Source organism: Acinetobacter kanungonis (assembly GCF_009939195.1).
Classification (GTDB): domain Bacteria; phylum Pseudomonadota; class Gammaproteobacteria; order Pseudomonadales; family Moraxellaceae; genus Acinetobacter; species Acinetobacter kanungonis.
Map to the genome: position 1 here is coordinate 288,358 of NZ_JAACKC010000002.1, position 113,255 is coordinate 401,612.

Annotated in this window: 121 protein-coding genes, 4 tRNA genes and 2 pseudogenes (2 of these 127 only partly in view); 80 read left to right on the plus strand and 47 right to left on the minus strand. The window is 43.5% G+C overall.

Annotation, left to right across the window (positions count from 1 at the left end):
• The 6 genes from GWK51_RS05510 to rplS all read left to right on the plus strand — a co-directional run.
• Positions 1-386: the 3' portion of a type IV pilin protein gene (locus GWK51_RS05510; RefSeq protein WP_161932987.1), read on the plus strand. 91 nt of this gene lie to the left of the window's left edge; 386 of the gene's 477 nt are visible here — the last part of the coding sequence; its start codon lies beyond the left edge, outside the window; it ends in the stop codon at positions 384-386.
• Positions 386-814 (plus strand): type IV pilin protein, encoded by a 429-nt coding sequence (locus tag GWK51_RS05515; protein WP_161932988.1) that lies wholly within the window; start codon positions 386-388, stop codon positions 812-814. Before GWK51_RS05510 ends, GWK51_RS05515 begins: the two co-directional genes overlap by 1 nt.
• 146 nt (positions 815-960) lie before the next feature.
• Positions 961-1,218, plus strand: coding sequence for a 30S ribosomal protein S16 (gene rpsP / locus GWK51_RS05520; protein WP_100241902.1), 258 nt, complete (start codon positions 961-963; stop codon positions 1,216-1,218).
• A 28-nt stretch (positions 1,219-1,246) separates the two neighbouring features.
• Positions 1,247-1,795, plus strand: coding sequence for a ribosome maturation factor RimM (rimM, locus tag GWK51_RS05525; protein WP_142767672.1), 549 nt, complete (start codon positions 1,247-1,249; stop codon positions 1,793-1,795).
• Between the two features lie 27 nt (positions 1,796-1,822).
• Positions 1,823-2,566, plus strand: a complete 744-nt coding sequence (gene trmD / locus GWK51_RS05530) for a tRNA (guanosine(37)-N1)-methyltransferase TrmD (protein WP_161932989.1) — start codon at positions 1,823-1,825, stop codon at positions 2,564-2,566.
• Between the two features lie 178 nt (positions 2,567-2,744).
• Positions 2,745-3,119 carry a 50S ribosomal protein L19 gene (gene rplS / locus GWK51_RS05535; protein ID WP_100241899.1) on the plus strand — a complete coding sequence of 125 codons (375 nt, stop codon included), beginning with the start codon at positions 2,745-2,747 and terminating at the stop codon, positions 3,117-3,119.
• A 59-nt stretch (positions 3,120-3,178) separates the two neighbouring features.
• Here rplS and GWK51_RS05540 read toward each other — a convergent pair whose 3' ends face one another.
• From GWK51_RS05540 to GWK51_RS05550, 3 genes are all read right to left on the minus strand, one after another.
• Positions 3,179-4,150, minus strand: a complete 972-nt coding sequence (locus GWK51_RS05540; protein WP_161932990.1) for an esterase/lipase family protein — start codon at positions 4,148-4,150, stop codon at positions 3,179-3,181.
• A 166-nt stretch (positions 4,151-4,316) separates the two neighbouring features.
• A complete protein-coding gene (locus GWK51_RS05545) occupies positions 4,317-5,300 on the minus strand; it encodes a lipase family alpha/beta hydrolase (RefSeq protein WP_161932991.1) in 984 nt (327 codons plus the stop codon).
• A 35-nt stretch (positions 5,301-5,335) separates the two neighbouring features.
• Positions 5,336-6,373 carry a lipase secretion chaperone gene (locus GWK51_RS05550; RefSeq protein WP_161932992.1) on the minus strand — a complete coding sequence of 346 codons (1,038 nt, stop codon included), beginning with the start codon at positions 6,371-6,373 and terminating at the stop codon, positions 5,336-5,338.
• Between the two features lie 151 nt (positions 6,374-6,524).
• Here GWK51_RS05550 and truB point away from each other — a divergent pair, with 151 nt between their 5' ends.
• Together truB and GWK51_RS05560 are read left to right on the plus strand one after the other, a co-directional pair.
• Positions 6,525-7,430 carry a tRNA pseudouridine(55) synthase TruB gene (truB, locus tag GWK51_RS05555; protein WP_161932993.1) on the plus strand — a complete coding sequence of 302 codons (906 nt, stop codon included), beginning with the start codon at positions 6,525-6,527 and terminating at the stop codon, positions 7,428-7,430.
• Positions 7,431-7,443: 13 nt separating this feature from the next.
• Positions 7,444-8,214 carry a sulfite exporter TauE/SafE family protein gene (locus tag GWK51_RS05560; RefSeq protein WP_142769976.1) on the plus strand — a complete coding sequence of 257 codons (771 nt, stop codon included), beginning with the start codon at positions 7,444-7,446 and terminating at the stop codon, positions 8,212-8,214.
• Positions 8,215-8,289: 75 nt separating this feature from the next.
• Here GWK51_RS05560 and GWK51_RS16595 read toward each other — a convergent pair whose 3' ends face one another.
• The 5 genes from GWK51_RS16595 to serA all read right to left on the minus strand — a co-directional run bounded on the left by GWK51_RS16595 (position 8,290) and on the right by serA (position 12,947).
• A complete protein-coding gene (locus GWK51_RS16595; protein WP_235941080.1) occupies positions 8,290-8,886 on the minus strand; it encodes a hypothetical protein in 597 nt (198 codons plus the stop codon).
• Positions 8,887-9,060: 174 nt separating this feature from the next.
• Positions 9,061-9,375, minus strand: coding sequence for a glycosyltransferase (locus GWK51_RS16600; protein ID WP_235941082.1), 315 nt, complete (start codon positions 9,373-9,375; stop codon positions 9,061-9,063).
• 187 nt (positions 9,376-9,562) lie between these two features.
• On the minus strand, positions 9,563-10,438 hold the full coding sequence (locus GWK51_RS05570; RefSeq protein ID WP_100241956.1) for an EamA family transporter: 876 nt from the start codon (positions 10,436-10,438) through the stop codon (positions 9,563-9,565).
• An 80-nt stretch (positions 10,439-10,518) separates the two neighbouring features.
• Positions 10,519-11,424, minus strand: coding sequence for an EamA family transporter (locus GWK51_RS05575; RefSeq protein WP_161932994.1), 906 nt, complete (start codon positions 11,422-11,424; stop codon positions 10,519-10,521).
• Positions 11,425-11,714: 290 nt separating this feature from the next.
• A complete protein-coding gene (gene serA / locus GWK51_RS05580; RefSeq protein ID WP_161932995.1) occupies positions 11,715-12,947 on the minus strand; it encodes a phosphoglycerate dehydrogenase in 1,233 nt (410 codons plus the stop codon).
• 355 nt (positions 12,948-13,302) lie between these two features.
• Here serA and GWK51_RS05585 point away from each other — a divergent pair, with 355 nt between their 5' ends.
• The 4 genes from GWK51_RS05585 (at position 13,303) to craA (ending at position 18,238) form a co-directional block, all read left to right on the plus strand.
• Complete coding sequence (locus GWK51_RS05585; protein WP_161932996.1) at positions 13,303-14,712, plus strand: FAD-binding oxidoreductase; 1,410 nt, start codon at positions 13,303-13,305, stop codon at positions 14,710-14,712.
• Between the two features lie 179 nt (positions 14,713-14,891).
• Positions 14,892-15,263 (plus strand): hypothetical protein, encoded by a 372-nt coding sequence (locus tag GWK51_RS05590; RefSeq protein ID WP_161932997.1) that lies wholly within the window; start codon positions 14,892-14,894, stop codon positions 15,261-15,263.
• An 86-nt stretch (positions 15,264-15,349) separates the two neighbouring features.
• Positions 15,350-16,711: an AbiH family protein gene (locus tag GWK51_RS05595; protein ID WP_161932998.1), complete on the plus strand. Its 1,362-nt coding sequence runs from the start codon at positions 15,350-15,352 to the stop codon at positions 16,709-16,711.
• A 297-nt stretch (positions 16,712-17,008) separates the two neighbouring features.
• Positions 17,009-18,238: a chloramphenicol efflux MFS transporter CraA gene (gene craA, locus GWK51_RS05600; RefSeq protein WP_161932999.1), complete on the plus strand. Its 1,230-nt coding sequence runs from the start codon at positions 17,009-17,011 to the stop codon at positions 18,236-18,238.
• Positions 18,239-18,314: 76 nt separating this feature from the next.
• Here the strand turns inward: craA and GWK51_RS05605 are convergent, their stop codons facing one another.
• The 5 genes from GWK51_RS05605 to GWK51_RS05625 all read right to left on the minus strand — a co-directional run bounded on the left by GWK51_RS05605 (position 18,315) and on the right by GWK51_RS05625 (position 23,736).
• Positions 18,315-18,599 carry a DUF3817 domain-containing protein gene (locus GWK51_RS05605; protein ID WP_100241886.1) on the minus strand — a complete coding sequence of 95 codons (285 nt, stop codon included), beginning with the start codon at positions 18,597-18,599 and terminating at the stop codon, positions 18,315-18,317.
• Between the two features lie 162 nt (positions 18,600-18,761).
• The gene (gene yccS / locus GWK51_RS05610; protein WP_161933000.1) at positions 18,762-20,900 is read right to left on the minus strand and encodes a YccS family putative transporter; all 2,139 of its coding nucleotides are present in this window, start codon (positions 20,898-20,900) and stop codon (positions 18,762-18,764) included.
• A 250-nt stretch (positions 20,901-21,150) separates the two neighbouring features.
• Positions 21,151-21,699 carry a superoxide dismutase family protein gene (sodC, locus tag GWK51_RS05615; protein ID WP_161933001.1) on the minus strand — a complete coding sequence of 183 codons (549 nt, stop codon included), beginning with the start codon at positions 21,697-21,699 and terminating at the stop codon, positions 21,151-21,153.
• Between the two features lie 144 nt (positions 21,700-21,843).
• Complete coding sequence (locus GWK51_RS05620; RefSeq protein ID WP_161933002.1) at positions 21,844-22,974, minus strand: AI-2E family transporter; 1,131 nt, start codon at positions 22,972-22,974, stop codon at positions 21,844-21,846.
• A 117-nt stretch (positions 22,975-23,091) separates the two neighbouring features.
• Entirely contained in the window at positions 23,092-23,736 is a 645-nt protein-coding gene (locus GWK51_RS05625; RefSeq protein ID WP_100241882.1) for a ParA family protein, read from the minus strand.
• A gap of 111 nt (positions 23,737-23,847) precedes the next feature.
• Here GWK51_RS05625 and GWK51_RS05630 point away from each other — a divergent pair, with 111 nt between their 5' ends.
• Positions 23,848-24,318, plus strand: coding sequence for a Holliday junction resolvase-like protein (locus GWK51_RS05630; protein ID WP_142767687.1), 471 nt, complete (start codon positions 23,848-23,850; stop codon positions 24,316-24,318).
• A 44-nt stretch (positions 24,319-24,362) separates the two neighbouring features.
• Here GWK51_RS05630 and GWK51_RS05635 read toward each other — a convergent pair whose 3' ends face one another.
• Positions 24,363-24,986, minus strand: a complete 624-nt coding sequence (locus GWK51_RS05635) for a class I SAM-dependent methyltransferase (RefSeq protein WP_161933003.1) — start codon at positions 24,984-24,986, stop codon at positions 24,363-24,365.
• Positions 24,987-25,176: 190 nt separating this feature from the next.
• Between GWK51_RS05635 and GWK51_RS05640 the strand changes: the two genes are divergently transcribed.
• The gene (locus GWK51_RS05640; RefSeq protein ID WP_235941093.1) at positions 25,177-25,698 is read left to right on the plus strand and encodes a hypothetical protein; all 522 of its coding nucleotides are present in this window, start codon (positions 25,177-25,179) and stop codon (positions 25,696-25,698) included.
• 80 nt (positions 25,699-25,778) lie between these two features.
• Here the strand turns inward: GWK51_RS05640 and GWK51_RS05645 are convergent, their stop codons facing one another.
• Positions 25,779-26,111 carry a HopJ type III effector protein gene (locus GWK51_RS05645; protein WP_161933004.1) on the minus strand — a complete coding sequence of 111 codons (333 nt, stop codon included), beginning with the start codon at positions 26,109-26,111 and terminating at the stop codon, positions 25,779-25,781.
• A 162-nt stretch (positions 26,112-26,273) separates the two neighbouring features.
• Between GWK51_RS05645 and crcB the strand changes: the two genes are divergently transcribed.
• The gene (crcB, locus tag GWK51_RS05650; RefSeq protein ID WP_161933005.1) at positions 26,274-26,657 is read left to right on the plus strand and encodes a fluoride efflux transporter CrcB; all 384 of its coding nucleotides are present in this window, start codon (positions 26,274-26,276) and stop codon (positions 26,655-26,657) included.
• A gap of 90 nt (positions 26,658-26,747) precedes the next feature.
• On the opposite strand, the gene GWK51_RS05655 is transcribed toward crcB, so the two are convergent.
• The 4 genes from GWK51_RS05655 to GWK51_RS05670 all read right to left on the minus strand — a co-directional run bounded on the left by GWK51_RS05655 (position 26,748) and on the right by GWK51_RS05670 (position 30,551).
• The gene (locus GWK51_RS05655) at positions 26,748-27,002 is read right to left on the minus strand and encodes a type B 50S ribosomal protein L31 (RefSeq protein ID WP_100241878.1); all 255 of its coding nucleotides are present in this window, start codon (positions 27,000-27,002) and stop codon (positions 26,748-26,750) included.
• Between the two features lie 99 nt (positions 27,003-27,101).
• A complete protein-coding gene (locus tag GWK51_RS05660) occupies positions 27,102-28,403 on the minus strand; it encodes an ABC1 kinase family protein (protein ID WP_161933006.1) in 1,302 nt (433 codons plus the stop codon).
• Between the two features lie 295 nt (positions 28,404-28,698).
• Positions 28,699-29,997: an MATE family efflux transporter gene (locus GWK51_RS05665; RefSeq protein ID WP_161933075.1), complete on the minus strand. Its 1,299-nt coding sequence runs from the start codon at positions 29,995-29,997 to the stop codon at positions 28,699-28,701.
• Between the two features lie 92 nt (positions 29,998-30,089).
• Entirely contained in the window at positions 30,090-30,551 is a 462-nt protein-coding gene (locus GWK51_RS05670) for a DMT family transporter (RefSeq protein WP_161933007.1), read from the minus strand.
• Positions 30,552-30,675: 124 nt separating this feature from the next.
• On the opposite strand from GWK51_RS05670, the gene hemW reads away from it, so the two are divergent.
• From hemW to GWK51_RS05700, 6 genes and pseudogenes are all read left to right on the plus strand, one after another.
• Positions 30,676-31,830, plus strand: coding sequence for a radical SAM family heme chaperone HemW (hemW, locus tag GWK51_RS05675; protein ID WP_161933008.1), 1,155 nt, complete (start codon positions 30,676-30,678; stop codon positions 31,828-31,830).
• A gap of 354 nt (positions 31,831-32,184) precedes the next feature.
• Positions 32,185-33,054, plus strand: a pseudogene (locus GWK51_RS05680) (IS982 family transposase).
• A 339-nt stretch (positions 33,055-33,393) separates the two neighbouring features.
• Positions 33,394-33,774: a hypothetical protein gene (locus GWK51_RS05685; protein WP_161933009.1), complete on the plus strand. Its 381-nt coding sequence runs from the start codon at positions 33,394-33,396 to the stop codon at positions 33,772-33,774.
• Positions 33,768-34,991 carry a CsgG/HfaB family protein gene (locus tag GWK51_RS05690; protein WP_161933010.1) on the plus strand — a complete coding sequence of 408 codons (1,224 nt, stop codon included), beginning with the start codon at positions 33,768-33,770 and terminating at the stop codon, positions 34,989-34,991. Before GWK51_RS05685 ends, GWK51_RS05690 begins: the two co-directional genes overlap by 7 nt.
• An 80-nt stretch (positions 34,992-35,071) precedes the next feature.
• On the plus strand, positions 35,072-35,908 hold the full coding sequence (locus tag GWK51_RS05695; protein WP_161933011.1) for a hypothetical protein: 837 nt from the start codon (positions 35,072-35,074) through the stop codon (positions 35,906-35,908).
• Between the two features lie 254 nt (positions 35,909-36,162).
• Positions 36,163-36,480: a rod shape-determining protein gene (locus GWK51_RS05700; protein ID WP_235941083.1), complete on the plus strand. Its 318-nt coding sequence runs from the start codon at positions 36,163-36,165 to the stop codon at positions 36,478-36,480.
• A gap of 161 nt (positions 36,481-36,641) precedes the next feature.
• Here GWK51_RS05700 and GWK51_RS05705 read toward each other — a convergent pair whose 3' ends face one another.
• The gene (locus GWK51_RS05705; protein ID WP_161933012.1) at positions 36,642-38,465 is read right to left on the minus strand and encodes an acyl-CoA dehydrogenase C-terminal domain-containing protein; all 1,824 of its coding nucleotides are present in this window, start codon (positions 38,463-38,465) and stop codon (positions 36,642-36,644) included.
• Positions 38,466-38,705: 240 nt separating this feature from the next.
• Between GWK51_RS05705 and GWK51_RS05710 the strand changes: the two genes are divergently transcribed.
• Complete coding sequence (locus GWK51_RS05710) at positions 38,706-41,126, plus strand: hypothetical protein (RefSeq protein WP_161933013.1); 2,421 nt, start codon at positions 38,706-38,708, stop codon at positions 41,124-41,126.
• A gap of 78 nt (positions 41,127-41,204) precedes the next feature.
• Here GWK51_RS05710 and aroE read toward each other — a convergent pair whose 3' ends face one another.
• The 3 genes from aroE to hemF all read right to left on the minus strand — a co-directional run bounded on the left by aroE (position 41,205) and on the right by hemF (position 43,524).
• Positions 41,205-41,993 (minus strand): shikimate dehydrogenase, encoded by a 789-nt coding sequence (gene aroE, locus GWK51_RS05715; protein WP_161933014.1) that lies wholly within the window; start codon positions 41,991-41,993, stop codon positions 41,205-41,207.
• A 96-nt stretch (positions 41,994-42,089) separates the two neighbouring features.
• Positions 42,090-42,296 (minus strand): hypothetical protein, encoded by a 207-nt coding sequence (locus GWK51_RS05720; protein ID WP_142767701.1) that lies wholly within the window; start codon positions 42,294-42,296, stop codon positions 42,090-42,092.
• Positions 42,297-42,582: 286 nt separating this feature from the next.
• Positions 42,583-43,524 (minus strand): oxygen-dependent coproporphyrinogen oxidase, encoded by a 942-nt coding sequence (gene hemF / locus GWK51_RS05725; RefSeq protein ID WP_161933015.1) that lies wholly within the window; start codon positions 43,522-43,524, stop codon positions 42,583-42,585.
• Between the two features lie 232 nt (positions 43,525-43,756).
• Here hemF and hemN point away from each other — a divergent pair, with 232 nt between their 5' ends.
• Positions 43,757-45,127 carry an oxygen-independent coproporphyrinogen III oxidase gene (gene hemN / locus GWK51_RS05730; protein WP_161933016.1) on the plus strand — a complete coding sequence of 457 codons (1,371 nt, stop codon included), beginning with the start codon at positions 43,757-43,759 and terminating at the stop codon, positions 45,125-45,127.
• A 29-nt stretch (positions 45,128-45,156) separates the two neighbouring features.
• On the opposite strand, the gene ribA is transcribed toward hemN, so the two are convergent.
• Positions 45,157-45,759: a GTP cyclohydrolase II gene (gene ribA, locus GWK51_RS05735; RefSeq protein ID WP_100241867.1), complete on the minus strand. Its 603-nt coding sequence runs from the start codon at positions 45,757-45,759 to the stop codon at positions 45,157-45,159.
• A gap of 300 nt (positions 45,760-46,059) precedes the next feature.
• Here ribA and dxs point away from each other — a divergent pair, with 300 nt between their 5' ends.
• The 8 genes from dxs (at position 46,060) to GWK51_RS05775 (ending at position 54,812) form a co-directional block, all read left to right on the plus strand.
• Positions 46,060-47,967, plus strand: a complete 1,908-nt coding sequence (dxs, locus tag GWK51_RS05740) for a 1-deoxy-D-xylulose-5-phosphate synthase (RefSeq protein ID WP_161933017.1) — start codon at positions 46,060-46,062, stop codon at positions 47,965-47,967.
• 116 nt (positions 47,968-48,083) lie between these two features.
• Positions 48,084-48,914 carry an inositol monophosphatase family protein gene (locus tag GWK51_RS05745; RefSeq protein ID WP_100241865.1) on the plus strand — a complete coding sequence of 277 codons (831 nt, stop codon included), beginning with the start codon at positions 48,084-48,086 and terminating at the stop codon, positions 48,912-48,914.
• Between the two features lie 437 nt (positions 48,915-49,351).
• Positions 49,352-51,196: a DEAD/DEAH box helicase gene (locus GWK51_RS05750; protein WP_142767705.1), complete on the plus strand. Its 1,845-nt coding sequence runs from the start codon at positions 49,352-49,354 to the stop codon at positions 51,194-51,196.
• A 402-nt stretch (positions 51,197-51,598) separates the two neighbouring features.
• The gene (locus GWK51_RS05755; protein ID WP_161933018.1) at positions 51,599-52,417 is read left to right on the plus strand and encodes an ABC transporter ATP-binding protein; all 819 of its coding nucleotides are present in this window, start codon (positions 51,599-51,601) and stop codon (positions 52,415-52,417) included.
• Entirely contained in the window at positions 52,414-53,193 is a 780-nt protein-coding gene (gene mlaE / locus GWK51_RS05760) for a lipid asymmetry maintenance ABC transporter permease subunit MlaE (protein ID WP_100241862.1), read from the plus strand. Before GWK51_RS05755 ends, mlaE begins: the two co-directional genes overlap by 4 nt.
• Positions 53,193-53,861 carry an outer membrane lipid asymmetry maintenance protein MlaD gene (mlaD, locus tag GWK51_RS05765; protein WP_142767708.1) on the plus strand — a complete coding sequence of 223 codons (669 nt, stop codon included), beginning with the start codon at positions 53,193-53,195 and terminating at the stop codon, positions 53,859-53,861. Before mlaE ends, mlaD begins: the two co-directional genes overlap by 1 nt.
• Positions 53,862-53,879: 18 nt before the next feature.
• Complete coding sequence (locus tag GWK51_RS05770) at positions 53,880-54,515, plus strand: MlaC/ttg2D family ABC transporter substrate-binding protein (RefSeq protein WP_100241860.1); 636 nt, start codon at positions 53,880-53,882, stop codon at positions 54,513-54,515.
• A gap of 9 nt (positions 54,516-54,524) precedes the next feature.
• On the plus strand, positions 54,525-54,812 hold the full coding sequence (locus tag GWK51_RS05775; protein ID WP_216071709.1) for an STAS domain-containing protein: 288 nt from the start codon (positions 54,525-54,527) through the stop codon (positions 54,810-54,812).
• Between the two features lie 106 nt (positions 54,813-54,918).
• Here GWK51_RS05775 and GWK51_RS05780 read toward each other — a convergent pair whose 3' ends face one another.
• Positions 54,919-55,932, minus strand: a complete 1,014-nt coding sequence (locus GWK51_RS05780; protein ID WP_100241859.1) for a magnesium and cobalt transport protein CorA — start codon at positions 55,930-55,932, stop codon at positions 54,919-54,921.
• 154 nt (positions 55,933-56,086) lie between these two features.
• On the opposite strand from GWK51_RS05780, the gene GWK51_RS05785 reads away from it, so the two are divergent.
• Positions 56,087-56,686, plus strand: a complete 600-nt coding sequence (locus GWK51_RS05785; protein ID WP_161933019.1) for an LOG family protein — start codon at positions 56,087-56,089, stop codon at positions 56,684-56,686.
• The gene (locus GWK51_RS05790; protein WP_161933020.1) at positions 56,686-57,087 is read left to right on the plus strand and encodes an NUDIX hydrolase; all 402 of its coding nucleotides are present in this window, start codon (positions 56,686-56,688) and stop codon (positions 57,085-57,087) included. The genes GWK51_RS05785 and GWK51_RS05790 overlap by 1 nt, the downstream gene beginning before the upstream one ends.
• Before the next feature lie 34 nt (positions 57,088-57,121).
• On the opposite strand, the gene GWK51_RS05795 is transcribed toward GWK51_RS05790, so the two are convergent.
• Positions 57,122-57,760 (minus strand): ComF family protein, encoded by a 639-nt coding sequence (locus GWK51_RS05795; protein ID WP_161933021.1) that lies wholly within the window; start codon positions 57,758-57,760, stop codon positions 57,122-57,124.
• Positions 57,747-59,792 carry an ATP-dependent DNA helicase RecG gene (recG, locus tag GWK51_RS05800; protein WP_161933022.1) on the minus strand — a complete coding sequence of 682 codons (2,046 nt, stop codon included), beginning with the start codon at positions 59,790-59,792 and terminating at the stop codon, positions 57,747-57,749. The genes GWK51_RS05795 and recG overlap by 14 nt, the downstream gene beginning before the upstream one ends.
• 33 nt (positions 59,793-59,825) lie before the next feature.
• On the opposite strand from recG, the gene GWK51_RS05805 reads away from it, so the two are divergent.
• The 3 genes from GWK51_RS05805 to GWK51_RS16515 all read left to right on the plus strand — a co-directional run bounded on the left by GWK51_RS05805 (position 59,826) and on the right by GWK51_RS16515 (position 61,695).
• Positions 59,826-60,635: an NAD(P)H-binding protein gene (locus GWK51_RS05805; RefSeq protein WP_161933023.1), complete on the plus strand. Its 810-nt coding sequence runs from the start codon at positions 59,826-59,828 to the stop codon at positions 60,633-60,635.
• Between the two features lie 252 nt (positions 60,636-60,887).
• Positions 60,888-61,277 carry a hypothetical protein gene (locus GWK51_RS05810; RefSeq protein WP_161933024.1) on the plus strand — a complete coding sequence of 130 codons (390 nt, stop codon included), beginning with the start codon at positions 60,888-60,890 and terminating at the stop codon, positions 61,275-61,277.
• Between the two features lie 10 nt (positions 61,278-61,287).
• Positions 61,288-61,695: a hypothetical protein gene (locus GWK51_RS16515; RefSeq protein ID WP_216071710.1), complete on the plus strand. Its 408-nt coding sequence runs from the start codon at positions 61,288-61,290 to the stop codon at positions 61,693-61,695.
• A gap of 103 nt (positions 61,696-61,798) precedes the next feature.
• On the opposite strand, the gene plsB is transcribed toward GWK51_RS16515, so the two are convergent.
• Positions 61,799-64,381 carry a glycerol-3-phosphate 1-O-acyltransferase PlsB gene (plsB, locus tag GWK51_RS05820; protein ID WP_161933025.1) on the minus strand — a complete coding sequence of 861 codons (2,583 nt, stop codon included), beginning with the start codon at positions 64,379-64,381 and terminating at the stop codon, positions 61,799-61,801.
• Positions 64,382-64,671: 290 nt separating this feature from the next.
• On the opposite strand from plsB, the gene GWK51_RS05825 reads away from it, so the two are divergent.
• Positions 64,672-65,544, plus strand: a complete 873-nt coding sequence (locus GWK51_RS05825; RefSeq protein WP_100241852.1) for an acyl-CoA thioesterase — start codon at positions 64,672-64,674, stop codon at positions 65,542-65,544.
• 226 nt (positions 65,545-65,770) lie between these two features.
• Positions 65,771-67,015 (plus strand): dicarboxylate/amino acid:cation symporter, encoded by a 1,245-nt coding sequence (locus GWK51_RS05830; protein ID WP_100241851.1) that lies wholly within the window; start codon positions 65,771-65,773, stop codon positions 67,013-67,015.
• Here the strand turns inward: GWK51_RS05830 and GWK51_RS05835 are convergent.
• The 7 genes from GWK51_RS05835 to GWK51_RS05865 form a co-directional block, all read right to left on the minus strand.
• Positions 67,012-67,431: a VOC family protein gene (locus GWK51_RS05835; RefSeq protein ID WP_161933026.1), complete on the minus strand. Its 420-nt coding sequence runs from the start codon at positions 67,429-67,431 to the stop codon at positions 67,012-67,014. The two genes, GWK51_RS05830 and GWK51_RS05835, sit on opposite strands and share 4 nt — an antisense overlap.
• A 93-nt stretch (positions 67,432-67,524) precedes the next feature.
• Positions 67,525-68,469, minus strand: a complete 945-nt coding sequence (locus GWK51_RS05840) for a metal-dependent hydrolase (RefSeq protein WP_142767718.1) — start codon at positions 68,467-68,469, stop codon at positions 67,525-67,527.
• Between the two features lie 121 nt (positions 68,470-68,590).
• Positions 68,591-69,454, minus strand: a complete 864-nt coding sequence (yihA, locus tag GWK51_RS05845; protein WP_161933027.1) for a ribosome biogenesis GTP-binding protein YihA/YsxC — start codon at positions 69,452-69,454, stop codon at positions 68,591-68,593.
• Positions 69,455-69,541: 87 nt separating this feature from the next.
• Complete coding sequence (locus tag GWK51_RS05850) at positions 69,542-69,988, minus strand: RrF2 family transcriptional regulator (protein WP_161933028.1); 447 nt, start codon at positions 69,986-69,988, stop codon at positions 69,542-69,544.
• Positions 69,989-70,073: 85 nt separating this feature from the next.
• The gene (gene hmpA, locus GWK51_RS05855; RefSeq protein WP_100241846.1) at positions 70,074-71,282 is read right to left on the minus strand and encodes an NO-inducible flavohemoprotein; all 1,209 of its coding nucleotides are present in this window, start codon (positions 71,280-71,282) and stop codon (positions 70,074-70,076) included.
• 271 nt (positions 71,283-71,553) lie between these two features.
• On the minus strand, positions 71,554-73,104 hold the full coding sequence (locus tag GWK51_RS05860) for a helicase HerA-like domain-containing protein (protein ID WP_161933029.1): 1,551 nt from the start codon (positions 73,102-73,104) through the stop codon (positions 71,554-71,556).
• 18 nt (positions 73,105-73,122) lie between these two features.
• Positions 73,123-74,322, minus strand: a complete 1,200-nt coding sequence (locus tag GWK51_RS05865; RefSeq protein WP_161933030.1) for a PLP-dependent transferase — start codon at positions 74,320-74,322, stop codon at positions 73,123-73,125.
• Between the two features lie 148 nt (positions 74,323-74,470).
• Here GWK51_RS05865 and GWK51_RS05870 point away from each other — a divergent pair, with 148 nt between their 5' ends.
• The 30 genes and pseudogenes from GWK51_RS05870 to GWK51_RS06015 all read left to right on the plus strand — a co-directional run bounded on the left by GWK51_RS05870 (position 74,471) and on the right by GWK51_RS06015 (position 90,712).
• Complete coding sequence (locus GWK51_RS05870; protein ID WP_100241843.1) at positions 74,471-75,205, plus strand: type 1 glutamine amidotransferase; 735 nt, start codon at positions 74,471-74,473, stop codon at positions 75,203-75,205.
• A gap of 270 nt (positions 75,206-75,475) precedes the next feature.
• Complete coding sequence (gene rpsJ / locus GWK51_RS05875; RefSeq protein WP_000070912.1) at positions 75,476-75,787, plus strand: 30S ribosomal protein S10; 312 nt, start codon at positions 75,476-75,478, stop codon at positions 75,785-75,787.
• Positions 75,788-75,847: 60 nt separating this feature from the next.
• Positions 75,848-76,486: a 50S ribosomal protein L3 gene (gene rplC / locus GWK51_RS05880; protein ID WP_100241842.1), complete on the plus strand. Its 639-nt coding sequence runs from the start codon at positions 75,848-75,850 to the stop codon at positions 76,484-76,486.
• A gap of 11 nt (positions 76,487-76,497) precedes the next feature.
• Positions 76,498-77,100, plus strand: coding sequence for a 50S ribosomal protein L4 (gene rplD / locus GWK51_RS05885; protein WP_100241841.1), 603 nt, complete (start codon positions 76,498-76,500; stop codon positions 77,098-77,100).
• The gene (gene rplW, locus GWK51_RS05890; RefSeq protein WP_100241840.1) at positions 77,097-77,417 is read left to right on the plus strand and encodes a 50S ribosomal protein L23; all 321 of its coding nucleotides are present in this window, start codon (positions 77,097-77,099) and stop codon (positions 77,415-77,417) included. The genes rplD and rplW overlap by 4 nt, the downstream gene beginning before the upstream one ends.
• A gap of 11 nt (positions 77,418-77,428) precedes the next feature.
• Entirely contained in the window at positions 77,429-78,253 is an 825-nt protein-coding gene (gene rplB, locus GWK51_RS05895) for a 50S ribosomal protein L2 (protein ID WP_016168599.1), read from the plus strand.
• 13 nt (positions 78,254-78,266) lie between these two features.
• A complete protein-coding gene (gene rpsS, locus GWK51_RS05900; RefSeq protein WP_004641066.1) occupies positions 78,267-78,542 on the plus strand; it encodes a 30S ribosomal protein S19 in 276 nt (91 codons plus the stop codon).
• Positions 78,543-78,553: 11 nt separating this feature from the next.
• Complete coding sequence (gene rplV, locus GWK51_RS05905; RefSeq protein WP_001982638.1) at positions 78,554-78,883, plus strand: 50S ribosomal protein L22; 330 nt, start codon at positions 78,554-78,556, stop codon at positions 78,881-78,883.
• A gap of 1 nt (position 78,884) precedes the next feature.
• Positions 78,885-79,650, plus strand: a pseudogene (rpsC, locus tag GWK51_RS05910) (30S ribosomal protein S3).
• Positions 79,644-80,057 carry a 50S ribosomal protein L16 gene (gene rplP, locus GWK51_RS05915; RefSeq protein ID WP_100241837.1) on the plus strand — a complete coding sequence of 138 codons (414 nt, stop codon included), beginning with the start codon at positions 79,644-79,646 and terminating at the stop codon, positions 80,055-80,057. Before rpsC ends, rplP begins: the two are co-directional and overlap by 7 nt.
• Complete coding sequence (gene rpmC, locus GWK51_RS05920; protein WP_004650482.1) at positions 80,057-80,254, plus strand: 50S ribosomal protein L29; 198 nt, start codon at positions 80,057-80,059, stop codon at positions 80,252-80,254. The genes rplP and rpmC overlap by 1 nt, the downstream gene beginning before the upstream one ends.
• Positions 80,251-80,508 carry a 30S ribosomal protein S17 gene (gene rpsQ / locus GWK51_RS05925; protein WP_016168596.1) on the plus strand — a complete coding sequence of 86 codons (258 nt, stop codon included), beginning with the start codon at positions 80,251-80,253 and terminating at the stop codon, positions 80,506-80,508. Before rpmC ends, rpsQ begins: the two co-directional genes overlap by 4 nt.
• Positions 80,509-80,597: 89 nt before the next feature.
• On the plus strand, positions 80,598-80,966 hold the full coding sequence (gene rplN / locus GWK51_RS05930; RefSeq protein WP_004657680.1) for a 50S ribosomal protein L14: 369 nt from the start codon (positions 80,598-80,600) through the stop codon (positions 80,964-80,966).
• A 9-nt stretch (positions 80,967-80,975) separates the two neighbouring features.
• Positions 80,976-81,293, plus strand: a complete 318-nt coding sequence (gene rplX / locus GWK51_RS05935) for a 50S ribosomal protein L24 (RefSeq protein ID WP_044739623.1) — start codon at positions 80,976-80,978, stop codon at positions 81,291-81,293.
• Between the two features lie 15 nt (positions 81,294-81,308).
• On the plus strand, positions 81,309-81,845 hold the full coding sequence (gene rplE, locus GWK51_RS05940) for a 50S ribosomal protein L5 (RefSeq protein ID WP_016168594.1): 537 nt from the start codon (positions 81,309-81,311) through the stop codon (positions 81,843-81,845).
• Between the two features lie 9 nt (positions 81,846-81,854).
• Positions 81,855-82,160, plus strand: coding sequence for a 30S ribosomal protein S14 (gene rpsN / locus GWK51_RS05945; RefSeq protein WP_004754234.1), 306 nt, complete (start codon positions 81,855-81,857; stop codon positions 82,158-82,160).
• Positions 82,161-82,173: 13 nt separating this feature from the next.
• Positions 82,174-82,569, plus strand: coding sequence for a 30S ribosomal protein S8 (gene rpsH / locus GWK51_RS05950; RefSeq protein WP_100241836.1), 396 nt, complete (start codon positions 82,174-82,176; stop codon positions 82,567-82,569).
• A gap of 13 nt (positions 82,570-82,582) precedes the next feature.
• Positions 82,583-83,116 (plus strand): 50S ribosomal protein L6, encoded by a 534-nt coding sequence (gene rplF, locus GWK51_RS05955; RefSeq protein ID WP_161933031.1) that lies wholly within the window; start codon positions 82,583-82,585, stop codon positions 83,114-83,116.
• A gap of 14 nt (positions 83,117-83,130) precedes the next feature.
• Entirely contained in the window at positions 83,131-83,481 is a 351-nt protein-coding gene (gene rplR, locus GWK51_RS05960; RefSeq protein ID WP_161933032.1) for a 50S ribosomal protein L18, read from the plus strand.
• 2 nt (positions 83,482-83,483) lie between these two features.
• Positions 83,484-83,981, plus strand: a complete 498-nt coding sequence (rpsE, locus tag GWK51_RS05965) for a 30S ribosomal protein S5 (RefSeq protein ID WP_004657688.1) — start codon at positions 83,484-83,486, stop codon at positions 83,979-83,981.
• Positions 83,982-83,987: 6 nt separating this feature from the next.
• Complete coding sequence (gene rpmD, locus GWK51_RS05970; RefSeq protein ID WP_000849088.1) at positions 83,988-84,164, plus strand: 50S ribosomal protein L30; 177 nt, start codon at positions 83,988-83,990, stop codon at positions 84,162-84,164.
• Between the two features lie 3 nt (positions 84,165-84,167).
• Positions 84,168-84,608 (plus strand): 50S ribosomal protein L15, encoded by a 441-nt coding sequence (gene rplO / locus GWK51_RS05975; protein WP_016168590.1) that lies wholly within the window; start codon positions 84,168-84,170, stop codon positions 84,606-84,608.
• A gap of 45 nt (positions 84,609-84,653) precedes the next feature.
• Positions 84,654-85,973 carry a preprotein translocase subunit SecY gene (gene secY / locus GWK51_RS05980; RefSeq protein WP_171479162.1) on the plus strand — a complete coding sequence of 440 codons (1,320 nt, stop codon included), beginning with the start codon at positions 84,654-84,656 and terminating at the stop codon, positions 85,971-85,973.
• Positions 85,974-85,993: 20 nt separating this feature from the next.
• Complete coding sequence (rpmJ, locus tag GWK51_RS05985; protein WP_000867907.1) at positions 85,994-86,110, plus strand: 50S ribosomal protein L36; 117 nt, start codon at positions 85,994-85,996, stop codon at positions 86,108-86,110.
• 109 nt (positions 86,111-86,219) lie between these two features.
• Entirely contained in the window at positions 86,220-86,576 is a 357-nt protein-coding gene (gene rpsM / locus GWK51_RS05990) for a 30S ribosomal protein S13 (RefSeq protein WP_016168588.1), read from the plus strand.
• Between the two features lie 19 nt (positions 86,577-86,595).
• Positions 86,596-86,982 (plus strand): 30S ribosomal protein S11, encoded by a 387-nt coding sequence (gene rpsK, locus GWK51_RS05995; RefSeq protein ID WP_004281491.1) that lies wholly within the window; start codon positions 86,596-86,598, stop codon positions 86,980-86,982.
• A gap of 12 nt (positions 86,983-86,994) precedes the next feature.
• Complete coding sequence (gene rpsD, locus GWK51_RS06000; RefSeq protein ID WP_100241831.1) at positions 86,995-87,618, plus strand: 30S ribosomal protein S4; 624 nt, start codon at positions 86,995-86,997, stop codon at positions 87,616-87,618.
• Positions 87,619-87,634: 16 nt separating this feature from the next.
• The gene (locus GWK51_RS06005; RefSeq protein WP_016168586.1) at positions 87,635-88,642 is read left to right on the plus strand and encodes a DNA-directed RNA polymerase subunit alpha; all 1,008 of its coding nucleotides are present in this window, start codon (positions 87,635-87,637) and stop codon (positions 88,640-88,642) included.
• Between the two features lie 18 nt (positions 88,643-88,660).
• On the plus strand, positions 88,661-89,026 hold the full coding sequence (rplQ, locus tag GWK51_RS06010) for a 50S ribosomal protein L17 (protein ID WP_004974746.1): 366 nt from the start codon (positions 88,661-88,663) through the stop codon (positions 89,024-89,026).
• Positions 89,027-89,221: 195 nt separating this feature from the next.
• Positions 89,222-90,712, plus strand: a complete 1,491-nt coding sequence (locus GWK51_RS06015; RefSeq protein ID WP_161933033.1) for a flavin-containing monooxygenase — start codon at positions 89,222-89,224, stop codon at positions 90,710-90,712.
• 75 nt (positions 90,713-90,787) lie between these two features.
• On the opposite strand, the gene GWK51_RS06020 is transcribed toward GWK51_RS06015, so the two are convergent.
• Entirely contained in the window at positions 90,788-91,960 is a 1,173-nt protein-coding gene (locus tag GWK51_RS06020) for an acyl-CoA dehydrogenase family protein (protein ID WP_161933034.1), read from the minus strand.
• A gap of 187 nt (positions 91,961-92,147) precedes the next feature.
• Between GWK51_RS06020 and GWK51_RS06025 the strand changes: the two genes are divergently transcribed.
• The 5 genes from GWK51_RS06025 (at position 92,148) to GWK51_RS06045 (ending at position 97,454) form a co-directional block, all read left to right on the plus strand.
• Positions 92,148-92,405 carry an FAD assembly factor SdhE gene (locus GWK51_RS06025; RefSeq protein ID WP_100241829.1) on the plus strand — a complete coding sequence of 86 codons (258 nt, stop codon included), beginning with the start codon at positions 92,148-92,150 and terminating at the stop codon, positions 92,403-92,405.
• Positions 92,398-92,781 (plus strand): hypothetical protein, encoded by a 384-nt coding sequence (locus GWK51_RS06030; protein WP_161933035.1) that lies wholly within the window; start codon positions 92,398-92,400, stop codon positions 92,779-92,781. Before GWK51_RS06025 ends, GWK51_RS06030 begins: the two co-directional genes overlap by 8 nt.
• A 518-nt stretch (positions 92,782-93,299) precedes the next feature.
• Positions 93,300-94,364, plus strand: coding sequence for a hypothetical protein (locus GWK51_RS06035; protein ID WP_100241827.1), 1,065 nt, complete (start codon positions 93,300-93,302; stop codon positions 94,362-94,364).
• A gap of 60 nt (positions 94,365-94,424) precedes the next feature.
• On the plus strand, positions 94,425-95,006 hold the full coding sequence (gene rrtA / locus GWK51_RS06040) for a rhombosortase (protein WP_161933036.1): 582 nt from the start codon (positions 94,425-94,427) through the stop codon (positions 95,004-95,006).
• 162 nt (positions 95,007-95,168) lie between these two features.
• Positions 95,169-97,454 (plus strand): TRAP transporter large permease subunit, encoded by a 2,286-nt coding sequence (locus GWK51_RS06045; RefSeq protein ID WP_161933078.1) that lies wholly within the window; start codon positions 95,169-95,171, stop codon positions 97,452-97,454.
• A gap of 36 nt (positions 97,455-97,490) precedes the next feature.
• Here GWK51_RS06045 and GWK51_RS06050 read toward each other — a convergent pair whose 3' ends face one another.
• From GWK51_RS06050 to rnr, 6 genes are read right to left on the minus strand one after another with little or no spacing between them, the layout of a single operon-like run.
• Positions 97,491-98,366: a DMT family transporter gene (locus GWK51_RS06050; RefSeq protein ID WP_161933079.1), complete on the minus strand. Its 876-nt coding sequence runs from the start codon at positions 98,364-98,366 to the stop codon at positions 97,491-97,493.
• 57 nt (positions 98,367-98,423) lie between these two features.
• A complete protein-coding gene (locus tag GWK51_RS06055) occupies positions 98,424-98,864 on the minus strand; it encodes a hypothetical protein (RefSeq protein ID WP_161933037.1) in 441 nt (146 codons plus the stop codon).
• 16 nt (positions 98,865-98,880) lie between these two features.
• On the minus strand, positions 98,881-99,087 hold the full coding sequence (locus GWK51_RS06060; RefSeq protein WP_161933038.1) for a YheV family putative metal-binding protein: 207 nt from the start codon (positions 99,085-99,087) through the stop codon (positions 98,881-98,883).
• A gap of 38 nt (positions 99,088-99,125) precedes the next feature.
• The gene (locus tag GWK51_RS06065; protein ID WP_161933039.1) at positions 99,126-101,165 is read right to left on the minus strand and encodes a M3 family metallopeptidase; all 2,040 of its coding nucleotides are present in this window, start codon (positions 101,163-101,165) and stop codon (positions 99,126-99,128) included.
• A 58-nt stretch (positions 101,166-101,223) separates the two neighbouring features.
• Positions 101,224-102,111 (minus strand): VanW family protein, encoded by an 888-nt coding sequence (locus GWK51_RS06070; protein WP_161933040.1) that lies wholly within the window; start codon positions 102,109-102,111, stop codon positions 101,224-101,226.
• 52 nt (positions 102,112-102,163) lie between these two features.
• Positions 102,164-104,605: a ribonuclease R gene (rnr, locus tag GWK51_RS06075; RefSeq protein ID WP_171519148.1), complete on the minus strand. Its 2,442-nt coding sequence runs from the start codon at positions 104,603-104,605 to the stop codon at positions 102,164-102,166.
• A 265-nt stretch (positions 104,606-104,870) separates the two neighbouring features.
• Here rnr and GWK51_RS06080 point away from each other — a divergent pair.
• The 6 genes from GWK51_RS06080 (at position 104,871) to GWK51_RS06105 (ending at position 107,158) form a co-directional block, all read left to right on the plus strand.
• Positions 104,871-104,960: transfer RNA gene (locus GWK51_RS06080), tRNA-Ser, on the plus strand.
• A 14-nt stretch (positions 104,961-104,974) separates the two neighbouring features.
• Positions 104,975-105,051, plus strand: a tRNA-Arg gene (locus tag GWK51_RS06085).
• 46 nt (positions 105,052-105,097) lie between these two features.
• Positions 105,098-105,174 (plus strand) — tRNA-Arg (locus tag GWK51_RS06090).
• Between the two features lie 513 nt (positions 105,175-105,687).
• Positions 105,688-105,764, plus strand: a tRNA-Arg gene (locus tag GWK51_RS06095).
• Positions 105,765-105,974: 210 nt separating this feature from the next.
• Positions 105,975-106,478: a YcxB family protein gene (locus GWK51_RS06100; protein ID WP_100243273.1), complete on the plus strand. Its 504-nt coding sequence runs from the start codon at positions 105,975-105,977 to the stop codon at positions 106,476-106,478.
• A 32-nt stretch (positions 106,479-106,510) separates the two neighbouring features.
• Positions 106,511-107,158 (plus strand): fumarylacetoacetate hydrolase family protein, encoded by a 648-nt coding sequence (locus tag GWK51_RS06105; RefSeq protein ID WP_328703730.1) that lies wholly within the window; start codon positions 106,511-106,513, stop codon positions 107,156-107,158.
• A gap of 42 nt (positions 107,159-107,200) precedes the next feature.
• Here GWK51_RS06105 and GWK51_RS06110 read toward each other — a convergent pair whose 3' ends face one another.
• The gene (locus GWK51_RS06110; protein WP_161933042.1) at positions 107,201-108,007 is read right to left on the minus strand and encodes an AraC family transcriptional regulator; all 807 of its coding nucleotides are present in this window, start codon (positions 108,005-108,007) and stop codon (positions 107,201-107,203) included.
• A 117-nt stretch (positions 108,008-108,124) separates the two neighbouring features.
• Between GWK51_RS06110 and GWK51_RS06115 the strand changes: the two genes are divergently transcribed.
• Positions 108,125-109,060 (plus strand): DMT family transporter, encoded by a 936-nt coding sequence (locus GWK51_RS06115; protein WP_161933043.1) that lies wholly within the window; start codon positions 108,125-108,127, stop codon positions 109,058-109,060.
• Positions 109,061-109,118: 58 nt separating this feature from the next.
• On the opposite strand, the gene GWK51_RS06120 is transcribed toward GWK51_RS06115, so the two are convergent.
• From GWK51_RS06120 to GWK51_RS06135, 4 genes are all read right to left on the minus strand, one after another.
• On the minus strand, positions 109,119-109,604 hold the full coding sequence (locus GWK51_RS06120) for a hypothetical protein (RefSeq protein WP_161933044.1): 486 nt from the start codon (positions 109,602-109,604) through the stop codon (positions 109,119-109,121).
• Between the two features lie 74 nt (positions 109,605-109,678).
• The gene (locus GWK51_RS06125; RefSeq protein ID WP_161933045.1) at positions 109,679-110,728 is read right to left on the minus strand and encodes a linear amide C-N hydrolase; all 1,050 of its coding nucleotides are present in this window, start codon (positions 110,726-110,728) and stop codon (positions 109,679-109,681) included.
• A 3-nt stretch (positions 110,729-110,731) separates the two neighbouring features.
• A complete protein-coding gene (locus GWK51_RS06130; protein WP_161933046.1) occupies positions 110,732-111,886 on the minus strand; it encodes a TIGR00341 family protein in 1,155 nt (384 codons plus the stop codon).
• Between the two features lie 268 nt (positions 111,887-112,154).
• On the minus strand, positions 112,155-113,255 hold the 3' portion of the coding sequence (locus GWK51_RS06135) for a YihY family inner membrane protein (protein WP_161933047.1). Its footprint extends 150 nt past the window's final position; the window shows 1,101 of its 1,251 coding nt (coding positions 151-1,251); its start codon lies off the right edge, out of view — the gene reads right to left on this strand; its stop codon occupies positions 112,155-112,157.

Genomic DNA, 113,255 nt, shown 5'->3' on the forward strand with positions numbered 1-113,255 from the left:
TTGCATTCCCTGGTTATCAAGCTTATGCTCGTAAAGCGAATGCAGCTTTCGCTCAACAGGAAATATTAAAATTAGCTGATCAATTAGAAAGGCACAAGTCCAGAAATTTTAGTTATAGGAATTTTACGCCAACATCAGTAACACTTAGTCGAGGGGGGTATACTCTGACTGTTACGGATGATACGAGTGCTGGAAATGCATTAAACTCTTCTGCAACAAATGGTCAGACTTGGGTTATCAAAGCTACAACTACGGATAATCAGCAAATGAAGATACTTGCGAAAAGTTCTGGGCTACGTTGTCAAAGTAGAACTGCAACAGCTGTAGATAATGATTGTTCGAGTGCAGTATGTACAATTTGTGAAACAAACAGTGAGGCTTGGTGATGCGAAATGGATTTACATTGATCGAGTTAATGATAGTAGTCGCTATTATTGGAATTATTGCGGTCATAGCATTACCTAGTTACTCGCAATATAAAAAAAGAGTAAATCGTTCTGATGTCCAAACAGAAATGATAAATATTGCTCAGAGAATGGAATCCTATAAATTAGCTAATTTTAAGTATCCTTCAGATAATACTGTAAATCCACTCTATGGAGGTAAAACCTATCCTTCGGTTGGCACGGCTTTATTTACATTGACTTTTACGACATTAAATGACAACACTTGGATAATGACAGCCACACCAATTTCGACAACTTCGCAAGCTGGGGATGGGATTATTTGTTTAAATGACCAAGGACAAAAATATTGGGCAAAGGCAGCCACAACTTGCGCACTGTCTGCGACATCAGTTTGGGATGGTCGCTAACTTTCAAATTCAAAACTGTGGATAAATCATTTTTTGATCTTTCCCTTAAGCTGAATTTAGCGTAGAATATTGCCCTCTATGAAAGGGGTTTGAAGTGTATCGATGGTCGGTACAGGGATAATCCGTAAAAACTATAAGGTTGTATCATGGTAGTTATTCGTCTTGCACGCGGTGGTGCTAAAAAACGTCCGTTCTATCAAATCATTGTGACTGATAGCCGTAATGCACGTGACGGTCGTTTCATCGAACGTATCGGTTTCTTCAACCCTACAGCTCAAGGTAAAGCAGAAAAACTTCGTTTAGATGCTGACCGTTTTGCTCACTGGGTTTCTCAAGGTGCTCAACCTTCTGACCGTGTTGCTTCTTTAGCTGCTCAAGCTAAGAAAGCTGCAGCTACTGCATAATTTTTGCGAATTAAGTAGTAGGTAGCCCATGACACCAACACAGAATGTTCCCGAAGATCGTATTCAGATTGGACAGTTACGTTCAGCATATGGATTAAATGGGTGGCTCTGGGTCTATTCCAATACAGAACCTATGAGCAACATCTTTGACTACCTGCCTTGGTACATTGAGACCAAAGCAGGTTGGCAACAAGTTGATGTAAAACGTTGGAAACCGCATGGCAAAGGCTTGGTTGTTTCGCTAAAAGGTGTGAGTGATCGTACTGCGGCGGATAATCTGGTTGGCGCAAATGTCTGGATTTCAAAATCGCAACTGCCTCAAGCAGGCGTGGACGAGTATTATTGGTCGGATTTAAAAGGCTTAACCGTGTTAGGTCTGGATGATGAAGAACAAGAAGTCAATCTCGGTCAAATCCATGAACTGTTTGAAACAGGGGCTAACGATGTGATGGTGGTTCGCGCAACTGCTGAAAGTGTCGATAGCGAAGAGCGTATGATTCCATGGCATAAAGATGTGGTACAACGCGTTGATCTTGAAGCTGGTCGTATCTACGTGAATTGGGGCGTAGATTACTAATTATTTTTGGAAATACGGGGGTCTGCGATGTTTTTTGCAGTCATTACGCTTTTTCCTGAAATGTTTGAAGCGATTACAGCCTACGGTATTAGCGGGCGCGCAGCAAAACGTGACATTGTGCAAATCCATTGTATTAATCCACGTGAATTTGCTGAGGGCAACTACAAAAGAGTGGATGAACGTCCCTTTGGTGGTGGTCCTGGTATGGTGATGATGGCTGAGCCTTTGGCGAAAGCGATTCAACGTGCCAAACAGCTTGCAGAGCAAGCGGGAGCGGTTCATGTTCCTGTGGTGTATATGTCACCGCAAGGCAAAACCCTGAATGAGCCAGCAGTACAGCAGTTCGTCGATTATGATGGCTTGATTGTGCTATGTGGGCGTTATGAAGGGGTCGATGAACGTTTAATCCAAAAATATGTTGATCAGGAATGGTCGATAGGGGATTACGTTTTATCGGGTGGCGAGCTTCCTGCGATGGTGCTGTTAGATAGTGTAATTCGGAGACTTCCGGGTGCCATGTCTGATGAGCAATCTCATGTGCAAGATTCTTTTGTGGATGGTCTGTTAGATTGCCCACAATATACCAAGCCAGACCATTTTGAAGGATTGGATGTACCTGAAGTCTTGAAATCGGGACATCATGCCAATATCGAGAAATGGCGATTTTTGCAGCGTTATCAACGTACTCTTGAACGCCGACCTGAGTTGGTGGAAAAGGTGGAGTTGAGCAAGCAGCAAAAAAAATGGCTCAAAGATTTATCAGGAAAATAACTTTAGGTTATTTACTGAAGCCAATACTTGAGCGGTTGTGTTGAAGTATTGTTTATTAGGCTCTTTATGCATTGAAGCGGTCAGGCATAAAGGGAAAGTCAATCGGGTCTATGCGCTTTAGCCTCTATACCCAGTGGATCTCAGACCTCTTCTGACCCACACATATTGGAGATACCCCATGAGCGGTAAGCATCCTTTAGTACAAGCTGTTGAAAATGCACAGCTTAAACAAGACATCCCAGCTTTTGCACCAGGTGACACTGTTATCGTTCAGGTAAAAGTAAAAGAAGGTGATCGTGAGCGTCTTCAAGCATTTGAAGGTGTTGTAATCGCGAAGAAAAACCGTGGTTTGAACTCTGCGTTCACAGTACGTAAAATTTCTAGCGGTGTTGGTGTTGAGCGTGTTTTCCAAACTCACTCTCCAATCGTTGCTAAAATCGAAGTGAAACGTCGTGGTGACGTTCGTCGTGCTAAACTTTACTACCTACGTGAATTGTCTGGTAAAGCTGCACGTATTCGTGAAAAGTTACCAGCTCGTAAAACTGAAGCTTAATCAGTTTTATTTGAGTGAAAAAAATGCGCCGTTTGGCGCATTTTTTTTTGCTGATGACTTTATAGTCCTTGTAGTTTTAAGCGGTTGGCATGTTGACGATAGATATCGACAGGATCAGGAGAAAAGACTGAACGTAAGGCGAAGAACTGATTGATCACATCTAAATGATTCCAGTTGTAATTGTCACGAATGGTCTTGCCATATTTGGCACTACAACGAGAGACCAAGCCATCATTGTCATTTGGCGCTTGCATCAGTAATCCTGTGGCAGCCAATACCGAGTCTGGATCAAGAATATTGGTTAAGGTTGAATTACCAGAGAAAGAATAGAAGTAAATGCCATTTTCGATAGAAGCTCCTTCACCACAAGCTGATTTAGGCATACCAAGTGTATATTTTTGGGCAAAGGTTTTAGAACCTGCCTGACTTAAGCTGATACCCGCTGCCAGTGCATCATGCGGTAGGGAGTTTGGGTCCTGTTGCTGTGCCCAGACAATGGCCTGAGAACCGAAATTGATCAGACTAACCAAGGGTCGTTCGAGGGGTGTGCCTTGAGCTGAGATAATTAGATCAGCAACAGGTGAGCCTTTGAGTGGGCTTGAAATGGCGGTGGCAGAAGCGACTTTAGCTGGCGCGATATTGGAAACATAGGCAATGCTGTGTCCACCATGACTGTGCCCCAGTAAATTGACTTTGTTTGCCCCCGTAATCGCTAAAATCTCATCGACTTGTTGTAGCAGTTGCTCACCGCGAACCTCAGAGCTGTTGAATGGGGAAACACGGGTTGCCCATGCATTGGCGCCATTGCGTGCTAAATCGGGTAATATTTGATACCAATAATCCACACCAAGTTCATCTGTACCTGCACGAATCCAGCCTCCCATCCCATGTGCGAACACGAGGGGATATTTGGTTTTGGCATAACTGGAGGTCACATATTTGGCTTGAATTTGTGATGCGCTGGCGTGCACTTGCGTGGTACTCAGCACACAGGTTGATAGCAATCCAGCTATCAAGAGTCCATATTTCATTGATCTTCCTCTTTTTTAATTTTTCTACCGACAATGATCATTGTCAGCCATGAGTATAAAGAGCAGAGCGAAATTAGGTTTTGAAATCCGATTAAATAAAATACAGTGTGTAACTAAATAATTCAAAAAAATCTCTCTGAAGATTGCCCCAGAGAGAATAGAGATATTACAGTCCTTGCAGTTTTAGACGGTTGGCGTGTTGACGGTAGACATCGACCGGATCGGGACTAAACAGCCCGCGTAATCCCAAGACCTGATTGACCTCATCTAAATGGTTCCAATCATAATTATCACGGATGACCTTACCAAAATGGGTGCTGCAACGTGCAACCAAGCCATCATTGTCGGTGCTGATATACGAGATTGGTGCAAGCAGGGAGATGGCACTGTCTGCAACATCAATGATATTGGTCACTTGGGATGTCCCTGTCCATGAGTAATAGTAGATGCCATTATTGGAGGTAGCCCCACTTTTGCTACAGTCTGCAGCCAATGCGGTTGTCGGATATTTCTGGTTGAAGACTTGCGAACCCTGTTCACTGATTGAGGTGAGCGAGGCATGCAAATCACTCTTCAACGCAGGATTACCTTCGGCAAAGGTAATTAGTGGCCCAATAATATAATCCGTAGCGATACTCAGGAGCTGCGAACCCGCTTGGTTTGAAAGTAGATCATCAGCCACTTTGGAACCTCTAAAGGTCGCACCGACCCCAGTTAAGGATGCGACATATTGCGGTTTGACGGCTTCGACATAACGAATCGTTGGTCCTCCGTGGCTATGTCCAATCAGGTTGACTTTAGGCTTACCAGTAATAGCGAGGACCTCTTCGACTTGTTGTAACAGTTGCTCCCCACGAACTTCGGTCGATTCTAAAGGTGAGATCTGCGCAGCAAAAGTGGTTGCCCCATTACGCGCTAAATCGGGCAGAATTTGATACCAGTAATCTAAACCAAATTCAGCAACCCCAACGCGGCTAAAGCCAAACATACCATGGGTAAACAATAAGGGATATTTGGTTTTGGCGTAGCTACTTTGTGCAGTCGCATTGACGCTGAGTACGCCTGCAGTGAGCGAGCTGCTGCTGAGTCCAATACAGGTGGCTAAACCAAGTAGTGAAAGGCTATGTGCTATTTTTTTCGTTTTATACATATTTTCATCCTGAAAAAAGGTCATGAGATACAGAATTATTCTGCGAAAGGTAATTTCCCTCCTGCGTCGTGCGTAGTTTCAAAAGTGCCAAGTCGTAATTGTTCTTGTGGATTTTTAAATTGTTGCTGACGTAATTGTGCAATCGCTTGTTGTTGTGCTGATTCACTCATGTGGCTATTCAATATCTGATCACGTTGCGCTAAATAATTATTCACTCGTGATTTCCATTGTCCACGTTCCTGATCCAGCTGCTCTAGACGTTGAGTTGCTTCTGCGCCAACCAGATTCATGCGCATTTGGCGAAGTTCAGCAGCAGAACCGCCACGCGCTTTAATATCGCTGCTTAGTTTACGCAGATCATCTAATTTAGATAATTGTTCTAGATTTTCTCGCCAATCTTCAGGCAATTGAGCAAACAGTTCTTTTAATTTTTGTGCTTTTTCTATTTCGCTGAGGGACTGGTCCGCCATAATCGACATACGGTTTAAGGTATATTCATGGTAAATATTCTCTGCACCAAAGAGCCCCTCTATTTCATCATTTGAGAAGAATTGATTGCGTAGATTCTTAATCAGTCCAAAAACCTTACGATAGTATTCAGGATCTTGCTTATTTAAATTCGGTTCTTGCAAGTTGCCTAATTGCACACGGTAATCGAGATAGCGATTCCATAGATCCAGAATTTGGCTTAAAGCAGGCTCTTGATAGCTTTTTTGCAGATACAGTGCAAAATCTTGCTTGATTTGCTCCAGCTGTTTTTCACCATATTGCGTGATGAAATATTCAAAGCAGTTTCGGGTTTGTTCATTCACGATTAAATGCTGGCTTTGATCTAAGCTGATTTGACAATTCACCTCCGTATCTTGCTGACTTGGACTGCCAAAGGCTTGGGCTAAATTGGATGATAAGCCTGCGTGGGCTGTGCGAACTGAACTAGAGTCCTGCGTTGATGGCGTGAGGGAATTTGAGGTAGCGTTCGAGCCTGTGGTGGCACTCGGCGCCAACCAGACTAAAAAGCCCAGCAGAATAACAACCACGATGGCGAGTACCAGCCATAATTTCTTTTTTTGCATATCCTATGCCTAACATCCATTTTTAATTTTTATTGGGTTCATCTTGAACTTGTTTTATTGTGCAATGTGAATGCAAATAAACAACAGAAAAGTTGTAAAACTAGATGAGCGGTTGTTAGTATGGCGACAGTTGAAATACGTGTTCTGAGTTATGAAATCATCTGCTGCAAAAATCCAGCGCCGCGCGGTTCATGGGGTATTTTTGTTAAATAAACCCTTGGGTATTAGTTCAAATGCAGCATTACAAAAAGTACGCTGGTTATTGCGAGCAGAGAAAGCAGGACATACAGGCGCTTTGGACCCGCTGGCTTCAGGTTTATTACCGATTTGTTTTGGTGAAGCCACCAAGTTTTCGCATTTTTTATTAGATTCGACCAAACGTTATCAAACTACGGTTCAGCTTGGGCACAGTACGACGACAGGTGATGTTGAAGGTGAAGTCTTGTTGGAACAAGCTGTACCTGAACTGACGGAAGAGCGTATTCAACAAGTCTTGCAGCAGTTTGAGGGGGAGATTCAACAAATTCCACCCATGTATTCGGCACTCAAAAAACAGGGTCGTCCGCTATATGAGTTGGCGCGTAAAGGGATTGAGGTTGAGCGTGACGCACGCCCAATTACCATTGAAGCCATTCAGCTGCTTTCTTTTACGGAAAACAGTGTGACCTTAGATGTGACGTGTTCTAAAGGCACTTATATACGTGTGCTGGGTGAAGATATTGCCAAAGCCTTAGGTACGTATGGGCATTTGACTTATTTACACCGCATTCAAACGGGTCATTTTGAACTGATTCCAAGTTATACCATTGAATATTTAGAAGGCTTAACCGAACAGGAGCGTGAAGCACTGCTGTTGCCTGTGTATGCGCCTGTCCAGCATTTTACCCAGATTCAAGTGCCTGAAGGTCGGGCAGAATATTTTAGTCGTGGTATGGAAAGTAATATTGATCATGCTGCGGAAGCCCAAGTGCTGGTGTTTGATGGGGAAAAGTGCCTTGGATTAGCCGAAATTAATGAGCGAAAGCGTTTAATTCCTAAACGTGTTTTGAATCTGTAGGTGGCTGACAATGATGGAACTCGATCTGATTCTGAGTCTGGTCTTCTTTGCTTTTTGTGCAGGCGCCATTGATGCTGCTGTTGGAGGCGGAGGCTTAATTCAGATTCCTGCCATCATGGGTGCAATGCCACAATTGGCTCCCGCGACCGTATTTGGAACCAATAAACTCTCTTCTATTTTCGGTACGGCTTCAGCGGCGTTTTCTTTTTTTCGCCGTGTGTCATTGTCGTGGAAGTTGTTGCTAGTGATAGGCGTCGGTGCTTTTATTAGCTCCTATTTAGGTGCTGCTTGTGTATCGATGATTCCCACCCAAGTGTTGAAGCCTTTTGTGTTGTGTATGTTGATCATTATTGCGATCTATACCTTCATGAAAAAACAGTTTGGGCAGGTGCATTTTCAACAGGAAGTCACCACGAAAATACTGGTACTCGCCGCAATCGGCAGTGTGTTGATTGGCTTTTATGACGGTATTTTTGGTCCAGGAACGGGTAGTTTCTTTATTTTCTATTTTATTCGTTATTTGAAAGTCGACTTTATTCATGCCTCGGCGCTTTCCAAAATTGCCAATTTTATGACCAATTTTGCTGCATTGAGCTTTTTCGTGCCTGCTGGTCATGTCCTGTTTGGAATCGGGTTGACCATGGCAGTCGCCAATATTGCTGGTTCATTGGTCGGTGTCCGCATGGCACTCAAATACGGTAGTGGTTTTATCCGTATTATCTTCTTGGTTTTAGTGTCTATTTTAATTGTGCGTTTAAGTTATCAAATCTTTTTCCCAGCTTAAGTGTCAAGCTGATGCAATTTTACATCAGCGGCGACATTCATTTTCTAAGTTGACCTTTGCCATAGCAAGGGTTAGTTATTTATAGAAACGCAGATTGGCAATCAGCCGAGCTTCTTCAGAGGCTGGGTATTTTTGCTCCATCAATAATTTCAGGATGGCTTGTTTACCTTGTTCCTTATAGGACGGGCAATACGATGCAGCGACACTGAACTCATCTAAAGCCCGCCATGAATAGACACTTTCATCGACAAATAAGGTATCACTCGGGCGTTTGATCTGGCAGGCTTGTAAGGCAAATTGGCAGGCAGATTCAAATAAGTGGTTCTCTCGATAAAAGCGGGCCAGCTCATAGAGGGGTTCAGCCCGCTGCGGACGACTCACCCACGCTTGCAAATATGCAGTACGAATCGCTGCTGCGGGTTTCTTTAATTTTTCTGTAAATTTTGCTGCACGAAATTGTGCGGTCCAGCGTTCTTCTTCCCATCCCCCTGCATTGGCGCGTATTTGATAGGCTTCGAGGGCTGGTTCGGGTAAATTTGCATCTTGATAACTTTGTGCGAGATAAAACTTATATCGCAGGTTATCAGGCTCATCGATGATGGCTTGCTTTAAAATTTCGATATCTTTGAGATAGGTGGTGGGATCACGTCCTCTGGCCCCATCATGCTGCACAAAAACATGAGGACCTTTTAAGAGCTGCCATTGGTGAGGTTCAGGCGAGTTTAAATATTCGTGTAAAACACCTTCCCATTTCCATGGAATTTGCGTTGATACAAGCGAATTTAATTGATAGCGGATATTTCCGTAAATATATTCAAAATAATACGCTAAGCCAGTTAAAGTCCCTCATTCAAAATCAGGATCCACCATAAGGGTCTGGTCGGCATCGATAAACATCAGGTAGTCAGCATGGGGCAGGGACGGATCCTGTGCCAGTTGTAATGCTTCGGTACGGTTGAAACCAAAATTCTGCCAAGGACGCTCAAATAGCTTGCCAGGCAAATCTTGCATAAAGTCTTGAATCAGTTGCTGTGTACCATCTGTCGATCCTGTATCAACAATGGCCCATGAGTGAATCCACGGTTTGACCGATTTTAAGCAACGTAAAATCACCGCGGTTTCATTTTTGACGATCATATTCAGGCGGATATGTGGCTGCATTGTTATTCTTATATTCCCTTTTGCTCTTTTCCTCATAGTAGATTTTCAGGTCAGCGAATTCAAGCCATTCTTCAGACGAAGGCATATGTAGGATGAAACAACGTAGAGAAATAAAAGGGACTGTTGATGCAGTCAGAAGCATACAACAGTCACTCAAGGGTGGGTTGTAGAATAGCGTGATTGGAACTTAGTTTTCGTTATCGGGCGCAGAACGACTGGCACGATAAGTGACCCCGACCGAGGCGGTCATGATGCAAATCAGCGCTAAAGTTTGCCACAGGCTAATATGCTCTTTGAGCAGTAACATGCCTGCAATAGCTGCGAGGGCTGGGGATAAACTGGAGAGCGTACCGTAGCTGAGTTTACTCAGGCGTTTGAGTGCCATAAGATCCAAAGCATAAGGAATGGCTGTGGCCAATAAGGCAATCATCAGGGCTTGTGGCCAATATTGAAATTGCAACATCGCTTCAGGATTGCGGACACTATTGATGGGCAAGAGCACCAATGTAGACAGTACGATGGCAATACTCAGGGCATGCATGCCGATGTTTTGCCGAGCCACGCGCTGACCAAAATAAATATAAAATGCCCAGCAAATCCCTGCGCCCAAAGCACAGGCCGCACCGATATAAGAGAAGTTGTGGGCTTGCGCATCCTGCCAAGGCACCATCAGGGCAATGCCTGTAATGGCGAGTCCGACCCAGAGATAATCACTTTTTTGTTTGATGGAAAGTAGCGCCAAGGTGAGCGGTCCTAAAAACTCTAATCCAACGGCAATGCCTTGCGGCAATTTGCCCAAAGAGGCATAGAACAAGACATTCATGACACAAACGGCGGCACTGTAAAACAGCAAGTCACGCCATTTTAAATAAGGTAGGCGTTGAATGATTTTCCATGAACGGAACATCAACACCACCAAGATTGAGGCGAAACTGAGGCGTAAAGTCACCACAGTAAATGGATCTAACGCTTGCATCAGTTGCTTGGCAAAGGAGGCACTGACTTGATAGGCCAACATGGATAACACCATGAGAAAAACGGCACTCAATTGACTGTTTGGCATATCCGCAGTGGTCTCCATGACAGGTGAGGGAAAAGATAGGATGCTGCCCTAAACCTCCTGAGGCTTAGGACAGGAATGAATCAGACCGATTCATTCGTAGATTTTAAGGCTGCCTCATTGCGACGTCTGGCTTGCTGGGTGGTATAGGTACAACCAATTGATGCAGTAATAATGGTGCCGAGTGCCAGCCACTGTGTCCAAAGCAATTGCTCATTTAAAAACACAAAACCAGAAAGTGCCGCAATCGCGGGTTCCAGACTCATTAAGGTGCCAAAACTCAAGGCGGTCAGATTGCGTAAGGCAATCATTTCCAAGGTAAATGGTAAGGCGCTGGCGAGAATGGCCAGGCCGACAAAATAGAATAAATTAGGGGGCTGGAAAACATTGCTGGTCATGCCTGAAAACAAGGCTATCGGCATTAAACACAACATGCCGACAAACATGCCCAAACACACGGTATGGTTGCCTGAAATTCCCGAAGGGCGTTGCCCCGCAATAATATAAACTGCCCAACAGGCACCCGCACCAATGGCAAAGGCAATGCCTGTTAAATCCAGCGATTGTGTGGCTTGGTCAAAGGGGAATAGTAAAATTAAGCCTAAAATTGCCATGCAGACCCAGAGCAAGTCATATTTTTGCCGTGCATAGTACAAGGCAACACTGAGGGGACCAATAAACTCAAATGATACTGCAATGCCCAAAGGCAGGCGTTCAATCGATAAATAAAACAGTCCATTCATGCCTGCCAGTGCAATGCCATAACTGAGAATGGATGACCAGCGTACGCTTTTAAAATTAATTTTCCAGATTTGAAAAATAATCGCCAGAATGAGCGCACCCAACAGCATACGCATGGCGGAAACCGTTAAGACAGGAAATTGCTGAAACAGAATTTTGGCCAATGAGCCACTACTTTGCACGCAGAGCATGGCAATGAACAACAGGAACACGGCTTGGAAATAGGAGGAGTTTTTTAAGTTCAGCATGATCTAGGGCATTATGTTTTATATCGGATGGTCAATTTGTGTATTTTTTTCAATCATAACATTGTGCCGTGGAAATAGCTCGTAGCGGATGAGCCAGATCTAACACAGTCATGCAGACAGATAAAAAGTCAGCAGGTACGGGCAAGTTGTACTGAAACAAAACCGATCTATTCCCCATCGGCAATAGATCGGTTTAGCGCTGTGAATCGGTTTTTATTGACCCCCTTAAGCGGAGGAGGGGTCAATAAAAAACCACAGACACAAGTCTGTGGTTTTTCACATCGAATAACTTAGAACAATACGCGAACGCGGATTGTACCTTCAACGTGTTGTAAAGTATCCAGTGCTTCTTGAGATGCAGTTGCATCAACATCCATCACCAAGTAGCCGACATCACCTTTAGTCATTAAAGACTGACCAGAGATGTTGATGCCGTGTTCAGCAAACAAGTTGTTGATTTTTGAAAGTACGCCAGGCACATTTTTATGAATGTGTAATAAACGGTGTTTACCTTCAGTCAACGGCAACGCAATCTCTGGGAAGTTCACCGCAGATAGCGTCATACCCTTGTCTGAGTAAGCCACAAATTTTTCAGCCACTTCTAAACCAATGTTCGCTTGCGCTTCCATGGTTGAACCACCCACGTGAGGAGTCAAAATCACGTTTGGTAGGTTACGGAGTGGAGAAACAAATTCTTCACCATTCGCTTTAGGCTCTTTCGGGAATACGTCAACCGCAGCACCTGCAAGGTGACCCGATTTAAGTGCATCAGCCAAATCTTCAATCACCACACATGTACCACGTGCCGCATTGATGAAGATTGAACCTTCTTTCATTTGCGCAAATTGATCTTTGGTCATGAAGTTACGCGTAGAAGGAACGTCTGGCACGTGTAAAGACACCACGTCTGCATTGGCAAGAAGTTCACCCATGCTGCCGACTTGACGTGCATTACCTAAAGGTAATTTGGTCACTGTGTCGAAATAGATGACTTTCATACCCATGCTTTCAGCTAAAACTGAAAGTTGCGAACCGATTGAACCATAACCCACGATACCTAAAGTTTTACCGCGTGTTTCAAACGAACCTACAGCAGATTTGTTCCAGCCACCCGCATGTGTATCTGTTGATTTTTCAGGTACACGACGAAGAAGAAGGATTGCTTCTGCTAATACCAGTTCAGCCACTGAACGAGTATTTGAGTATGGTGCGTTAAAGACTGGAATACCGCGAACCATCGCAGCATTTAAGTTCACTTGGTTGGTCCCGATACAGAAACAACCCACCGCGATGAGTTTGTTTGCCGCTTCAAAAACTTCTTCAGTCAATTGAGTACGGGAACGAATACCAATGAAATGCGCATCTTTGATCGCTTCTTTCAACGCTTCACCCTCAAGCGCAGTTTTACGATAGTCGATGTTGGTGTATCCAGCTGCATTTAAAGTGTCGACTGCGTTTTGGTGAACGCCTTCTAACAACAAGAAACGAATTTTATCTTTAGGCAGGGAAAGATGTTGGCTCATTACGGCTCCGCTACAAAGGCCAAATTTGGTCGCAGTATCATAGCATAGGACGTAGGGGGATATACATTTCCTTTATGACCCAGCAATCAGGTATTTTGGCGAAATATGCGTCACAACCTGTCGTAGTTGGTCTAACTAAGCCTGTAATTTACAAGGTAACCTTGTTAAAACGCGATTTTCTGCGGGTTTTGGCTAAAAATGGCTTATAATAATGCTCCGTGAAAAAATACGGTGCAGATGGACTGTCCGTTACTTCACGTGCTGTCTAGTTATTGTTCCTTTGTTACGCAGTTTCAGCTGAATAATGCATTAGATTCGACACCACTTGTTTACTTCATTGCAAGGTCTGAAAACGATGAATGCTCCAGTCGCTTTAACCCCAGAGTTGTTGACCCAATTGACCGAAATTGTTGGCGAAAACCGTATTAAAACGGATACCGATAGCCTGCAAAATTGGGGTCGGGATTATACTAAACACTTTGATCCAAACCCATCTGTGATCGTTTTCCCTGCAACGACTGAACAAGTTCAAGCCATTGTTAAGCTTGCCAATCAATACAATGTTGCGGTAACGCCATCGGGTGGTCGTACGGGTTTATCTGCGGGTGCCGTGGCAGCCAATGGTGAAATCGTGGTGAGCATGGACAAAATGAACCAGATTCTGGAATTTTTCCCTGCCGATCGTATGGTGCGTGTACAAGCGGGTGTGGTCACTGAACAATTACAGAGTTATGCACTAGAACAAGGCATGTACTACCCTGTGGATTTTGCTTCTGCGGGTTCTTCACAAATTGGTGGCAATATTGGTACCAATGCGGGCGGCATTAAAGTCATTAAATATGGTATGACGCGTAACTGGGTGTTGGGCTTAACTGTGGTCACAGGCAAAGGCGACATCTTACGTTTAAACAAAGGCATGATTAAAAATGCCACAGGTTATGCATTACAGCATTTATTTATTGGTGGCGAAGGTACTTTAGGTTTAGTCACTGAAGCAGAAATCAAATTAGAGCGTCAGCCACAAGACCTGCAAGTGATGGTGTTGGGTGTACCTGATTTTGAAGCAGTGATGCCTGTATTGCATGCCTTCCAAGCTAAAATTGACTTAACTGCATTTGAATTCTTTGGTGAATTGGCGATGCAGAAAGTGCTGGATCACGGTCTTGTGCAACGTCCATTTGAAACACAATGCCCATTCTACGTGTTACTTGAATTTGAAGCGCCGTTTGAGCCAATTATGGACAAGGCGATGGAAATTTTTGAGCACTGCATGGAGCAGGGTTGGGTGTTGGATGGCGTGTTGAGCCAAAGCCTTGAGCAAGTGGAAAGTTTATGGCGTTTACGTGAAGATATTTCTGAATCGATCGCACCATTTACCCCATACAAAAATGATATTTCAGTTTTAATTACGCATGTACCTGCATTTATTCAAGAAATTGATGCAATTGTGGCAAGCAACTATCCAGACTTTGAAATTTGCTGGTTTGGTCATATTGGTGACGGTAACTTGCACTTAAATATTTTGAAACCTGCGGATTTAAGCAAAGATGAATTCTTTGCCAAATGTCAGGTGGTAAATAAATACGTGTTCGAAACAGTGAAAAAATATGACGGTTCAATCTCTGCCGAGCATGGTGTGGGTATGACCAAAAAGCCATATTTAGAATATTCACGTAGTGCCGAAGAAATTGAATACATGAAAGCCTTGAAAAAAGTCTTCGATCCAAACGGCATTATGAACCCGGGTAAACTTTTCGATTTATAAGTTTATCCCGAATGAAGTACTAAACACCGTGATGGCAACATTGCGGTGTTTTTTATTGCAGTAATAAAAAAGATAAAAAATTCAACTCAGAAAAACAATCGCTACATTGTTGCCATAGAGTTATGTGTTTAAGCATTGCATCATTACGGGTAAGTAATGATATCTATGGGGAATTTGTCATGTTGCGTTTAGCCACGGTTTCAGCCTTGTGTTTGGGTTTATTGGCAGGCTGTGCCACCACTCAGAATTTAGTCAATAAAGTCAGCAGTTCGGATACACCTTTGGCGCAAGTATTAAAACAACGTCCTGATTTGGTTAAAGAATTATCGACCGTTGAAATTCGTCAATTTTTTAACAGTGTAGAATCACCAACGGCTGCACAAGTCAAAGTGACAGAAACTGGGTTAATGGATGATTCAGTGCGTTCAATTCGTACCATTTATAGTTTTAAGCATGTAGACAATGACTGGAAATTGGTTGAGACCGAAAAATCGTATCAATGTATGCGTGGTAAAAATACCAAGACTTTCCAGACAGCGGTGTGTTCTTGATATAGGAATGAGCTTGAAAGTTTGAAAATTTTGTCGCATAAAAAGCGTATCTAGTGATGCGCTTTTTTATTTGAGACTTTATAAAAATGAATATTTTAATTGTGGGGAATGGCTTCGATTTATCCCATTATTTGCCGACAAAGTACGACCACTTTATGGATGTGATGGGGGCCATTGAGAAAAAGAACACGGGTGAAAAAGCAAAAGATTTGTCGATTCATACAGTCGATGAATGGATGAAAGAGATAGATTCTTTATTTGATAAAAGAGCTAAAGAAAGTGAGCCAAATTATCGGATGAGTTTTGATAAGTTATTTTCGGAAACACGAGACGAAAAATTCATAGAAAAAACGAAAGAATACTATTTGACTGAAAATGTAGAAATTAATGCAAAAGATGTTTTAAAACTCCAATACCGCTTGGAGTTAAATTGCTGGTATCGATATTTTAAAGATCATGTACAAGAGGTAAAAACATGGATTGATTTTGAACAGAAAATTGAAGAAGTATTATTAAGTTTTGTGCAGATGATCCCTTTTATCGAGCAAATAAATGGAAAATCAGAATATGCTTTTCCTCTCAGATTGTTTGAGAATACTGTTGGTAAAAGAAATATTTCGGTTTTAGATAGTTTTCATCTATTTGAAAATAAGGGAATGCATATAGGATTCAATGCTAAATTTTGTTATGGAGGAAATGACAAAAATGGAATGAATCTATCTTCATTTTTAGAATTTTCCCATAAGCAATTAGAAGAATTTATTGAAATTTTTAACCTGTATTTGGAAATTGTAGTTGGCCAACTCTTCCAAAGCAGAATGATAGATATTGATGCTGAGTGGTCTTATCCTGACAAGATATTTTCATTTAATTATACCAATACTTATCAACGACTTCATGATTCTGTCGATGTGGAATACTTGCATGGTAGTTGTGGGGAATATCAAAATATTGTATTGGGTGTTTCTGATTTGGAGGGTGAATCATTAAAGAAAATTAAAGCGTATGGATTTACGAAATATCATCAGAAACTTTTTAAAGATACCGATTACATTTTTTTGAATGATTCTGTTTCCAAAGTAAAAATGTATAAGATTAATTTAGAGTCATATAGAAAAGACTATGTGAACTTAAATTTGCAAGATTTCAATGCAGAAATTATGAGAAAAGAAAGGTTAAATCTAAATTTTTATATTTGGGGGCATTCACTAGATATTTCAGATAAAGACTATATTATTGATCTTTTTTGTTTAAATGATGACATAGATCGAAATGTACGAGTAACCGTTTATTATTTTGATAAACCTGCGAAATTTGCATTATTAAATAATTTATTGGCAATTTTAGGAAAAGATAAAGTTGAGCAATGGATGAAAAATAAGTGGCTACAATTTAAAGAAAATCCCGAAGTTAGATTTATTGAATCTGAAAAGCAGCAGATTGCTTAATTAAAATTTCAATCTTTTACTTAATGTAAAAAATTACAATTCCCAACCGATAAACTGCTACACTACACCCACTTGACCTAGTGGGCGTACTAGCTTGAGTGATAAAAAATCTCACAACTGAAATACCTTGATTTGTCTTAGACACCTTGTGAATACGGTGTATTAAGCCGCTTAACCTAAGCGCATTCAAAAAAACGTAATTTAAATAAATCTCTCAGTGCTGGTCATTGGGCTGACGCTTATCTCCCGAAAAATAGCGTAAGACCTCGACCAGACCATCATGATCTGTAGAAAATAATGCAAAAAGTTCAAACGACCACGTTGAACCGCGCTACGCTGATGTTTCCTTTAGCTTTGGTGCTGTTCGAATTTTCCGTCTATATCGGAAATGATTTAGTCCAACCTGCCATGCTGGCCATCACCAAAGAATTTGGGGTCAGCAGCAGTTGGGCACCATCTTCCATGTCTTTTTATTTGCTGGGTGGCGCCTGTGTAGCATGGCTGTTGGGTCCATTGTCAGATCGACTGGGACGTAAAAAAGTCCTGCTTACAGGCGTACTATTTTTTAGCGTCTGTTGCTTACTGATTTTACTCACTCATAATATTGAGCAATTTCTGGCCCTGCGCTTTTTACAAGGTATAGGATTAACGGTCATTTCTGCCGTAGGTTATGCCGCCATTCAGGAAACCTTTGAAGAGCGGGATGCCATTAAAGTCATGGCACTGATGGCCAATATTTCCTTGCTGGCACCTTTGCTGGGACCTGTTTTAGGTGCTTTCCTGATTGACCATGTGTCATGGCATTGGGGCTTTATCGGTATTGCGGTGTTGGCATTTCTGAGTTGGTTTGGTTTAAAAGCAAAAATGCCTGCTAGCCAACAGGCTGTAGTGAAACAGCCAGTACGTTATATTTTTTCAGACTTTAAACGGGTCTATCAAAATAAGCGTTTTCTTGGATTAACCTTGGCATTGCCAATGGTCAGTATGCCTTTAATGCTGTGGATTGCACTGTCACCTGTGATGCTGGTGGAAGAATTAAAACTCACCAGTTTGCAATACGGTCTGGCACAATTTCCTGTGCTGGGTGGTCTGATTGCGGGCAATCTGGTGCTGATTAAAATCATTGATCGCTGGGCTTTGGGTAAAACCGTGATGATCGGTTTACCGATTATGCTGCTGGGGACGCTGTTGATTTTAGCGGGTATCTTCTGGCGAGATTATTTCTTGCTGTGCTTAATTGTCGGCATGACTTTGATTAGCTTTGGTGAAGGGATCAGCTTTTCGGTGCTGTACCGTTTTGCGCTGATGTCTTCTGAAGTATCGAAAGGGACTGTGGCTGCGGCTGTGTCGATGCTGCTGATGTTCAGTTTCTTTTTTATTATTGAAGCAGTGCGCATCCTGTATGAACAGTACCATTTAATCGCATATGGCTTGGCATGTTTTGTCTTGATTGCGCTATGGTTTAGTTTTCCACGGCGCATGTTGCAGCAAGTTTTATTGGAACGTAAAGCCAATGGTGAGTTTTAACTCGGCATGAAAACTTGGCTCAAACAGGCATATATTTGCCTGTTTGGCGGTTTTTCTACGGGAATTGTGACATCAGTTAAGATTCAAATTTCTTGAGTTTATGATCAAAAACAAAAGGTCCAAACGGTAGAATTGAAGCAATAAAGCCGAGAATAAACATTTTAATTGACCATTTTTGTTTTTCGCACACCGCAAATAGCACAATTAAAAACAGAATAAACAAGATGCCGTGTCCCATGCCGACAAATTTGACCAAGAGTGGATTGCCCCAAATATATTTCAACGGCATGGCAATAAACAGGAGCAGCAGGAAAGATAAGCCTTCCAGAAAACCAACAACACGCAAGGTTTTAATATTCATATTCAAAACAATAAAATTGAGAATGAATCTCGATTCTAGCTGAAATGGGTGAATCTTTATACTTAAAAAATTAGCCGATAGATAAAACTTTCAATTCAGAAAGTCATTCTGACATCAACCATTCATGCACTTCTATATTCCTACTCTTTGCCTCATCCAAATCTATTTAATGTCTAATGCCAACAAGCGTTGTTTTAGGCTTAATAATTCTGGCAAGGTTTCCAGTAACAGGCTCATTTGTTTCAGTACCAATTGCCAATGTTCAGGCAATTCGGGATCACTGCTCATGCGTTGTAGTTCATCCAGTTTGCGTTGGATTTGGGCTTGATCCAAGACTTGCTGCTGAATCAGGCAGTGATTCAAGGTCTGTAAACACCACTGCATCAGTTCCAGAATTTGCGGATCGTGAAGCTGCTCCCGATGACTGCCCAAAGCTGAAATATAGCTAAGTTGGCTATGGCTGTAGACCAAATAACGGAAAGCCTGCTGAATCAGTTCAGGATTCGGTTGCGGTTCGGTACTGAGACTGGAAATCATGCTGGACAGTTCAATTTGCGCATTATGTGCCAAGCGCCGTGCCTTACGATAGGCAACACTATTATCTTTACCGTGTTGATACTGCTCGACAATGGCAGTGAAATAATCCAGTGTGGCTTGACTGCTGTTTTGAATATTTTTAGAAATATTACGGAAATTCCAGTCAGGCCAAATGGCACTCACCGCAAACCATGCAATAAAACAGCCGAGCAGGGTATCTACAATCCTTGGCAGAATAATGTCATAACCCGCACCTTTCAGATTAAAGATCAGCAGCACCATTAAGGTCGCCATCAGCGTCGCAATGGCATATTTTTGCGAGCGTAAATAGAAAAAGGCCACGCCGCATAAAATGGTCAGAATCAATTGCCCTTCAATACTGGGCACAAAATACAGCAGCGGCACGCCTAAAATCACACCCAGCACTGTGCCCAAAGTTCGCAGTTTTAAACGGCTTTTGGTAGCAAAATAACTGATCTGGCAGACAAATAAACTGGTCAGTAAAATCCAGTAGCCATTTTTGGCAAAGGGCAACAAGGAAATGGCATAGCCCACCGCAAAGACAAAGGCGATGCGTACCGCATGTCGAAACAGCGCTGATTGCGGGGTTAAATGTTGACGTAGTTTGAGCCATAAATCCTGTAAGCCATGAATGTCATCATCCAGCAGGTTTAAATTGTCTTGATGAGTCGAATAATGCTGCTGGTAATGGTCTTGCTCGATTGCCAGATTGGCAAACTGCTCTTGAACATTGTGTAAATTGCGCAGCACCAAGCCCAAATTTTTTACTTCAATATTGTGCGGATTGTCCTGAATCCAGCTCTGCATCGAGGCATCTAAATGTGCCAAAGCCGAGGCATGAGAGGTATCTAGCTGAAAAGCCTGTTGTTGCAAGATGGAGCTTGCCAATTGTTGACAGGAGTGGGCTTGCAAGCGGATATTTTTCTGAATCCGAAAGATTAAGTCGGTACGGCTAAAGTTGCGATGAATATTTTCATAATGCAAATAGTTAGAGGTCGCTTGTTCGTGAATATCTTGCGCCAGAAAATACAGATTCAGCCAGTAAATGGTTTTTTGATTGGCACGTGAAGCTTTTAAACGGGTCAAGAGAGAAGCTTTACACTGATTTAAACGTTGCACCACTTGCGTATTTTGTAGGGAAACCTCAAACAGCAGGCTTTCGACATTCTCAATATTATCGGGGTCAAACAGTCGCGCTTTTGCCTGTAAGAGTGTGGCAAGTTGCTGAAAGCTTTGCGCCAAATTATCTTGCACGGCTTGAGTGGGTTTGAGTAAGTAAAACAGAATGGAACTGAACCCATACCAGATTGCTCCCAAGACAAAATAATACGGCTGCTGATACCACGCCTGATATTCTCCCAGACCAAACATGGTGTAAATCGAGAGCAGGATGGTGCCAAAAGAAATGGTGGCATAACGTTGCCCGAGCGCACCCAGTAAAATCAGCAAGGCACTGGACAAAGATAAATACAAAATAAACAGCAGTTTATAAGGAGCTAAAAATTCAAGGATACTGCTGACACTGAAAAATAAAAGACAGACATAAAGCAGATTGCGTAGTCGAATACTGAGCCGATCATCAAAATCCGTGAGGGCTGCGGCAATGGCACCCAAAGTCACAGGCACAATTAAAAGTTGATGCCCTGTGTAGAACAACCCCAGCGTTGTGCCTGTTAAAACAATCAAGATTTGCAGGCAATACACCAAAATTGAATTGGAGAAAAACTGACGCACAGGATTCACAATATTGTTCTTTATCGGTTGTTTTGCTTTTCAGTTAGCCTGAACTTTTTTAGTCGGACTGTCAATTGCTGATGAAAGATGGCGTCCAACTGAATGCTATTTTCAGGTTGGACATGGAAACTTTAGGGGAGTTGTTTTTGTAGAGCAATGCGTAAATTTGGCAAAATTGTGGATAAGTTTCGGTTTATCAACATGGTTCAAATTGTGAACTTCGGCTTGTGTATAACCGCTAACTTATCCACAGTTGATCTTAAATGACACCACAGGCAATGCGGTCTCCACCACCACCCAAGGGTTTGGGTTGATCGGAATAATTGTCTCCGCCCGCATGAATCATCATGGCATGACCTTGAATGTCAGCCAGTTTTAAGCGTGGCGCAATCAGTTTTAGTTGCGATTGTCCCGCAGAGTTGACATGCAATACAGGCAAATCTCCCAGATGTCCTGTCATTGGGGTACCGTGGTTGGCAACTTGGGTCGGGTTGTAGTGTCCACCCGCAGCCAACGCAGCCACCATTTTTCCATCTTTTTCAGCAGGTTCACACGAGCCTTTTTCATGAATATGGAAACCATGTGGTCCGATCGGCAAATGACTTAAATTGGTTTGAATGATTAAGCCTACAGGGCTGTCTTGTAAGGTGACGGTACCGACTGAAGCACCAATGCCATCTGCCGAAACTGCATTGAGTTCGACGGTTTTCATATTGGTAGTGGATTGGGTTGGGGTGGTGCTACATCCAACCATCAGTAGGGATGCGCAGGCAGCCAATACTCCAGTTTTAAACAAAGAAGTTTGCATTTACTGTCCTTATGAAGTTTTATTTGTAAATGATTCCTATTTAATCAGAGATTGGCAGACTCTAGGGTATGGATTGCGTAGAGGATTGTATGAATTTCATCAATAAAAAAGCCAGTTGGCATACAACTGGCTTAAAGAGAATCTTTACTTAGGTGGATCTTTGGGAGGATCAAAGTCATCATCCAGATCATAGGCCAGTGTGGCTTTCGGCATCATTAAGGCTTCATCATCATGAGTTTCATGTAGCCATTCACGCCAGATGGCCAATAACACCGCCAGAATCACGGGGCCAATAAACAGTCCGACCAGACCAAAGCTGGCAAGACCGCCTAAAACTCCGAACATAATCAGCAGAAACGGAATTTGGGTTGCCCCTGAAATAACCAAAGGTCGAATCACGTTGTCGGCAGTACTGACAATACACACCCCCCAAGCCATCACACCAATGGCTTCAATGGTTTGACCTTGGGCAAACAACCAGAGTGCGACAGAGGTATACGCCAAAGGCGGTCCAAAAGGAATGAGTGCCAGCAAGAAGGTGACGATGGTGAGTACCATTGGGTTGGGTACACCCGCCACCATATAGCTCAAACCCGCCAATACCGATTGCGCAACCGCAGTTAAACCGACACCATACACCACCGCACGTGTCGTTTCTGAAATGGTATCGATATAGTGATGTACACGAGGACCAATCACCATTTCTAACGCTTTACTGACCTGGGTTAAAATGGTGTGTCCATCGCGATAAAAGAAGAACAAGGACATCACGGCAAAACACAGCTTAATAATATTTTTACTGACTTCATTCAAGAGTGCTTTGCCGTAATTCAGATGACCTTGAATCCAGTCGGAAATATTCTGAATAATACTGTTCGGATCTTGATTTAAATCTTTTAGGGTACGGGTCACTTCTTTGCCGATCACAGGCAGGTCACGGATAAATTGCGGCACATTGACATGCCCAGAAAAGACCTGTTTTTGCAGTTCGTAATACAGATTACGCCCTTCATGTTGCAAGATGAAAATAGCAAACGTCAGTGGTACGCCAACCACTAAAATGATGATTAAAATCATCAGGGTCGCACTAAGTGTAGAGCGTTGACCACAGGCACGGAAAATAGCTTGATACAACGGCCAAGTCATATAGGCAATAATACTGGCCCACAGCACAGGAACAATAAAATATTTGAGTACATGAAAGCCCAAAAAAATCAGGATAAAAAACAACCCGAATAATAAGACTTTCTGTATGGTCGGCGCGTATTGTTGCACTATTTTCACTGATTCATTTTAAAGGTCAAACTCATCTTAACCGAAAACAGCACACGCGAACATGAGTGCTCGGTAAGTTTCACATAATCTCGAAGCGGGCGAACGCATCTTGAAAAATTAGAACCACTCGCTCGGATCATCAATAATGGCATTCAATACGGGCTGCCATTGATTTTGCAGGGTAATATAGTTTTTCTGCGGCTTATCAAACACCGATAAACCTTGCATCGCCAGCTGACCATAGGCCGTGCGTTCAGAAATCCATGCCACAGGTTGCTGCTCAATTTTAGTGAAAAATTCCTGAATTTCTTTTGAGCCTGAGGTATTGGCTTTGACACGGTTTGCCAGCAGTAAAATCTGTACCTTGCCTTTACGAATACGCTTAATGTCTTGTAAATGTTTCAGGAAACGACGGGTACTGTCGATATCGAAAAAAGATGGCTGCAAGGGGGTGATAATTGCATGTGCTTCACTGATCAGTTGCTCAGCCTGACTATCCGATAATGCCCCAGGTGCATCAATCACCAAATATTCAATATGCTTGGGGCTTTCACCAACGGACTTGTCCTGACGCCAATCCAGACTTTGAATATTGGCCGCAGTTTCAGGACGTTGTTTCAGCCACTGACGGGCAGATTTTTGGTTATCGGCATCGGCAAGCGCCACTTTATAGCCTTTTTGAGCTAAGGCTGCGGCAAGACTAATCGCGGTGATGGTTTTCCCACAACCCCCTTTCTGATTGGCAATTAAAATTGTTTTCATGACCCTAAAGATTTAATTCTGTTCAGTCCTAGCATATCATTCTTTTGTGCCAAGACGAGGGCACAGGACAAAAGTTGTAAAGCAAAATTTACTCGAAATTAGGATGAGTGCATGTCGATTTGGATGGCTATGCTGATTGGGGCATGTATAGGTGTGGTACTGACGACTTTAATTTTAAGTCAAACCCGAAATGGGAAAATTAAAGCCGAATATGAGCGCTATATTGCGGAGCTACAACTGGAACATCAGCAAGCCTTGAGTCAGGCGCAAAAACGCAGTGTGAATACCAGTCGTGCGGTATTAAAGGGCAAGATGGCGGAACAATTTGCGCCGATTTTGCCTGAATTTCAGTATTTACCCAGTGATGCCAAGTTTTTAGGCGATCCTGTCGATTATGTAGTGTTTGATGGTTATACCGATTTGCGCGATGGGCAAGGCAGTGCAGATGATGTCGAAATTGTATTGATTGATATTAAAAGTGGTGGCGCACGTCTGACCAAAGGACAACAGGCGATTGCACAGGCCATACAGCAAGGACGGATTCGTTTTGAAACCATCCGCATTGATTTTGAAGAGACTTGAATCAGCCAGATTCAACTGGTTCATTAAAAGCTCGTGATGGGGTGTTAGGGTTTCTGTGCACGTGCCAATAACATTTGTTGTCCAATTTTCGGAATGCCCTCAGCATAAAAATAATCATATTGATTGAGCTGAAAACCTGCTTTGCTCAAGGCTAGCTCAATATTGCGATTTAAGCGGCAACCATCGGCCAAGCGCTTTTGAATGGGCGTGATCAGGTGTTGTAGCTGGCGAATTTTTTTATTTTCGGTATTTAAAACATGTTCCACTAAGTGAAAGGTGCCATTGGGTTTCAGGACACGTTTGATTTCTTTCAAGACTTGATCCAGCCGTTGCACACTACATAGGGTCCAAGTACTGACCACGTGATCGATGGACTGATCGGCAAGCGGAATATGCTCGGCGCTGGCTTGTAAATGTTGTAGTTCAAGATTGCTTTCAAAAATGCGGCTAGACGCCAATTTAAAAATGTCCTGATTCGGTTCCAGTGCATACAGCTTTTCTACGTTTTGATAAAACGGCAAATTGATGCCTGTGCCAAAGCCAATTTCCAGTACATCCCCTGCGACGGGCAGCAGCAGTTCTCTGCGTTTATTCATCAAACTCGCGGTTTGCATGACCTGATTGAGTAAATGCGGAAAAATCTGTTGTTGATAAAACTGATAAAGCATTGCGCTATACATCCATTTTAAACAGTAGCCAAGCGGGTTTGCCGTGACCAAACTCTTCTATATTGTTACCAATTCTGCAATTTTTAAGCTTGGGTTCAGGCGTATGATTGACACTAGAACAGGTTTAAAAGCATTGCAAGAGGTAGCCATGAACATTCGACTCATTGCACTTTCATTATTGGGTTTGAGTATGTTGAGCACAGGCTCAATGGCATCTTCAATTGAATATAATATTGCCAAAGGTTTGGCACCGATTGCCAAAGAACAATCGATTTCCGTATTACAGCCATTTCGGGGCGATTTCCGAATTTTGGGGTCTAAAACCTATACCGATGATGAACAAGCCAAGTTTTCACCCATCGACTATGCGGTGAGTTGGGGACTGTTTGCAGAACCTGAAATTGCACGGCATATCTCGGTCAATCAGTATGATCGCTTTCTGAACTGGAAAATGGATAAAGTACCTGTGCCGACTGAGCAAGCCATGCAGATGGTCTCGAATATGCACATCATTCCTGCCAATCCGCAGATTGCACAGCAAATTCAAAAAGTAAAACGCGGGGATTTGGTGCGTTTACAGGGTGAACTGGTGGAAATTAAAGACAAAGACTTGGTCTGGCGTTCCTCTTTAACACCGACCGACACGGGCGATGGTGCTTGTGAGTTATTCCGTGTGAATTCGATCATCTGGATTGAAAAAGTTAAAGGATAATAAAAAAACCACGCACTGCTCAGTTTGTACTTTTCATAAAGCGAAAGAACTGAACAGTGCGGGGACAAATTAACCAGCAATTATTTGGCTGTTAATGCTTGCCCTTCAAATTCAATGCCTGCCCAGCCATGTTGCATAAACTGGCGGATATTTTGGTGATCTGTCGCCTCTGGGGTTGCCAACACCGCAGCATAATGTTCTGCAAATAAAGACAAGGTTTGCTCAGGATTCAAATCATTCAATTTTGCAAAAGAAAACACTTTAGCACTGCCTTGGTTTTCAGTTGCTGCATTGCTGTGTTGTCCATTTTTGAATGCAGTTGGGGTATGGGTATAACGTGCTTCGATATACGCCAATACATCTGCAAATTTCGCTTCACCTGATTGTAATTGCGCAAGTAAGTCCTGAGCCATAATGTCCTCAAACACAGTAGAAAATGGGTTCTGACTATAACAAGTTTTATCCAAATTCGGCGCGTTTTTCTCAGTATTGATTCGGTATTTTAGGGCGCAAACGTTGACAATAGGGGATGGGAAGAGGATAACAGGGTTTATTTGCATGAAGATGATCAAGGCATGAATTGGCTGTTAGTGGCTTTGGGTGGTGCAATCGGTGCTGTTTCTCGTTATGGATTGGGCAGTTACTTGATTAAATCCAGTTCGACCTTTCCATGGGCTACTTGGTGCATCAATATTTTGGGTTGCTTTTTGGCAGGCGTGTTCTTTGCCGTGAGTCTGCAATATCCCACTTTACAAAATCAAGCCCGTTTATTGTTGATGGTCGGCATCTTGGGGGGATTCACCACATTTTCCAGTTTCGGACTCGAGACCTTTAATTTATTGCGCGAAGGGCAAGTCATGTGGGCGGTTGGCTATGCGGTTTCCAGTGTGATTCTTGGGGTGATTTTTCTAGCGATTGGCTATTTTATTTTTTCTCAGTTCTTCCAGTTCAAAGCTTAGACATAAAAAAAGAAGTCTAAGTGGAGGATAGGGGCTTAGACTTCTGAATAGTTGTAGTTTAGAACCTCAAACTTAAAGCAAGATTAATTTTTAACGATTACGCTGAAAACGTCCAAAACGTTTATTAAAGCTGGCAACACGACCTTCGTTGCTGGCTTGACGTACTTCACCGGTATAAAAAGGATGTGAGGCACTGGAAATATCTAAAGTGACATAAGGATAGCTTTGACCTTGATATTCGCGTTGCTGCTTGGTTTGCAAGGTACTGCCAATAATAAAATAGGCATCGGCATTGGTGTCATGGAACAGAACTTCACGATATTCAGGATGGATATTTGGACGCATAGGTGGACTCCCTGATAAGGTTTAATTGATATGTTATAATATAACATAAACATGCTAAATTAAAAGGTCGATGTTGCCAGCGACCTTTTAAGCATCAATTTAACCGTGTGGAGAAGGGACCAACTCTTCAAATACATCATTTAAATTGTCATTCACTTTTAAATGAATCAGATTCCAATAATGTCCTGACACAGTACGATTCACCATTAAGGTATCAGGAGATGGCTTAAACACATCCCAATATTTCAGCGAGGATTTCACCAGCTCCATGCCGTCATGATGTGCAGAATTTTCTGCAAAATCATAATGCGTGGTCAGTGGACGCATCAGCACTTCCAGCCATGCTTGATATAGGTTTTCAGGGAACTTGCCTTGTTCAGCAATCGCGTGTAAAGCATCGAGCTGCTGTTCAATTTCGGCAACATTCTGTCGACGCGCTGCCTGAATGAGTTGTTTGAAATGATGCACAATGTCATTGGACAGCACTTTCACACCGCCGTAATCGTAAACAATGACGCTGCCATCTTCACGGAAGGCAAAGTTGCCTGGGTGTGGGTCACAGTGAAAGCGCTTCAGATAAAAAATTTCCTGCCCAATGGCACGCAGTAAACGTCGCCCCAGTTCATTGCGGGTTTGTTGTGACCACGTGCTTGCGGTTTCAATGCTTTCGCCTGTTTCTAGGCTTAGGGTCAGAATATGTCGTGAAGAATAGTCTGGATAGACTTTCGGAATAATGATCTTGCTGTCGAGCTTTTCATGGAACGTGCGTGCAACTTCCAGATTCTGCGCTTCAATCTGATAATTCAGTTCATTATCCAAACTGTGTTGGATTTCTTTAAATAAACGATCTTGTAATTTACGATCAACCTTTAAAACACCCATCAAGCGCAAGGCGAGTCGCACTTGCTTGAGATCGCTTTCGCAGGCTTCATCCACCCCTGGATATTGTACCTTGACCACCACCTGTTCCCCATGCGGCAAAATGGCTTTATGCACCTGACCAATCGAAGCGGCTGCAAAAGGCTGTTCATCAAACTGTTTAAAGATTTGCTCTAAGGGTTTGCCTAGTTCTCTTTCGACTTGCTTTTTAATTTCCGCAAAGGGCATAGCAGGGGCTTGGCGTTGCAGTTTGGCAATGGCACGTGCCACTTCAGGTGGGAAAATATCTTTATATTGTGAGGCAATCTGACCGACTTTCATCACTGCGCCTTTCATTTCCCCCAGCGTGTCGGCAATCTGTACCCCAATGTCCTGAAACAATTTACTGCGTGCGGCATTTTTTTGTTCTTCATCGGCATTAAAGTTTTTAATGGAATTGGACACAGTTTTGGTGGCAATACTTGCCGTCATACTGGCAAGTTTCATAAAGCGACGACCAGATGTATGAGTCGTTTTGGCCATGCAGTGTTCCTCGGAGTGATCTCGGTCAGGGGTGTTTTGATCATAGGCGTTAAATCTGGATTTGCCTATTTTAAATTGTTAAAAATGCGTAGCTGGAGTTAAGCCTTTGGTCGAATTCAGCCTTTGATGTGTTTATCGCAGTATTTTTGTATGGCGTCTTGGAGCATTTTCAAATGGAAAAAAACAAATGAAAGATGAACTACGCTGTGATCTGAATAGCTTAAAGATCAAGATGAGAATTGAAAGGTGCTGAAATGACCCTGAACAAGACGCTCAAGGTCATCATAACAATGGCTTAAACAGTCTGCTTCAGACGATGATTATTCAAATACAAGCGGCTGAGCAATAGCACACAGGCAACGCTGAGTCCGACAATCAAACCGACCCAAACCCCTGCGGCTTGCATGGCGGTAAAGCGGGCCAAATAAATGCCGACAGGAAAAGCCACCACCCAATACGCCAGCATGGTAATCCACATTGGACCTTTGGTGTCTTGCATCCCACGTAAGCAACCCGCAGCACTAACCTGCCAAGCATCCATAAGTTGGTAGGCAATCGCGAACAGCACCAGATACATGGCAATCTGTGTAACAGCATCATCGGAAGTGTAAATGGCAATAATTTCGGCACGCAATAACCACAGCAATAGCATGGTGATTAGGGCAAAACAGGTGCCGGCAGCCAGTCCGACATATTGCACCTTACGCATCGCTGCCCAGTTTTTCTCACCATAATAGGTGCCGACCCGAATGGTCAGGGCAATTGCCAAGGACATTGGAATCATGAACAACTGTGAGGTAATCGAAATCGCAATTTGATGCGCCGCAACGATGGTATCGCCCAAAGGACTGAGGATAATCGCTGCAGTACTGAAAATACTGACTTCAAAGAAAATGGCTAAACCAATCGGTAATCCGAGTTTTAAAATGCGCTTCACCCAATACTGATCAAGTTTTTCCCACAGTGAAAACACCTGTGTAGAACGGTAAGCACTGCTTTTGTAAATATAGCTGGCAAGGGTAAAGAACATCAGCCATTGCAGAATCGCTGTCGCAAAACCACAGCCCGCACTGCCCAGTTCAGGGATAGGACCCAGACCATACATAAACACAAAGTTCAGTGGAATCAGTGCGATTAAAGCTAATAGGCTAATTGCCGTCACAGGGCGTGGATAACCCAATGCTTCGGAATAACCGCGCAGGGCAGCGTACATGGTTACGGCAGGCATACCAAAACCAATGGCATGTAAAAACAGGCTGGCTTTGGGTTGCAGGCTTTCAGGCACGCCAAATAAAGGCAATAAAAATGGCATGAGCTGTAAAATCAGCCCTGCAATCGTCCCTAAAATCAAGGCAACCCATAAGGACTGTCGAGCAATGGTGGCAATTTTTTCAGGGGTACGTGCCCCTTTGGCTTCAGCCACCAAAGGCGTGGTGGCAATCATGATGCCACTAAACAACAGCATGACAGGAATCCACAACCCAACACCCACGGCAATGGCTGCGAGATCAGTCGCAGAAAGATGCCCTGCCATAATGGTATCAATCAAGCCCAAACCTGCTTGGGCAAATTGCGTCACCAAAATCGGCAACATCAAATGGAAAAGTTGTTTTAATTCATAGCGGGTAGATATGACATTCGACACAAAAATTACTCATCTTCATTATGTGCTTGGTCAGAATAAATTCAGCGTTGTAAAGTGAGAAGCACACCAATAAAAATTACGACGCCACCAAGTAAACGCTGCCAATTCACAGGCGTTTTGTCGGTACCAAGTAGACCAAAGTGGTCAAAAATCATCGAGGTCAGGATTTGACCAAAAATCACCAAACCTGAAAACGTGAGAAAACCTAATTTGGGGGCAGTATAGATGCTTATACTGATGGCATAAACCCCCAAGCAGCCACCCAGCCATAAGTACCAAGGAATACTGGAAAATTCCTGTAAAGTTGGTTTGCTGACGGGCTGTAACAGGGTTAACAGTGCCAACACAATGGTACCAATACAAAATGACAATAAGGCGGCTTGTAGCGGAGAATGTAAATGTTCTCTGAGTTGCGAGTTGATTGCGGTTTGAAAGGTCATGGCAATGCCAATACCGAAGGCAAGCGGTAAGAAAAACAGCAATTGGCTCGATATTTTTATCATTTCAACCTATTCATTCTTCTTGTGTTTTTATCAGTCTAATGCAAATACATACAGATTTCATAAGTGTCTTGATGCAGTCATGTTAAAATGTGCAGGATTTTCGCTGTGCTTTAGAGTCTCTTCCTTGACTGATTTACATCCTGCCAATATTCCTTTGTCTTTATATATTCATATGCCGTGGTGTGTGCGTAAGTGTCCGTACTGTGACTTTAACTCGCATGCGGTACCTGATGGCAAACTGTCTTTGGATTTGGAGCAACAATATTTACAGGCATTGGTGGAAGACTTTAAAACTCAAGTTGAATTTGCCCAAGGTCGTAGTATTCATAGTGTCTTTATTGGTGGCGGTACGCCATCGCTGATTTCTGCACAGGGTTATGCTTGGTTATTTAGCCAATTAAAGGCGTTGCTACCCTTTGAAGATGACTGTGAAATTACGCTGGAAGCCAACCCCGGTACGGTAGAACATGATCCCTTTGCTGATTATTTGGCAACAGGTATTAATCGCTTATCGATTGGCGTGCAAAGTTTTGATACCGAGCATTTAAAGAAACTTGGGCGTATTCATAGCAATAACGATGCGATTTCAGCGATCGGTTTGGCACGTGATGCTGGCTTTCAACGGATTAATGTCGATTTAATGCATGGCTTGCCTGAGCAAACTTTAGAACAAGCCTTACTGGATTTAAAACTGGCGGTGGAAAGTGGTGCGACCCATATTTCATGGTATCAACTGACCATTGAGCCCAATACCGTGTTCTTTAGAACTCAACCAATTTTACCTGTGGATACCGTGCTGGAAGAAATTCAGGCACAGGGTGAAGCCTATTTAAAAGCACAGGGTTTTATCAACTATGAAGTCTCAGCTTGGCGTAAAGAATTACCTTCGGCACACAATTTAAATTATTGGCAATTTGGTGATTATTTGGCGATTGGGTCGGGGGCTCATGCCAAAGTTACGATGCCAGAAGGTGTTTACCGTTTCCAGAAGACTCGTTTACCGAAAGATTATTTAGCCAGAGTCCCTGCGGAGCATGTGCAATTTAAACGGGTTGATGCAGATGAATTACCGTTTGAATTTATGATGAATGCCTTGCGTTTAAATGACGGTGTAGCGGCAGAGAACTATGCACGGCGTACAGGTTTAAATTTAGAGGGGTTGTCTGAAACCTTGGCTTCGTTGCGCAGCCGAAAATTGATGTTAGAAGATGAAACTCGTTTGGCTTGTACCGAGCAGGGGCATGTTTTTTTAAATTCAGTACTGGAAGAGTTTCTTTAATTGTGTAGTTTTTCTTATTAAATGTCTGGCTAAATTTGATGGTAATTTACCATCAGATGGGATGTATATGATGATTTAAATCTTGTAATTAATTTTATATATAATTAATTATTTTGGTTTTATTCTTCCTAGTATGCTATCTAATTAACTTTAATATTAAAATGAAATAATGGTTAATTTTTATTGTGTTTTTCCATATTTAATTTATTTTATTGAGTGATATTAATATATAAAAACTACTGCTATTTACTTTATTATATTTACCGCGAATCTCGGATAAGCAATTGACTTGAAAAATAAGAGGACTAGAGCCATCAGTTGAGCTACCACACAAAACTCACAGCCCTAGTCCTTATGTTCGATAGTACCCAATTATTCTTTCTAGTTGATGATTTCTTTCTAAAATTTGAAGCAATTTATTGGAAATTCCTCAAACAAACTCGTCACTCAGTAAGAATTTGACCTGCCCAACTCACTCTCTCAGAAATCATTTTTATTGCCATTTGGTATAAATTTTCTCACTTCAATAAGTTCAAAGCATTCTTTGCCGCACTGAAACATAACTATTCCCATTTATTAAAATGCCTAATTTGTTACCAACATACGATTTATCAGATCAATACACATCAACTTACTTTACATGCCTTGCATTATGCATTGATGAAAGAACACACAAGCAATTGCCTATGGATTGACTCAACAATATTACCTGTCTGTAGAAATCAGCGGATTCAAAGACATAAATCAATGATCTCTAGTGCAGCGCGCGGTAAGAGCGCAAAGGGTTGGTTTTTTGGTTGTAAGTCACATTTAATCATGAATCAAAGAGGAAACATTGTGAGTACAGCCTTATCGAATGGGCATACAGCGGATATCAAAATGGTTGAGCATTTAGTTGAAGGCTTAGTAGCAAAGCTTTATGCAGATAGTGGCTATATCCGTTACGAGTTAAAAAGCAGATTAAAAGATCAAGGTATTGATTTGATTACCTATCATCGAAAGAATATGCAAACTATTCAACTCCTTGCATCAGATGAATATCACTTGAAACAGTGCAATAAAATAGAAACGTTGTTCAGTTTATTGAAAGGTCAATACAATTTAGTGACGAGTAAAGCACGTAGTATTCATGGATTTCTAAGTGGGATTTACGCATCATTATGCGCATATCAATTAACCCATCGGAATAAGCCAAAAAATAAAATTATGGAATTATTGGCTTAAATAGGATTGAGGTTATATTTAATTATTTTATAATTTTCATTGTGCTTTTATTTAAATTTATGAATTTAAATGTAAATATTTCTGTGTATTATATTTTTATTATGTATTTTAACTTTTATTTAATAATTTTTTACAATTTAAATGATATCACTAGTTTTTGCTAATAAATATTAAAACAACAATATATTAATCATATTGCTTAAAAACATAATGTTAATTTATATTTTGATTGGGTTTTGGCTCTACAACTGTGATTTAATTATTTCAGATTATATAAATGGCGAGATTAGACACGCTAAATAAGAAATCGAAAGTAGGTCTAAATGGATGGTCACAGTCATGAAAATAGTAGCGATAAGAATAGGATTGTGTTGTTTATTTTTTTTACATAATTCCTATGCGGCAGACGAATGGAGTCAGCGCTGGGAGCCCTCGAGAACACGTTCAGCAGAACATTTAGCTCAAGCAAATTTAATTGAATTGAAAGAAGCCGATTATTACGATGGTGTTGGGAAAACTACAATTTATAGTAACTCCACATCGACAAGTTCAATCGGTACAGTCAACTCATCGACTAGCAATGTCAACCTTACGGGTTCAGACAATAATGTCGGTATTTCTGCTGATGCGCAGAATGAGTCAGAGGTTAATTCAACAACTAATAAAGCCAATCAAGCATGTCCTAATTTAGGTACCCTTACGGGAGCCACACTATGTTGAATTTTCAAATTAAAAGAACAATCTTTTCTGTAAGTGTTGTACTTGTCATGAGTCAAGTTTTGACAGCTTGTACGGGACTTGCTCTTTCTAACAAAAAACCAGTCACCTTGGTACAAGGTCCCCCTATTACCGATATTTTTACGCCTTTTGATATGGCATTGTCCTGTTTAAAAGGGCGTTTGCGGAATGATGTGAGTTTCTCTGTCGGTGCGATTTTAGATCAGACTGGTAAAGATATGGTTACGGATGGTGGTACAGGAAAAATGGTCACCCAAGGTGCAGGGGATATGGTGCAGTCTGCCCTGTTCCAAGCAGGTGTGAGCCTACTCAACCGACGTGATCCACGTATTATTGAAAGTGAAGCGAAGTGGGGTATTCGTGATCCGAAAAATATTCAGGCTTCAGATTATTATGTCACGGGCAGTATCAATAGCTTGGATTTTATTCCAGGTGGTGGTTTGGATATGCAAATTGCGGGTGTCGGACCTACATATAGTCAAACCCGCATCATGGTTGGTCTAGATTTATCTTTAACTGATACTAAGACGAGTCGAGTAGTTGCGAATGTAGCTTTGCAAAAGCAAATTGTTGCACAAGATTATGGTCTTAATGCTGGCCGATTTGTCGGGCACACGTTACTTAATATTCAAATCGGTAAGGGCGAACGCGAAGCAACCAACTTTGCTTTACGCCAAATGTTGAATCTAGCGACTTTTGAATTATTGAGTCAGGTCATTCCACCCAATGCATTCGAAAGTTGCCGTGCAGTTATTCCGCCAGAGTTTGGACAGCTTAACTTAACACGCAGTGCGGTTGCATTGCATAAGTATCAAACCAGTCAGCAACAGAATACTCAAGCGTTGAAAACGACTACTCAGGCAGCTGCAGTTCAAAAAACTGCCGTCGTCACTGACCCAAATAAGTCAGCTAATGTTACCAATAAAAGTACAACAGTGACTGATAAAAATAAATCAGTAGATATGCCAAGTAAAGAGACTCAGCCTCCCAAGCAAAAAGAATCAGATTTAATTCAGGATCCTGATGCCGAGCCTGAAATGAGTAAACAAGATTTAATTAAATATATTAGCCAAAATCCGCCTGTACCTGCAAAGCAGGTGAAGGCAGATAATCAACAAGAAGATGAGAAACCCCAACAACTTTGGAGTGCAAACCCAGCTGTTGTTGAAAACTATTGGTCTTCTACCCAACGAGATTAAAAAATATTTAATGAGCTCGCTCTCACTGCAAAAAAGAAGTACTTAGCGAGGAGTATTTCAGGATAAACAAGGAAATAATCATGAAAACACAAATTAAAACAATCGTCTTGTCGGTATCAATGGCTTGTCTATCTAGTATGGCTATGGCTGACACGCAAATTGTGGTTGATACTGATTTAACCAACACTCTAGCAACAATCGCGAAACAAGGTCTCGATGGTTCCGCATTGAACCTTGCAATCAATACGGGCAAAGTGGATGCAAGTGTGACTACAACGGGTGAAGGTTTTGATCTCAGCACAAATCATCATCATGGCTTTCAAGTAGATGCTCAGTCTATGAATAAATTGCAAGGTGATATTAAAACGATGGCACTCGGTGCATCTAATAACGGGACCATTAATCTTCAACAAGGCAGTACAACTGCCAGCCAATCAACAACATTAGATGGCAGCTTTAAAGCTGGTGTAGCAGGTTATGTAAACCATACTGATTCAGAGACTACGGCACTTTCTGACCAAACTGCAGGAGGAGGCCAAGCTTCAGCTGGACAGTCATCTTCATCTTATGAAGAAGTTGACGGTGGGCACCACCATGGTAGTAGTGTCTCTGATGAGAGCTCTAGTAGCAATGGTAGTATCAGTGGTTGGTACTATAATGCGAATAATTATTACAATACCGCAAGTGAAGCTTTTACAGCAGCACTCGCAGCTGGTGTTGAGGCAGAAATTAGTACAAGTAGTGCCTCATCAGTGGCAAGTACAGCCAGTAACTATGCAGCGGCTAACGTTGCCTTTAACTCAGGGGATATTAATGCCTCTGTAAATACCACAGGATTTACCAACACATTGGGTAATATAGAAACTACAGCGGTTGGTGCAGTGAATACAGGTGCAATTACAGTCACTGTAAAATAATCCCATTCAATAACGTAGTGCAGAATCTAACTATCGATAAGATGGTTAGATTCTTTTTATTGATAAATAAAAAGACGTGTATAACAGATGACAATGCATGAGTTGAATTGGGTAAACATAAGATATTTAGAAGCAACTGTTATGATGAGAATTTCTTTATAACCCAATAAATCTTCAAACTAAGAACTAGAAATGATCAAACATGATTTAAATAAATTTCCTAAAGCTTGTGGGTACATTTTTATAAAGACTGTATGAAATTGATGGAAAGGGATGACACCGTTAAAGCAATAGAAACACCCCACATGCCTTATCACCATCCCAGAATGGTGTTGGCCGATTTTGAGCGGGCTTCAGCAACGTTAAAAGCCCTGATGAAGCATCATTCTCAAGGGTTCTCTTTTCTAAAGATCACAACCCCTATTGCCATTGTTCAAATTATGGAACCCATACCACATGGTCTGGCAAGCATTGAAATACGTGCATTTACAGAATTGTTTTTGGGTGCAGGGGTGCGTGAAGTCAAACTCTATGACCAACACGGGAATGAGATTGAAATGAATGGTCGCTGATGTTTATGTATTTTTGATGAGATTGAAGTCTAATAACTAATACTCAGTCTGCTTTAAACCATATTTAAAAGCGGAATTGAAAATTAAACTGAATTTCTAAAGTACATATTGAAAACTGAAAAAAAGACCGCCTCAGCGGTCTTTTTAACTTTAACTATCAATTAGTAATCAAAACTAAAATGTTCAGCCGCCAAAGAAGTCATGGTGCGTGAAGGATTCACCATCGCTTCGGCATGACCTTGGGTACGCGGTAATAAACGCTCAAAGTAGAAGTCTGCCACTTTAATTTTGGCTTTATAGAATTCAGCCGTTTCTTGACCTTCACCTGCCGCAAGTTTGGCAGATGCCACCGCAGCCTGTTGTGCCCAGAAGTACGCCATCATGACATAACCTGAGAACATCAAGAAGTCTACCGAAGCACTGGAGACAATGTCGCGATCCTTACGTGCAGCCAACATAATGCGGACGGTTAATGCATTCCATTGTGCGCAAAGCTTGGTTAAGTCCCATGCAAAACGGCGCATGTATTTATTACGTGCATGCACACCACAGAATTTCAAAATTTCAGCCGTGTAATCACGAATCACTTTACCTTTAGAGGTTAGTAAAACTTTACGACCAATTAAATCCAGCGCCTGTACACCAGTCGTGCCTTCGTACAGTGTTGAAATACGAGAGTCACGAACAATCTGTTCCATGCCCCATTCCTTAATGTATCCATGACCACCGTAGACTTGCATGCCGTGGTTGGCCGCTTCATAGCCTAGTTCGGTCAGGAAGCCTTTTAAAATAGGGGTGTAGAAACCTAAGTGATCATCATGTTCTTCAAAGGCTGCGGTATCTCCACGGGTTAAGGCATCCGCCATTTTATCGGCAATTTGTGCCGCATGATAAATCATGGCACGACCACCTTCCGCAATGGCTTTTTGCGTAAGCAACATGCGACGTACATCGGCATGGTGAATAATCGCATCTGCGACTTTCTCGGGGTCTTTTTTACCAGAAAGCGCACGCATGGACATACGCTCTTTGGCATAAGGCAATGCACCTTGGAAAGACAGCTCTGCATGGGCAATGCCTTGAATTGCAGTACCAATCCGTGCGGTATTCATAAAGGTAAACATGGCATGTAAACCTTTGTTGGGTTCACCAATCAAATAACCCACAGCGTTGTCAAAGTTCAATACAGAGGTCGCAGAGGCACGAATCCCCATTTTGTGCTCGATTGAACCACAGCTCACAGGGTTGCGTTCACCCAAGCTGCCATCTTCATTGACCAAGAATTTTGGCACAATAAACAGGGAAATACCTTTGGTACCCGCAGGTGCATCGGGTAAGCGTGCCAATACAATATGCACAATGTTTTCAGTCAGGTCATGTTCACCTGCTGAAATAAAGATTTTGGTGCCTGAAATATGATAAGTGCCATCAGCAGTGGGTTCAGCTTTGGTTTTGACTTGACCCAAGTCGGTACCACATTGTGGTTCGGTCAAACACATTGTCCCAGACCACGTTCCTGCGACCAAGTTCGGCATATACAGATTTTTTTGCTCATCACTACCAAACTGTAAAATGGTATTCATACAGCCAATACTTAAGCCAGGGTACATCTGGAATGACCAGTTTGCCGTGCCCATCATTTCCGATTTAATCAGGTTTAGCGATTGTGGTAAGTTTTGTCCGCCAAACTCTTCAGGGAAAGAAAGACCTTGCCAGCCGCCTTGAACAAACTGGTCATACGCTTCTTTAAAGCCTTTTGGTGTTTTCACTTCACCATTGTCAAAATGGCAACCTTCTTCATCGCCAGATTGGTTTAACGGAGAAAGTACGTTTTCACAGAAATCCGCTGCACCTTCTAGAATCATGTCTACAGTGTCAGCATCGGCGAGTTCGCCATTGGATAAAGTTTTATAATGTGCAGGGTAATCAAACACTTCATTCATTAAAAAACGAATGTCGTGTAGTGGGGCTTTATATGCTGGCATGATATTAATCCTAATTTAAAAATAGTTTTGGATTATCCGAATCGATAATTTGATTATTCACATTAGTTATAAAAATACATTGATAGTGTAGCCCAATAAAAATGTCAGAAAGGCTAATTGACGTAAAAAATGTTATCAAAATATTGTATTTTTTTGCTACAGTAACCGCGGTCTTTTGATCGTTTAATCAATTTTCTTGATGTCTTAAAGTATAAATAAATAAGGGGTTTAAAAAAACCTATGCGTTTAAAATATTTAAGTTGCTGTCTTTTAAGTTTGAGCATGATCGGTTGCTCCCAGCATGTCATAAAATCCAATCCGAATGCATCTTCTGAGCAGCTGACCCTAGAACAGCAAGCGGTCAAAGGTGTGAATGCCATGTACGAATACCCAAGCTATGATTATCGCGGCAGCATGGGCTTTCAGTTTGATACCAGTACAGGCAAAGTTTCAGGTGCCAAAGAAACAGCCAATGCAGCACAGGCTTTAGACCCTGCAATTCAAAAGCAGCTAGACCAATATTTGAAACAGCAACACCTGTCTCTCAGCAAGCAAGAAAAACAAGCCTTATATGCGGCCATGCTTGAACAGCAAAATCCATATGCGCGTTATGGTAAAGGTTCGGATTCTTCGGCAGCACGTGTCGCTGCGGGAATCACGAATTTCATGAATGATTTGCAAATCAATTACGATGGTTCGGTGCATTATCGCGACAAATTGGCATCTTTGAATTTAGTCGCGAAGTATCAAAAACCGACCTTATTGGTTGAAGCCAAAGTGCCAATGGTGATGGATTTTCAAAACTATAAATTCTATGCCAACTATTTTGCCTTAATGCCGTACTTGGTAAATAAAGATAGTCAGGCGTCTTATGCCTATCTAGATTTCTCTAAATACAAGAAGGAATTCCAGCGTGTCAGTCTGCCAAAGCTGATCGATTATTTAAAGCAAGTTAATGCTTTGCCTTATATGCTCGCGGATGCGCAGCAGTTACAGCGTGTGAATGTAAGCGCGCAAGAAAAACAGCAGGGCATCAGCAACAAAATTCGCTATCAAGGCGATTTGGGCAGTTTAATCCTGCAAATGAGTGCCTTTGAACAGGTCAACAAGCCATATTTCAATCAACAGGTTTTGGGCTTGGTTGAGTCTGCTTCGGGAAGTGAGGATGCTGCAGCAACTTCAATGGCTGAGGCAGAAAAAGCAGTAGCCGCAGTTGAAGAGGCGGGTGGCTCGATTAGTGCACAAGCTTATGCTTCTTCCGATCGCGTCAGCACTTTAATTAATGAACGTTTGGATGAGCTGCTCTATGTAGGACAAGATGCAGCAGATGAGGTGGTTGAGGCCGAAGAAGCAAGTTGTGGAGGTGATCAGACCACCTGCGATATGGCTGAATCTGCGTATACCGATGCAGAGGATGCTGTCGAAACCGATGTAGATGCCCGTGCAGTCAATGCGGATGCAGAAGAAACCAGTGTGTTGTCTGAACAGGCTTGCGAGGCACTCTTGACGAGTAAAAAACATTTGGCGATAGGTGATGTGACGTATTGTCAGGATATGTATGGCATCAAGTTACTACAAGCTGAACAAGGCAGTGCCCCAGTCTCGACTTCAGCGTCCAGCTTAGAGAAAAAACTGGTTGCCATGCAAACGGTGCAACATATTTTTGAACCTTATGTCAGTGAGCAATTAACCGATGTGCAAGCCTTTAAAGCGCTGTGGCTAAAGCATCAAGCAGAAATTCAGGCTGCTGTTGCAGACAGTGGACAAACGATGCCAATCCGCATTGAAGTGGCATTAGATGCACAAGGTCGCGCAGTGGATTTGGATTATCAATTAGAATTTAAGGATGACACCATCGGCAAAATGGGGGTGCATGTTGATATGCAAGTCTCAAATTATGGGCGTGCCACACCAATTGATAAAAAAGCTTTACGCGAAGCCAAGTCAATTGAAGAAGTCACCAAAGGCTCCATGCTGGAAAATGTGATTAGTGGCTTTGCCAAGTCCTTGGGTGTGTCTGAGGAGGTTGCAGCGGGAGCACAGGCAGAACCTTTGAGTTTTGATGAACAATTGTCTGATTTAGCCGTGAAGACGTATGCCAAGACGGGTTCTTATGTCAAAACCTATCAGGCAGTCTTTGTGTTGATGCTCTCAGCCAATCGATCTGAAGTGGTCAAACACTATAGCAATACGGAACTGAATGAAATTGCAGAAGTCTATGCCTATCGCTTTAATGATCGTTTAGATGAACCTCAAGGCAAAGCTTTAACACGTTTGAATGCTCTGAAAGAAAAGCACAAATTGCTGGAACCCGATCAGTTTGATGAGCTGGGTTATAGTGCTGCGCGTATTGTGCAAGAAGCTTCAGAAGGTGCCAAAGAACGTCAGGCGTGGGATAAACGGATTCAGCAATACAAAACTCCACAAGCCATCTTTGCCAATTATTATGCTGAGTTATTCAAAGACGATTATGAGCTGAATGCTGAGCAGGCGAAAGCTTTAACTGGGGCAGCGGCTGTGTTGGGTCAGGCATTTGCAGATGATCGAAAGCATAAGCTTTCAGAACAGTCGATAGCCAAGCTCAACAAAGAACACAATGGTTTGTTTGATTTTGATTTGTATGAACAAGCTTATGTGGATGTAGCGACCCATTTGAAATAAGACGTTTTACAGAAAAAGCCAGCCGATTGAGGCTGGCTTTTTTATGGCTAAAAGGCGTTGACATCTTTGATGTGGAAATTAAATGAAATCCTTTAATTCAGGTTTTACCCCGTTCCAAATTGAAAAAGCTTCAATCGCCTGACCAACCAGCATGCCGAAGCCTTCTGAGGTCGGTACACCCCGTGCTTTGGCTTGATCGAGGAAAGTCGATGGCTTGCCATAGGCCATTTCATAGGCATATTGGAACGTCAGTTGTTCTGGAAGAATCAAGGCTTCACCACTGAGGCTGGCAGACGTGGCATTAATCACCAGATCATAGTCACCCGCCAAATCGGTTAGGGCAGTGGCACTCAGTTCTGCTGCGTGGACATGTGGTTGTAAATCTGCAACCAATTGTTCTGCACGCGATAAGGTGCGATTGGCAATGACGATTTTTTTTGCGCCCGCCTGTACCAGTGGATAGATCACGCCACGTGTTGCACCGCCTGCACCTAAAATCAAAATACGGCTTTGTGCGAGTGACCAGCCCAAGGCTTGAATGGCATCCACCAGACCTTGCCCATCAGTATTGTCGCCATACAGTTTGCCATCCTGCATCCACAGGGTATTGACTGCTTTTGCCATTTTGGCGCGTTCGGTCAGCACCTGACATTGTGCGAAGGCTTGTTCTTTAAATGGAACCGTAACATTCATCCCGCAACCACCATGCGCAAAAAACTCCTGCACACTGGCTTCAAAGCCATCCAAGGGCGCCAAGCGTTTGCTGTAATGTAAATCAATGCCTGTTTTTGCCGCGAAGGCATGATGTAGTTCTGGGGAACGAGACTGTTCAATCGGGTTGCCGATGACAGCGAATTGTTTGCGCATCGCACAAAATCCATGTGAGAAATGCTGTTCAATATACGGTAAATTGCACCAAGGCTAAAGCATTCCCCCATTTTTTCTGCGGGAGAGATCCAGTGCTTATGGGTTACAAATATCGTGAATGGTCTCCAAGATGAGTTTTGCCGTGGTCAGGGTTAAGCCAATACCTGCAAGGACAGCAATACTGATTGAGGCATTATCATTGAATGCACTTTCGGAAAAAATCGTAGTACTGATCGAGCTTAGAAAGACAATGGCAAAGCAGAAAAGAACCATGATGGTTGAACTTACTCTTTTTGCGAACATGTTAGATACCTCAGATAACAGTACAGAACGATACTGGATTTTAATGTCACTCAAATGAATATACTAAAAATAAACGCATTGAGCTTAGGTATTTTTAAACCGCAATGAACACGAATGCTATTTGAAAGCTGTGACCGTATTTTTGATTTATGCAAAGAATAGACATTTTTTGTAGAGGGCATTTTACGGGGAGTTTGTAGGGAAATATACAGAATCTGAGCAAAAAGTCGCCCTAATTTGTTCAAAAAGGGCGTAACTAAGGTTTTAAAATTGTAAGGCTGAGCGTCTATTTGAGTAGCTTGAGCCAATCCTGTGGTTTTAAATAATAATCAGTCAGGCGTTTTTCAGGACTATTTTGTTCCCATTCGGGACGATAGGACCATGCGGCAAGCGGTGGCATACTCACTAAAATGGATTCAATCCGTCCGCCTGTTTGTAAGCCAAACAATGTGCCACGGTCATAGACCAGATTGTATTCCACATAACGACCCCGACGGTACAGCTGGAATTCGCGTTGTGCTTCGGTATAAGGTTTGTCTTGATTTCTTTGGAAAATCGGTAAGATCGCGTCTAAATAACCATTACCGACCGCTTGAATATAGTTAAAACAGGTTTCAAAATCCCATTGATTCAGGTCGTCAAAAAATAAGCCACCCACACCGCGTTGTTCATCGCGATGTTTTAAATAGAAGTAGTCATCGCACCATTGCTTATGCTGTGCATAGATGTCATCACCAAATGGCGCACACAGTTCACAGGCTTTTTGGTGCCAAGCCAAGACATCTTCATCATTCGGATAAAATGGGGTTAAATCGAAACCACCACCAAACCACCAGATTGGGTCTTGTCCTTCAGGCTCTGCGACAAAGAGACGCACATTGGCATGTGAGGTCGGTACATTGGGGTTTTTCGGATGAATCACCAAAGATACGCCCATGGCTTGTGCCTTAGCGCCTGCAATGGTGGGGTGGCGCTCGGTCGCAGAAGCAGGCAGCTTGGAAATGTTGATGTGCGAGAACATCACTCCACCTTTTTCAATCACTGTCCCATTTTGCAAGACCCGTGAACGTCCACCACCACCTTCAGGACGATGCCAGTCATCAATCTCAAATTCAGCCGTTCCACCACCAGCACGTTCTTGTTGTTCTAGGCTGGCACAAATACGGGCTTGCAGGTCGAGGAGAAAATCACGAACACGTTGAATATCAGTGGACGTTGGATGTTGCATCTCAAGCCTCTAAAGTAAAATAAAAGTTGCCTTAACATGTAACATAAAATCATAAAAAACTTAAGGATTTTTTCTTTAACAGAGAGGTCGTTTGATTTGATTCAGATGAACTATCTTGCTGATCTGGCAACCGTTATTCCGACTAAAAGGCTAGGTTGAATTCTTGATTTAAGCTCCGCACAATAGGGGCTGAAAGCCTGTATTTACAAGCAAAGATTTAAATGGGGCACCCATGACTCAAGCCAATTCACTGATTCAAAAGTACAATGTTGCTGGTCCACGCTATACCAGTTATCCGACTGTACCCTATTGGGAAGAGCAAGATTTTAGTCTGGCGCTTTGGAAACAGAGCTTAAAACGGGCTTTTGATGAATCCAATGCCAGCGAAGGCATTAGTCTGTATATTCATCTGCCTTTTTGTGAAAGCCTGTGTACCTTCTGTGGGTGTCATAAAAAAGTCACCAAAAAGCATGAGATGGAACAGCCCTATATTCAGGCGGTGTTAAAAGAATGGGACCTGTACTGTCAGCTTATAGTCGATCAGCCGATTATTAAAGAAATTCATTTAGGCGGCGGTACGCCGACCTTCTTTTCGGTTGAACATTTAACCCAGTTGATTCAGGGAATTTTGGCAAAGGCTAAAATTGCAGATGAATATGAGTTTAGTTTTGAAGGACATCCGAACAATACCACGCGCGAACATCTGCAAGCCCTGTATGATTTGGGTTTTCGCCGTGTCAGTTATGGGGTGCAGGATTATAACGAAAAAGTACAAAAAGCCATTCATCGCATTCAACCCTTTGCGCATGTGCAACAAGTGACGGATTGGGCAAGAGAGATTGGTTATACCTCCATTTCGCATGATTTGGTCTTTGGTTTACCGTTTCAGGATTTAGCTGATGTATTACATACCATTGATCAAACCAACAGTTTAAAGCCCGACCGTCTGGCGTTTTACAGTTATGCGCATGTACCGTGGATTAAGGGCAATGGGCAGCGTGGCTTTAAAGATCAGGATGTGCCAAAAGACGCATTGAAACGTCAGCTCTATGAAGAAGGCAAGAAAAAACTGTTGGCGCAGGGGTATCACGAAATTGGCATGGATCATTTTGCCTTGACTCATGACAAGATGTATCAAGCTTTTCAGCAGGAAAATTTGCACCGTAATTTTATGGGTTATACCTCATCAAAAACCCAAGTCATGATTGGTTTGGGACTGTCCGCAATTAGTGACAGTTGGTACAGTTTTGCGCAAAATGAAAAGACCTTAGAAGATTATTATGCACGTTTGGAGCAGAATGAAATTCCTGTGTATCGCGGGCATGTACTCACCACAGAAGACTTGGTAATCCGACAGCACATTCTGAATTTGATGTGTACTTTCACTACGTCATGGCAAGATCAAGCATTGGTATTTCCTGAACTGCCGCAGGTGTTACAGCAACTGCAAGAAATGCAAAAAGACGGCTTGTTAAGCATAGCATCAGATCGCATTCAGATTACTGAACAGGGCAAACCTTTCGTGCGTAATATCTGTATGGCGTTTGATTTACGCCTCAGTCGCAAGATGCCGAACAATCGTATTTTCTCAATGACGATTTAACATCGTCAGAAAACAGGCAAAAGGATGACTTAGAAGTCATCCTTTTTGTACATGTGCGCCATACGCTCATGTTTGGTTTTTAAATAATCTTCATTGAAAGGATTTAAGCCGACAGTAAGCGGGACACGGTCAATCACATTAATGCCAAGATCGGTTAAGGCTTTAATTTTTAATGGATTGTTGGTGACTAAACGGACTTCTTTAACATTTAAATGATCCAGCATAATGCTGCACATGTCATAACGACGCGCATCGGCAGGTAAATTCAGCATTAAATTAGCATCAACGGTGTCATGTCCTTGATCTTGCAGGGCATAGGCACGAATTTTATTGGTCAGTCCAATCCCGCGACCTTCCTGACGCAAGTACAAAATCACGCCTTGCCCGACTTCATTAATCAGTTTTTGTGTGGCTTGCAATTGTGGACCGCAATCGCATTTCAATGATGCGAACGCATCACCAGTCAAGCATTCCGAGTGAATGCGAACCAATACTGGACCCGTTGGCGGTGTATCGAGTCCTTTAGAGAGCGCCACATGTTCTTCACCTGTTTTAGGATCTTGGAAGACCGTAATTTTAAATTCACCAAAAGCAGTGGGAAGGCGAGAAGTTGCGACAAATTCTATAGGCACTGTTTAACCCGTATATAGTGTATAAATTGACTAAAGTATAGCGTAATGCTTGGACATTAGTAGAAGAGTGATGCTGAAAATGTGCTCAAGATTTTCTTTTTTGTAGAAAGCGAACGATAATAGTTGATAAAACGTTATATTATTCAGGATAATCTACGCACCAAAAAACGCCAATTGAGTTTTGTACTCAAGAATGCATCGCCAGAAATGTGGCTGATTGAAAGTGATATCATTCGAGATGATCGAATAACCCATTTACCTAGCTTAGGATTTGCCAGGCTTTAGAAGGCTTTGCCACATATGTTGTATACAGAAATTCCAACTCAACGCCCTGTAACACCGTTGCTGGATACGATCGATCATCCACAACAACTGCGTTTGCTCGCGCGTGATCAACTACCACAAGTGGCGGATGAGTTACGTCAATTTATTTTGTATGCAGCTGGGCAAAGCGGCGGACATTTTGGTGCCAACCTTGGCGTCATTGAGCTTACAGTGGCGCTGCATTACTGTTTTAATACCCCAGATGACCGCTTGATCTGGGATGTGGGGCATCAGGCTTATCCACATAAAGCCTTAACGGGTCGTCGTGAACAGTTGACCACCATTCGTTCTAAAGATGGTTTGGCGGCATTCCCTGCGCGAGAAGAATCGATTTTTGATACCTTTGGGGTAGGGCATTCTTCGACTGCAATTTCAGCAGGCTTGGGGATGGCGCTGGCGCGTCGTTACCAACAGAACCCTTGCGAAGTGGTTGCGATCGTAGGTGATGGTGCCATGACTGCGGGGATGGCCTTTGAAGCTATGAATGACGCAGTGGCACACAATGCTGATCTTATGGTGGTATTGAATGACAATGATATGTCGATTTCATGCAGTACGGGTGGTTTCGCCAAGCATTTGGCTGCGATTTGGGAAAGCGGTCAATCGGTGCATATCTCGGAGCAAGGCGAGGCTTACGTCCAGCCACATCCAAAATGGTCGTACAACTCGCGTTTGCATCAATCGGCAACAGAAGCTGCAGATAATTTATTTAAAGCCATTGGTTTTGACTATTTCGGACCTTTTGATGGCCACAATGTCAAAGAATTGGCGCAGGTGTTTGAAGCACTGAAAAAGCGTAGCGGCCCACGCCTAATTCATGTCTATACAAAAAAGGGCAAAGGTTTTGAGCCTGCCGAAGCCAATCAAATTAAATACCACGCCATTAGCAAAATAAATGCAAAAGCTACACCACAAACAGCACCGAAATATTCGGATGTTTTTGGTCAGTGGTTATGTGATGAAGCGGCACAAGATGCACGCTTATTGGCCATTACCCCTGCCATGTGTGAAGGCTCAGGCATGGTTAAGTTTGCGCAACAATATCCAGCGCGTTTCTTTGATGTCGCGATTGCAGAACAGCATGCAGTGACTTTGGCTGCGGGTATGGCATGTGAAGGCTTAAAACCTGTGGTTGCCATTTATTCGACCTTCTTGCAGCGTGGCTATGACCAACTGATTCATGACGTGGCATTACAAAATCTGGATGTCACTTTTGGCATTGACCGTGCAGGTTTGGTCGGTGAAGACGGACCAACGCATGCGGGTGCCTATGACTACGCCTTTATGCGTACTGTACCGAATATGGTGATCATGGCGCCAAAAGACGAAAATGAATGTCGTCAAATGTTGCATACCGCCTATTTATACCCAGGACCCGCGGCTGTACGTTACCCGCGTGGCAATGGTTTAGGTGTGGATATTCAGCAGCAGATGACCGAGCTAGAAATTGGTCGTGCTGAAATCGTCTTGCAGTTGAACGAAACAGCAGATGAGCAGATCAGTATTCTGGCCTTTGGTAGTCGAGTGGTGGCATCGGTCGAGGCGGCACATACACTGGCACAGCAACTTGAGGTTGGCGTGCGTGTGGTAAATATGCGCTTTGTGAAACCTTTAGATGAACAGATGTTGTCACGCTTAGCCGATCAAACCCAGTTGTTTGTTACGGTGGAAGAGCATGCGGTAATGGCAGGTGCGGGCAGTGCAGTGAATGAATATTTAGCACAGGCACAAATTGTCAAACCGATGCTGAATTTAGGCTTGGCCGATACCTTTATGCATCAGGCGACACACAGTCAAATGTTGCAGCAGGCAGGTCTCGATGCACAAGGTATTGTTAAATCAGTAGAATCTGTGTGGTCAAAGCTTGTACAAAGCATAAGCTGATCAACAGCTAAATTTTCGAAACATTTTTTCCCTAAAAGCGCTTATATTTGATAAGATATAAGGGCTTTTATGCATTATTCTTTAATCAATCTCTTCAAATTTGTAGTGGGTGTTCAATGGAACCTATGGTGGTGATGGCTGCGCGTGCGGCTCAAACAGTCGGTCTAGAGCTTTTAAAAGCGCATCAAAATCGTCATAAACTTGATCTACAAGTCGAAGAAAAAGGAATTGATGGTCCAGTAACGCGTGTTGACCGTTATTTGGAACAATTGACCATCGATACCCTACGTAAAAGCTATAAAAACCACAGTTTCCTTGGCGAAGAGTTTGGTCTACAAGAAGGTAAAGGTCACGATGCAGATTGGTGCTGGGTGATTGATCCTTTAGACGGCACACTGAACTTCGTTAACGGCTTACCGCATTTCTGTATTTCTATTGCTGTTCAGCATAAAGGTGTAACTCAACACGGGGTAATTTATGATCCTGTGCGTGATGAGTTGTTCTCTGCAAGTCGTGGTCGTGGTGCCATGATGAACCAACGTCGTATCCGTGTAAATGTGAAAGACAGTCTTGAAAATACCTTCTTGGCTGTAGGTCATGCGTACCGTGCAAAACGTAATGGTGAAATCGTTTCTTATGCGAAAAACCACTTCGAATCTTTATTGAATGTGACTGAAGCGGGTGCGCAATATCGCCGTGCTGGTTCTGCTGCATTGGATCTTGCTTATGTGGCTGCTGGTCGTTATGACGGTTATTTCGAATTGGGTCTTAAGCCTTGGGATATCGCAGCAGGCGAGCTGATTGTGAAAGAAGCGGGCGGTACTGTGGTTGATGCACGTGGTGGTAGCGACTCTATGGAAAATGGTCAAGTGCTTGCGTGTTCAATGAAAATGTTGAAGCCATTAATGCAGGCGGTTGTGCCAGCATGGGGCGATGCAGCGAAGTAATTGCATACTTACGCGATCAAGTCATGACAAAAAAAGCTCTCAAAAATTGAGGGCTTTTTTTTATACAATTCTGAGGCTTAATTGCATCTTTGAATCATGTTTTGTAAAAAAATGGTAAAAGTCGATTAAAAAGGGTGACTTTTTAAAAAATGCTGTTATAATCTTGCCACGCACTAAATTTCGTTCATTACCTGAACATTCTCTTCTATCATTGTGTATGCGCGTCCGGTCCAAAGAGAGGACATTATTTCGCGCCCCACCCAATCGCTTAAGCGATTCCTTCAGGTTGCGGCTGTAATCAAATGTGCGTTATACGCATCGTCGTTCTCGGATCGCCGCTGATTCTATATTTTCAGCGATTATTGCTGTGCCGCTTTTTGCCGATGTCCATCTGACTTTATTTTAATGGAGCACCCATTTTTCGGGTGAAAAACTCTATGAGCAAAACTTTTGCTGAATTTCCTTTACATGAATCGTTACAACAAGCTTTACAAAGCCTAGGTTTTACTTCTCCTACGCCTGTACAGGAACAATCGATTCCTGCGGCATTAGAAGGTAAAGACCTTCTTGTATCAAGCCAAACAGGTTCTGGTAAAACTGCGGCGTTCTTACTTCCAACGTTAAATGCGCTTGCAGGTCAAGAAACTTTCGTTCCGTTCAAAGAACGCATGAAAGCCATTACTCAACCGAATATTTTAGTACTTTGCCCAACACGTGAGTTGGCGCAACAAGTAAGCCAAGATGCGATTGCATTTGTACGTCATATGAAAGGTGCACGTATTGCTGCGATCATGGGCGGTATGCCATTTGGTAAGCAGATCCAACAGTTGAAAGGTGCACAAGTTGTTGTTGCAACGCCTGGTCGTTTACTTGACCTTGTGAACCGTCGCCAAATCAAACTCGACAAAGTTGACGCGTTAATTGTTGATGAAGCCGACCGTATGCTTGACTTAGGTTTCTCTGAAGACCTAGAAGCAATTAGCGATCTTGCGGCAAACCGTAAACAAACGTTAATGTTCTCTGCAACTTTTGCACCACGTATCATTACCCTTGCTGAACGCATGATGAATGATCCTGAGCGTATTGCAATTGAAACAGGTCATTCTACCAATACAGACATCACTCAGACTTTACACTGGACTGATGGCTTTGAGCACAAGAAAAAACTTTTAACTCACTGGTTGAGCGAAGAAGATCTTGATCAAGCAGTTGTATTTGCTTCTACACAAGAAGACACAGATATGTTGGCTGAAGAACTTGCTGAAGCAGGTCACTCAGTTGTTGCACTTCACGGTGCAATGCCACAAACCGTTCGTAACCGCCGTTTACGTAGCATTCGTGAAGGTCGTGCGAAGATCTTGGTTGCAACTGACGTTGCAGCACGTGGTCTTGACGTACCAACCATCTCTCACGTAATTAACTTTGGTCTTCCAATGAAGAACGAAGACTATGTACACCGTATCGGTCGTACAGGTCGTGCGGGTCGTACAGGTAAAGCAATTACTTTGGCGACTTACCGTGAGCGTGGCAAAATCCGTGCTTTAGAAGATTACTTAGATGCACGTTTAGAAGTATCTGAAATTGAAGGTCTTGAGCCATCTCCACCTCCAGCACGCTCTGGTCGTGACGGTGGTCGTGGTCGCAATGGCGGTGGTCGTCGTGAAGGCGGTCGCGGTGGTTTCGGTGGCGGTCGTCGTTTTGAAGGCGAATCAAACTTCAAACGTCGTGAAGGTGGCCGTGATGGCGAACGCCGTTCATTCGGTGGTGAAGATCGTCCACGTCGCGAGTTCAACAATGATCGTCCACGTCGTGAAGGTGGTTTCGAAGACCGTCCACGTCGCGAATTCAACAATGATCGTCCACGCCGTGAAGGTGGTTTCGAAGACCGTCCACGTCGCGAGTTCAACAATGATCGTCCACGTCGTGAAGGTGGTTTCGAAGACCGTCCACGTCGCGAGTTCAACAATGATCGTCCGCGCCGTGAAGGTGGTTTCAATGATAAGCCGCGTTTTAACTCGAATGATGACAATCGTGGTAACCGTGTAGATTACAAACCACGTAGCGAAGGTTCTTTCGGTGACCGTCCTAAGCGTGATTTTGGTGATCGTCCACAACGTCGTGAAGGTGGTTTTGGTGACCGTCCTAAGCGTGATTTTGGTGATCGTCCACAACGTTCATTTGGTGGCGAAGATCGTCCACGTCGTGAGCGTTCATTCGGTGGTGAAGATCGTCCACGTCGCGAAGGTGGTTTTGATCGTCCACGTCGTAAATTCAACGACTAAGTCTTACGTTCATAAAAAAACCAGCGCATTGCGCTGGTTTTTTTATGTTTAGTGATTCTGTTTGTAGTTTAAAAAATGTATACTATGTCAAATTTCTGTTGAAATCTGACAAATATGAACAACAATATAGAACAACAGCCTGTGTTAGCGTATACGTTAAAAGAGGTCATTATGCCTTATCTTGGTTTTATTCTTTTGATGAGTAATCTCATTTACTTCTTCTATGCTCAATTCATATAACACAGCGTTCTAAATTTCAGACTGTGCGCACCTGCTCTAATAATTATAATGATCGATTCAAAACACAAATTGCACACAGTTTATCCGACCTAACTAGGTAACATTTTATAGTTCAATCCTTTATAGTATGCGTGCTGAAAAAATGCAGGAACTTTCTCCGCTATGAATAATCAAGCACCCCTCGAAACGTCCTCTTTGGTCGAAGTCAAAGAGCTGAGTTTTAAGCGAGGGGAACGAATCATTTATGATCAAGTCAGTTTAAAGATTCGACGAGGGCAGATTACTGCCATTATGGGGCCATCGGGAACAGGTAAAACCACACTGTTACGCTTGATTGGGGGGCAATTGACACCTGATCACGGACAAGTGTTGCTGGATGGTAAGGATATCGGGCATATGTCGCGACATGAATTGTTTGCGGCTCGCGCACGTATGGGCATGCTGTTTCAAAGCGGTGCCTTATTTACCGATATGAGTGTCTATGAAAACGTGGCATTCCCGTTGCGCGCACATACTCAGTTACCAGAGCATTTAATTGCAGAACTGGTGGCGCTTAAGCTGGAATCGGTCGGACTGCGCGGCACAGAAAAATTAATGCCATCGGAGCTTTCAGGCGGGATGAACCGTCGTGTGGCGTTGGCACGTGCCATTGCCTTAGACCCTGAATTGATTATGTATGATGAGCCTTTTGCTGGACAGGACCCGATTGTAAAAGGGGTGCTGACCCGTTTAATTCGCTCTTTGCGTGAAGCTTTAGAACTGACCACCATTATTGTGTCGCATGATGTGGCAGAAACATTATCCATTGCTGACTATATCTATGTGGTTGCAGAAGGTAAGGTGCAAGGAGAAGGCACACCTGAGCAATTACAGGCTAATGCATCGCCATTTGTGCATCAGTTCCTGACGGGTGCGGCTGAAGGACCTGTAGAATATCAGTTTAGTCATCAAGCATATTTGGTAGACGAGGTTCGTGCATGAATGCTATTGCCTCATTAGGTAGACGCGTTATTCAAAGTGTTCAGGGGGTAGGTGTTGCAACCATCATGTTGCTGCAAATCCTATTCTCTATGCCAACATGGTTAGGGGTTAAACTGTTTGTTTACCAAATGTACCGTGTTGGGGTGATGTCCTTGCTGATTATTTCGGTGTCGGGATTGTTCATTGGCTTGGTGTTGGGCTTACAAGGCTATTCCATTTTGGTCAACATTGGTTCAGAAGCCATGTTGGGCACCATGGTGTCGCTGACCTTGTTGCGTGAATTGGCACCCGTGGTGGCGGCATTATTATTTGCTGGACGTGCAGGTTCTGCCTTGACCGCGGAAATTGGTTTAATGAAAGCCACCGAACAATTGTCCAGTATGGAAATGATCGGGGTTGATCCATTAAAACGAATTGTATCGCCACGTTTATGGGCCGGCATTTTCAGTTTGCCAATGCTCAGCGTGATTTTTGCAGCCATTGGTATCATTGGCGGGAAATTGGTTGGTGTCGATTTCTTGGGTGTAGATGAAGGTTCGTTCTGGAGTGGCATGCAAAGTAACGTGCAATTCTATAAAGATATCTTTAATGGCACGATTATTAAGAGTATTGTCTTCGCCATCATTTGTACGTGGATTGCGGTATATCAAGGTTATGCCTGTGTGCCGACCTCGGAAGGTATTGCGACATCAACCACGCGTACCGTGGTGTACTCATCGCTTTGTGTATTAGGTTTTGATTTTGTGTTGACTGCGGTCATGTTCGGAGGGGTTTAATGAAATCACGTGCAAGTGAGCTGGCCGTAGGATTTTTTGTCATTGTCTTCGGTGTTGCATTGTTTTTCTTGGCAATGAAAGTGAGTGGTCTAGTAGGCACCAATTTACGTGATGCTTATAACATGACGGCTCAGTTTGACAATGTAAATGGTTTAAAACCGCGTGCCAAAGTGACCATGAGTGGTGTCACCATTGGTCGCGTGACGGATATTACCTTAGATCCAGTGACTCGTTTGGCCACAGTAAAATTTGAGTTAGATGGCAAATTGACTTCATTTAATGCAGAACAGTTAAAGACTGTAGAAAGCAATGCCTTGGAAGAGTTGCGTTATAGCACAGAATATACTGAAGCAACGCCAGCGCAACAAAAAGAAATGGAACAGCAACTTATTGCGAACATGAAATCCATCACCAGCATTGATGAGGATGCTTACATAATGGTAGCAACCAATGGTCTGTTGGGTGAGAAGTATCTAAAAGTGGTTCCAGGTGGCGGTTTAAATTACGTCAAACGCGGTGCAGCGATTGCCAATACCCAAGGCACGATGGATCTTGAAGATTTAATTAGTAAATTTATTACAGCAGGTGCGAGTAAGTCATCGACGCCATCGGCAGAAGCTGAAGCACCAACTGAAACAACAGATGCTGAACCCGCATTTGTTCAGTAATTGAGAGAGGAATTTAGAGTGAATATGTTGTTCAAACAAACACTAACGGCTAGCATTTTATCCACCATGATTGCAGGAACTGCATTCGCTGCGCCAGCTGAAGCTCCTCCAGCATTTATTAAGCGTGTGGCTGATGGTTTAATTGGTCGCTTAAAAGCAGACCATGCGAAATTGCAAAACAACCCAGCGGCAGTAAAAGCGATTGTACGTCAGAACTTAGATCCGTATGTAGATTCACAAGCCTTTACGCGTATTGTGATGGGGACTTATGCGACTAACCAGTACAGCACCGCAGCACAACGTGCGCAGTTTGAAAAAAACTTCCGTGAAACCCTAATTGAAAACTACGGTACTGCTTTTGCGAAGTTCAGTAACCAGACCTATAGCATGCGTCCTTACAAAGCGACGGGCAGTGCCAATCCTGTGGTGACCATTGATTTCTTAAACAATGGCGAGAAGATTCCAGTATCATTCCAGTTGACGGATAAAGGCAGCCAGTGGAAAATCCGTAACATCAATGTTTCAGGTATCGACTTGGGTCTTCAGTTCCGTAACCAGTTTGCAGCAACGGTAAAACGTAATGGTGGTGATCTGGATAAAGCGATTGCGAATTTTGAACCAGATGCTGATGCAGCGGTTAACAAGAAAAAATAAGACAGGTGAATGGTGATTAGTCTCGTCAATCAGGAAATGCAGGTTGCTGGTAAAATTGATTATGCCAATGCAGAACAATATTACCAGCAGGGTTTGGCTGTGATTCAGCAACAGTCCTTGCCTATGGTGGTAAATCTGGCGCAGTTAGAGCATGGTAGTACTTTGGCTTTGGCGGTGTTGGTACGTTGGTTAAGACAAACCCCGCAGGCGCAAGGTTTACAATTTAAAGCAGTGCCTGAAAAAATGATGAAGATTATTCAAGCCTGCCACTTGCAAGATGATTTACAGATCATCTAAATCAAAAAAGCACCGCAATTGCGGTGCTTTTTTTATGGGGAGTCGTGATTCATTCAAGCAGACACCTTGCTGTATTTCGCAGTAAGAGTTGTACAACAATGCATGCTTAAATCCATTTTTTCCAGCGGAAGTAAATCAGTGGACCAATAAAGAAGCCGACAATAATCAAACTCACCGCAACGAAACTGGTGGTGCCGTGGGCAAAGGGTAAAACGTCGGTATTCATGCCGTAGATACTGGCAACCAGCATGGGTGGCGCAAGCATACTGGGTAAAATCGAGAATCGACGAATCGTGTCATTTTGCTCGGTGTTAATGAATCCTGACGTGGTATCCAGTAAGAAGCGCACTTTCTGGAACAAGAAGGCATCATGTTCGACCAGTGAGCGTACATCTTCACTTAACTCTCGAATATCTGCATCATAAATATGACTGCCTAAGGCACGCGGACGCGCTAAAAAGGTCAGCACGCGACGTAAGTCAATTAAACACAGTTGGGCTTTACCCAACATATCTTCGAGCTGTGCCAGTCGGGTAATCATGTCGTCCAGATCCAGAATCTGTTCACGATGACGGTTATTCAGCACTTCTGTGGAATACTTTTCCAAGTCCTTGTGGATATCTTCCAAGATATCCGCAAGCTCATCTAGTTTGGCTTCGAGCAAGCCTAGCAGCACCCAAGTCGGGTCTTTATAGTCAATTTCATAGTCATTACGACGCGCACGTGCACGGAAGGCACGGAAAGCCACCAGCTTTTCGCCACGTAAAGTAAACAAGCGTTCTTTATGTAAAATAAAGGCAACCGTTTGTACCGTGGCGAGAATGCTGGAATTGTCATCCGCTTCACCATCGACCTGATAATTTTTATTTTTCGTTAAAAAATACGTACTGATATGCAAAATGCCATCATCATCACGGTAGAATCGGGCAGATGAGGAAATGTCTTCCAAAGACTTTAAGGTCGGCAGGTTTTGATCATAGGCATCCAGTACCCATTGCTGTTCTTCTTGTGAAGGGGCAATTAGGTCAACCCAGACCAGTTCTGGGTGTAAATCAAAACCGCCATTAATGGTGGCGTCTTCTAAACTACCGCGCTCTGTGGCGTAAAAGGCTTCAAGCATGGATGTCTTTTCTCCCTTGCGCAGTATGGGTTAAATCGATGGGTGTATTTTAGACAAGGATTTCATGAAAAACACTGATCGGATTGCTAATTTATGAAAAAATCTCCTTCTAGTTTACTTTCGCGGCATGACAAGATCATAACACGGTGAAACAATGACACATTCTATTGCAGTTTTTTGTGGTTCAGCAGTTGGTACAGATACAATTTTTTTAGATACCGCCCGTTACGTTGGAAAAACACTGGCACAGCAAGGTAAAACCTTGGTTTATGGCGGCGGTCGTTCTGGCTTAATGGGGGTGATTGCAGACAGCGCCTTACAGGCGGGTGGTCGTGTGATTGGGGTGATTCCACATGCCTTGGTGGATCGTGAATTGGCACATCCACACTTGACTGAATTGCATGTGGTGAAAAACATGCATGAACGTAAAACCAAAATGTCGGAATTGTCTGATGCATTTATTGCCTTACCCGGTGGCGCAGGCACTTTAGAAGAAATTTTTGAGCAGTGGACGTGGGCGCAATTGGGCATTCATCTTAAACCTTGTGCATTTTTAAATGTTGAAGGCTTTTATGATGAACTTCTGAAATTTATTCAGTTGACCACGCAGAAGGGTTTTACTCATGCACGCTTTACGGAAACTCTGATTGCAGAGGCTACTGTCGAAGAGATTTTGCAACAGTTTGAACTGTTTACTGCACCAACACCGAAATGGGGTATGAGTGAGCAGCACGATTTGGTGAAACACGGCTAATGAAACAAATTACCGTCGCTGCAGGCATTATATTAAATGCGAAGCAGCAGTTGTTGTTGGTGCGTAAGCACAATACCCGCTTTTTTATGCAGGTGGGTGGCAAGTTGGAGCCTGATGAAGCACCTGAGCAGTGTATCTTGCGTGAAATTGCAGAAGAAATTGGTTGTCAGGCGAAAATTGTGCAGGCTATTGGGCGTTTCGAAACCGCGGCGGCCAATGAGCCTGATCACTTGTTGGTGAGTCATGTCTTCCAAGTCGAGCTGGACAGTGCACCGCAAATTGCGGCTGAAATTGCGGAGCTGAAATGGATTGATCTGGATGACCAGACCACACCTTTAGCCCCGTTAACCCGTGAAATTGTGTTGCCATGGGTGCATCGGTATTTAAAAACGCAGGCCTAGTCTGTTTAAATGAGTTTGAACACTAGCGCCATGATTAAGATTGAGCCGCTGCAATACAGGCGGCTGCAATTTTTCGGCAGCCCAATTCAGTGAGTGTCTGCTCTAAGGCTTTAAGTGAGCTGCCTGTCGTCACCACATCATCCAGCATCAACACGCGACGATAACGCAAGGCATTTCTCGGTGCGATTTTAAATTGCTGCTCAATGTGATCCAGTCGTTCTAAACGGCTTAAGCCTTTTTGCGAATGTTGATGTTGCCGTTGAATCGGTTGCCAGACGGGAATCTTGAGATGCTGTCCTAAACGCTGTGCCAGCACCACGCTTTGGTTATAGCCGCGTTCGGCTAAACGTTGGGTGGAAATCGGCATCGGGACAATGGCTTGAATCTGTCGATAGTCCAGTTGCTTGAGCAGTCCAGTCAGCAAGATTTGAAAATGTAATTGTTGCTCATATTTAAATTGCTGAATCACTCGATCAATCGGGTAGGCATAGTGGCAGGCAACTTGAATTTCGATTTCTTGTCGCTGCACGCTGTGCTTTAACCACGGCAATTGATTCCAGCAATCCTGACACAAGCTGGCGTGACGCCCACGTTCCAGCCCGCAAAACTGACAGGGCAGTTGCGTATGCAGCCAGTTTTGGGTACTAGACAACAAGGGTTTAAACATAGGCATAACGAGGGGCTTCAGGCAGCCAGCGTTTCAGCAAGGCATCGGCCTGTGCTGGATAGTCTTTTAAGATTTGCTGGGCGACATAATGTGCCTGATTAAGCAAATGATCATCCCGTTCCAGTTTGGCGACACGAAAACCCATATCTCCGGTTTGTTTGGTACCAAGTAACTCACCCGGTCCGCGAATTTCCAAATCCTTTTCCGCAATAATAAAGCCATCATTGGTTTCACGCATGATGCGTAGCCGTTCTTGTCCATTTTGCGACAGTGGATTTTTATATAGCAGGGCACAGAAACTGGCTTTGGCACCCCGTCCGACCCGTCCACGTAACTGATGCAATTGCGATAGCCCCAAACGTTCAGCATTTTCAATCACCATGATGGAGGCATTCGGTACATCCACTCCGACTTCAATCACGGTGGTGGCAATCAACAGTTGTAGTTCGTTGTCCTTAAACTGTTGCATGACGGCTTGCTTTTCATCCGCTTTCATTTTGCCGTGTACCAGCCCGATATTCAGCTCAGGAAAGCGTTGTTTCATTTCGGCATAGGTGGCTTCCGCGGCTTGGGCATCCAAAGTTTCCGACTGTTCCACCAGTGTACAAACCCAATACGCCTGTTTGCCTTCGGCACAATTGCTGGCAATGCGTTGCAGGACTTCTTCACGTCGGTCTAAAGGAATAGTCACGGTCTGAATCGGGGTTCGACCAGGTGGCAGTTCATCAATCACAGAGGTGTCCAGGTCACCATAAGCCGACATGGCAAGGGTGCGCGGAATTGGGGTGGCCGTCATCACCAATTGATGTGGCGTGGTTTGTTGCGCGCCTTTGTTGCGGAGCGCCAAGCGTTGATCGACCCCAAAGCGATGCTGTTCATCAATAATCACCAAGCCCAACTTATGAAAGGCAACACTGTCTTGGAATAAGGCATGCGTCCCAATCACCAGTTGAGCCGAGCCTTGTTGAATCTGCTGTTCTGCCAAGGCACGTGCTTTACCTTTTTGCTTGCCTGAGAGCCATGCCACAGTTAAGCCCAAAGGTTCAAACCAGCGTTTAAAATTAAGATAATGCTGTTCTGCCAAAATTTCAGTCGGTGCCATTAAGGCAACTTGCCAACCTTCTTCAAGTGCATGACAAGCTGCGACACCTGCCACAAGGGTTTTGCCTGCACCAACATCCCCCTGTACCAAACGCAGCATTGGCTTATGTTGTTTTAAATCATTAGAAATTTCTTTGGATACACGCTTCTGTGCTGCAGTCATTTTAAACGGCAACCCTGCCAGTAGTTGTTTGGCGAGGGTCTTGCTTATGGCAAAGGCAGGCGCTTCAATCTGCTGGATATAGGCACGGCGCGTCAGGAGACTAACTTGATGCGCTACCAATTCCTCAAAAATCAGGCGTTGCTGCGCAGGGTGTGAGCCTTGGCTTAACTGCAACATGTTGGCATCGAGAGGCGGTTCATGAATGTAATACAGCGCTTGCTTTAAGGCGTAGCCATTGGTGAATTTCTGGGGCAGGAGTTCTGGCAGATCATCACTGTGCTGCTTTAAGGCATGTTTAACGTAGTCACGCAGTTTGGTTTGGGTCAGTCCATCGGTAGCAGGATAAATCGCCGTGAGCTGGGTTTGTGGCAGTGGCGTGTGCTCGGTAATGAGTTGAATTTCAGGATGATACATTTCCAAGCCACGTGCCCCGACACGGACTTCACCAAATACGCGTAAACGATTGCCGACTTTGCCACGATCGGTCAGGGCTTTATACAGGTGATAAAAGCGTAGCGTGACTTTACCGAGTTCATCATCCAGTAAAATGGCCATGGATTTGCGCTTTCCAGGGGGAAAGTCGACCGATTTTACCGTACCCTCAAGTAGATAGCTGCGTCCAACCTCTAATTGGTTCATGGGGATGATCGTGCTACGATCTTCATAATCCCGCGGGAGATGAAACAGTAAATCATCCGTGGTGAAAATATTTAGTTTTTCAAGTAATGCAGCAGAGGCGCTTCCAACCCCTTGCAATTGCTGGACTGCGGCCATGTCCCCTCAACTAAAGTGCTCATTAGGTGCTAAATGCATATTTTATTTATAGGTTATGGTAAAACATCTCAACGGGTAGCTAAACAATTATTTCAGCAAGACCACCAAATTACCACAATTAGCCGTACTGCCAAACCGCAGGATTTTGCTACACATTTGATTCAAGATATTCATCAGCTGGATTTGAGTCAGATTGCTCCTGTCGATGTGGTTTATGTATTGTTATCGCCCGCAGCGAGTACAGCTGAAGGCTATCAAACGACTTTTGTGGATGCCATTCCTGCTATGCTGAAAGCACTAAAACAGCACCCTGTCAAAAAAGTCATCGTGGTATCTTCAACGCGGGTGTATGGTGAACAGGCAGGGGAGCGAATTGACGATACGACTGCACCTCAGCCGATTGATGCACAAGGCGAGGTGCTGCGTCAGATGGAGTTGTTGTGGCAGGCGGCGTATCCTGAGCAAAGTATTATTATTCGACCGACAGGTATTTACGGGACGTCTGTGGCACGGATGGTGAAGTTGGCACAGCAGACCGCAACCTATCCGAATATCCATTATAGCAATCGTATTCATATTGAAGATTTAGCCCGCTTTCTGGCGCATTTGATTCACGTGGAACATCCTAAAAATTCTTATATTGTCACGAATAATCAGCCCATCTCTTTACATGAAATTATTCAATGGTTTCAGCAGCAGTTGGGATTGCCAGCTTTAGTTTTGGAAAGTGATATCGCATCAGGTAAGCAAATTTATGCCTCCAACATGCAGCAGATGGATTTTGAATTAGAGCATCCAGATTGTTTTGAGGATTATTCGGCGTTGTTGGTAAAGAGTGAGTGAAAAATATTTTGTCCTTTGTCGAGTGAAAGATGTGAAATGCAGATTGCGAAGTAGCATCGGAATATGAATGATTATGGAAAAGCTATTCTAGTATGCTGAATACAGGAATAGCTTGGTATCAGGGTTTGATTAATATGGGAAATAGAAGGAGTTTTATATAAGGTATATTGCGTTAATTTTAGGAAATCTTAAATTTTATAAAAAATTGGAATTTGATATAATTGAAATTAATTCTTAATTACAACTCTTAAAATGCAAACTTCAAAATATTATATTCATGAATTCTATATAAAAAACTCTCTGCTATCATTTCTAGCTCTCTGTATTTTGTCTGGAATTTTCAATGTCATTTTAGATAAGAATTTATATGTACATGAATATATTCCACTTGGAATAGCTATCTTTATTGGGATATTAGGATTGATAGTTATTGGATATTACAATGCCTTAAGCGCTGCTAAAGAAGAAAAATCAAAAGCGTTATTTGTACATATCTTTTTAATATTATGCCTTTTTATAACAGATAGCATTTGGAGTGAATCTAGCTTTTTGACACTTATCTTAAGAAATTTAACTTATTTCATACTTCTAGAATTTGGTGTTTTTATTTATATGAGAAGAAAAAAAATTGGTACTAAGTAGAAAGATGAAAATGAATGAAAAATTAAAGTGGATTTTTTTATATAGTGGACTTGGTTGGGGTATATCTTTTACGTTGATTGTTAGCCTTATCAGAGACATTCAAGATAAGCCTGTGGCCTTCGGCTCATTTCCGTTATTCCTTACAATTTCGATCTTCGGGGGACTATTTGTCGGAGCGATGATGTTCAAATATGTAAAGAATAAACCGTCTGATAAACAGATCATAAACCTAGAAAAATTATCTAAAGGTTTATTAGTTTGGGGAATTCTTCTTATCTTCTATGGCTTTGTTATCAAATTTATATTCGTTCCTTTAGACTATCAAAATACGATAGGTGCATATATTTTTAAGTTGTTTCTTCTAGGTATTGGTTTTTACCAGACTAATAAAATTTGTGAAGATATAAAAGAAATCTAGCCTTTATTTAATATAATGATGATTATTCAAAATCGACAAAACTTTATTGTTATACATAAAGCATAGGCATCTACCAATTGCAGATACCTATGCTTTTTTAAAATTACTTCTTCTTACGCTTCAAACGACGTTTCGCTTGCTGAGCCGCAACCGCATCTAACACTTGTTTCAACTCTTCATCGCTAAAAGTGGTAATGTGCTGCAACATTTGCAAAGTCACATCATCCAGTACCAAATTCGCATTGGCAGCAATATTGCTAAAGTTGCTGTCAAACACAATTGAGCCTTCGGCATTGGTGCTGATATAGCCTTGCTGCGTTAGGACACGAATAAAACCTTGGAACAGGGCTTTATCAAAGAACTCTGGCGAATTGAATTCATACAGTACAGAGAGGCGTTGGCCGACCAAGTGGCTCAACTCTTCCACTTGACGCGTCGAAATGTTGCCAGAACCACGCTGGGTAATCAGTGCCAATGTCATGTAATAGCGCTCTAGGCTCTGCATTACAGGACCTGCAAGTACTAACAATTGATTATGCTCTTCACTGTTCGGTGCAGGGGAAATTAAATGTCCTTCCGCATCTTCAGTAATGAGTTTTGCATTAATTAAAGCATCTGCATAAGCTGCAATTTGCGCTTTTAAGCCTTCATCATCCCATTTCAGGAACAGCTCAGCTTTCAAGAATGGATAGAGCGTACGAATGACATTACATAAATCGTGACGCTTGATGCTGCCGTTATGTTCAACCAAAGCCGCAATCAAAGATGGTAAGACAAAAGCATGCACAATGTTGTTACGGAAGTAGGTGAGTAACACGGCTTGATTGTCTTCAATCGCAATGATGTCGCCCAGAACGTGCTTCACGCGCTTAATTAGTTTCAGTTTTAAACCGTAGGCAATAATTTCTTTGCCTGAAAGCGGAGTCACTTGGGTGCGTTCATCATAAGGCAATGCCGTCAGTAGATTGCGGTAAGCATCTAACTGTTTAATGCACAGCTCTTCATCCAGTGTATGCTTTGGCGTTGCCAATAGAATTAACGACAACAATGATACAGGGTTAATCACCACCGCACGGTTGATGTTTTCCAAAATGGTATGTGCTGCACTGTTCACCGCATCAGACACTTCATTTGGAATTGGATCGTCATTTTTCTCAATGCGAATCTGATCCGCACCAAAGGCTTTGAGCTTGTCATCCAAGAACACAGGTTCGCCGAAGTTCACATGCACTTTACCGAAGATGCGTTCAATCTTGCGCAGGGTTTTTACAATTCCAAGCACCGATTCTGCTTCTTTCGGTTTGCCTTGCATTTCACCGACATAGGTCGAACCTTCCATCAGGCGTTCATAGCCAATATAGGTCGGCACGAATACGATAGGCTTGGCACGTCCACGCAAGTGACCATGTACCGTCATGGCAAGCATGCCTGTTTTGGCAGGTAATAAACGGCCTGTACGTGAGCGGCCACCTTCAATGAAGTATTCCAACGGTGTGTTGCGCGACAGAATGCTGAATAAATATTCTTTAAATACGGTGGTATATAAGCCATTACCGCGGAAAGTACGGCGAATAAAGAACGCACCGCCACCACGCAGCAACTGACCGACAAATGGCATATTCAGATTGTCGCCCGCAGCAATGTACGGCACCATCAAGCCGCGTTTATAAATCACATAAGACAGTAACAGGTAGTCGATATGACTGCGGTGACATGGGGTATAAATAATTTCGTATTCTTTGGCTAGTTCGCGCACGGTGCTAAAGTTATGCACCTCAACGCCGTCATAAAGTTGGGTCCATAGACGGGTCAGTGCCATATCTGCAAAACGTACCGCAGAGGAAGAATAGTCCGATACGATTTCATTTAAATAACCAATCGCACGACGTTCCGCTTCCAGCATGCTGATTTTGCTACGGATACTTTCACGACGAATCGCATCCTGTACATCTTGGGCCTTAATCAGACCATGCACGACATTACGACGGTCAGACAAGTCAGGACCAAGTACCACTTCACGTTGTGCATCCATATAGTTATTTAAGCTGCTAATAATATAGGTCGCAGGCGATAAATTTGGATGGGTGGTTTTCGCGTACTGAATCAGGTCACGCAAAGACTGGGCTTCATGGAATTCTAGATAAGATTCACGACCATGCAAGCCAATGTTCACCATCTGCTTAACGCGGCTAGGGGTTGCCCAAGTATCGGTAAACAACAGTTTAAACCAAGAGTCTTCCTTGTCAGGCGAGCGTCCCCACAGCACGGTGACAGGCACCAGTTCAATGTCTAATTCAGGGTGTTTTTCCAGTAAGTCGATGAGGCGCAACAAACGTGGTGGAAAGGTATTCGGTGGCGGATTAAGTAAGTTCTGCTCGTCATGATGTTGTAAAAACAAGATCGAAGCTTTTTCTTTATGCTCACCAATCAAGAGCGAATCCAATGCCGCAGGCAGTTTTAAACGACGGGTTTCACCATCGACCACCAAGGCATTACTACGCGAATAGTTTTGTAAGACATAGCACACCACTTTTTGCGTGGTGGTCTGGGTTGCATCTGGGGCTGCACTGTCGCTTGGAGCTGTCGGGTTGCTGGGTACTTCACCCAAAATATGAGGGGTTACCACAAGGTCAAGCAGCTTGCTGGAAAGCTGGCGATACATTTGACCAAAGCCACGCTTGGACATAAACACTCCTAATACGGTACGAAGCCCCAAAATGCACAGGGGAAATGATGCTGCGTAATTGTAATCAAAAACTAGATGTCATTTTCTGACAAATTTACTACTTATGCCAAGATTCTAGCGTTAAACCACATATTTTTAGCAATTAAATTTGAAAATTACAGTGACAGTACGGTCAATTAATCTCTAGGGGTTCGGTCAACATTTATGTAATATAGTTTTAGAGCCAACGCTCAGTCGTCTTTCTAATAAGCACCTGCATGGGTGTGTCTAAAATTTAAAACGGGTCTGCTATGAATGCCTTAACTCAAGAATTGGTTGAACTGCTTAGCCTTGAAAAAATCGAAGAGAATATTTTTCGTGGTCAAAGCCGTAATTTAGTCGGTAAGCGTGTTTTTGGTGGGCAAGTATTAGGTCAGGCGCTGCGTGCTGCATCGTATACGGCAGATCGTCCTGCACATTCCTTGCATGCTTATTTCCTGTTTGGGGGGGATGTCAATGCACCCATCATTTATGAAGTGGATCGCTTAAGAGATGGCAAAAGTTTTGTCAGCCGTCAGGTGCGTGCCATTCAGCATGGACGTACCATTTTTACGGCCATGGTGTCGTTTGCAGAACCTGAAGATGGGTTGAATTATCAGATTCAGGAACCCGATTATCCTGCACCGATGCAAGTGAAATCGGAAGCTGAACTGAAAAAAATGATGGTGGAGTTTGTGCCTGAGAATGTGCGCGCCAGCTTTATGCGTGATCGTCATGTCGAAATTCGCCCGATTGATCCAGCCAATCCCTATCAACCGCAACCTGCTGCGCCGTCGTATGCACACTATATTCGCACCCATGACCGTATTGCGGCAGAGATTGATGAGGTTTCATTGCATCAAGCAATTGCTGCGTTTTATTCAGACTTTACCTTAATGACCACAGCATTACGTCCGCATGGCTTGAGCTGGTTATCTCCGAGTTTGCAATGTGCCAGTATTGACCATGCCATGTATTTCCATAAACCTTTCCGGGTCGATGACTGGATGCTGTATGACATGGATGCAACCGTGAGTGCCAATTCACGTGGACTGAATTTTGGGCGGATGTGGCAAAATGGCGAGTTGGTGTGTAGCACCACCCAAGAAGGTTTGATTCGGCTCAGGGAAATTGAAACGCAATAAGCGTTAAATATTTTAAAAAGCCTCATTGTCATGAGGCTTTTTTGTTGAGGGATTGAAGCAAAATTTTTCAAAGGGTGTACGGTCTTGCAGAGTTATCAACGGGATACAGGCAAATGCGAAAGTTGATTTGCGGTGTCTGTGGCAGGCTTGCGACAAGAAAAATTCGATTTTCACTGACAAGGTATGCCATAGTGGGGTGACTTTAAAAGATAAAATTACATCTGCTATGAGCCTAAATACTCAAATCTTGATTGCCGCCATTCTGGGGATCGCGTTTGGATTTCTACTCAGTCTCTTTCCACAGAGTAGCTTTTTTTCAACCAGTTTATATGGCTTGGGCATTATCAGTAGCATTTTTATTGGTTTGTTAAAAATGCTGTTGATCCCGCTGATTTTTAGCTCGATTGTGGTTGGAGTCTCTAACTTGCAGGCGGGAGGGCAACTCGGGCGCGTCTGGAAAATCACTTTGGCTTGCTGTGTCACCACCACCACTTTGGCTTTAATTTTGGGTATTGGCTGTGCGCACTTATTTGATGTCGGCAAGGGCGTAGATATTGCCTTATTCCAGAATGACATGAATCAATATCAAACCCCAGATACCTTAACGCCATCTTCTTTCTTTACCAATTTTATTCAAAACACCCTGATTAATCCCTTTAAAGCCTTTGCCGAAGGCAATGTATTGGCGGTGGTGGTGTTTGCGCTGTTAATTGGGGTGGCTTTGGTGCATGGCGGAGAGCGTTTTAAAGCAGTACGTCAGCTCGCGGGACAGTTCTTTGAAATCATGATGCTGATGATTCGTTGGGTCATGAAACTGGCTCCACTGGGAATTTTTGCGCTCTTAGCCAAACTGATTGCTACCGAAGATCTTTCTGTACTCAGTCGTTTGGCTGAATTTGCGGTGGTGGTCACAGGCACAACCATTTTTCACGGGGCAGTGGTGTTACCGTTGCTGTTATGGATCTTTGGCAAGATGGATCCTGTGACTTTCTTTAAAGGCACACGTGCTGCACTGATCACGGCATTTGCGACCAGTTCTAGTTCAGCAACCATGCCACTTTCCATGAAATGTGCACAAGAGAATCTCAAAGTCAGTCCTGCAACAGCGGGTTTTGTAATTCCCTTGGGAACGCAGTTAAACATGGATGGTACGGCCCTGTATGAGGCGGCTGCCGCTTTGTTTATTGCCAATTTAATTGGTTTGGATTTAAGTCTTGGGCAGCAAGTGATTGTGTGTTTAACCGCCATGATTGCTTCTTTGGGTGCACCTGGAATTCCAAGTGCAGGTATGGTTACCATGATTATGGTCCTGCAATCGGTGGGCTTGCCCGCAGAAGCCATTGCAATTTTACTGCCAATCGACCGCTTGTTGGATACGGTACGCACCGTGGTGAATGTACAAGGCGATATGATGATTAGTGTGGTGGTCGATCGTCATACTCGTAATATTACAAATGAGTCGAATGCTTAGCTTGGTTCCCAGCAGGGATTCCAGACAATTTCCCAGAGATGTCCATCGAGGTCTTGAAAATAGCCTGCATAGCCACCGTAAAAGGTGGCTTGTGCAGCTTTGGTGATGGTTGCACCCGCTTTTTCAGCGAGTGTCATAATGGCATCGACTTCTGCGGCTGAACCGACATTGTGTCCCAGAGAAAATCCAGTCGGGCACAAGGGCGTTAAAGCCACGCCTGAGTCTAAGCTCAAACTCTGTTGAGACCATAGCGCCAGTTTTAAACCAGATTGCAGTTCAATAAATGCGACCGCACCGTTTTCATATTCCTGTTCAATAATGCCTTCACTTTGAAAGCCCAGTCCTTGACAGTAAAAATCCAGCGAGGCTTGGAGGTCACGAACCGCAAGGGTCAATACACTAAGATGAGGATGCATAGGGGCGAACTCAAACGGAAAGTGACTTTCAGCATGAGCAAAAAAGCAGGCGAATTCAGCCTGCTTTTTGTTGTGTTCCGATAGGTGGGCGGTTTAAGCGACTTTGAGCATTGCCCGTAGTGCCGCGGGGGATTGATTTAAATAGTCCACGGCATCCTCTGTTTTGGCTTCATGCACTGGGTCGTACCACGGCATTAAATAACCCAGCTGTTGCGAGATTAGCCAAAGCGGGTTGGGCAACAAACCATTATTGCGTTGTGAAATCGCATACCATTCACGCCAAATCCACGGTTTGTAGAATGCTGGACGTATAGATTTAAAACGCGGATCTTGTTGCATGATATGCGCGGTCCCATCTACCCACAGTCCGAGTACCGCCGCGATTACCACCACACTGAGGTAATAGCGTGCCAGATAGCCGCCCCCCAAATGGCGGTACAAATCGAATGCTACGGTTCGGTGTTCAATTTCCTCAGCACCATGCCATTTCACCAAATCAAGCATGGCAGGGTCTGCACCACGCTGTTGCCACTCGGTATTGTAGAGCGCATATTTACCCAAGACGCAGGTCATGTGTTCCACCGTCGCGACAATTCCAAGACGGAACAAATCCCACTGTTGCTCGAAAGGTTTGGGAATATTCAAGCCCAGAGGTTGATCAGCCAGTAATTTACCAAACAGGAAGTCCATCACATCCAGATTGCGCTGGATATCGATCTGGCGTTCGCGTAAATATTCTTTGTTGGCAGAGTTGTGGGCCTGTGCATGCATGGCTTCTTGGCGGATAAAAGCCTGCACATCTTGTTTGAGTTTTTCATCCTGAATTTGTGGCAACACTTTATTGTACAGGCGGCAAAACCAGAACTCACCTGCGGGTAAAATCATGTTAATTTCATTAATAAAATAGCTCACAAAAGGCTGGTCAGGTACCCAGTCTACGGGGGTGTTTTGCCATTCAAATTTCACTTTGCGCGGTTGTATCCGATATTGAATGGAAGAGCCAATTTTTGTTTTTTTCAGTCGTTGTAAGAGTTTCATTCTACGATCTCAAGCATTTTAACGCATTGAAGGCAGTATGAAAAAAATGTCCCGCAATGTGTTTAGCAATGCGGGACATTTCAATGTCAATTCATGATGAATTGATTGGATTTAGCGGAACTTAATCCTGTTTCGGGGCTTGTTCAGCTAGTTCAGCTGGACTTTCTTCAGCCTCAAAATCAGCACTTTCATCCTCTTCAAGGCTGTCTTCCAGCGATGCATCTTCTTCTGCATCAGGAATGAGTGCCAAATCAAACTGGGTAGATTGTTCAAGGGTAAAGTTCAGACGTCCACCCATCACACTTGCCAGCTCTTCCAAGCCTTGTTTGTTGAGTGAGGAGAATAATTGAATTGAGAAATCCAGTTTCATTTTCTTCAATTGCTGTTTGACATCTAAGAGGACTTTATTGGCTGGACCACGGTTCATCTTGTCCGACTTGGTTAATAGCACATGCACGAACAGATTGCGTGAATACGCCCATTCCAGCATCATCACATCAAAATGTTGCAGTGGATGGCGAATGTCCATCAACAGCACCAAGCCTTGTAGGCTTTTACGATGAATCAGATAGTTTTCCAGTTCTTTCTGCCACACAATTTTCATGGCTTCAGGAACAGCCGCGTAGCCATAACCGGGTAAGTCGACCAGACGTTGATCTGGATTGCCCAAACTAAAGAAGTTGATCATTTGGGTGCGACCAGGTTTCTTTGAGGCGCGCGCCAGTTGTTTTTGATTGGTCAGGGCATTAATCGCGCTAGATTTCCCAGCATTGGAGCGTCCAGCAAAGGCAATTTCGTAGCCTGTATCTTCTACACAAATGCTGAGCTTGGGTGCGCTCATTAAAAATGCGGCTCTGCGTAGCCAGTTGAGCGCGCGTACAGCATATTCAGTAATTGCAGGATCCATCTTTTTTTCATAGCTGATCTTCTGCTTAGGCGCTTGTGCGGCTTTACTGTTTTTTGATTTTCCTCTGCTGTGGTGCATAACTCAACTTCATTCACTGGTTTTCAAGTGCCTAGTATAAAGGAAGTCGCTCACGCACGCGAATTTTCCTCTACCGCCTCAAGCATCTTAGAGATTGAGCAGTTCAATCCCATTTTGAATGGTCTTGCTGTTCTTCGCACTGGAGCGCGCCAGCACTTCACCTAGGGTATATTGATTTAAATGTTGATAAAACTGTTCGAGTGCCTGATCTAAAATACTTTTTAAGCCGCAATTGCTTCTGAGTACACAAGGGGGATTGTTGCATTCCACAATCGGATTTTCACCCTGCAAAATGCGAACGGCTTCGCCCACTTGGAGATGCACGGCTTCAGGGTTTAAACGGATGCCGCCACCTTTACCACGGGTGGTAATTAACCAGTTCTGTTTGCCCATAAAATGCACAATTTTGACCAAATGGTTTTGTGACACTTTCAGGTCCGCGGCAATTTCCGCAATGGTATAGGCACTGTCCCTCGGTCGTGAAATGTACATCAGAATGCGCAGGGCATAATCGGTAAATTTATTTAGCTGCATGATTGTGCTCATCTTTTTTTGAGATGAATAGATAGGGCTAGTCTATCACAGACTAGCCCTATTAGGTATGCATGCGATCGGAAGCTTAGATGCGCACGCCACCTGTACCAAATGCTTCACTGTGAATTTGTTCGGGTTTGATGCCACGAGCTACCAAGGCTTGGTGTTGTTCAGCCATAAATGGCATTGGACCGCAGAGGTAGTAATCGGCATTGGCGGGTAAAACAGCTGCATCCATTGCACCTAAATCTAAACGTCCAGCCACATCATAATCTTCACCTAAGACATCGCCCTCATGCGGGAACTCATAGGCAGTAAATGTGCTTAAACGTGGATACTTGTCTTTCAATTCATGAATATGCTTTTTCATGGCATGTACTTGGCTGCTACGGCAGGCATGAATAAAGCTGACCGGTTGCGGCATGTCCATCGTCACCAACTGATTCAGCATGGCAATCATTGGGGTTAGACCTACACCACCACTAATAAACACATTACGTTTACTTGGATCGATCAGGTAGAAGTTTCCTGTCGGTGCCGAAACTTCAACTTCAGCACCTTCTTCCAAACCGTGTAGGGTAGAAGATACCCAGCCTGCAATTTGCTCACCTTTTTCATCTTCACGTTTCACTGAAATACGTAGATAGTCCGCTTGCGGGCTATTGGAAAGCGTATATTGACGAGGCTGTTTGTGTCCTAGCTGTTCGACAAAAACGCGAATCGAAATATATTGACCTGCTTCATATTTTGGTAATTCGCCACCATCAACAGGTGCCAGATAGAAAGAGGTGATTTCATCGCTTTCAACCACTTTCTTGGCAATTTTGAAATTGCGCCAGCCTAACCAACTACCTTTGGTTTGCTGATGCTGATCATAAATTGCTTTTTCGGTGCTAATAAACAGATCAGCCAATTGACCATAAGCTGCAGCCCAAGCCCCAATTAACGGATCTTCCATCGAAATGTTCAGCACTTCACTGATTGAATGCAGCAGGTTCTCACCTACAATATTGTAGTCAGGCGCTTGAATGTTCAGGCTGACATGCTTATGCGCAATCAGTTCAACCACGGGTAATAAAACCGAAGGATCTTCGATGTTTTCAGCATACGCCAGTACCGCACCTGCCAAAGCCTGTGCCTGAGCACCACTGCGTTGATGCCCCATGTTAAATGTTTCTTTTAAGTTCGGATTGTTACCTAACATGCGGTTATAAAAATAGCCTGTTAATGCAACACCATTTTCACGAAGAACGGGAACGGTGGCTTTTACGAGTTCAATTTGCTGCGGAGTCATTTTGCGATCTCACTGGCTGTTATTTATAAGATGTATTTAAAATACATATTTAATATTTTATTTGCAATCTCTTTTTAACACAAAACCCTATTTTTTTTATGGAATAAAATAAATCGGGAGCTTGTGCGAAAAATTGAGAGTTAAACTAAAAATTGATACTGCTGCAATTTTTAGTTCAACAATGGTTTGGGTTGAAAAAATTATGGTTATTGTGCTGATCTTTAGACGCTTTATTTCAGACCTTGGTGAAATCCTCAGTTGGAGTGGGGCGTTATTTCCCACCAAATAAGGAGCCTAATAAACCGCGCACAATTTTTTGTCCAGTCGAGCCACCTAAACTACGGGCAGCACTTTTGGCAAAGGTTCCCACAATATCCTGAGTGAGCTTTTCCCGCTGCTTGGCAGCACGATCCGCTTCTTTTTGTTGTTCACGTGCCAAACGTTCCTGCTCTTTGGCTTGCTGCTTGGCAAGCGCTTCTTGTTGTTTGGCTTGTTCTTTCGCGCTTGCTTCCGATTCAGTTTGTTGTTGGCGTTCAGCCACTTTTTGTTGTAGCCGCTCATAGGCACTGTCACGGTCAACACTTTGTTCATAGACGCCCGCCACAATGCTCTGCGCCATTAAGTTTTTGCGAGTTTCAAATGAAATCGGGCTAAAGGCTGAGTAGGGCGGCATCACCCAGCCGCGTTCAACGATTTGTGGTGTGCCTTGTTCATCTAGGCAGCTAATCAGTGCTTCGCCTACACCTAATTCTGTAATGGCTTGTTCGACATCAAAACTAGGATTCGCACGGAATGTTGCCGCTGCTGTCTTAACGGCTTTCTGGTCTTTCGGGGTAAAAGCTCTTAAGGCATGTTGAACTCGATTACCCAGTTGTCCCAGCACACTTTCAGGTAAATCTAAAGGATTTTGGGTGACAAAATAAATCCCAACGCCTTTGGAGCGAATCAAGCGAACGACTTGTTCAATTTTCTCTTGTAGGGCTGCACTGGCATTATCAAACAGTAAATGCGCTTCATCGAAGAAAAACACCAGTTTTGGTTTATCCATATCGCCGACTTCAGGCAATTGTTCAAATAATTCCGAAAGCATCCACAGCAGGAAAGTGGCGTAGAGTTTGGGGGTGTTCATCAGTTTGTCTGCAGCCAGCAGATTGATATAGCCGCGACCTTCACTATCCGTTTGAATAAAATCTAGAATATTTAAACTCGGTTCACCAAAGAATTGATCCCCGCCTTGATCGGCAAGCGCCAATAAATTGCGTTGGATAGCGCCTAAACTAGCAGGGGAGAGATTGCCATATTCGGCCTTAAATTCTGCGGCATGCTCGCTGACATAGCTGAGCATGGCTTTTAAATCTTTAAAGTCGATGAGTAGCAAGCCTTGATCATCGGCAATACGAAAAACAGCCGATAATACGCCTTCTTGGGTGTCATTGAGATTCAGCATCCGTGCCAATAAGAGTGGGCCAATTTCGGAAACTGTACTGCGAATGGGATGTCCTTGTTCGCCAAATAAGTCCCAAAACACGACAGGCGAGGCCGCAAAAGGAATGGCATCAATCCCTAGTGTTTTAAGACGTTCATCAAATTTAGGGCTACTGCTGCCTGCTTGTGCCAGACTGGAGACATCACCTTTGGCATCGGCTAAAAAAACGGGAACACCAATCCGTGAAAAACTTTCTGCCAGTACCTTTAAAGTTACTGTTTTTCCCGTGCCTGTTGCACCCGCAATCAGACCATGCCGATTGGCAAATTGAGAATGTAAAACGATCTCTTGTGAGGTATCTGTAGTTTTTTTGGCAATGACGATTGGTGTACTCATTTTTCACCTGTTTTAGAATTATTCGAGCTGTTTTAATGCATTTTGAATATCTTGGACTAAATCGTCAGTATCTTCTAGTCCTATACAAAAGCGCACCAATAAACCTTGTTGTAAATGTGTATGTTGTTGTGAGCGCATATGGTTCAGTTCATACAACATCACGAGGCTAACTGGACCGCCCCAGCTAAAGCCGAGCTTGAATAAATTCAGATGGTCACAGAATTTACGGATGGCTTTTAAGTCATATTCGGGTTTGAAAATCACACTGACCAAGCCTGCGCTTTTGCCTGTTTGGCAAACCTGTTTCCAGTATTCATGTCCCGCCGCATTCGCATCGCTCGGATGTAACACCTGACTAAATTGTGGTTGCTGTTTTAACCATGTGAGTAGCTTTAAGGCAGATTGTGCTTGTTGTTCATAACGAATCGACATATGTGCCAGACTGCGTTGAATCTGGGCGGTATCATCACCCGACACAGCAATACCTTGTATGGCATGCATACGGAACAATTGGTGATGCAATTGCTGATCACGCGTGACCACAGAACCCATCAAGATGTCACCGCCACCGCTTGGATATTTGGTCAGTGCATGTACGCTGATATCGACCGCCAAATGTTCTGCCGAAAAGTCAAAAGGATTAAAGGCTAAGCCCGCGCCCCAAGTATTGTCTAACACAGTCAGAATGTGTTGCGCTTGAGCTTTCTTCACCAAACCCACAAGGTCTGGAAATTCCAGCGTCACTGATCCTGCGGCTTCAAGCCAAAGGAGTTTGGCATGTTCAGATGGTGTGAAACTATTTACGTCTATCGGGTTATAAACGTGAACTTGAATCCCGTAGCGGCGTTCCAGATTACGCAGATGTTCCATATTTGGACCATAGACATTATCTGGTACCCAGACCTCATCGCCGTGTTTCAGCAATGCTGAATTGACTAAATTAATTGCCGACAGTCCACTCGGGGCGAGCAGGCAATATTCGCCACCTTCAATCTGTGCAATCTGATCGGCTAAGGTAAATGTGGTAGGCGTGCCATGTGTCCCGTAACTATAATCATAAGGATCGGTCCAGTGGCGATTAAATAGTGCATCGGTGTTTTCAAAGATGATGGTGGATGCACGAAACAGGGGAGGTTGAACGCTGGAAATATACTGAGGTGCTTTTCTTGGTGCATGAATCAGCGCAGTTTGAGATTTCTTGTTCAAGATGTGACTCATTTAGAGAGTAAGATGCGCTCTAGATTAAGAGAATCGATGCAATTTCGCTACCGAATTGGCGAGAACTGTAAAAACACGCAACCTAACTAAAAGTTGGCTTCAATTTTGCTAAATCCTTAAGGAAAGCTACAACAATAGGTTACAGCGCATGAAGTCGCATTTAAAAGTACATTATTTTCAGCACATTGCTGGTGAAGGGTTCGGTAGTTGTTATGAATTTTTAAAAGCCCATAAAGCTCAAATTACAGCCACAGAGTTTTTCGCCTTGCCTGTGGATTTGCCTTTGGAAATTGAAGCCTTGCCGCAGGTCGAAGATGTTGATCTGTTGATTATCATGGGTGGAACCATGAGTGTAAATGATGAAGCCAATTTCCCTTGGCTAAAGATTGAAAAACGTTGGCTTAGACGTTATTTGGCACTGGGTAAACCTGCGATTGGCTTGTGTTTAGGTGGGCAGTTGATTGCCAATGCTCTAGGTGCAGCGGTCAGTAAAACCAGCATTCAAGAATTAGGGTGGACCACGGTACGTAAAGTCCCGCATGTACCACAAGACTGTTTCGAGCTGCCTGAATATTTGAATGTCATGCAATGGCATAGTGAGAGCTTTGAAATTCCAAAAGGCGCAATCCATCTGGCAGAAAATGATGTCTGTCGCAATCAAATGTATCAAATTGGCAAGAACGTATTGGGCTTTCAGTTTCATCCTGAGATCACGCCTGAAACCTTGAGTCTCTTTTTAGAAAATGATGATGAGTTTGCCAATTATTCAGGTACTTATGTGCAGACAGAAAAGGAGTTAAAACACACTCCAAAAGCACAGTTTTTGCAGGGCAATCAATTACTCAATCAGGCCATCGAATACGTATTGCAGAAAACCGCATAGCGATTAAATAATAAACAATTGAAAATCATAAAAATATGAAAAAAAGACTAAAAAAAGTAAATTGGATTTGCTTAAGCGTTAAACAATGGCTATAATAAGCGACCCTTTAATGAAAGGGGGTTAACTGCGAAGAAAGTAGTTAACATCGTGACAGTCGTGGCATCGATCATGACCTTAGTGATATTTCACTGCTCTTGACACTTACCTTATTTAGTGGGGTGAGATGCGTCAAGGGTGATTCTTTATATATTTGGCTTGGAGTTAACTGGTATGTCTAACCAGAGAATTCGTATCCGTTTGAAGTCTTTTGATCACCGTTTAATTGATCAATCTGCTCAAGAGATCGTAGAAACAGCAAAACGTACTGGCGCACAAGTTTGTGGTCCAATCCCGATGCCAACTCGCATCGAACGTTTCAACGTTTTAACATCACCACACGTTAACAAAGATGCGCGTGACCAATATGAGATCCGCACTTACAAACGTTTGATCGACATCGTTCAACCTACAGATAAAACTGTTGATGCATTGATGAAGTTAGATCTTGCTGCTGGTGTTGATGTTCAGATCGCTTTGGGTTAAGGCTTTCGGTTAATTAACGCTTTTAAAGTTAATTAGGCCGCTTTTTTAGAGGTTATGCACATGGCTATTGGTTTAGTCGGTCGCAAGTGCGGTATGACCCGTATCTTTACAGATGCTGGTGTTTCTGTACCTGTAACAGTGATTGAGGTTGATCCTAACCGCATCACTCAAATCAAAACGCTTGAAACTGATGGTTATCAAGCGATTCAAATCACTACTGGTGAACGTCGCGAATCTCGCGTAACTAACGCTCAGAAAGGTCACTTTGCGAAAGCGGGTGTTGCTGCTGGTCGTCTAGTTCAAGAATTCCGCGCTACAGAAGCTGATCTTGAAGGTCGTGAAGTTGGTGGTGTTCTAACTGTTGATATGTTCACAGTTGGTCAAATCGTTGACGTTACTGGTACGTCTAAAGGTAAAGGTTTCCAAGGCGGTGTTAAGCGTTGGAACTTCCGTACTCAAGATGCTACTCATGGTAACTCGGTTTCTCACCGTGTTTTAGGTTCTACTGGTCAAAACCAGACACCTGGTCGCGTATTCAAAGGCAAAAAAATGGCTGGCCATTTAGGTGCTGAACGCGTAACTACTCAGGGTCTTGAGATCGTTGCTATTGACGCTGAACGTTCAGTTCTAGTGGTTAAAGGTGCGGTTCCTGGTGCTACTGGTGGTGACGTTACCGTTCGTCCTACGATTAAGGCCTGAGGGGAAATAACGTGAATTTAAAAACTGTTTCCGGCTCTGCTGTTGAATTGTCTGAAGTTGCTTTCGGTCGTGAATTTAACGAAGCTCTTGTACACCAAGTTGTTACAGCTTACTTAGCTGGTGGTCGTCAAGGTTCGAAAGCTCAGAAATCACGTGCTGACGTATCTGGCGGTGGTAAAAAGCCATTCCGTCAAAAAGGTACTGGTCGCGCTCGTGCTGGTTCTATTCGTAGCCCAATCTGGGTTGGTGGTGGTAAAACTTTTGCTGCTCGTCCACAAGATTGGTCTCAAAAAGTTAACCGCAAAATGTACCGCGGTGCAATGCAATGTATCTTAGCTGAACTTGTTCGCCAAGATCGTCTTGTATTAGTTGAAGAGATTGCTGTTGCAGCTCCAAAAACTAAAGAATTGCTTGCAAAACTTAACGACTTGAATGCTACTCGTGCATTGATCGTTACTGATGCTGTAGATGAGAATCTATATCTAGCGGCTCGCAACATTCCACACGTTGATGTGGTTGATGCTGCTGCAATCGATCCTGTTAGCTTGATCGCGTTCGATAAAGTTGTTATGTCTGTTGCTGCTGCTAAGAAAATTGAGGTAGAACTCGGATGAACAACGAACGTATCTATCAAGTCCTACAAGGACCTGTATTCTCAGAAAAAGCACAAGTTTTAGGTGAGACTGCTGGTGTTCAAGTATTCAAAGTTGCACTTGATGCAAACAAGCTTGAAATCAAAAAAGCAGTTGAACAACTCTTTGGTGTAGAAGTGGTTAAAGTAAACACGACTATCACTAAAGGTAAGTCTAAGCGCTTTGGTAAAACATTAGGACGTCGTTCTGATGTTAAAAAAGCATACGTCACCCTGAAAGCTGGCCAAGATGTAGAAATGGCTGACTTGGGCGATACCGCTGAAAGCGCAGCGGAATAAGGACGAAAATTATGCCGATTCAAAAATGTAAGCCAACGTCTCCAGGACGTCGCTTTGTAGAGAAAGTGGTTCATGACCACCTTCACAAAGGCGCTCCGTATGCTCCGTTGGTTGAAGCTAAAAAACGTACTGGTGGTCGTAACAACAACGGTCACATCACGACTCGTCACGTTGGTGGCGGTCACAAGCAGCACTACCGTCTTGTTGACTTCAAACGTAACAAAGATGGCATTCCTGCTGTAGTTGAGCGTATCGAATACGATCCTAACCGTACTGCACACATCGCATTGTTGAAGTATGCTGACGGTGAACGTCGTTACATCATCGCACCTAAAGGTTTGCGTGCTGGCGATAAAGTACAATCTGGTAACGATGCTCCAATTCGTCCAGGTAACTGCTTACCGCTTCGCAATATGCCTATCGGTTCTACACTTCACAACATCGAACTTAAAATCGGTAAAGGCGCGCAATTAGCTCGTTCTGCTGGTGCTTCTGTTCAGTTGTTAGGTCGTGACGGTTCTTATGCGATCATCCGTCTTCGTTCAGGTGAAATGCGTAAAGTTCACGTTGAATGTCGCGCTGTACTAGGTGAAGTTTCTAACCAAGAAAACAACCTTCGCTCACTAGGTAAAGCTGGTGCTGCACGCTGGCGTGGTGTTCGTCCTACCGTACGTGGTATGGCGATGAACCCAGTTGACCACCCACATGGTGGTGGTGAAGGGCGTAACAAAGGTATTCAACCTGTAAGCCCATGGGGTCAAAAAGCTAAAGGGTACAAGACACGTACCAACAAGCGTACGACTAAGATGATTATTCGCGATCGTCGCGTCAAGTAAAGGAATCTGATTAATGCCTCGTTCATTGAAAAAAGGTCCATTCGTCGATGCGCACTTGTTTGCTAAAGTTGAAGCTGCTATTGCTGCTAACAACCGTAAGCCGATCAAGACTTGGTCACGTCGTTCGATGATCCTCCCGGATTTTGTTGGTTTAACAATCTCTGTACATAATGGCCGTAACCACGTTCCAGTAATCGTTACTGAACACATGGTTGGTCACAAACTAGGTGAATTCGCGCCAACTCGTACCTATCGTGGTCACGGTGTTGACAAGAAGTCTAAACGTTAATAGGTGCTATGATGGAAGTAACTGCTAAATTACGCGGTGCCGCTATCTCGGCACAGAAAGCTCGTTTGGTTGCAGATCTTATCCGTGGCAAATCAGTTGCTCACGCGCTTAATATCTTAAACTTCAGCAACAAGAAAGCTGCAGTTTTAGTTAAGAAAGCATTGGAATCTGCAATTGCGAATGCTGAACACAATAACAGTTTAGATGTAGACGACCTTAAAGTTTCTACGATTTACGTTGATGAAGGCATGAGCCTTAAACGTATTATGCCACGTGCTAAAGGCCGTGCAGATCGTATTACTAAGCGTACTTGTCACATCACCGTTAAGGTAGGGGTTTGATATGGGTCAGAAGGTTCATCCAATCGGTATCCGCCTAGGTGTTGTGAAACGTCATAACGCTAACTGGTATGCGAATCCGAAACAATACGCTGAATACTTGCTTAAAGATTTACAAGTTCGTGAGTTTTTGACTAAAAAACTTAAGAACGCAATGATGAGCAATATTCTTATCGAACGTCCAACAGGCGCTGCTAAAATTACGATTAGCACTGCTCGTCCTGGTATCGTTATCGGTAAAAAAGGCGAAGACATTGAAAAATTACAGCGCGAACTTACCAACATTATGGGTGTTCCAGCGCAAGTAAGCATCAACGAAATCGATCGCCCAGACTTAGATGCTCGTTTAGTTGCTGAAGCAATCGCTTCTCAATTAGAAAAGCGTGTTATGTTCCGTCGTGCTATGAAGCGTGCGGTACAAAACTCTATGCGTGCTGGTGCTAAAGGTATCAAAGTTGAAGTTTCTGGCCGTTTAGGTGGTGCAGAGATCGCTCGTACTGAATGGTATCGTGAAGGTCGTGTACCTTTGCATACACTTCGTGCAGACATCGACTACTCAACTATGCGCGCTGAAACTACTTACGGTACGATTGGTGTTAAAGTATGGATCTTCCGTGGTGAGATCTTGGGTGGCATGAAACAAGTCATGAACCCAGCTCCAGCTGAAGAGCGTCCAGCTAAACGCGGTCGTGGTCGTGGTGAAGGTCAAGAACAACGTCGTGGACGTCGTAACGACCGTGCTGCTGACAAGGGAGAATAATCCATGTTGATGCCTAAACGTACCAAATTCCGTAAAGTGCAAAAAGGCCGTAACACTGGTCTTGCGCACCGTGGTAGTACAGTATCATTTGGTACAATCGCACTTAAAGCAACTGAACGTGGTCGTATGACTTCACGTCAAATTGAAGCTGCGCGTCGTACCATTAGCCGTCGTGTTAAGCGTGGTGGTAAGATCTTTATCCGTGTATTCCCAGACAAACCAATTACTGAAAAGCCATTAGAAGTTCGTATGGGTAACGGTAAAGGTAACGTGGAATACTGGGTTTGTGAAATCAAACCAGGTAAGATCCTGTACGAAATGGCAGGTGTGAACGATGAATTAGCAACTGAAGCTTTCAAGCTTGCTGCTGCTAAACTTCCGTTTAAAACCACTATCGTGACTCGGACGGTAATGTAATGAAAACTAAAGATCTACGTGAAAAGTCGGTAGAAGAGTTGACAGCTTTGCTTGATGAGCAACAGCTTAACCAATTCCGTCTTCGTATGGCTAAAGCAACTGGTCAATTGGGTAAATCGCACGAAGTTGCACTTACTCGCAAGACAATTGCTCGTATTAAGACCCTCCTTACCGAAAAACAGGGGAACGGACAATGAGTGAAAAAACAGTCCGCACGTTAACCGGCAAAGTAGTAAGCGACAAAATGGACAAGTCTATTGTTGTGCTTATCGAACGTCGTGTTCAACACCCGTTGTATGGCAAATCAATCCGCCGTTCAACTAAATTACATGCTCATGATGAGAACAACACTGCTAAATTAGGCGATGTTGTAACAATCAAAGAAAGCCGCCCAATTTCTAAAACTAAGTCTTGGACTTTAGTTGAAGTTGTTGAAGCTGCTGCTGAGTAATTAAACGTTCTTGCATCATCGGTCAATTTCGAGTACTCTTTGAGCCTTTCGAAATTGCGACCGGTGATGCACGGTTTTGGAGTAGGGCAATGATTCAAACCGAAAGCATGCTCGACGTAGCAGACAACAGTGGTGCTCGCCGCGTACAATGTATTAAAGTACTTGGTGGTTCACATCGTCGTTATGCTTCAGTTGGCGATATTATTAAAGTTACTGTAAAAGAAGCTATTCCACGCGCACGTGTTAAAAAAGGTGACGTGATGAATGCTGTGGTTGTACGTACAAAATTCGGCATCCGTCGTCCAGACGGTTCTGTGATTCGTTTCGACGATAACGCAGCTGTTATTTTGAACAACAACAAAGCGCCGATTGCAACTCGTATTTTCGGACCAGTGACTCGTGAACTTCGTACTGAACAGTTCATGAAAATCATTTCATTGGCTCCTGAAGTTCTATAAGAGGCACTCATGGCTAAGATTAAAAAAGGCGATCAAGTAATTGTGATCGCAGGTAAAGAAAAAGGCAAACAGGGTACTGTTCTGTCTGTTTCTAATGACCGTGTTATGGTTGAAGGCCTTAACTTGGTTAAGAAGCATCAAAAGCCGAACCGTGCAACAGGTGCTGAAGGCGCTATCGTTACACAAGAAGCTTCGCTTCATATCTCTAATGTGGCAATTTTTAATGCTACAACCCAAAAGGCTGACCGTGTTGGTTACCAAGTGATTGAAGGCGTGAAAACTCGCGTTTACAAGTCAAATGGTGAATCAGTGGCGGTAGCGAAGTAATAGGTTGAGAAGGCAATGGCCAGACTTAAAACGCGTTACAATGACGAACTTAAAGCTCAGTTACAAGAGACTTTAGGCGTTAAAAATGTGATGGATATTCCTCGCATTACTAAAATCACGATCAACATGGGTGTTGGTGCAGCTGCTGCTGACAAAAAACTCCTTGATGGTGCTCTTGCTGATATGCAAGCAATTGCTGGTCAAAAACCAGTGCTTACATTAGCTCGCAAATCAATCGCTGGTTTCAAAATCCGTGATGGTTGGCCGATCGGTTGTAAAGTTACTTTACGCGGCGAACGTATGTACGAATTCTTAGACCGTTTGATCTCTATCGCGATCCCTCGTATTCGTGACTTCCGTGGTTTCTCTTCGAAATCATTTGATGGTCGTGGTAACTACTCTATGGGTCTTAAAGAGCAAATCGTTTTCCCTGAAATCGATTTCGATAAGATTGATCGTATTCGTGGTATGGATATTACCGTTACTACGACTGCTCGCACCGATGACGAAGGCCGTGCGCTTATGCGTGCATTCGGCTTCCCGTTCAAATAAGAGGTCGATATGGCTAAGAAAGGTATGATTAATCGCGAATTGAAACGCGAAAAGACTGTTGCTAAATTTGCTGCAAAACGTGCTGAATTAAAAGCTACGATTGCAAATGTAAATGCAAGCGACGAAGAGCGTTTCGAAGCGATGATGAAGTTACAAGCATTACCACGTAATGCGTCTCCAGTACGTCTTCGTAACCGTTGTGGTTTAACTGGTCGTCCTCATGGTTACTTCCGTAAGTTCGGCTTAAGCCGTAACAAATTACGTGACACAGTAATGCAAGGTGATGTACCGGGCGTTGTTAAGGCAAGCTGGTAAGGAGCGACTATAAATGAGTATGCAAGATACCGTTGCCGACATGTTAACACGTGTTCGTAACGCACAAATGGCTAAGAAACAAACTGTTTCTATGCCTAATTCTAAGTTGAAAGTTGCAATTGCAAACGTACTTCAACAAGAAGGTTATGTTTCAAACGTAGAAGTTGCTGAAGTTGAAGGCAAAGCTACTTTGACCATCACTTTAAAATATTTCGAAGGCAAACCAGTTATCGAAACTGTGAAGCGCGTAAGCCGTCCAGGTCTTCGCCAATATCGCGGTAAAGATGCACTTCCGAGCGTTAAGCAAGGTTTAGGTATTGCAATTGTTTCTACAAGCAAAGGCATCATGACTGATCGCGCTGCACGTGCTGCAGGCGTTGGTGGTGAAGTTATTGCTTTTGTTTCTTAATAGGTGATTCCTCATGTCTCGTGTGGCTAAAGCCCCAGTAACTGTACCTAACGGTGTTACAGTTACTCAGAACGGCCGGCAGGTCGAAGTGAAAGGCAGTAAAGGTACTTTGTCTTTCAACCTGCATGCGCTGGTCGAGCTTAAACAGGAAGACGGTATTTTAGCTGTTGCTCCAAAAACTGAGTCGAAAGACGCTTGGATGCAAGCTGGTACTGCTCGCGCTGTGCTTAACAACCTTGTAAAAGGTGTGAGCGAAGGCTTCGAACGCAAGTTACAACTTATCGGTGTTGGTTATAAAGCTGCGGTTAAAGGTAACATTGTTAACCTTAACCTTGGTTTCTCTCACCCGATCGATTATACGCTTCCTGAAGGTGTAACTGCTGAAACTCCTACAGCAACTGAAATTATCCTTAAATCTGCTGATAAAGCAGCTTTAGGTCAAGTTGCTGCAGATATCCGTGGTTACCGTCCGCCAGAGCCTTATAAAGGTAAAGGTGTTCGTTATTCTAACGAAGTTGTACTTCGTAAAGAAGCTAAGAAGAAATAAGGCGCGAGGTTCTTATGAACGAAAAGAAACAATCCCGTTTGCGTCGTGCGAAAAGCACACGCTTGCACATTCGTGCATTGGGTGCGACTCGTTTGTGTGTAAACCGCACTCCGCGTCACATCTATGCTCAAGTTATCTCAGCAGATGGTGGCAAAGTTTTAGCGCAAGCTTCAACTTTAGATGCTACTTTACGTTCGGGTTCAACTGGTAATATTGAAGCAGCGACTAAAGTAGGTGCTTTAATCGCAGAGCGTGCTAAAGCAGCTGGTGTTACTAAAGTTGCATTTGACCGTTCTGGTTTTAAATATCATGGTCGTATCAAAGCCTTGGCTGATGCTGCTCGTGAAAACGGCTTGGAGTTCTAATCATGGCTAAAGTTGAACAAAACGAAGGTCTTGTTGAAAAGCTGGTTGCCGTTGATCGTGTAGCCAAAGTTGTTAAGGGTGGTCGTATCTTCTCTTTCACAGCATTAACTGTTGTGGGTGATGGTAATGGTCGCGTAGGTTTCGGTCGTGGTAAAGCTCGTGAGGTTCCAGCTGCTATTTCTAAAGCACTTGAAGCTGCACGTCGCAACATGATTACTGTAGACCTTGCTGGTACTACTTTACAACATCCTGTGAATGCGCGTCATGGTGCAAGCCGTGTGTACATGCAACCTGCTTCTGAAGGTACTGGCGTAATCGCTGGTGGCGCAATGCGTGCCGTTCTTGAAGCTGCAGGCGTACATAACGTACTTGCTAAATGTTACGGTTCTACAAACGCTGCGAACGTTGTAAACGCAACTTTCAAAGGTTTGCGTGATATGACTTCTCCAGAGAAAGTAGCTGCTAAACGTGGTCTTTCTGTAGAACAAATTCAAGGGTAATCAATCATGAAAACGATTAAAGTTACCCAGACTAAATCTTCTTCGCACCGCTTGAAAAATCACAAGCTTTGCTTACAAGGTTTAGGTCTGCGTCGTATTGGTCATACGGTAGAAGTGCAAGATACGCCTTCTAACCGCGGTATGATCAACAAAGTCTACTATATGGTTAGTGTAGAGGAATAAGCCATGACTCTGCGTTTAAATGAACTTGCACCTGCAGAAGGTGCTAAGCGTGATAATCTTCGTCTAGGCCGTGGTATCGGTTCTGGCGTTGGTAAGACTGGTGGTCGTGGTATCAAAGGTCAAAACTCACGTAAAAGTGGTGGTACTCGTCCGGGCTTTGAAGGCGGTCAAACTGCGTTATATCGTCGTTTGCCTAAATTCGGCTTCACTAGCCAAATCGCTTTAAAAACTGCTGAAGTACGTTTATCAGAGCTTGCTAAAGTTGAAGGTGATATCGTTTCACTTGAAACTTTAAAAGCGGCGAATGTTGTACGTAAAGATATGCTTCGTGCTCGTATCGTACTTTCTGGTGAAATTACTCGTGCATTCACTGTTCAAGGTGTTGCATTGACTAAAGGCGCTAAAGCTGCTGTTGAAGCTGCTGGCGGCAAAGTCGAGGAGTAATCGCGAGTGTCTATGTCTCCTAGTTCTTCAGGTCATGTTCACATGATGAAAGGGCAACCATTTTACGTGAAATACCGTGAAATTATTCGCCGAATGATGTTTCTCTTCGGTGCATTGTTGGTTTTTCGACTAGGAGCGCATATTCCAGTACCGGGCATTAATAATGCTGCACTTGAAAACCTTTTTAATGCAAACCAGGGTACGATCCTTGGTTTGTTTAACATGTTTTCAGGTGGTGCTTTAGAAAGAATGTCAATTCTTGCCTTGGGAATTATGCCGTATATTTCTGCCTCGATTATTGTGCAGTTAATGTCGACAGTGATTCCATCACTCGAAGCTTTGAAGAAAGAGGGTGAGCAAGGAAAACGTAAGATTAACCAATATACACGTCAAGGTACGTTGCTTCTTGCTTTAGTGCAGGCAACAGGGATGTGTGCTGGTTTGATCAGTCAGGGCATTACGCTGTCTGCTGGTTTAGCCTTCTACGTTCCAGCTGTAACTTCATTGGTTGCAGGTACTATGTTCTTAATGTGGTTGGGCGAACAAATTACCGAACGCGGAGTGGGCAATGGTATTTCCATGATCATTTTCGCGGGTATTGTTGCCGGATTGCCGAATTTAATTATGCAATCTATTTCATCGGTAGATAATGGTCAAACAAGCTTGATTGGCTTGGCTATTTTTGGCTTGTTATCCCTAGCGGTGTTGGCAGCAATTGTGTTTATTGAGAAAGCGCAACGTCGTATTCCAGTGAACTATGCTCAAAAACAGCAAGGTCGTCGTGTATTTACTGCGCAGCAAACGCATTTGCCATTGAAAATTAATATGGCAGGTGTGATTCCAGCGATCTTTGCGAGTTCTTTACTATTGTTTCCAGCCAGTCTGGGTCAATGGGTAGGTAGCTCAGATCCAAGTGCAGGGATTATCAAGCGTAGTCTGCAAGATTTGGCTCTTTTATTGTCGCCTGGACAGCCGTTGTATTTGGTGCTCTTTGGTGCGTTAATTATCTTTTTCTGTTATTTCTATACGGCGCTAGTATTTAGTCCTAAAGAAGTATCAGAGAACTTAAAACGCAGCGGAGCTTATGTGCCTGGTATTCGCCCAGGTGAGCAAACTGCTCGTTATTTAGATCATATTCTCAATCGTTTGACATTTATTGGTGCGATTTATATTACGATCGTGTGTTTAATGCCGATGATTCTGCAAAGCTCGTTTGGTATCCCATTCTATTTAGGTGGTACTTCTTTGCTGATCGTTGTTGTTGTGGTTATGGATTTCATGGCGCAATTGCAAGCACACCTGACTTCTCATCAATATGATAATCAAACGTTAATGAGAAAAACGACTGCTCATCCGAAGGGATAAGCGCACTTAGAGGTTTCATCATGAAAGTACAAGCTTCTGTAAAGAAAATTTGTGGTAGCTGTAAAGTTATCCGTCGTAATGGGGTTATTCGCGTAATTTGCAGCGCAGAACCTCGTCATAAGCAGCGTCAAGGTTAAAATCTGATCAAGACCTGTTGATTTCAGTAGGCTAATTAGGTTATTATCCGCCCCTCAAGATTTTTGTGGGGCGGTTGATTATCTCTACTGCCTTTTTGGAGAAAATTGAATGGCTCGTATTGCCGGTGTAAACATTCCGGATAACAAGCATGCTGTTATCTCTCTCACTTATATCTTTGGTATTGGTCGCCACACTGCTAAGAACATCTTGGCTGCTGTTGGTATCGCACCGACTACAAAGATTCGTGAATTAGATGATGCTCAGCTTGATGCGATTCGTGCAGAAGTTACTAAGGTTCCTACCGAAGGTGATTTACGTCGCGAAATTTCCATGAACATTAAACGTTTAATGGATTTAGGCTGCTACCGCGGTCTTCGTCATCGTCGCAGCTTGCCTGTCCGCGGACAACGCACCAAAACTAACGCACGTACCCGTAAAGGTCCGCGCAAACCTATTAAGAAATAAGATTTCTGGAAGCTAAAAGATGGCTAAAGATACTCGCGCACGCAAGAAGGTCACTCGTACCGTCTCTGAAGGTGTCGCACACATTCACGCTTCTTTTAATAACACCATTGTAACGATCACTGATCGTCAAGGTAATGCATTGGCTTGGGCTACTTCAGGTGGACAAGGCTTCCGTGGATCACGTAAATCAACTCCGTTTGCTGCTCAGGTAGCTGCTGAAGTTGCTGGTAAAGCTGCTTTAGATTACGGTTTGAAAAACTTGGACGTCCTTGTAAAAGGTCCTGGTCCTGGTCGTGAGTCTGCGGTTCGTGCATTAGGTGCAGTGGGTTATAAAATTAACAGCATTACCGATGTGACTCCAATTCCGCACAACGGTTGCCGTCCACCTAAAAAACGTCGCGTGTAAGGAGAAACATTCATGGCTCGTTATATTGGTCCAAAATGCAAACTCTCTCGCCGCGAAGGGACAGACCTGCAATTAAAATCTGGCGTTAAACCATTTGACGTTAAGACTAAAAAACATGCTAAAGCTCCTGGCCAACATGGTCAAAGCCGTGCAAAACAATCTGAGTATTCACTACAATTACGTGAAAAACAAAAAGTACGTCGTATGTACGGTGTTTTAGAGCGTCAATTTAGTAACTACTATAAAGAAGCTGCTCGTGTTAAAGGCGCAACAGGTGAAAACTTGTTGAAATTGCTTGAAAGCCGTCTTGATAACGTTGTTTATCGCATGGGTTTTGGTTCTACACGTGCAGAAGCTCGTCAGCTCGTATCTCACCGTAGTGTTACTTTGAATGGTCGTCGTGTTAACATTGCGTCTATCCAAGTAAAAGCTGGTGATGTTATTGCAGTTCACGAAGGTGCTAAACAACAATTGCGTATCAAAAATGCAATTGAATTAGCTGCTCAACGTGGTATTCCTTCTTGGATGGAAGTTGATCATTCTAAGCTGGAAGGTACGTTCAAAGCTGCACCTGATCGTTCTGATTTACCTGCTGAAATCAACGAAAGCTTGATTGTAGAATTGTATTCTAAATAATCCTTGAGGTAGCAATATGACGCGTACTGCAAATGAGTTTCTAACTCCGCAAGCGATCAAGGTCGAAGCGGTAAGCGGGACCTCGGCAAAAGTTATTCTAGAACCATTAGAGCGTGGCTTTGGTCATACTCTTGGTAATGCTTTACGTCGCATCCTTCTTTCTTCTTTACCTGGCGCAGCTGTGGTTGAAGTTGAAATTGAAGGTGTCGAGCACGAGTACAGTACCTTGGAAGGCTTGCAGCAGGACATCGTCGAGCTCTTGCTGAACCTGAAAGGATTGTCTATTAAGCTGTTCGATCAAAATGAAGCTTATTTGACATTAGAGAAACAAGGTCCTGGCGACGTAACTGCCGCTGACCTTCGTTTACCTCATAATGTTGAAGTGGTTAACCCTGAACACTTGATCGGTACTTTAAGTGCAACTGGCTCATTAAAAATGCGCCTTAAAGTTGCTCAAGGCCGTGGTTATGAAACTTCTGATTCACGTTTCCCAGAAGGCGAAACTCGCCCAGTGGGTCGTTTACAGTTAGATGCTTCTTATAGCCCAATCAAACGTGTGTCTTACATCGTAGAAAATGCGCGTGTAGAACAACGTACTGACCTTGATAAGCTGATCATTGATCTTGAAACCAATGGTACAGTTGATCCTGAAGAAGCAATCCGCAAAGCGGCAACAATCTTGCAACAACAAATTGCAATTTTTGTTGATCTTCAGAAAGATCAAGCTCCTGTTGCTCAAGAACCTCGTGAAGAAGTTGATCCAATTTTGCTTCGTCCAGTAGATGATCTAGAGCTTACTGTTCGTTCTGCGAATTGTTTAAAAGCAGAAAATATTTACTACATTGGTGATCTTGTACAGCGCACTGAGGTTGAGTTGCTTAAAACTCCTAACCTTGGTAAGAAATCGCTTACTGAGATCAAAGATGTTCTGGCTTCTAAAGGCTTACAACTCGGCATGCGTTTAGAGAACTGGCCACCAGCTAGTCTCCGTATGGACGATCGTTTCGCCTATCGTAGCCGTTAATTTAGTAGGACTATCACCATGCGTCATCGTAATAGTGGTGTGAAATTAGGCCGTACAAGCAGTCATCGTAAAGCGATGTTCCAAAACTTGGCTAATTCTTTGTTCGAACACGAGTTAATTAAAACTACTGTTCCTAAAGCTAAAGAATTACGCCGCGTTGCTGAGCCTTTAATCACTTTAGCTAAAAACGATACTGTTGCAAACCGTCGTTTAGCGTTTGCTCGTACTCGTTCAGCAGCAACTGTTGGTAAATTATTTACCGTTCTTGGCCCTCGTTACAAAGAGCGTAACGGCGGTTATCTACGTGTTCTTAAAGCGGGCTTCCGTGCGGGTGATGCTGCACCGATGGCTTACGTTGAACTAGTAGATCGCGAAGTTAAATAATTTCGTAGAGCTATTCAGTTGTTCTTAAAAAAGGTCGGTTTTTAACCGACCTTTTTTAATGTCTGTTGTTAGACAAGATTTAATGATGTCCCGAAATGACACGTTTTAATAGCGGTTTTAATTAAACTTGACATTGATCATTGTCAGATATGTGCTTTAATAAAAATGTATTATCAGTCAGGTTATAAAAACAACATGGAAAAGCAAATTGATATATTGATTGTGGGTGCTGGCATTTCAGGTATTGGGCTAGCGGCACATTTATCCAAAAACAATCCAAATCGTTCTTACGAGATTATTGAACGTCGCGAGAGTATTGGTGGGACATGGGATTTATTTAAATATCCTGGGATCCGTTCTGATTCGGATATGTCTACTTTTGGCTATAATTTTAAGCCTTGGCAGCAATCCAGTGTGTTAGCTGATGGTGCTGCAATTAAAGGCTATTTGTCCGAGGTGGTAGATGAGTTTAATCTCTCTTCTAAAATTCACTTTCAACATAATGTTATTTCAGCCAATTACGATAATGAGATTCAGAAATGGGTGGTTGAAATTGAAGATCATAAGAAAAAGAAACAGACTTGGGTGGCGAATTTTATTTTAGGCTGCACAGGGTACTATAACTATGAGCATGGCTATCAGCCTAAATTTCCTGACCAGCTCGAATTTAAGGGTGAGTTTATTCATCCACAGCATTGGCCTGAAAAATTAGACTATCGTGATAAAAAAGTCCTCATTATTGGCAGTGGTGCAACGGCAATTACTTTGGTACCTGCGATGGCGAAGGGTGGGGCTGCACATGTAACGATGTTGCAACGTTCGCCAACCTATATTGCATCTGTACCTTCAGTTGATTTTGTTTACGATAAAATGCGGAAATACCTACCCGAAGATGTCGCTTATAAATTGACCCGTGCCCGCAATATCGGTATGCAACGGGGTATTTATGCGCTTGCACAAAAGCAGCCAAAATTACTGCGTAAATTTTTATTGAAGTCGATCGAAATGCAGCTCAAAGGTAAGGTGGATATGAAACACTTTACCCCAAGCTATAATCCGTGGGATCAACGTTTGTGTGTGGTTCCAGATGGGGATCTGTTCAAGATTTTGCGTTCTGGGCAAGCCAGTGTTGAAACGGATTTAATCGAGAAGTTTACCGAAACAGGAGTGTTACTCAAGTCTGGTAAACATCTGGATGCAGATATTATTGTGTCGGCGACGGGCCTAGACATTCAAATTCTAGGTGGAATAAAAGCCACTTTGGATGGTCAGCCGATTGATACCTCGAAACATATGCTTTACCAAGGTGTCATGGTCAGTGATGTTCCGAATATGGCCATGATCATTGGGTATATCAATGCTTCTTGGACTTTAAAAGTCGACATTGCAGCAGATTATATCTGTCGTTTGATTAACTATATGGATCAAAAAGGCTATGTACAGGTGATTCCACAAGGGGATCAGACTGAATTGCTGGAAGATACGGTCATGGGCAGTCTGACTTCGGGGTATATTGCCCGTGCAGCCAACGTGATGCCTAAACAAGGCAAGCATGCACCTTGGAAAGTCACCAATAATTATCTTGCAGATCGAAAAACCTTAAAACATGCGAGTTTTGAAGATGCTGTCTTAAAATTCCAGAAAGCACATCCGCACGATCAACGTAAACCTAAATTAGTGTCATAGTCTGAGTCATAAATCTAAGTAATAAATCTAAGTCATAAAAAAGGAGCACATCGCTCCTTTCTTATGGGTTTGGTTTTATAGGGTTCGTGAAATCAGTTCTTTCATAATTTCATTGGTTCCCGCATAGATTCGATTGGCACGATGATCGATATAGGCACGGGCTATTGGATATTCCAGCATGTAACCGTATCCACCATGCAGTTGTAAGCATTCATCCACCACTTTGGAGTACATCTCTGAAATTTTGTATTTCGCTGCCGCCGCAGCATCAACTCCGAGTTGCCCTTGAAGTTGCTGTTGCATACAACGATCAAGGTAAGTGCGACAAAAATCAATTTCGGTACGCAGCTCCGCTAATTGAAACCGAGTATTCTGGAAAGAAGCGATAGGTTTGCCAAATGCGTTGCGCTGCTTGGTGTATCGCACAGTATGCGCAAAAGCCGCTTCTGCACCGGCCTGACAAATAATTGCCACCAGCATACGTTCCCATGCCAGTTCCTTCATCAGCATCATAAAGCCCATGCCTTCAGCACCCAGCAAGTTGTGCTTGGGTACACGGACATCATCAAAGAACAACTCGCAGGTATCCTGACCTTTCATGCCAATTTTATGCAGGGGCTTGCCTCTGCTGAACCCTGCACCATCTGCTTCAACCATGATGAGAGACAGATTGGCTGAGCCTTTGTCACTATGACCTGTCTTACACACCACGATAGCCATATCGCACAGGTAGCCATTGGTAATAAAAATCTTGGAGCCATTAATGACAAATTCATCACCATCAAGGACTGCTGTAGTTTTTACCGCTTGCAAATCTGAGCCTGTGCCTGGTTCTGTCATGGCAATCGCTGTCACGGTGTCACCCGTTGCCATTTTGGGAAGCCAGTACTGCTTTTGTTCTTCATTGCCAAAATTCAAAATGTAGTTGGCGACAATGTCGGAATGCAGGGAAAAGCCAGTTGCGGAGTCCATGGCATAGGCCTGCTCTTCAATCAGAATCATGCTGTAGAGACGATCAACTCCTGAACCACCATATATTTCTGGCATGGTGGCGCAGAGTAAACCGAGCGCACCCGCCTTGTTCCACAAATCACGATCAACATGTTGTTGTTGTTCATATTTTTCAGTATTGGGAATCACTTCCTGTGTATAAAATTTACGTACAGTTTCACGAAATGCTTCATGTTCTTCAGTGAACAGTTGGCGTGGTAGCATCGGGTCGAGCGGGCGAATAGCACCAGATTGCATGATGTTGAAGTCCTTGAATTATAATTGTGCGTACGAAGTTAAAAGATCTGTTGGGCGTTGGGCAATGTGAGCAATGCTCAATTCCATAATAAAAATGGTAGATTTGGTCATTCAGTGGAAATGTGCTCGAAATTGGCCAAATGATTCGGTTAAACTAGGGCAATTCTGTTCGGCCTAGGGGAATATAATGAGCGAAGAAATGACGCTTGAAGAACGCAAAGTGATTTACCGTGCACGTCGTGGATTAAAAGAAATTGATGTGTATTTTGACCCATATGTTCGTAATTATTATTTAAATGCTTCTCCTGAAGAAAAGGCATTATTTGCTGAATTGGTCGATCAAGAAGATCCAGATTTATTGGATTGGTTTATGGAAGTGGGTGAACCGCCTCGCGCTGAGATCAAGACGTTTATTCTTAAATTAAAGCATTATGTTCATGGCTAATACAGCCTATTATTTGAAACGCAGTCGCGTGGCGATTGTGTTTCAAATCTGTATTTTAATCCTCATTCTCAGTGTAGTTTTTATCTTATTACCACTTTGGTTAGCTTGTATCGCTCTAGTGGTTGTATTGCTCTCATTTTGGCGACAGTTGCAACGCGCCACTGTATCTTATTTTGAACCTTTCTCCTTAGATGAATGGTCGGTTGCTATCACCGATCAGCAGGTGGAGCGCATGCAACTCCTGCGCGTGGTGGATCATCACTGGTATATCGTGCTTTATTTCCAGCAGCAACAACGCTGTAGCTATGTGATTTGGTATGACCAACTGAGCTTGGCTGATTGGAAAAGACTTAAATTATTGGCAAAAATGCTCTAATTGTCAGACACCTGATGGTATGTCTGATTTCATTAAAATGATAAAAATCAAAATATTATATATACTTTAACTTATTCCTGTCGGACAGGAACTCAATATATTGGCATAAAGTATAAATTGTTAGACAATTTTAGCGCTTCCAACTGCATTTTCTTTGTACATTAAAATCACCAAACAGCAGACGAGGAGATCAGTATGATTTTTCCCACGTGGATGTTTCTGATGATGGCGATTGTTTTGGCAATTGTTATAGGACGATTAGGAACGGTGCTGAAGGATCGATTTGCACAAACATAAAGCCCTTCGGGCGTTCATTTAATAGGTAGCATGTGCTGAACCGTCGCAATGCTACTTTTTTTTGCCCAAAATTTAATAATCCTGCTTTTCCAGTCAATTTTTCTCTTTATTTTTCATGGCAAAGTAATGCTTTGAATTAGAGTAAATACTCTTTTCTTCAAAATTCGCTTCTGCTATGTTTACTGCGAAGGACACAAACAAAAAATATAGAGGACAGGAAGATGTCGCAAGTCCAGAAAATTTGCCAAGGTATGGCGATTTTAATGATTACAACAACCGTATTTACAGGGTGTTCGCATGTGGTGAAATCAGGTGCTAATGTCGCTTTAGGATTTAGTGAAAAACATATTGTACCGCCCATTTTAGCCATGGATGATGCGGATATGGTCTGTAACTCAGGTACTGCCTTAACCCCAGCCATCATGTCGACCCAAGATATGGGTGCAGACCCGACCCGTATTGCCATTTTACTGTATTCCGCTGCGGGAACATGCGCTGAAAATCATGCTTTGGATGCCGAGCTGCGCTATTTACGTGCATCCAAATCGGGGCAAGTTACCGAAGCTCAGGATGCACGAATTGAACAAAAGCGTTGGTCAGCAGTAGCGGCACAGCGTCAGTATGCGGGCTATCAACTGTTAGAAAAGCGCTGGCAAGCCAAATACCAGCAAGCTTTGGGTGAAAGTTGTCCGAAGATGAAAAGTGACATTGATCAGACCGTATATTTACTGGGCATGCTCAGTGGTTTGCAAGCCATGACCAATGACATTAACTCAGGAGGTGCAGTCAATGTACCGAAAGACATCGCTGCGATCGTTGAGCGCGGGATGGTCTGCTTGAACAATGAAAAGTTTTGGGGCGCGCCAGAGGCGACTCGTGCAGCAATCTGGACATTACTGCCAGGTGCAGGTGATGGTAAACCAGATCCATACCAAACCCTTAAACAATCAATGCAAATTGGCGAACAAAAGGGGGTACGCTTACCTCATGCCTTATATGCGGTTGCCGCGCAAGCCAGTGGCGATGATGCCAAAATTCGTGATGCCTTAAAGCAGTTTGCTGCTGCACGTTCGGATGAAAAGCCCGTTAATCCTCAGTTCAAGCTGATTGACAGTATGGCTGCCAGTATGGTGCAAGGGATTTCTGATCGTTACTGGACAGAACATACGGGCAAACGTACAGGTGATGGCGGGATGCGCCAATTCTGGGATGAGCAGGATGACAGTGCAGGTTTGGATGATCTGTTTGATGCATCAGAAGATACCGCCAGTAGCACTAAACAATAGCCAAGGTCGAGCCTGCGAATAGCCGCAATGGAATTTCTGCTGAGGTAGAGGGAGATGCTAATGAATGATCCATATGTTGCTCGAAAAGTGCTGTTTATCGCAGGGGTTGCTTCAATCTCTGCCAGCCTACAGATTTTTGCAGACTACTTTATTTATTGGCGCCCAGATCTGTTGGCGCAATTTTGGCGCCTTTGGACTGCACATTGGGTGCATGTCGGATGGATTCATTATCTGCTCAATATGCTGGCCTTTGCCTGTTTACCTTTTATTTTTCCGCATGTACGCGTGTGGAAATTTGCAGCATTGCTGCTTTTGCTTCCAGTCTGTATCAGTCTGAGTTTTTATTATGGCTTTCCTGATATTGAAGCCTATGCAGGACTGTCAGGTGTCTTGCATGGGGCTTATGTTGCCGTGGCGTTGATTCATCTTAATTATGCCCATGAACGTAAATTTGCGGCAGGCGTGTTGGGGCTGATTATATTGAAACTGATTTGGGAAAATACCTTGGGGAATACTAGTACTGCCGAATTGATAGGCAGCCCTGTTTTGGTCGAAGCGCATTTGTTGGGTGCGATTTGGGGCATGCTGTTGGCCGCAGTGTATTTTCCTTTTCATTTAAGGCTGTTGAAGCCAAACAGTTGACATTTTAAGCAGAAAGAAAACAAAAGCAGTCATTTTTTTCAGTCTGAAAGTCATGCAGAGTGAAGTTGAAAAATAAAGATAGCAACAGAATATGGAGATGTTCTGTGCAGAGAGATGTCTACATCATCATTGATGATGAGTAAAATAAAAATAGGAACGCATATGTACGATGCAGGACAGAAACGGTCTGGATTAGACCTGTTTAAATATATTTGGACTGAATGGATCTCCGCCTTTGTGATTTTGGTGTTGCTGGTTTTAACACTGATTATTGGCACAGGTGAAATGATTCATGGACAATTATTGCGTATGGGGGAAAGCCTGTATGGCGACCCTGCCAAAGGCATGCAATATTCTTTCTTAAGAGCAGAACCGAGCAAACCCGATTGTAACCGTCATCCGAATGTGGATGCATTGGTTCAAGCACAAATGAAAACCAATGCAGCAGATGAGTTTGCCGATATTTTTGGTACGGCTTCAGAATCGGATGTCAGGGCTTCAATTCTTGCGGCACAAAATTTATGTGAAGAAAAATATCAGTTCTACGATAAAGCCATGCAACACATGCAGGCACATCCAACCTTAAGAACCTACCGTACCGTGGAAACCACCTTCTTTGGGGTGTTTAAGTTTGGGAGTGAAAATCGCGCCATTTTACTGGTGTTGATGGTGGTATTTGCAGCCATCAGCGCAACCCTAAAAACCCATCATATTGGTTTGCGTAGTCCTGCGACTAAAATTGATTTTAGGGTATATAGCCTATTTATGCTGGTGGCAAATGGCTTTTTAGTGGCATCCAGTTTAAGCCAGTATCATTCTGTCCAGAACTCAGGTGTACCGATGACGGGTGAAATGTTCAGTATTTACTGGATGTGGATTACGTTATTTGGTTTGCTGACCTTGATTAGCCTGTTTCAATTATTTAAACAGCCTGTACTGACCAAAGAGGGCGGGCGCTTGGGCATGGCATTTTTAAGTGTGCCTTTATATGCCTATATGGCGGTGATTACAGGTGTTGCCTTTACCTTCTTTATGGACTACCCAATGGGACAAGGGATTTACTTGGGGCAACTGGTCGAGTTCTCCAGTATCTTCCTGAATCTTGCGCTCTTTATCTGGGCGGGGATGTTGTTAAAGCAAACCCGAATTGTGGATTTATTCCTGAATATTTTGCGTCCATGGAATCTGGCACCTGAAACCTTAACTTGGCTCATTCTAATTGCGGCGGCATTACCAACCGCCTATACCGGTGCCTCAGGGATTTTCGTGATTGCGGCTGGAGCAATCATTTATAAAGAAGTCTGGAATGCGGGAGGGCGCCGTCAATTTGCTTTGGCAGCAACAGCGATGTCGGGTTCTTTGGGTGTGGTATTAAGACCGTGTTTATTGATTGTGGTAGTGGCATCACTGAATAAGGAAGTCACGACAGACTGGCTGTATCAATACGGTAGTTATATATTCTTGTTAACATCGACCCTGTTTTTAGTGGTGTCGTTGTTCCTCGCGGAACAGAAGTTCCGGATTGCACCTTTGCATCTTGCAGCGCCTAAATCTGTCCGCGCAATTGCACCTGTTTTGCCTTATATTTTAATTTTTGTGCTGATCTGGTTGTTTTATAAATATGCCTTATCGACAGATCTGAATGAATTTACTGCACCTGTGATGATGCCGATCATTCTGCTGGTTATGGTGTTGTTTGATAAATTACGTCATGAACCTGCTCCGATTCAAGCGGTCGGACATTGGGATGAAACGCTGGATTTAAATTATGCATCATCGACTCAACCTGCGATGGCGGGTGCTGATTTATCTAATACCGCGGAATATCGAGAGGGGATTTATACAGAGCAAGTGGCAGATGAGCTTGCTGTCAATCATGCGGTGCAACATTCAGAAAAGTTAGATCCGATGCGCCAAGTGGGTTTCTGGAAATCGTTGCATATTTCGACCAGTGAGACGGTTGGGCATATTGGGGCATTGGTCATTCTCATGGCATTATCGGTCAGTGTCGGGGGCTTCTTGGAGCGGATTGAAGTCATGAGTATGTTCCCAACGGATATTGGGAATATTTATTTAGTAATTACGATGATTGTGGCGCTGATGATTGTGGTCGGCATGATTATGGATCCGTTTGGTGCTGTGATTTTAATTTCAGCGACGGTTGCTCCAGTCGCTTATCAGTATGGCATTCATCCTGTACATTTCTGGATGATTACCTTGATTGGTTTTGAATTAGGTTATGTGACGCCGCCTGTAGCGCTGAATCATTTGCTGGCGCGTCAATCGATTGGTGATGCAGAAGTCGCTGAAGCGGATGCAGAAGTTCGACATGCGTCTTTTTACTATCGCTATGAACGATGGATCTTGCCACTCTTGGTATTATTCCCAGCCATGCTGATTATTGCTTATGTGCCTTACTTGTTTAAATTGTTTGGTTGGTATCATTAAGCGACTTGAATAATAGATAAAGCACCTTCGGGTGCTTTATGTTTTTTGGCGTTGTTGAAATAAAGGACTACAAAATAGGATACCGCCCAAGATCAAACTGAAACCAATGAGGCTGTAGTGGTCAGGTACTTCCTGCCAGAAAATGTAGCCCCAAGATCCTGCAAAAATAATCGCAATATAATTCACGGGACCAATCTGACCAGCAGGTGCCAATTGGTAGGCTTTGGACATGAAAATCTGGCTGATGTTCGCCAATACGCCTGCGGTAATTAAAAAGCTGAGTTCATGCAGCGTATAAGGTCGCCATAACCAGAACATGGGAAGCATGGAAATAAGCGTACCAATCAAGCAGAAGTAAAATACAATCCGTTCAGGTGGCTCGGTACTGGTCAGCGCACGCACGGTGACAAACGCCATGGCGGCTAAAAAGCTCGCGATTAAGCCAATCAGGGAAATCTTGTTGAAGAGTCCTGAGTCTGGTTTTGCCACAAACAAGACACCCGCCAGACCAATGGCAGCGGCCAAGAGCATGGAATGGGTAATTTTTTCTTTTAAGAACAGCCATGCAATCAGTGGAATGAAGATGGGAGAGGAATAAGTAAATACCATGGCATTGGAGAGTTTTAAATGCGCAATGGCATAGAAAAAGCCGTACATGGCAATTAGACCGACCACTGCACGCCACGTGTGCATCCAGATTTTATGGGTCTTAAAAAAGCCCAGACCTTTATTGAATATGATCGGCAGAAAGACGAATAAGCCAATAAAATTGCGGAAAAAGACAATGGTCGGATTATCGACGCTATAAGAGGCATAACGAATACAGACGCCCATCAGCGAAAATAAAAAGGCAGACAGGGTCAGAAAACCAAGCGCCTTGACCAGATTGCGATTGGTTGGGGAGATGTTCATGCGAAAATTCGGCATAGTCATAGACGAATCTATTCTAGCCGAATTTTAAGCAGTCGGTTATTGAGCTTGTGCGAGTTGTGCTTCGAGTAACTTAATTTGTTCCTCTTTCAACTCAATCAGGTCATCTGCATCATGATGTTGTGCTTTCAGCATTTTTTCTTGATCATTCAGTTGCGTCTGAATGTCATCCAGTTTGGCAATTTCTTCTTTTGCCAATGCTGCATTTTTTGGTACATCTTGTTTCAGCAGGCTTTCATCGACCAATTGGATTGGCGCATCAGCACTAGCTACTGTTGCCGTAGATGCTGCCGTTTCAGCGGCAGGAGCAAGTGCTTGAGCTGCTGGTTTTGCTGCTGCACGCACGACTGGCTGCTCTAGCTCATGTTTTGGTTGCGAGGAAGTCATCCATTGGTAGGCAAGAAAAATAGCCACCACAGCAAGCAGTCCTGCAATGATCCCCATTAAAAGTTTTGAATTTTGTCTTTGATCTAACGTCATGACTTGAACCTTGTGGTTATTCAGGCTGACGAGGTTTAAATTGAATGACCCCAATTTCGTCTGGATATTCAGGCTCAGCAGGTTCGACATGGGTCGGACGCTTTTCTGCATATTCACACTCTATACATTCAATCCACTCGTCATCCACAGTGATGATCTTAACCACACGATCTAAAGCTCCGCATTTGGGACATTTTGCGCCTGCGATAAACTGTCTTTTCATGTCAGTTAATAACACCCTGTGAACAATAATGACGTAGTTTAAGCGCTTTTATCGGTGTTCGTCCAACCCTGATGGCGTAATAATGCGTCTATTTTTGGCTCGCGTCCGCGGAAATTGATAAATGCATCAAGCGCTGTATCTTTTCCGCCAACTGCTAGAATAAACTGTCGAAACTCTTTGCCAGTCTGGGTATTGAAAATCCCTTCTTGTTCGAAGCGATCAAAGGCATCACTGGCTAAAACTTCTGCCCATTTATACGAATAATAACCCGCTGCATAGCCGCCTGCGAAAATATGGCTGAAGCTGTGCTGGAAACGGTTATAAGCTGCTGTCGGGACAACGGCATAGTTTTGACGAATCTGATCTAAAGTCGTTTGAATACCCGCTGCATTTAATGCAGGCGTGGTGCGGTGAATATTCAGATCAAACAAGGCAAATTCGATTTGACGAAGAGTTTGCATGCCTGACTGGAAGAAACGCGCATCGAGCAACGCTTTGAGCAAAGATTCAGGGAGCACGTCTTTGCTTTCAATGTGCTCGCTCAGTAAATCGAGGCTTTCTTTGTCCCATGTCCAGAATTCCATAAACTGACTTGGCAGCTCTACTGCATCCCAAGCCACGCCATGCGTGCCTGCCACAGAAATATGATCGACTTCGGTCAACATATGGTGCAAGCCGTGTCCAAATTCATGGAACAGGGTGGTCACTTCATCATGGGTCAGTAAAGCCGCTTGTCCTGCAACAGGTGGGGTAAAGTTACAGACCATGTAGCAAATCGGTTTTTGTAGACCTTGTGCGGTTTGCATGCGTGAACGGAAACCACTCATCCATGCGCCACCGCGTTTGCCATTACGGGCATACAAATCAAAATAGAAACCACCGACGACGTTGCCTTGATCTTCAAGTTCAAAATATTGTGCATCGGCATGCCAGACAGGTGCTGCACGCTGTACAACTTGAATGCCATACAGACGTTCAACAATGCTAAATAAGCCTTGTACAATTTTCGGTGCAGGGAAATACGGTTTTAAATCTTCCTGAGACAGATTGAATTGCTGAACTTTGAGTTTTTCAGAGTAAAACCCTGTATCCCACGGTTCGAGGGTGCCAATCCCGTCTTGCGCTGCAATGGCTTTTAGTTCGGCAATTTCCTGCTCGGCAGGTTGGCGGGCATGTTCTGCTAGCTCAACCAAAAAGTTGGCCACGGTGTCGACATCGGGTGCCATTTTGCTGGCGAGGGACAGTTCTGCATAGTTGTTAAAACCCAGTAATTGTGCCATTTCCTGACGTAAGCTCAAGATTTCTTCCATCACCGCGGTATTGTCAAATTCAGCTTGTTCTGCCTGATCTGAAGCACGGGTGGTGTAAGCCCGATACAATTCTTCACGTACTGCACGATCTTCGGCATAGGTCATGATCGCCAAATAGGCGGGAATGTCTAAAGTGGCAACCGCTTGTTCAAGCTCACGTTGCTGACCATATTGTTTTAACAGTTCAACGCTGCTGTCGGGTAAGCCTTTTAGTTGATCTTCGTTCAAAGGTTTGAAATAGGCTTGTGAGGCATCCAAGACATGGTTGGAGAAGTCGGAAGACAGTTGAGAGAGTCGCGCTGAAATCTCAGCATAGCGTTTTTTCGCTTCACCTACTAAGGCAACCCCAGAGAGTTTGAAATCTCGTAATGCTAGCTTGATGGCGCTTTGCTGTGCCGCAGGCAGTTGATTAAATTCTGTCGAATCTTGTACTTGCTGATAGGTTTGGTACAGCACGGTGTGTTGCCCGAGCGCAGTGTAATATTCACTCAGTGCAGGGAGCAAAGACTGATAGACCTCACGAGTTTCAGTATTGTTCATGACCGCATTTAAATGAGACAGTACCCCCCAAGATTCGCTCATGCTATTTTCAAGTTCATCGACTTGGCTCAAGACTTGAAGTTGAGCAGCATGCTGTTCAGGGACGGCTGTGAGTTCGGCTAAAAATTGCTGACCGTGTTGAATGGCTTGTTCGATTTGTTGTTTTAATTCGCTAAGTTGAATTTGATCAAACTGAGGAACAGGTAAAGTTGCTTGATCTAAGAGCATGTGCATTCGCCATTTCATTTTAAACTTAATCTAGATGTAGGGATTGTTGGCAGGGAAATCAAGTTTTTATTGTGGGAGTTTGCTGTTCGGCAGTAAATTCTGCCCAAGAGGCAAAGGATTGATCAATTTGCTGAGGGATATACAGGACTTTGGCAAAGTTACGGGTCATGCATTCGGTATCCAGAATTTCGCCACTTTTATATTTTTCTTTACGATGCCGCCAGATTTCATTCTGACGATAATAGTCAGAGCCAATTTTTAAAAAGGCATGCTGTTGTTCAAACACATGATAGACATAACCCAAATCTACCGAGCAGCGCAGTTCCCCCTCCAGACATTTGTCGCTAAACCATAAGCGGATTTGAAAGGTATGCGGGGTCGGATTATAAAATTGATAATCAATGTAATTGTAAAAGATGGCCGCGCCACTGCCGAAAGGTAAAACCCGTCCTTGATCGGGGAAGGGATCAAAGGAATGCTGCGCACGTTGTTTCACCTGAAGTGGGCTATGCAGCACCAGCCAATGGATCAGATTGGCAATTTGGCAGATACCTCCACCAATCCCGCCACGCGCCTGACCAAAACTCAGTTCCATGCCCTCGACATAGCCTTTGGCGGCTGTGGGTTGCCCCACCAGTTGGCAGAAAGAAAAGGTCTGTTGGGGATGAATGAGAATGCCTGAAATACAGGGGCTGGCAATTTTCAGGTTGATGACTTTGTTGTATTGCCAGTGTTGTTCGCTGTCTCCTAATTTTCGAATCAAGACCGATTGATGTTTTTTCACCCGATAGGGCAAGGGTGTAGAACATTTCTCTTGGGCATAATCTTGACCATCGGTTTTCCATTGCCAATAGCGCAGCGCCCGTCGGGTACGGGTCGATAAAAAGTAAAGCAGGGGATGATATTGGCTAATCGGTTTAGGGATCAAACGTCGAATAATGGTCATGATTTTATATAAAAAAAGGTGTTAAGCCCAGAGACTTAACACCGATCTCAGGTTATTCGCTACGCACTTTGGCGTTGGCTTTTTTCTTTTTGGCTTTGCTCTTTTTCTTGGCCTTGTCTTTGGCTTTTACCTCGGCCTTGGCGGAGGTTTTCTTGTCGGCTTTTTTGCCATAAGAGCTCGGCTTAGGCTTAGCTTTCTTTTTCGTAACAGGTTGATCGCCAGACTCACGTGCTTCAGTAGGTGCTTTTGCCGCGCGAGGATTAAAGGTTTCTTCCTTCACCTGTGCAGTGCCAGCTTTGGCTACGCGCGGTGCACGGCTACGGATGGCACGTCCTGCATGCGTCAGTTGCTGAATCAGTTCAAAGTCAATCTTACGCTCTTCCAAGTTCACGCCAGCCACTTTAATTTTGACTTCATCGCCCAAACCAAATGTTTGCCCACGATTTTGCCCCACCAGACTTTGGCTGACTTGGTCAAAGACAAAGAAGTCATCGCCCAATTGGCTGACATGAACCATACCATCGACATACAGGTCTTTCAGCGTCACAAATAAACCAAATTCTGCTACTGCTGAAATCACACCGACAAACTCATCGCCCAAATGCTGCTGCATGTAGTGGCATTTTAACCACATGGTCACAGAGCGAGAGGCTTCATCGGCACGACGTTCGGTTTGCGAGAAATGTTCGCCTGCATCATCCAGTGCCGCACCAGAAAGCGGGAATGGTTTATCCGCGAGTTTGGCTTTAATGGCACGGTGTAGCAATAAATCTGGGTAGCGACGAATAGGTGATGTGAAGTGGGTATAGGCTTCATATGCCAGACCATAGTGTCCTGCATTTTTGGCGCCGTAATAGGCTTGCATCATGGAGCGTAATAACACTGCATGAATACTCGGTGCATCAATACGGTCCTTGGTCGCTTCAATCACCGCCTGATAGTCGGCTTGGGTCGGTTGGTCTGGGAATTTCAAACCAAGCAATTTGACAAAATCACGGACTTTTTGAATGCGCGAGAACTCAGGTGGCTCATGCACGCGATACAGCATCGGCACATCATGCTCGAGTGCAAACTCAGCTGCAGCCACGTTAGCCAATAACATACATTCTTCAATCAGCTTGTGTGCATCGTTACGTGTACGTGGCAGAATTTCGTTAATACCGCCTAAGTCATCAAAGGTCATATAGGTTTCAACGGTTTCAAATTCCATTGCATGACGTTTGGCACGTAGGTCTTTTAGCACTTGATACAGTTGAAACAGGGTGTTTAGTGATTTACGGACTTCACGGTCTTCAGGCACCGCAGCACTATCCCCATCAAAATACTGTGCTACTTGCGTATAGGTCAGGCGTGCTTTGGAATGCATCACAGAAGGATAGAATTCAAAGCCTGTCACGCGACCTGCACGCGAAAGTTTTAAATCACAGACCATACATAGACGGTCGACATGTGGATTTAAAGAACACAGTCCATTGGAAAGGGCTTCAGGCAACATCGGCAATACAAAGTGCGGGAAATACACGGAGGTCCCGCGTTCTTGTGCTTCCTCATCCAAGGGTTTGCCAATACGCACATAATGGCTGACATCGGCAATCGCCACCACGACACGATAACCGCCACCCGAGCGTTTTTCGGCATAGACGGCATCATCAAAGTCGCGGGCATCTTCACCATCAATGGTGACCAAAGGCAGGTCGCGTAAGTCAATGCGACCTTCACGGTCTTTGGCACTTGGCTCTTTAAAGCTTTCGGCTTCTTTCAGGACTTCTTCAGGGAATTCGTAAGGTAAACCAAATTCTAAGATGGTTTGCGGAATAATGATTTCAGTGTCTGCTTTGTCTGCCATCGACTGAATCACATGTCCCGTTGCGAATTCTTCACGGGTAGGGTAGTCATCAATCGCGATACGAACCGAATCCCCCAGTTTGAGTTGGGCATGTTCAATCAGCTCTTTTTCTAAAGTAATCGGCTGATGTGCATTCGGATTTGCAGGCTGAATAAAGTATTCGCCGTCATGTTGTGAGACTTTACCGATAATCTGCTTGACGCGGCGCTGTAAGACTTCGGAAATAAAGCCCCATGCTTTACCTTTACGATCCACCGAAGTTTGCTGCACTTTCACACGATCGCCGTTAAACACTTGGCGAAGTTCACGTTCAGGTAAAAGCAGGTCATCATGTCCAGCAATACTGGCTGTACCAAAACCTTTGGAGTTGATATAAACCGTGGCTTCATGGCTGGGTTGATCTGCCATGCGTTGGAATTTAAAGCCATCTTTCATGAGTTGACCGTCACGCACCATGGCAATCAGGCGATGGCTGAGGGCATCAATGCTCTTTTGATCGGCAATTTGGAAGTGTTCCACTAAATCGGCATGCGATTGTGGCGAGTTTAATTGTTCTATAGTTTCTAAAATGAGCGTACGGCTCGGAATAGGATTTTCGTAGCGTTCAGCTTCCGCTTTGGCTTCAGGATCGACCCAATTTTTCATCATGGATTTGGTTTTGTGTCAGAAGATAGGATTAGCATAAGACATGCTGCGCCAGACTGCACGTAAATGATTGCAATAATGTGTTTTTCCTCGAGCAATTGAAGTCAATAAGGCAGATTCAGAAACAAAGCTGAGCTGATACGGGATAAATTCTGCACAAAATTGAGTAAATTGTTTAAAAAATATTTAATTGAGCAAAATAATGCAAAAAAAACAGCGGCTGTGCTTGCAGTACTAGGGTTAAGTTTGTATTATGGCGGCACGTTACGGTGAGATGGGTGAGTGGCTGAAACCACATCCCTGCTAAGGATGCATACGGGCAACTGTATCGAGGGTTCGAATCCCTCTCTCACCGCCAAATTTACTTATATCGCGCTCATAGCTCAGCTGGATAGAGCACTTGGCTACGAACTAAGGGGTCGGGAGTTCGAATCTCTCTGAGCGCACCAATAAGTAAACTGTATGTAACGTATCGCCGAATGGCACACAAGTAATGCGCTCATAGCTCAGCTGGATAGAGCACTTGGCTACGAACTAAGGGGTCGGGAGTTCGAATCTCTCTGAGCGCACCAACTTGAACAATTAACCGCATATATTGCGGTTTTTTTGTGCCTGAAATTTAGCATTCTGTTCTTTATCTCCACGACTAAACTTATCTTACTGCATGGTGTTGGCTCTTTTCCTGTGTCTCGCTACTTCTTCGTATCGTCAGTCGAAGATTAAGAATAGGCGGGTGGCATGATCTTGAGTGATGGTTATGATCAATATCTGCGGCTAGAAAAAGCCTATTAGGTGATGCAGTGTACTTGTGATACCAACTTTGATGAGCTGATAGGTGAGGCAGGTTTATTTCACATTATGCAGAGTCAGGATATGTCTGGATGGCTAGCAGTGCTTGCATGCCATTTCTGTCCATCAGAGATCGAAAAATAGAGTAGCTAAATTGACTGGCTGTGCGATGATTTTGGCCTAAAAATGCACTTTCATGCCTAAATTGCCCATTATCTAGGCATTTGGTTGCACTTTTGTGAAAAAATACTTATCAAAATGAAAAAACCATATATAATGCGCTCCATCAAGACGTCGCGCTCATAGCTCAGCTGGATAGAGCACTTGGCTACGAACTAAGGGGTCGGGAGTTCGAATCTCTCTGAGCGCACCAACTTGATTGCCTAGATCATTTATCTGTTCTGGTGCATAAAAAAGAAGCCGCATTTTTTGCGGTTTTTTTGTGCCTAAAATATCTAAAAAGCATGTCGATTTCGTGACAATTCCAAACTTTGTTGTCGCTGAACAGCAGTGAAAAGCATAAAGAAAAGCTGAAATTTGGTGTACTATGCTACAGTCTCGTTTTCAGATTGATGATGGATTTATGTCAGACAGCAAGCCTGCCTTATCTTTACGTTATTACTTAAACCTTGAAGAATCTCAAGATGGCTTTGCTCTAGCCACCTTTGGTAAAAAGTTATTCACCCGTTTTATTACCCCACTGATTAGTATTGCCATTATTGGCTGGGGCATTTATTTGGGTTTTACTGGGGTCGGTCGTTATTACGTTGCGCTGGGCGTATTTTTCTTGGTTTTACAGCTGGTTTTACGTTATTGGTTTTTACCGATGATGTTTAAGCGTCAGTTTGTAAAGTATCAGTTTGGGAAAAGCGAGCAAGGTGTAGATCTGTATCAGGACTATGCCGATATTTATGCCAATGGTCGTAAAAAAGTGGTGCATTACCACGAAGTCCAGAATTTTGCAGTGGGTAAACTGACCTATATGCTGGAATTAAAAAATCGTACAGTGGTGATTGTACCGAAACGTGCCTTTGCAAGCGCTGAAGATCAAGGCATATTTGAAAATACCTTTAAGCATTCTAAATAAAAGATTTATTGTCACAACAAGTCGAAGGGAAGATCATGAGTACACGTCCATCTAAAATTGTCTGTGTCGGTCGTAGCTATGCAGACCATGCCAGAGAGCTGGGAAATGCCATTCCCGATCGTCCAGTGTTGTTTATCAAGCCGCCAAGCAGCTTAAAAGCATTGCAAGATGGAATTTCGTGGAACTCGGCTTGGGGCAGTTGTCATTATGAATGTGAACTGACTCTACGTATTGATCGTGAACTGAAAGCAGAAACCGATCCTGTTAAAGCCCTACAAGCAGTGGGGGCTGTGACTTTAGGGCTGGATTTAACCTTGCGTGATTTACAAGATGATCTAAAGACCAAAGGTCAGCCGTGGGAGCGTGCCAAAGCGTTTGATGGTTCATGTATGTTGGCAGATTGGGTCGATGTCGCCGAGGTGGTGCAGGACTGGAACGAGGTACATTATACCTTGCATGTCAACGATGAGCTTCGCCAAAAAGGGGACACCTCGCATCTGATTTTTGATATCGGTACCTTATTGGCAGATATGAGTCAGGTCTTTACCCTAGAAGTGGGTGATGTGATCATGACGGGTACGCCAGCGGGTGTTGCGGAATTGCAAGCTGGTGATCAACTCAAAATGACGTTAAAGGGTCAGCAGCAAGACTACGTTTGGAACACTTTTGTAAAAGCTTAAGTTGAGTTAAAGATTCAAAGGACTGTAAATACAGTCCTTTTTTTATTTGGATGGGTTATCTGCTGCGTAGTCTTTACGAAATTGATCGGGGGTGCAGCGCATCCAGCGTTTGAACAAGTTGATAAAGGCGGAGGCATTGGCATAGCCCAAGTCCAGCGCAATACTTTCCACGGTTCTGTTTTCATTCAGCATCGACATGGCTTTAATCACTTTTAGTCGTTGTCGCCATTCATTGAGCGACATACCCAGTTCCTGCTGGCTATAACGCGCTAGGGTACGTTCAGTCATATTAATCCGCTGTGCCAATTGTGCCAAAGTACTCTGATCGGCGGGATGTTGTTGTAAATAATCCAGTAAACCTTGTAATGCTGGGTGTTGGGTCGAAGGTAAATAACTACCAACCCATTCCGCATGTCGCAGTTGATCTAACAGCACATGCAGCAGGCGTAAGTATTCAGGCTCATGATCAGGCATGGGATGCTGGCGCAAATGATGCAGCAGCGCAGGAACCAAGGCCGAGGTTAGCAAGATTCCCGCCTGTTTCGGCAGCGCTTCACACAGGCTTTCGTGGACGTATAAGGTGGAATGGGTCACTTCGGTACGGTTAATGCCTGCATGTTTTAAGTGCGGCGGCAGCCAAATCCCATACGGAGGCGGGGTCAGAAAATGTATCTGATCAACCTTAACTTCCAATACTCCATTCAAGGCATAGACAAACTCTCCCCAAGCATGTTCGTGCATGGGGTAGCAAGATTCGGCAGGGGCGTCTGAAATCCGCAGCCATAGTGGCGCAGGAATCTCATCATTGGTGGGCATCGGATGATAGTCATGTTGTTGACGCGTATGCATCTGTTTCGCCCCCTGCTGATTTTGCCTGAATAATAGGATGGGTTGTCTGTTTTGAATTATATCTTTTAAAAGAGACAGGTCTATAGTGATGGCTCATGAATGAAAGTGGAGTAGACTGTGAGTGAGCGTCGGGCACTAGACAGCAAAGCATCGGGCATTATGTTTGTGCTGTGCATTATTTGGGGCTTGCAGCAAGTGATTTTAAAAATGGCTGCACCTGATATTTCTGCTGTAATGCAAATTGCATTGCGCTCAGGTCTTTCCGCGCTGATGGTTTACCCCATGATTAAACTCGCAGAGGGTGTTTCTTTGTGGAGTCGTGAATATCTGGCTCCCGGGATTCTGGTCGGCATTTTGTTTGCTTCTGAATTCTTTTTGGTGGCAGAAGCCTTACGGTTTACCTCAGCCTCACATACGGTCGTATTGCTATATACCGCTCCCATTTTTGTGGCTTTGGGGTTGCACTGGAAGCTGCCCTCTGAGCGACTTAGCCCCTTACAGTGGAGTGGTATTGCACTTGCTTTCTTGGGCATTATTATCGCATTCCTGTTTCATCCTGCGGGTTCGGCAGCAGCCTCTACAACAGCTTTGTGGGGGGATGCATTGGCATTGTTGGCGGGGATTTTGTGGGCGGCAACCACAATTGCAGTGCGTTTAACGAAATTGGCGGAAGCACCTGCAACCCAAACCTTGTTCTATCAACTGTTAATCGCCTTTGTACTGTTATTTCCTTTGGCATTTGTCATAGGGCAAGCCAGTATTCACTGGACGCCATTTACCATTGGCAGTTTATTGTTCCATACCATTATTGTGTCTTTTGCCAGTTATCTCATTTGGTTCTGGCTATTAAAAGAGTATTTGGCTTCGCGTTTGGGTGTATTCTCCTTTTTAACCCCCTTGTTTGGCGTACTCTTTGGTGTGCTATTGTTGAATGAAAAAATTGAACTGAACTTTGTGGTGGGTACCGTACTAGTGATGTTGGGGATTATGGTGGTCAGCTTGCAGGGTTGGGTGCAATCTCGCGGTTTCGCCAAAGCCTTAAAATCGGATTAATCTCGCTATAGTGAACTAAAAAAGCCTGTCAACTCGACAGGCTTTTTCATAGGTAACATTAAGGTTGATATAAATTAATAAAGGCACGATAGGCAGAAGATTGCTGTCCATTGCGATAGACAGGACGGGTAATGTTGCCTTTGTTGGTTACCAATTTTAATTCAATATCTTTGGCGTTTTTAAATGTGCTCAAGAAGGAACTTGGTACCACAATATAATTGGATGAACGGTGCGGAACCATACGGTTGATATATTCATGTGTGGTCGCAGCCGCAGGGGTATAGCTATAAGGTTTTTGATCAATCAAGAACACAAACTGCTGAATGTCATAATCCTCTTTCGCACTCGGCAAATACGCAGTAATTTTTAAGTGACTACGCTCTTGTTCATTCCATGTCACTTTGACGGCTGGGCACAGTTCATTCTGCGCACAAATCAGCAGTCCTGTAGAGGCAATATTCGGTGGTTGTGTCGAGGACGTTGCGCAGCCTGCTAACCCCATGACAGTCGCCGTACCTAAAAATGCAGTTTTTAATATATTCATGTTAGACCTTTATATATTCGTTCAGAAGTTTGGCAGATGCGTTTGGGCAGTGGAAAATATCTGCCGCATCTTGCCTATTCTGTTCCTAAAAATTGAAATGCTTTCGTTGTCTTAAAGTGTGTTGTGGCATCACCAGCATAGACATTGGCTTGATCTGCACCTAAGTCGAGTTTCTGGAAAGGCGTAGTTTTAAAATCGATTTTCTTTAAATCTACCCAGAACGTATTGGGTGAAACTGCCGATTCAAAAAAGTATAACAAATTCTTGTGGTCAACAACCGTGCGCCAGCGTGTTGATGAAATATTTGGTTCTTCTTCTGTGTTTAGGCCGAAAGGAACGGAGGCATTGCGAATCACGCTAAAGACACTGGCAAGGCTTTGTTTGCTGCTGGCATTTTTAGGAATGGCGTTGATATAAAACGAGGCACGGGCAAAACGATCCGAGGCACGATTGGTGCCCGGTAAGAAGGTGGTTCCCCCAATCTGTTTCCAGTATTGATTTAATGCCAGCTGCTGATCAAAAATGGGCGAATTGGTCATGACTTGGTACTTGGCATTGTGATGAATCACTTGTTTGCCATTAATGTATTCAATAATCGCGCTATCGCCCGAAGCATCGGATAGTGACAGGTGTAGGGTTGCAAGGCGTTTTTCCCCAGGCACATTATCCGTGACCACAATAAATGGCTCTTTCTCCAATGCTCGAATGGCTTCATTCACAGTCGCATAATTATCTAGAACATACTGCGCCCAGAGGGAAATGCTCATCGTTGGTTTGTTATTGTTTTTGACTTCAGGATATTGTGATTCAACCAGCCAGAGTAGATTGGCGGTCAGTCCTTTTTCATTGACACCATCGGTGGTGGAAAGATCATAGCCTGTTGCGACCACGCTGCCATATTTTGCCGTCCATTGGATGGATTGTGGTCCTGCTAGACCACTGCGTGTAATATTTTTTGGCATAATCCACAGGTTGGTACCAACATCGACTTTCCAGTCCATGGAGCGAGCGGTCATGACGTTTTGCACATCTCCATGGAACACCACTCGAGTGCAGGCTTGAAGTGCTGAATTGATTAAAAGTCCACTGCTTAAAGTTGCAATTAAAAGTAAGTTTTTTGTCATGATTCATCCTGTTTTTTTCAGTATTTTAATGCTTGGTTTTTCAGTATCGTCTGTATTTAAGGGCACGATTTTGGTGGGTTGAGTTTGAATAATTTGAATTGGAATAAAACGAATCTGTACATAGGTCGGATACCCTTTTCGGTCAGGACCGAGGGTGCGGTTAAGTTCATCAATTTGATTGGTTGATGGGGGTTCAACCCCGCGGATAAATACCCGTGCTAGGGTAAATTCTGGATGCGTGTCGAATTGTACGGTATCAATAATATTGGTTTCCGTATTGAGCTTTAGCCCCAGTTGATCACTGACGCGAGATTTGTATAGCTCATTTTGAACCGTATAAATTAAGTTGAAGGTCAGATAGACCGCCAAAACCAGCAGGATAATTAAACTGAGCCAATTGCGTTTTGCAAATTCGAGGTATTTGCTTTGTACTTCTTCATTTGAACCCCGTCTAAATCCTGCAATCCAGAGTACCATTGAAGAGCTGACTTGAATTGCAATAATATTGGTAAAGGTCAGCAAGAATGCGTTGGCAGACAAAGAAAATTCAGCGCGGGACAATAAAAGACCGCTGGCAACCAAAGGTGGAACCAAGGCGGTTGCAACAGCCACACCCACCACAGCAACGGATAAACGTGGAGAAACAGAAGCGAAAGCCCCCGCAGCACCGCCCGCCAGAGCAATCATTAAGTCTAGAGAGTTGGGGTGGGTGCGTGCCATAATTTCATTGGTGATGGCAATATTGGGATGAATGAGTCCAATCAGGAAGCCAATCCCGTAAATCATGATGATGCCCAGCGTAAGCGTTTTTAGGGCAGTTTTCAGTAGCATCCAACGGCTATCAATCAAGGCGAGAGAAATCCCCGCAATAGGTCCAAGCATCATGGCAACCAGCATGGCACCAATCACCACAGCCGTAGAGTCACTGAGTAAACCATAGGCGGCAATGACGGCAGCCAGCGCATTCATAATGAAAAAAGTTTTGCTCGGCAGCGCATCGGCCTGAATATTCAAGCGGACTTGTTTGTGATCAATGGTCTTTGAATTTTCCCGTAGCGCCTGTTGATAGCGCAACTTTTCTTTCAAGTTTTCAAAGCGTTCTTGTTCGGGTTGCTCATCATCAATAATGATGGTGGGGGTTTCTTTTTTGTCTGTCATGGCGAATTCTCGATTGAATCACGCAAACAAAAATTCTTGCTTGTGGATGTTATTGTTCTAAATCATGTTTTTAGATGATTTTATCATTCGGTCTAATGTTAATTTTAGCTGTTTTTTTAAGCATTATATAGCGTGGAATTTAGAGAATTACGTAATCAAAAATGAATTGAATGTGATTTAAGTTGGATTGGTGAAAGGCGCAGATGGGCAGGCATGGTAGGGCTTACAAGAGATGAGATTAAGTTTCATCTCTTTTATTTTCAAATGTTTAGCGCTGTTCAAAAATACTGGCTAAGGGCATGGCCAGTTTAGCTGAAAGATAATCATCGGCTTCTTCAAACATGGGACCAATTCGCTGCATCCACTCATGGTCATCGGGATGAATATTTTTTACATCGGGACGGCGAGGCAGTGGATAGGGTAGGGATTTATAAAAACTCCAAAAATCAACCTGTGTTAAATTTCGGACGAGGACATATTCATTGTTATCGGTGCGTTTGACTAAGTTTTGTTGTTCCAATAGCAAAACATAAGTTGGCCAGTGCCCAATTTCTTCGCGACCGAGTACATCTAGGGCCTCTTTGTCGGACATACTCTCGCCACTTTGTTGCTTAAGATAAAACAGTTGCAGAATATCAAGCAGCATAATCACGGGATGGCGTCGTTGTTCTTTGCCCGTATAGAATGCAGTGAGTGCATAACTGATTTCGACCCCGAGCAAGACAATATTCCAAGACAGAAAAATCCATAACAGGAAAATTGGCAGTGCGGCAAATGCACCATAAATAATTTCATAACTGGTGAAATTAGACATGATGTAGCCAAATAAGTTCTTTAATAACTCAAATACGCTGGCACTGAATATGCCAGCAAAAATGGCGGCTTTAATAGGCACGCTGCGGTTGGGAATGGTCCAATATAAAATAAAAAAACCCAAAATCGACAGTGAAAAAGAGATGATCCAGAGCAGGAAGGCACCGTTGACTTCATAGCCTGCCAAATGACTACTCAGCAGATTCATGGACGCTACAGTAGAGGACAAGGCAAAAGCACTGCCCAAGATAATCGGGCCTAAAGAAATAATGGTCCAGTAGCGCATAAAGCCAATCATACCGCCGCGCTTTTCACGGACACGCCAAATGCGATTAAAGACATTTTCAATGCTGGTCAGCATCATGACGGTGGTAATGAATAGAAATAAAACCCCAATGACGGTTAAGTTGCTGGATTTATCAGTAAAAGCAGTCAGGACTTTGTCGAAGGCAATCGTGGTTTTAGGGAGAAAATTACTATAAATCAACTGCTGCAATTGTTGCCGCGCAGGTTCGAGGGCTTTAATGGAAGAAATAATGACTAAAAAAACAGTCAA

Coding starts and splice junctions, on each gene's coding strand:
- mlaD (WP_142767708.1), top strand. CDS start 53,193: ATGAAATCACGTGCAAGTGAGCTGGCCGTAGGATTTTTTGTCATTGTC.
- rplW (WP_100241840.1), top strand. CDS start 77,097: ATGAACAACGAACGTATCTATCAAGTCCTACAAGGACCTGTATTCTCA.
- GWK51_RS06100 (WP_100243273.1), top strand. CDS start 105,975: ATGTCAGACAGCAAGCCTGCCTTATCTTTACGTTATTACTTAAACCTT.
- GWK51_RS05645 (WP_161933004.1), bottom strand. CDS start 26,111: ATGGCTCAGGACTTACTTGCGCAATTACAATCAGGTGAAGCGAAATTT.
- rplN (WP_004657680.1), top strand. CDS start 80,598: ATGATTCAAACCGAAAGCATGCTCGACGTAGCAGACAACAGTGGTGCT.
- GWK51_RS05695 (WP_161933011.1), top strand. CDS start 35,072: ATGAAAACACAAATTAAAACAATCGTCTTGTCGGTATCAATGGCTTGT.
- GWK51_RS05865 (WP_161933030.1), bottom strand. CDS start 74,322: ATGAGTCACATCTTGAACAAGAAATCTCAAACTGCGCTGATTCATGCA.
- rplE (WP_016168594.1), top strand. CDS start 81,309: ATGGCCAGACTTAAAACGCGTTACAATGACGAACTTAAAGCTCAGTTA.
- rplS (WP_100241899.1), top strand. CDS start 2,745: ATGAGCGGTAAGCATCCTTTAGTACAAGCTGTTGAAAATGCACAGCTT.
- GWK51_RS05835 (WP_161933026.1), bottom strand. CDS start 67,431: ATGCATCCTCATCTTAGTGTATTGACCCTTGCGGTTCGTGACCTCCAA.
- GWK51_RS05550 (WP_161932992.1), bottom strand. CDS start 6,373: ATGCAAAAAAAGAAATTATGGCTGGTACTCGCCATCGTGGTTGTTATT.
- rplR (WP_161933032.1), top strand. CDS start 83,131: ATGAACGAAAAGAAACAATCCCGTTTGCGTCGTGCGAAAAGCACACGC.
- GWK51_RS05595 (WP_161932998.1), top strand. CDS start 15,350: ATGAATATTTTAATTGTGGGGAATGGCTTCGATTTATCCCATTATTTG.
- GWK51_RS06005 (WP_016168586.1), top strand. CDS start 87,635: ATGACGCGTACTGCAAATGAGTTTCTAACTCCGCAAGCGATCAAGGTC.
- rpsJ (WP_000070912.1), top strand. CDS start 75,476: ATGTCTAACCAGAGAATTCGTATCCGTTTGAAGTCTTTTGATCACCGT.
- GWK51_RS05630 (WP_142767687.1), top strand. CDS start 23,848: ATGTCGATTTGGATGGCTATGCTGATTGGGGCATGTATAGGTGTGGTA.
- rplF (WP_161933031.1), top strand. CDS start 82,583: ATGTCTCGTGTGGCTAAAGCCCCAGTAACTGTACCTAACGGTGTTACA.
- rplC (WP_100241842.1), top strand. CDS start 75,848: ATGGCTATTGGTTTAGTCGGTCGCAAGTGCGGTATGACCCGTATCTTT.
- GWK51_RS05685 (WP_161933009.1), top strand. CDS start 33,394: ATGAAAATAGTAGCGATAAGAATAGGATTGTGTTGTTTATTTTTTTTA.
- GWK51_RS06110 (WP_161933042.1), bottom strand. CDS start 108,007: ATGCATACGCGTCAACAACATGACTATCATCCGATGCCCACCAATGAT.
- rplX (WP_044739623.1), top strand. CDS start 80,976: ATGGCTAAGATTAAAAAAGGCGATCAAGTAATTGTGATCGCAGGTAAA.
- GWK51_RS05775 (WP_216071709.1), top strand. CDS start 54,525: ATGGTGATTAGTCTCGTCAATCAGGAAATGCAGGTTGCTGGTAAAATT.
- GWK51_RS06060 (WP_161933038.1), bottom strand. CDS start 99,087: ATGAAAAGACAGTTTATCGCAGGCGCAAAATGTCCCAAATGCGGAGCT.
- GWK51_RS05780 (WP_100241859.1), bottom strand. CDS start 55,932: ATGCTTGAAGCCTTTTACGCCACAGAGCGCGGTAGTTTAGAAGACGCC.
- GWK51_RS16515 (WP_216071710.1), top strand. CDS start 61,288: ATGAATGAAAAATTAAAGTGGATTTTTTTATATAGTGGACTTGGTTGG.
- GWK51_RS05515 (WP_161932988.1), top strand. CDS start 386: ATGCGAAATGGATTTACATTGATCGAGTTAATGATAGTAGTCGCTATT.
- aroE (WP_161933014.1), bottom strand. CDS start 41,993: ATGCGCAAACAATTCGCTGTCATCGGCAACCCGATTGAACAGTCTCGT.
- GWK51_RS05665 (WP_161933075.1), bottom strand. CDS start 29,997: ATGTTGCCGATTTTGGTGACGCAATTTGCCCAAGCAGGTTTGGGCTTG.
- GWK51_RS06120 (WP_161933044.1), bottom strand. CDS start 109,604: ATGAATATATTAAAAACTGCATTTTTAGGTACGGCGACTGTCATGGGG.
- GWK51_RS05830 (WP_100241851.1), top strand. CDS start 65,771: ATGAGCCTAAATACTCAAATCTTGATTGCCGCCATTCTGGGGATCGCG.
- dxs (WP_161933017.1), top strand. CDS start 46,060: ATGTTGTATACAGAAATTCCAACTCAACGCCCTGTAACACCGTTGCTG.
- GWK51_RS05605 (WP_100241886.1), bottom strand. CDS start 18,599: ATGAATATTAAAACCTTGCGTGTTGTTGGTTTTCTGGAAGGCTTATCT.
- truB (WP_161932993.1), top strand. CDS start 6,525: ATGAAATCATCTGCTGCAAAAATCCAGCGCCGCGCGGTTCATGGGGTA.
- GWK51_RS05720 (WP_142767701.1), bottom strand. CDS start 42,296: ATGTTCGCAAAAAGAGTAAGTTCAACCATCATGGTTCTTTTCTGCTTT.
- recG (WP_161933022.1), bottom strand. CDS start 59,792: ATGGCCGCAGTCCAGCAATTGCAAGGGGTTGGAAGCGCCTCTGCTGCA.
- GWK51_RS05870 (WP_100241843.1), top strand. CDS start 74,471: ATGAAGTCGCATTTAAAAGTACATTATTTTCAGCACATTGCTGGTGAA.
- rpsH (WP_100241836.1), top strand. CDS start 82,174: ATGAGTATGCAAGATACCGTTGCCGACATGTTAACACGTGTTCGTAAC.
- GWK51_RS06050 (WP_161933079.1), bottom strand. CDS start 98,366: ATGAACATCTCCCCAACCAATCGCAATCTGGTCAAGGCGCTTGGTTTT.
- rpsE (WP_004657688.1), top strand. CDS start 83,484: ATGGCTAAAGTTGAACAAAACGAAGGTCTTGTTGAAAAGCTGGTTGCC.
- rpsP (WP_100241902.1), top strand. CDS start 961: ATGGTAGTTATTCGTCTTGCACGCGGTGGTGCTAAAAAACGTCCGTTC.
- GWK51_RS05790 (WP_161933020.1), top strand. CDS start 56,686: ATGAAACAAATTACCGTCGCTGCAGGCATTATATTAAATGCGAAGCAG.
- GWK51_RS05575 (WP_161932994.1), bottom strand. CDS start 11,424: ATGCTGAACTTAAAAAACTCCTCCTATTTCCAAGCCGTGTTCCTGTTG.
- rpsD (WP_100241831.1), top strand. CDS start 86,995: ATGGCTCGTTATATTGGTCCAAAATGCAAACTCTCTCGCCGCGAAGGG.
- GWK51_RS05755 (WP_161933018.1), top strand. CDS start 51,599: ATGAATAATCAAGCACCCCTCGAAACGTCCTCTTTGGTCGAAGTCAAA.
- GWK51_RS05570 (WP_100241956.1), bottom strand. CDS start 10,438: ATGCCAAACAGTCAATTGAGTGCCGTTTTTCTCATGGTGTTATCCATG.
- secY (WP_171479162.1), top strand. CDS start 84,654: ATGAAAGGGCAACCATTTTACGTGAAATACCGTGAAATTATTCGCCGA.
- rpmJ (WP_000867907.1), top strand. CDS start 85,994: ATGAAAGTACAAGCTTCTGTAAAGAAAATTTGTGGTAGCTGTAAAGTT.
- GWK51_RS05560 (WP_142769976.1), top strand. CDS start 7,444: ATGGAACTCGATCTGATTCTGAGTCTGGTCTTCTTTGCTTTTTGTGCA.
- mlaE (WP_100241862.1), top strand. CDS start 52,414: ATGAATGCTATTGCCTCATTAGGTAGACGCGTTATTCAAAGTGTTCAG.
- GWK51_RS05745 (WP_100241865.1), top strand. CDS start 48,084: ATGGAACCTATGGTGGTGATGGCTGCGCGTGCGGCTCAAACAGTCGGT.
- GWK51_RS05625 (WP_100241882.1), bottom strand. CDS start 23,736: ATGAAAACAATTTTAATTGCCAATCAGAAAGGGGGTTGTGGGAAAACC.
- GWK51_RS05825 (WP_100241852.1), top strand. CDS start 64,672: ATGAATGCCTTAACTCAAGAATTGGTTGAACTGCTTAGCCTTGAAAAA.
- GWK51_RS05670 (WP_161933007.1), bottom strand. CDS start 30,551: ATGATAAAAATATCGAGCCAATTGCTGTTTTTCTTACCGCTTGCCTTC.
- trmD (WP_161932989.1), top strand. CDS start 1,823: ATGTTTTTTGCAGTCATTACGCTTTTTCCTGAAATGTTTGAAGCGATT.
- GWK51_RS05805 (WP_161933023.1), top strand. CDS start 59,826: ATGCATATTTTATTTATAGGTTATGGTAAAACATCTCAACGGGTAGCT.
- GWK51_RS06125 (WP_161933045.1), bottom strand. CDS start 110,728: ATGACAAAAAACTTACTTTTAATTGCAACTTTAAGCAGTGGACTTTTA.
- GWK51_RS06055 (WP_161933037.1), bottom strand. CDS start 98,864: ATGACGTTAGATCAAAGACAAAATTCAAAACTTTTAATGGGGATCATT.
- GWK51_RS05635 (WP_161933003.1), bottom strand. CDS start 24,986: ATGCTTTATCAGTTTTATCAACAACAGATTTTTCCGCATTTACTCAAT.
- GWK51_RS05840 (WP_142767718.1), bottom strand. CDS start 68,469: ATGAAACTCTTACAACGACTGAAAAAAACAAAAATTGGCTCTTCCATT.
- rnr (WP_171519148.1), bottom strand. CDS start 104,605: ATGATGAAAAATTGGGTCGATCCTGAAGCCAAAGCGGAAGCTGAACGC.
- rpmD (WP_000849088.1), top strand. CDS start 83,988: ATGAAAACGATTAAAGTTACCCAGACTAAATCTTCTTCGCACCGCTTG.
- GWK51_RS06025 (WP_100241829.1), top strand. CDS start 92,148: ATGAGCGAAGAAATGACGCTTGAAGAACGCAAAGTGATTTACCGTGCA.
- serA (WP_161932995.1), bottom strand. CDS start 12,947: ATGAGCCAACATCTTTCCCTGCCTAAAGATAAAATTCGTTTCTTGTTG.
- rpsM (WP_016168588.1), top strand. CDS start 86,220: ATGGCTCGTATTGCCGGTGTAAACATTCCGGATAACAAGCATGCTGTT.
- hemF (WP_161933015.1), bottom strand. CDS start 43,524: ATGCAACATCCAACGTCCACTGATATTCAACGTGTTCGTGATTTTCTC.
- GWK51_RS05545 (WP_161932991.1), bottom strand. CDS start 5,300: ATGTATAAAACGAAAAAAATAGCACATAGCCTTTCACTACTTGGTTTA.
- craA (WP_161932999.1), top strand. CDS start 17,009: ATGCAAAAAGTTCAAACGACCACGTTGAACCGCGCTACGCTGATGTTT.
- GWK51_RS05640 (WP_235941093.1), top strand. CDS start 25,177: ATGTTGAGCACAGGCTCAATGGCATCTTCAATTGAATATAATATTGCC.
- rplQ (WP_004974746.1), top strand. CDS start 88,661: ATGCGTCATCGTAATAGTGGTGTGAAATTAGGCCGTACAAGCAGTCAT.
- rpsS (WP_004641066.1), top strand. CDS start 78,267: ATGCCTCGTTCATTGAAAAAAGGTCCATTCGTCGATGCGCACTTGTTT.
- GWK51_RS06130 (WP_161933046.1), bottom strand. CDS start 111,886: ATGACAGACAAAAAAGAAACCCCCACCATCATTATTGATGATGAGCAA.
- GWK51_RS05850 (WP_161933028.1), bottom strand. CDS start 69,988: ATGCAGCTAAATAAATTTACCGATTATGCCCTGCGCATTCTGATGTAC.
- GWK51_RS05860 (WP_161933029.1), bottom strand. CDS start 73,104: ATGAGTACACCAATCGTCATTGCCAAAAAAACTACAGATACCTCACAA.
- GWK51_RS05810 (WP_161933024.1), top strand. CDS start 60,888: ATGCAAACTTCAAAATATTATATTCATGAATTCTATATAAAAAACTCT.
- GWK51_RS05700 (WP_235941083.1), top strand. CDS start 36,163: ATGAAATTGATGGAAAGGGATGACACCGTTAAAGCAATAGAAACACCC.
- rplO (WP_016168590.1), top strand. CDS start 84,168: ATGACTCTGCGTTTAAATGAACTTGCACCTGCAGAAGGTGCTAAGCGT.
- rpsN (WP_004754234.1), top strand. CDS start 81,855: ATGGCTAAGAAAGGTATGATTAATCGCGAATTGAAACGCGAAAAGACT.
- GWK51_RS05690 (WP_161933010.1), top strand. CDS start 33,768: ATGTTGAATTTTCAAATTAAAAGAACAATCTTTTCTGTAAGTGTTGTA.
- GWK51_RS05585 (WP_161932996.1), top strand. CDS start 13,303: ATGAATGCTCCAGTCGCTTTAACCCCAGAGTTGTTGACCCAATTGACC.
- rpsQ (WP_016168596.1), top strand. CDS start 80,251: ATGAGTGAAAAAACAGTCCGCACGTTAACCGGCAAAGTAGTAAGCGAC.
- hmpA (WP_100241846.1), bottom strand. CDS start 71,282: ATGACTCCGCAGCAAATTGAACTCGTAAAAGCCACCGTTCCCGTTCTT.
- rpsK (WP_004281491.1), top strand. CDS start 86,596: ATGGCTAAAGATACTCGCGCACGCAAGAAGGTCACTCGTACCGTCTCT.
- GWK51_RS06035 (WP_100241827.1), top strand. CDS start 93,300: ATGTCGCAAGTCCAGAAAATTTGCCAAGGTATGGCGATTTTAATGATT.
- GWK51_RS06020 (WP_161933034.1), bottom strand. CDS start 91,960: ATGCAATCTGGTGCTATTCGCCCGCTCGACCCGATGCTACCACGCCAA.
- rplB (WP_016168599.1), top strand. CDS start 77,429: ATGCCGATTCAAAAATGTAAGCCAACGTCTCCAGGACGTCGCTTTGTA.
- GWK51_RS05705 (WP_161933012.1), bottom strand. CDS start 38,465: ATGCCAGCATATAAAGCCCCACTACACGACATTCGTTTTTTAATGAAT.
- crcB (WP_161933005.1), top strand. CDS start 26,274: ATGAATTGGCTGTTAGTGGCTTTGGGTGGTGCAATCGGTGCTGTTTCT.
- GWK51_RS05590 (WP_161932997.1), top strand. CDS start 14,892: ATGTTGCGTTTAGCCACGGTTTCAGCCTTGTGTTTGGGTTTATTGGCA.
- rimM (WP_142767672.1), top strand. CDS start 1,247: ATGACACCAACACAGAATGTTCCCGAAGATCGTATTCAGATTGGACAG.
- GWK51_RS06070 (WP_161933040.1), bottom strand. CDS start 102,111: ATGACCATTATTCGACGTTTGATCCCTAAACCGATTAGCCAATATCAT.
- GWK51_RS05795 (WP_161933021.1), bottom strand. CDS start 57,760: ATGCCTATGTTTAAACCCTTGTTGTCTAGTACCCAAAACTGGCTGCAT.
- GWK51_RS05660 (WP_161933006.1), bottom strand. CDS start 28,403: ATGGCCAAAACGACTCATACATCTGGTCGTCGCTTTATGAAACTTGCC.
- rpmC (WP_004650482.1), top strand. CDS start 80,057: ATGAAAACTAAAGATCTACGTGAAAAGTCGGTAGAAGAGTTGACAGCT.
- GWK51_RS05750 (WP_142767705.1), top strand. CDS start 49,352: ATGAGCAAAACTTTTGCTGAATTTCCTTTACATGAATCGTTACAACAA.
- GWK51_RS05655 (WP_100241878.1), bottom strand. CDS start 27,002: ATGCGTCCAAATATCCATCCTGAATATCGTGAAGTTCTGTTCCATGAC.
- rrtA (WP_161933036.1), top strand. CDS start 94,425: ATGAATGATCCATATGTTGCTCGAAAAGTGCTGTTTATCGCAGGGGTT.
- GWK51_RS06015 (WP_161933033.1), top strand. CDS start 89,222: ATGGAAAAGCAAATTGATATATTGATTGTGGGTGCTGGCATTTCAGGT.
- GWK51_RS06065 (WP_161933039.1), bottom strand. CDS start 101,165: ATGCTCTTAGATCAAGCAACTTTACCTGTTCCTCAGTTTGATCAAATT.
- rplV (WP_001982638.1), top strand. CDS start 78,554: ATGGAAGTAACTGCTAAATTACGCGGTGCCGCTATCTCGGCACAGAAA.
- yihA (WP_161933027.1), bottom strand. CDS start 69,454: ATGCACCACAGCAGAGGAAAATCAAAAAACAGTAAAGCCGCACAAGCG.
- rplP (WP_100241837.1), top strand. CDS start 79,644: ATGTTGATGCCTAAACGTACCAAATTCCGTAAAGTGCAAAAAGGCCGT.
- GWK51_RS06030 (WP_161933035.1), top strand. CDS start 92,398: ATGGCTAATACAGCCTATTATTTGAAACGCAGTCGCGTGGCGATTGTG.
- GWK51_RS16600 (WP_235941082.1), bottom strand. CDS start 9,375: ATGCAGCCACATATCCGCCTGAATATGATCGTCAAAAATGAAACCGCG.
- hemN (WP_161933016.1), top strand. CDS start 43,757: ATGACTCAAGCCAATTCACTGATTCAAAAGTACAATGTTGCTGGTCCA.
- plsB (WP_161933025.1), bottom strand. CDS start 64,381: ATGTCCAAGCGTGGCTTTGGTCAAATGTATCGCCAGCTTTCCAGCAAG.
- GWK51_RS05710 (WP_161933013.1), top strand. CDS start 38,706: ATGCGTTTAAAATATTTAAGTTGCTGTCTTTTAAGTTTGAGCATGATC.
- sodC (WP_161933001.1), bottom strand. CDS start 21,699: ATGCAAACTTCTTTGTTTAAAACTGGAGTATTGGCTGCCTGCGCATCC.
- GWK51_RS05785 (WP_161933019.1), top strand. CDS start 56,087: ATGACACATTCTATTGCAGTTTTTTGTGGTTCAGCAGTTGGTACAGAT.
- GWK51_RS06045 (WP_161933078.1), top strand. CDS start 95,169: ATGTACGATGCAGGACAGAAACGGTCTGGATTAGACCTGTTTAAATAT.
- GWK51_RS05540 (WP_161932990.1), bottom strand. CDS start 4,150: ATGAAATATGGACTCTTGATAGCTGGATTGCTATCAACCTGTGTGCTG.